At 74.1% G+C, this 87556-nt stretch carries 68 protein-coding genes (1 of these 68 running past the window's edge); 51 read left to right on the forward strand and 17 right to left on the reverse strand.

The window, feature by feature from the left end:
• A protein-coding gene (locus tag ACIQVD_RS29430) for a trypsin-like serine peptidase (RefSeq protein ID WP_402292235.1) crosses the window boundary here: on the reverse strand, positions 1–959 show its 5' portion. The gene continues 172 nt to the left of window position 1, outside the view; only the first 959 of its 1131 coding nucleotides appear in the window; it begins with the start codon at positions 957–959; the stop codon falls past the left edge of the window.
• Positions 960–1232: 273 nt separating this feature from the next.
• Here ACIQVD_RS29430 and ACIQVD_RS29435 point away from each other — a divergent pair, with 273 nt between their 5' ends.
• The 5 genes from ACIQVD_RS29435 (at position 1233) to ACIQVD_RS29455 (ending at position 8804) form a co-directional block, all read left to right on the forward strand.
• Positions 1233–2993, forward strand: coding sequence for an IucA/IucC family protein (locus ACIQVD_RS29435; RefSeq protein ID WP_402292236.1), 1761 nt, complete (start codon positions 1233–1235; stop codon positions 2991–2993).
• Entirely contained in the window at positions 2993–3547 is a 555-nt protein-coding gene (locus ACIQVD_RS29440; protein WP_400690364.1) for a GNAT family N-acetyltransferase, read from the forward strand. Before ACIQVD_RS29435 ends, ACIQVD_RS29440 begins: the two co-directional genes overlap by 1 nt.
• Positions 3548–3553: 6 nt before the next feature.
• A complete protein-coding gene (locus ACIQVD_RS29445) occupies positions 3554–4942 on the forward strand; it encodes a lysine N(6)-hydroxylase/L-ornithine N(5)-oxygenase family protein (protein WP_402292237.1) in 1389 nt (462 codons plus the stop codon).
• Between the two features lie 61 nt (positions 4943–5003).
• Positions 5004–6701 carry an IucA/IucC family protein gene (locus ACIQVD_RS29450; RefSeq protein ID WP_402292269.1) on the forward strand — a complete coding sequence of 566 codons (1698 nt, stop codon included), beginning with the start codon at positions 5004–5006 and terminating at the stop codon, positions 6699–6701.
• 12 nt (positions 6702–6713) lie between these two features.
• The gene (locus tag ACIQVD_RS29455; RefSeq protein WP_402292238.1) at positions 6714–8804 is read left to right on the forward strand and encodes an ATP-dependent DNA helicase; all 2091 of its coding nucleotides are present in this window, start codon (positions 6714–6716) and stop codon (positions 8802–8804) included.
• A 153-nt stretch (positions 8805–8957) separates the two neighbouring features.
• On the opposite strand, the gene lexA is transcribed toward ACIQVD_RS29455, so the two are convergent.
• Positions 8958–9683, reverse strand: coding sequence for a transcriptional repressor LexA (lexA, locus tag ACIQVD_RS29460; protein WP_400690510.1), 726 nt, complete (start codon positions 9681–9683; stop codon positions 8958–8960).
• A gap of 441 nt (positions 9684–10124) precedes the next feature.
• Here lexA and nrdR point away from each other — a divergent pair, with 441 nt between their 5' ends.
• The 12 genes from nrdR (at position 10125) to ACIQVD_RS29520 (ending at position 24800) form a co-directional block, all read left to right on the forward strand.
• Positions 10125–10601 (forward strand): transcriptional regulator NrdR, encoded by a 477-nt coding sequence (nrdR, locus tag ACIQVD_RS29465; protein WP_282202721.1) that lies wholly within the window; start codon positions 10125–10127, stop codon positions 10599–10601.
• A 181-nt stretch (positions 10602–10782) separates the two neighbouring features.
• Positions 10783–13668 carry a vitamin B12-dependent ribonucleotide reductase gene (locus ACIQVD_RS29470; protein WP_402292239.1) on the forward strand — a complete coding sequence of 962 codons (2886 nt, stop codon included), beginning with the start codon at positions 10783–10785 and terminating at the stop codon, positions 13666–13668.
• A gap of 192 nt (positions 13669–13860) precedes the next feature.
• A complete protein-coding gene (locus tag ACIQVD_RS29475) occupies positions 13861–14682 on the forward strand; it encodes an SDR family oxidoreductase (RefSeq protein ID WP_402292240.1) in 822 nt (273 codons plus the stop codon).
• Between the two features lie 63 nt (positions 14683–14745).
• The gene (locus tag ACIQVD_RS29480; RefSeq protein ID WP_100840393.1) at positions 14746–14976 is read left to right on the forward strand and encodes an RNA polymerase subunit sigma-70; all 231 of its coding nucleotides are present in this window, start codon (positions 14746–14748) and stop codon (positions 14974–14976) included.
• A 1-nt stretch (position 14977) separates the two neighbouring features.
• Positions 14978–15544, forward strand: coding sequence for a Clp protease N-terminal domain-containing protein (locus ACIQVD_RS29485; protein ID WP_400690378.1), 567 nt, complete (start codon positions 14978–14980; stop codon positions 15542–15544).
• A 183-nt stretch (positions 15545–15727) separates the two neighbouring features.
• A complete protein-coding gene (locus tag ACIQVD_RS29490; RefSeq protein WP_400690381.1) occupies positions 15728–17110 on the forward strand; it encodes an ABC transporter substrate-binding protein in 1383 nt (460 codons plus the stop codon).
• A 69-nt stretch (positions 17111–17179) separates the two neighbouring features.
• Positions 17180–18205 (forward strand): carbohydrate ABC transporter permease, encoded by a 1026-nt coding sequence (locus ACIQVD_RS29495; RefSeq protein WP_100840390.1) that lies wholly within the window; start codon positions 17180–17182, stop codon positions 18203–18205.
• The gene (locus tag ACIQVD_RS29500; RefSeq protein WP_400690383.1) at positions 18202–19260 is read left to right on the forward strand and encodes a carbohydrate ABC transporter permease; all 1059 of its coding nucleotides are present in this window, start codon (positions 18202–18204) and stop codon (positions 19258–19260) included. Before ACIQVD_RS29495 ends, ACIQVD_RS29500 begins: the two co-directional genes overlap by 4 nt.
• Before the next feature lie 339 nt (positions 19261–19599).
• The gene (locus ACIQVD_RS29505; RefSeq protein WP_402292243.1) at positions 19600–22713 is read left to right on the forward strand and encodes an Ig-like domain-containing protein; all 3114 of its coding nucleotides are present in this window, start codon (positions 19600–19602) and stop codon (positions 22711–22713) included.
• A gap of 57 nt (positions 22714–22770) precedes the next feature.
• A complete protein-coding gene (locus ACIQVD_RS29510) occupies positions 22771–23226 on the forward strand; it encodes a TetR-like C-terminal domain-containing protein (protein WP_402292244.1) in 456 nt (151 codons plus the stop codon).
• A 72-nt stretch (positions 23227–23298) separates the two neighbouring features.
• Positions 23299–23982, forward strand: coding sequence for a ribonuclease HII (locus ACIQVD_RS29515; RefSeq protein ID WP_400690393.1), 684 nt, complete (start codon positions 23299–23301; stop codon positions 23980–23982).
• A gap of 296 nt (positions 23983–24278) precedes the next feature.
• The gene (locus tag ACIQVD_RS29520; protein ID WP_402292245.1) at positions 24279–24800 is read left to right on the forward strand and encodes a hypothetical protein; all 522 of its coding nucleotides are present in this window, start codon (positions 24279–24281) and stop codon (positions 24798–24800) included.
• 227 nt (positions 24801–25027) lie between these two features.
• On the opposite strand, the gene ACIQVD_RS29525 is transcribed toward ACIQVD_RS29520, so the two are convergent.
• Together ACIQVD_RS29525 and ACIQVD_RS29530 are read right to left on the reverse strand one after the other, a co-directional pair.
• Positions 25028–25714: a hypothetical protein gene (locus ACIQVD_RS29525; protein ID WP_400690513.1), complete on the reverse strand. Its 687-nt coding sequence runs from the start codon at positions 25712–25714 to the stop codon at positions 25028–25030.
• A gap of 340 nt (positions 25715–26054) precedes the next feature.
• Positions 26055–28250, reverse strand: coding sequence for a RecQ family ATP-dependent DNA helicase (locus ACIQVD_RS29530; RefSeq protein ID WP_402292246.1), 2196 nt, complete (start codon positions 28248–28250; stop codon positions 26055–26057).
• 206 nt (positions 28251–28456) lie between these two features.
• Here ACIQVD_RS29530 and ACIQVD_RS29535 point away from each other — a divergent pair, with 206 nt between their 5' ends.
• Positions 28457–30022: a DUF4192 family protein gene (locus ACIQVD_RS29535; protein WP_402292247.1), complete on the forward strand. Its 1566-nt coding sequence runs from the start codon at positions 28457–28459 to the stop codon at positions 30020–30022.
• A gap of 37 nt (positions 30023–30059) precedes the next feature.
• Here ACIQVD_RS29535 and ACIQVD_RS29540 read toward each other — a convergent pair whose 3' ends face one another.
• Entirely contained in the window at positions 30060–31373 is a 1314-nt protein-coding gene (locus tag ACIQVD_RS29540) for an alpha/beta fold hydrolase (RefSeq protein WP_402292248.1), read from the reverse strand.
• Positions 31374–32432: 1059 nt separating this feature from the next.
• Here ACIQVD_RS29540 and ACIQVD_RS29545 point away from each other — a divergent pair.
• The 7 genes from ACIQVD_RS29545 (at position 32433) to ACIQVD_RS29575 (ending at position 42641) form a co-directional block, all read left to right on the forward strand.
• A complete protein-coding gene (locus ACIQVD_RS29545; RefSeq protein WP_402292249.1) occupies positions 32433–34691 on the forward strand; it encodes a glycogen debranching N-terminal domain-containing protein in 2259 nt (752 codons plus the stop codon).
• Between the two features lie 88 nt (positions 34692–34779).
• Positions 34780–35538 (forward strand): NUDIX domain-containing protein, encoded by a 759-nt coding sequence (locus ACIQVD_RS29550; RefSeq protein ID WP_100840382.1) that lies wholly within the window; start codon positions 34780–34782, stop codon positions 35536–35538.
• Positions 35539–35807: 269 nt separating this feature from the next.
• Complete coding sequence (locus ACIQVD_RS29555; RefSeq protein WP_402292250.1) at positions 35808–37574, forward strand: ATP-binding cassette domain-containing protein; 1767 nt, start codon at positions 35808–35810, stop codon at positions 37572–37574.
• An 11-nt stretch (positions 37575–37585) separates the two neighbouring features.
• On the forward strand, positions 37586–38386 hold the full coding sequence (locus ACIQVD_RS29560) for a hypothetical protein (RefSeq protein ID WP_402292251.1): 801 nt from the start codon (positions 37586–37588) through the stop codon (positions 38384–38386).
• 245 nt (positions 38387–38631) lie between these two features.
• Entirely contained in the window at positions 38632–39504 is an 873-nt protein-coding gene (locus ACIQVD_RS29565; RefSeq protein ID WP_400690416.1) for a FadR/GntR family transcriptional regulator, read from the forward strand.
• 451 nt (positions 39505–39955) lie between these two features.
• Positions 39956–41572: an RNA polymerase sigma factor gene (locus ACIQVD_RS29570; RefSeq protein ID WP_255410764.1), complete on the forward strand. Its 1617-nt coding sequence runs from the start codon at positions 39956–39958 to the stop codon at positions 41570–41572.
• 217 nt (positions 41573–41789) lie between these two features.
• Complete coding sequence (locus tag ACIQVD_RS29575) at positions 41790–42641, forward strand: S1 family peptidase (RefSeq protein ID WP_400690420.1); 852 nt, start codon at positions 41790–41792, stop codon at positions 42639–42641.
• Positions 42642–42743: 102 nt separating this feature from the next.
• On the opposite strand, the gene ACIQVD_RS29580 is transcribed toward ACIQVD_RS29575, so the two are convergent.
• On the reverse strand, positions 42744–42974 hold the full coding sequence (locus ACIQVD_RS29580) for a hypothetical protein (protein ID WP_100840376.1): 231 nt from the start codon (positions 42972–42974) through the stop codon (positions 42744–42746).
• Positions 42975–43443: 469 nt separating this feature from the next.
• Between ACIQVD_RS29580 and ACIQVD_RS29585 the strand changes: the two genes are divergently transcribed.
• The 6 genes from ACIQVD_RS29585 (at position 43444) to ACIQVD_RS29610 (ending at position 50332) form a co-directional block, all read left to right on the forward strand.
• A complete protein-coding gene (locus ACIQVD_RS29585; RefSeq protein ID WP_402292252.1) occupies positions 43444–45555 on the forward strand; it encodes a type IIA DNA topoisomerase subunit B in 2112 nt (703 codons plus the stop codon).
• A 175-nt stretch (positions 45556–45730) separates the two neighbouring features.
• On the forward strand, positions 45731–46222 hold the full coding sequence (locus ACIQVD_RS29590) for a DUF1453 domain-containing protein (protein WP_402292253.1): 492 nt from the start codon (positions 45731–45733) through the stop codon (positions 46220–46222).
• A gap of 105 nt (positions 46223–46327) precedes the next feature.
• On the forward strand, positions 46328–47488 hold the full coding sequence (locus tag ACIQVD_RS29595) for a sensor histidine kinase (protein ID WP_402292254.1): 1161 nt from the start codon (positions 46328–46330) through the stop codon (positions 47486–47488).
• Positions 47489–47550: 62 nt separating this feature from the next.
• Positions 47551–48201 (forward strand): response regulator, encoded by a 651-nt coding sequence (locus tag ACIQVD_RS29600; RefSeq protein WP_402292270.1) that lies wholly within the window; start codon positions 47551–47553, stop codon positions 48199–48201.
• A gap of 113 nt (positions 48202–48314) precedes the next feature.
• Positions 48315–48731 carry a DUF485 domain-containing protein gene (locus ACIQVD_RS29605; RefSeq protein ID WP_100840372.1) on the forward strand — a complete coding sequence of 139 codons (417 nt, stop codon included), beginning with the start codon at positions 48315–48317 and terminating at the stop codon, positions 48729–48731.
• Positions 48728–50332, forward strand: a complete 1605-nt coding sequence (locus tag ACIQVD_RS29610; protein WP_400690433.1) for a cation acetate symporter — start codon at positions 48728–48730, stop codon at positions 50330–50332. The genes ACIQVD_RS29605 and ACIQVD_RS29610 overlap by 4 nt, the downstream gene beginning before the upstream one ends.
• Before the next feature lie 76 nt (positions 50333–50408).
• Here ACIQVD_RS29610 and ACIQVD_RS29615 read toward each other — a convergent pair whose 3' ends face one another.
• Together ACIQVD_RS29615 and ACIQVD_RS29620 are read right to left on the reverse strand one after the other, a co-directional pair.
• Positions 50409–50819, reverse strand: coding sequence for a response regulator (locus tag ACIQVD_RS29615; RefSeq protein ID WP_400690519.1), 411 nt, complete (start codon positions 50817–50819; stop codon positions 50409–50411).
• A gap of 5 nt (positions 50820–50824) precedes the next feature.
• Positions 50825–52555 (reverse strand): PP2C family protein-serine/threonine phosphatase, encoded by a 1731-nt coding sequence (locus ACIQVD_RS29620; protein ID WP_402292255.1) that lies wholly within the window; start codon positions 52553–52555, stop codon positions 50825–50827.
• 390 nt (positions 52556–52945) lie between these two features.
• Here ACIQVD_RS29620 and ACIQVD_RS29625 point away from each other — a divergent pair, with 390 nt between their 5' ends.
• Positions 52946–55246, forward strand: coding sequence for an ATP-binding protein (locus ACIQVD_RS29625; RefSeq protein WP_402292256.1), 2301 nt, complete (start codon positions 52946–52948; stop codon positions 55244–55246).
• A 70-nt stretch (positions 55247–55316) separates the two neighbouring features.
• On the opposite strand, the gene ACIQVD_RS29630 is transcribed toward ACIQVD_RS29625, so the two are convergent.
• Positions 55317–56222, reverse strand: coding sequence for a sucrase ferredoxin (locus ACIQVD_RS29630; protein ID WP_400690442.1), 906 nt, complete (start codon positions 56220–56222; stop codon positions 55317–55319).
• A 161-nt stretch (positions 56223–56383) separates the two neighbouring features.
• Positions 56384–58834 (reverse strand): DNA topoisomerase (ATP-hydrolyzing) subunit A, encoded by a 2451-nt coding sequence (locus ACIQVD_RS29635; protein WP_402292257.1) that lies wholly within the window; start codon positions 58832–58834, stop codon positions 56384–56386.
• 238 nt (positions 58835–59072) lie between these two features.
• Between ACIQVD_RS29635 and ACIQVD_RS29640 the strand changes: the two genes are divergently transcribed.
• From ACIQVD_RS29640 to ACIQVD_RS29650, 3 genes are all read left to right on the forward strand, one after another.
• Entirely contained in the window at positions 59073–60410 is a 1338-nt protein-coding gene (locus ACIQVD_RS29640) for a M16 family metallopeptidase (protein WP_400690448.1), read from the forward strand.
• Positions 60411–60427: 17 nt separating this feature from the next.
• On the forward strand, positions 60428–61792 hold the full coding sequence (locus tag ACIQVD_RS29645) for a M16 family metallopeptidase (protein WP_402292271.1): 1365 nt from the start codon (positions 60428–60430) through the stop codon (positions 61790–61792).
• Positions 61793–62166: 374 nt separating this feature from the next.
• A complete protein-coding gene (locus tag ACIQVD_RS29650) occupies positions 62167–63360 on the forward strand; it encodes an RtcB family protein (protein WP_402292258.1) in 1194 nt (397 codons plus the stop codon).
• 6 nt (positions 63361–63366) lie between these two features.
• Here the strand turns inward: ACIQVD_RS29650 and ACIQVD_RS29655 are convergent, their stop codons facing one another.
• Positions 63367–63999: a TetR/AcrR family transcriptional regulator gene (locus tag ACIQVD_RS29655; RefSeq protein WP_400690453.1), complete on the reverse strand. Its 633-nt coding sequence runs from the start codon at positions 63997–63999 to the stop codon at positions 63367–63369.
• An 80-nt stretch (positions 64000–64079) separates the two neighbouring features.
• Here ACIQVD_RS29655 and ACIQVD_RS29660 point away from each other — a divergent pair, with 80 nt between their 5' ends.
• Complete coding sequence (locus tag ACIQVD_RS29660; RefSeq protein WP_400690456.1) at positions 64080–65291, forward strand: MFS transporter; 1212 nt, start codon at positions 64080–64082, stop codon at positions 65289–65291.
• Positions 65292–65561: 270 nt separating this feature from the next.
• Here ACIQVD_RS29660 and ACIQVD_RS29665 read toward each other — a convergent pair whose 3' ends face one another.
• Positions 65562–65840, reverse strand: a complete 279-nt coding sequence (locus tag ACIQVD_RS29665) for an HPr family phosphocarrier protein (protein ID WP_400690459.1) — start codon at positions 65838–65840, stop codon at positions 65562–65564.
• Positions 65841–66000: 160 nt separating this feature from the next.
• On the opposite strand from ACIQVD_RS29665, the gene ACIQVD_RS29670 reads away from it, so the two are divergent.
• From ACIQVD_RS29670 to ACIQVD_RS29690, 5 genes are all read left to right on the forward strand, one after another.
• Positions 66001–68775 carry a GNAT family N-acetyltransferase gene (locus ACIQVD_RS29670; RefSeq protein ID WP_402292259.1) on the forward strand — a complete coding sequence of 925 codons (2775 nt, stop codon included), beginning with the start codon at positions 66001–66003 and terminating at the stop codon, positions 68773–68775.
• 111 nt (positions 68776–68886) lie between these two features.
• Complete coding sequence (locus ACIQVD_RS29675) at positions 68887–69471, forward strand: DUF5998 family protein (protein WP_100840360.1); 585 nt, start codon at positions 68887–68889, stop codon at positions 69469–69471.
• 7 nt (positions 69472–69478) lie between these two features.
• Entirely contained in the window at positions 69479–70636 is a 1158-nt protein-coding gene (locus ACIQVD_RS29680) for an alkaline phosphatase family protein (protein WP_402292260.1), read from the forward strand.
• A gap of 40 nt (positions 70637–70676) precedes the next feature.
• On the forward strand, positions 70677–71324 hold the full coding sequence (locus tag ACIQVD_RS29685; RefSeq protein ID WP_400690468.1) for a thymidine kinase: 648 nt from the start codon (positions 70677–70679) through the stop codon (positions 71322–71324).
• Positions 71325–71453: 129 nt separating this feature from the next.
• Positions 71454–72281 (forward strand): sulfurtransferase, encoded by an 828-nt coding sequence (locus ACIQVD_RS29690; protein WP_402292261.1) that lies wholly within the window; start codon positions 71454–71456, stop codon positions 72279–72281.
• 82 nt (positions 72282–72363) lie between these two features.
• Here ACIQVD_RS29690 and sepH read toward each other — a convergent pair whose 3' ends face one another.
• A complete protein-coding gene (gene sepH / locus ACIQVD_RS29695) occupies positions 72364–73449 on the reverse strand; it encodes a septation protein SepH (protein ID WP_100840356.1) in 1086 nt (361 codons plus the stop codon).
• A 437-nt stretch (positions 73450–73886) separates the two neighbouring features.
• Between sepH and ACIQVD_RS29700 the strand changes: the two genes are divergently transcribed.
• A complete protein-coding gene (locus ACIQVD_RS29700; RefSeq protein ID WP_402292262.1) occupies positions 73887–74693 on the forward strand; it encodes a hypothetical protein in 807 nt (268 codons plus the stop codon).
• 38 nt (positions 74694–74731) lie between these two features.
• On the opposite strand, the gene ACIQVD_RS29705 is transcribed toward ACIQVD_RS29700, so the two are convergent.
• Together ACIQVD_RS29705 and ACIQVD_RS29710 are read right to left on the reverse strand one after the other, a co-directional pair.
• Positions 74732–76033 carry a D-arabinono-1,4-lactone oxidase gene (locus ACIQVD_RS29705; protein WP_400690477.1) on the reverse strand — a complete coding sequence of 434 codons (1302 nt, stop codon included), beginning with the start codon at positions 76031–76033 and terminating at the stop codon, positions 74732–74734.
• Positions 76034–76167: 134 nt separating this feature from the next.
• Positions 76168–77412 (reverse strand): MFS transporter, encoded by a 1245-nt coding sequence (locus tag ACIQVD_RS29710; RefSeq protein WP_402292263.1) that lies wholly within the window; start codon positions 77410–77412, stop codon positions 76168–76170.
• A gap of 230 nt (positions 77413–77642) precedes the next feature.
• On the opposite strand from ACIQVD_RS29710, the gene ACIQVD_RS29715 reads away from it, so the two are divergent.
• Both ACIQVD_RS29715 and ACIQVD_RS29720 read left to right on the forward strand, forming a co-directional pair.
• The gene (locus ACIQVD_RS29715; protein WP_402292264.1) at positions 77643–78785 is read left to right on the forward strand and encodes a ferrochelatase; all 1143 of its coding nucleotides are present in this window, start codon (positions 77643–77645) and stop codon (positions 78783–78785) included.
• Positions 78786–78883: 98 nt separating this feature from the next.
• Positions 78884–79684, forward strand: coding sequence for an inositol monophosphatase family protein (locus ACIQVD_RS29720; protein ID WP_400690486.1), 801 nt, complete (start codon positions 78884–78886; stop codon positions 79682–79684).
• A 101-nt stretch (positions 79685–79785) separates the two neighbouring features.
• On the opposite strand, the gene ACIQVD_RS29725 is transcribed toward ACIQVD_RS29720, so the two are convergent.
• Entirely contained in the window at positions 79786–79971 is a 186-nt protein-coding gene (locus tag ACIQVD_RS29725; protein WP_030458050.1) for a hypothetical protein, read from the reverse strand.
• Between the two features lie 470 nt (positions 79972–80441).
• Between ACIQVD_RS29725 and ACIQVD_RS29730 the strand changes: the two genes are divergently transcribed.
• From ACIQVD_RS29730 to ACIQVD_RS29745, 4 genes are all read left to right on the forward strand, one after another.
• The gene (locus ACIQVD_RS29730; protein ID WP_100840350.1) at positions 80442–81095 is read left to right on the forward strand and encodes a response regulator transcription factor; all 654 of its coding nucleotides are present in this window, start codon (positions 80442–80444) and stop codon (positions 81093–81095) included.
• 43 nt (positions 81096–81138) lie between these two features.
• Positions 81139–82440 carry a HAMP domain-containing sensor histidine kinase gene (locus ACIQVD_RS29735; protein WP_282202749.1) on the forward strand — a complete coding sequence of 434 codons (1302 nt, stop codon included), beginning with the start codon at positions 81139–81141 and terminating at the stop codon, positions 82438–82440.
• Positions 82441–82652: 212 nt separating this feature from the next.
• The gene (locus tag ACIQVD_RS29740; protein ID WP_402292265.1) at positions 82653–83630 is read left to right on the forward strand and encodes an acyl-ACP desaturase; all 978 of its coding nucleotides are present in this window, start codon (positions 82653–82655) and stop codon (positions 83628–83630) included.
• Between the two features lie 505 nt (positions 83631–84135).
• The gene (locus ACIQVD_RS29745) at positions 84136–84435 is read left to right on the forward strand and encodes a DUF4193 domain-containing protein (RefSeq protein WP_014138508.1); all 300 of its coding nucleotides are present in this window, start codon (positions 84136–84138) and stop codon (positions 84433–84435) included.
• 245 nt (positions 84436–84680) lie between these two features.
• Here the strand turns inward: ACIQVD_RS29745 and ACIQVD_RS29750 are convergent, their stop codons facing one another.
• Positions 84681–85163, reverse strand: coding sequence for a DUF3093 domain-containing protein (locus ACIQVD_RS29750; protein WP_402292266.1), 483 nt, complete (start codon positions 85161–85163; stop codon positions 84681–84683).
• 96 nt (positions 85164–85259) lie between these two features.
• Here ACIQVD_RS29750 and ACIQVD_RS29755 point away from each other — a divergent pair, with 96 nt between their 5' ends.
• The 3 genes from ACIQVD_RS29755 (at position 85260) to ACIQVD_RS29765 (ending at position 87262) form a co-directional block, all read left to right on the forward strand.
• Positions 85260–85844, forward strand: a complete 585-nt coding sequence (locus ACIQVD_RS29755; RefSeq protein WP_282202752.1) for a PaaI family thioesterase — start codon at positions 85260–85262, stop codon at positions 85842–85844.
• On the forward strand, positions 85841–86308 hold the full coding sequence (gene dut, locus ACIQVD_RS29760) for a dUTP diphosphatase (RefSeq protein ID WP_402292267.1): 468 nt from the start codon (positions 85841–85843) through the stop codon (positions 86306–86308). Before ACIQVD_RS29755 ends, dut begins: the two co-directional genes overlap by 4 nt.
• Positions 86309–86467: 159 nt before the next feature.
• A complete protein-coding gene (locus ACIQVD_RS29765; protein WP_400690501.1) occupies positions 86468–87262 on the forward strand; it encodes a DUF3710 domain-containing protein in 795 nt (264 codons plus the stop codon).
• Positions 87263–87556 lie beyond the last annotated feature (294 nt).

Consider the following 87556-nt stretch of genomic DNA (forward strand, 5'->3'; position numbering starts at 1 on the left):
CCGATCACCAGCATCGGGGGCCGGGCCGGGTCGAAGCCGCGCGAACCCGGGCGGCCGGAGTCGCAGAGCTCCAACTCCTGCCCGTCGAACGGGGCCAGCGCCGGGTACCCCCAGGCCTGGATCGCGAGCTGCTCGCGCGGGGCGTCGAACCAGACCGGCACGGCGGTGCCGATGACCTCCTCCAGCGAGCGGGTCTCGCCCTCCGGGCCGCGCACCTTGATCACCGCGAAGTCGTACTGGTTGGCGGCGCCCCCGCCCTTGGTGCCCTCGGTGGTCCACAGCGGCGAGGTGATCACCTTGTCGGCCCACCACTGCCCGAGCGGGGCGACCTCGGCCAGCGCCGCCCGGCGGTGGTCGCTGGCCGCGCCGGAGCTGTTGTACGCCGGGACGAACACCAGGTTCCGGTACCAGTCGCCGCCCTTGCCCTCGTGCACGCAGTGCGCGGCCGTCCACACCAGGTTGCTCCTCCCCGGGTGGTTCGGGTCGGCGACCACGGTGGCCGAGCACTGGCCGGTGCCGCCGTTCGGAGCGGTCGTGAAGACCTTCCCGGACGCCGGGTAGCTGGTGTACGGGCGCGGCACCGGCCGGGCGGCCACCGGCGGCGGCGCGGACGGCGCGCCGGTGGTGGCGGACGCGGTGGTGCCGGCGGACGCGGCGGCCGGGGCGTCCACAGAGGGCGACGGCGACGGCGACGGCGTGGCGGGCGGCGGGGCGGCCGGCCCGTCCGCGGCGGGGGCGGGCTGCCGGGGCGGGGCCTGGTCCATCCGGTCGGCGCTCCACAGGCCCGGCACCGCCGGGTTGCGGAAGCCGTGGCGCTGCGCCCAGCCGTCCCACTCGGCGTACCCCCAGCGCTTCAACTCGGCGAAGCTGCGCGGCTCCCCGTCGCCCCCGCGACCGCCGGTCGAGGTGCAGGCGCTCGTCCCGCCCGCCACCACGGCGACCGCGGACAGCAGGGCCACCACTCCCCGTGCCCTCACCATCAACCCCCCAGAACGGACCGACTCCCGGGACAGTCTTCCACCCGGGCCCGGAGCGGCGGGCGCGCGGTGCCCCTCCGTTGACGTCCGGTCATCGAACCGTGATGGTGACGGTCCGTCAGGGTGCCGTCCGCTCACACCTGCGGGTGAGGGATCGCCCGAAACTCACCGGAACGAGTGATCCGTCCTTGTGCCCGGTGGTGGTGGACAGGCAACCCTTACCCGTAGGCAGTCACGCGGCTACAAGGAGCGGATTTGGCCAGCACCCTCACCGGCGTCCCCCCGGCCGCCCGGCCCGCGGCCGGGCACCCCACCCCGGACCCGCTGCTCGACCCCGACCCGGCCGTGGCCGCCGAACACGCCGCCACCGAGAGCCTGTTGCGCTGCTGGGCCCGGGAGACCGCGGCCGAGCGCCCCGACGGCGACCTGCTGCGGATCCCGGTGCTCGGCGGCGCCGCCCAGCTGTCCGCGCCGGTGCGGCACTGGTCGGCCTGCGGCTGGCACCGGTTCGGCCCGGCCACCGTCTCCACCGGCGCCGCCGAGCACCCGGTCGACGCGGTCACCGTCGCCGCCCTGGTGGCCGGTGCCACCGGCCGCCCCGAACCCGGTCAACTCGCCGACCTGACCGCCCGGGTGGCCGACTCCTCGGCCCGCACCGCGGAGATCCTCACCCACCGCCGGGCCGCCCCCGCCGCGCCCGCCGACGCGTTCCTGCGCGCCGAGCAGTCGCTGCTGCTCGGCCACCCGCTGCACCCCACCCCGAAGAGCCGCGACGGCCTCGGCCCCGCCCAGTCCGCCGCCTACTCCCCGGAGCTGCACGGCTCGTTCCGGCTGTACTGGTGGGCCGTGCACCGCTCGCTGCTGGCCGGCGACAGCGCCACCGGCACCCCCGCCGAGCAGCTCACCGCCGACCTGTACGGCCGCCCGCTGCCCGCGGGGACGGCCGCCCTGCCGCTGCACCCCTGGCAGGCCCGCGAGCTGGCGCTGCGCCCGGCCGTCGCCGACCTGCTGGAGCAGGGCCTGCTGACCGACCTCGGGCAGCACGGCGAGCCCTGGCACCCCACCAGCTCGGTGCGCACCGTCTGCCGCCCCGGCACCCCGTGGATGCTCAAGCTGTCGCTGGGCCTGCGGATCACCAACTCCCGCCGGGAGAACCTCCGCAAGGAGCTGCACCGGGGCACCGAGGTGCACCGCCTGCTGGAGTCCGGCCTGGCCGCCCAGTGGCGGGCCGCCCACCCCGGCTTCGACATCGTCCGCGACCCGGCCTGGATCGGCGTCGACCACCCCGCGCTCGGCGACCCCAACGGCCTGGACACCGTGCTGCGCCGGCTGCCGTTCGGGCCCGCCGACCGGGCGCTGTGCGTGGCCGGGCTGGTCGCCGAGCAGCCCCTGGACCGGCTCGGCTCGCACCTGGCCGACGTGCTGGCCGAGTTGGCCGTCCGCACCGGCCGCCCGGTGCCGACCGTCGCCACCGAGTGGTTCCTGCGCTACCTGGACACCGTCGTGCTGCCGATCCTCTGGCTGGACGGGCGGGCCGGTATCGCCCTGGAGGCCCACCAGCAGAACAGCCTGGTCCTGCTGGACGCCCAGGGCTGGCCCGCCGGCGGCCGCTACCGCGACAACCAGGGCTACTACTTCCGCGCCTCGCACGCCGACCGGCTGCGCGCCCGGCTGCCCGGACTCGGCGCGCACAGCGACACCTTCGTGCCCGACGCGGTCGCCGACGAGCGCTTCGCCTACTACCTCGGCATCAACCACGTGCTCGGCCTGATCGGCGCCTTCGGCTCCCAGGGCCTCGCCGACGAGCAACTGCTGCTGGCCGCGCTGCGCCGCTTCCTGTCCGGCCCCGCCGCCACCGCCACCGGCTCCGCGCTCCCCGCCCACCTGCTGGACGCCCCCACCCTGCGCTGCAAGGCCAACCTGCTCACCCGGCTGCACGGCCTGGACGAACTGGTCGGCCCGGTCGAGACCCAGTCGGTGTACGTCGAGATCGACAACCCGGTGGCCCGGGCGTGATGCCCGAGACCGGCACGATACCCACCGCGGTCGGCGAACTCGTCCTGCGCACCGTGCGGCCGGCCACCGACCTGGACCTGCTCACCGGCTGGATGAACGACCCGGACACCGACCGCTGGTGGGCCCTGGCCGGCCCGCCGCGGACCACCGCGGAGCACCTCGCCGCCCAGCTCGACGGCGACGGCCGCAGCCGCCCCGCGCTGGCCCTGCTCGACACCGTGCCCACCGGCTACTTCGAGCTGTACCGGGCCGACCTCGACCCGCTGGCCGCGCACTACCCCGCCCGCCCGCACGACCTGGGCGTGCACCTGCTGCTGGCCCCCGCCGCCCGCGGCCGGGGCCTGGCCGCCCCGCTCCTCGACGCGATCGCCACCCGGCTGCTGGAGCGCGAACCGCGCTGCACCCGGGTGCTCGCCGAACCCGACGTCCGCAACACGCCCTCCGTCCGGGCGTTCGCGCGCGCCGGGTTCGACCGCGTCGCCGACCTCGACCTGCCCGACAAGCGCGCCGCCCTGATGGTCCGCCGGCGCGCCGACACCACCGCCGATACCTAGGACGACATGACTCCCCATGACGACACGGCGGGCCAGCAGCCCGAGCCGTACGACCTGATCGGCGTCGGCATCGGCCCGTTCAACCTCTCGCTGGCCGCGCTCGCCGACCGGGCCGAGACCGTCGGCGCGCTGTTCCTCGACGCCCGGCCCGAGTTCCGCTGGCACCCCGGCATGCTCGTCGACGGCGCCCGGATGCAGGTGCCGTTCCTGGCCGACCTGGTCACCCTGGTCGACCCCACCAACCCCTGGTCGTTCCTCAACTACCTGCGCGACCAGCAGCGGCTGTTCCCGTTCTACTTCAGCGAGCGCTTCCAGCTGCCCCGCCGCGAGTACGACCACTACTGCCGCTGGGCCGCCGAACGGCTCCCCAACTGCCGCTTCGGGCAGCCCGTCACCGCCGTGCACTGGGACGCCGCCGACCAGCTCTACCTGGTGCACGCCGCGGGCGCCGTGCACCGGGCCCGCAACCTGGTCCTCGGCATCGGCACCGAACCCGCCCGCCCCGAGGCCTTCGCCCCGCTGCGCCGGCACCCCGCCGTCCTGCACTCCGCCGACTACCTGGAACGCCGCCGCTCCCTCGACGCGGCGCGGGACGTCACGGTGGTCGGATCGGGCCAGTCCGGCGCCGAGGTCTTCCTCGACCTGCTCCGGCACCGGGCCGGCGACGGCACCCGGCTGCGCTGGCTCACCCGCACCCGGGCACTGGCCCCGATGGAGTACTCCAAGCTCGGCCTGGAGCAGTTCACCCCCGACTACACCCGCTACTTCCACGGCCTGCCCGCCGACGTCCGGGACGCCCTCGTCCCCGCCCAGTGGCAGCTGCACAAGGCCGCCAGCGCCGAGACGCTCGCCGAGATCCACGACCACCTGTACGAGCGCACCGTCGGCCGCCCGATCGACGCCGAACCGGTCGAGATCCTGCCCGGCACCGCCGTCACCGAAGCCGCCCAGGGCCCCTGCGGCGGGCTCGAACTGCACTGCCGGCACGGCGACTCCGGCCGCCGCCACCTGGTCCGCACCGACGCCGTGGTGCTGGCCACCGGCTACCGGGCGGTGCGCCCCGCCGCCCTCGACCCGATCGCCGAGCTGATCGACTGGGACGGGCAGGGCCGCTACCGGGTCGACCTCGACCACCGGGTCGCCACCCGGCCGGAACTCACCGGCGGTCTGTACGTCCAGAACGCGGAGCTGCACACTCACGGAGTCGGCACCCCGGACCTCGGGCTCGGCGCCCACCGCGCCGCCGTGATCCTCAACGCCGTCGCGGGCAAGACGCTCCACCCGCTGCCCCACCGCACCGCCTGGACCACGTTCCTCCCGGCATCCGCCCCGCCGCCGTCGGCGACACTCCCACGACCCCAGGAAGGGACCGAGCGTGCAGCAGCCAGCCGCTGACTCCGTACTCCACCTGCCACCCCAGCTCACCACCGGGCACTGGCAGGCCGCCGGACGGGACATGCTCGCCAAACTGCTCGGCGAATTCGCCTACGAGGAACTGCTCCACCCGCGGCCCGACGGCGACGGCCGCCACCTGGTGCGGCTCCCGGACGCCGACTACCGGTTCGCCGCCCGCCGGGGCGCGTACGGGAGCTGGCGGGTCGATCCGGCGTCGATCGAGGGCGGCGACGACCCGCTGCGCTTCCTCCAGCAGGCCCGGCACGTCCTCGGGATGAGCGGCGACACCACCGGCCACCTGGTCCGCGAACTCACCGCCACCCTGATCGCCGACGCCCACCTGCGGGCCACCGCGCTGAGCGCCGCCGAACTCGCCGACCTCGACCACGTCGCCCTGGAGGGCCGGCAGACCGGCCACCCGTGGATCGTCGCCAACAAGGGCCGGATCGGCTTCTCCGCCACCGACGCGGCCGGCTGGACCCCGGAGGCCCGGCTGCCCCGCACCCTGCCCTGGCTCGCCGTGCACAAGAGCCTGGCCGAGTTCCGCGGCGACCCGGCCATCTACCGCACCGAACTCGACCCCGCCTTCCGCACCCAACTGGGCGAGCGCGCCGACGAGTTCTGGCTGCTCCCGGTGCACCCCTGGCAGTGGGACGAGACCGTGGTCGGCCTGTTCGCGCCGTGGATCGCCGACGGCCGGATCGTCCCGCTGCCCAGCGACGGCGACCTGCGGCTGCCCCAGCAGTCCATCCGCTCCTTCTTCAACCTCAGCCGCCCCGACCGCTGCACCGTCAAACTGCCGCTCGCCATCCTCAACACCCTGGTCTGGCGCGGCCTGCCCACCGAACGCGCCCTCGCCGCGCCCGCCGTCACCGCCTGGATCCACCGCCTGCGCGACCAGGACCCGTACCTGCGCGACGAGTGCCGGGTGGTGCTGCTCGGCGAGATCGCCTCGGTCACCGTCGAGCACCCGCTGTACCGGGACCTGCCCGACGCGCCCTACCAGTACAAGGAACTGCTCGGCGCGATCTGGCGCGAACCGCTCGGCCGCCACCTGGAGCCGGGCGAGCGGGCCCGCACGCTGGCCGCGCTGCTGCAGACCGGCTCGGACGGGCGGGCGCTGACCGCCGAACTCATCGCCCGCTCCGGCCTGGCGCCCCGGGAGTGGGTGAGCCGGCTGTTCGCCGCGATGCTGCCGCCGCTGCTGCACTTCCTGTACCGCTACGGGCTGGTCTTCTCCCCGCACGGCGAGAACGCCATCGTGGTCTTCGACCGGGACGACGTCCCGGTCCGGCTCGCGGTCAAGGACTTCGTCGACGACGTCAACCTCAGCGACCGGCCGCTGCCCGAACTCGCCGACCTGCCCGTCGACATCGCCGGGGTGCTCAACCGGGAGGACCCGGACTACCTCTGCCAGTTCCTGCACTCCGGCCTGTTCATCGGCGTCTACCGCTACCTCGCCCCGCTGCTGGAGGAGCAACTCGACCTGCCGGAGCCGGAGTTCTGGGAGCTGCTGCGCGCGGAGATCCTGGGCTGCCAGCGGCGCTTCCCCGAACTCGCGGACCGCCACCGGCTGTTCGACCTGTTCAAGCCCCGGATCGACCGGCTCTGCCTGAACCGCAACCGCCTCCTGCTCGACGGCTACCGGGACCGCCCCGACCGCCCGCACGCCGCCGTCCACGGCCAGGTCGACAACCCGCTGCACAGCACCGCGCAGCTCCCCGTCCAGCGGGTCAGGATTGTCAGTCCCGCCCCGTAGGCTGGGGGCGACATGACGAACGACACCATCGAACCCCTGCCCGGCGGCCCGGAGACGGCCGAACCCGCCGCGCCGGTCCCCGCCTCCCGCCTGCCCGAGCTGCTGCACGCCGCCGTCGCCGCCGTCGGCGGCGTGGAGCGGCCCGGGCAGGTCCGGATGGCCGAAGCCGTCTCCGCCGCCGTCGACGAGGGCGAGCACCTGCTCGTCCAGGCCGGCACCGGCACCGGCAAGTCCCTCGCCTACCTGGTGCCCGCCCTCGCCCACGGCGACCGGGTGGTGGTCGCCACCGCGACGCTGGCCCTCCAGCGCCAGCTCGTCGAACGCGACCTGCCGCGCACCGTCGAGGCACTGCACCCGGTGCTGCGCCGCCGCCCGCTGTTCGCCATGCTCAAGGGCCGCTCCAACTACCTGTGCCTGCACCGCGCCAACGAGGGCACCCCGAGCGACGAGGGCGAGGGCCTGTTTGACCCGGTCGACGCGCTCGGCGGCCCCACCGGCAAGCTCGGCCAGGACGTGCTCCGGCTGCGCGAGTGGGCCGAGGAGACCGAGACCGGCGACCGCGACGACCTCACCCCCGGCGTCTCCGACCGGGCCTGGGCCCAGCTCGCCGTGACCTCCAAGGAGTGCCTGGGCGCCTCCCGCTGCGCCTACGGCGAGGAGTGCTTCGCCGAGCTGGCCCGCGAGCGCGCCAAACTGGCCGACGTGGTGGTCACCAACCACGCCATGCTCGCGATCGACGCGATCGAGGGCGCCCCCGTGCTGCCCGAGCACGGCCTGCTGATCATCGACGAGGCCCACGAGCTGGTGAACCGGGTCACCGGCGCGGCCACCGCCGAACTCACCGTCGGCGCGGTCAACCGGGCCGTCAAGCGCGCCGCGAAGCTCGCCAACGAGAAGGCGGTGGACGCGCTCCAGGCCGCCGCCGAGAACTTCCACGGCCTGATGGAGACCGCCCAGCCCGGCCAGGTCGACGAACTCCCCGAGTACCTCGGCTACGCGGTGGCCGGCATCCGGGACGCCTGCCGCCAGGTCATCACCTCGCTCGGCGAGACCCGCGACAAGGGCCTCACCGACGAGGACGCCGTCCGCAAGCAGGCGATGGCCTCCGCCGAGACGCTGCACGAGACCGCGGACCGACTGCTCACCGGCTCCGAGTACGACGTCGTCTGGATCGAGCGCTCCGACCGCTACGGCCTAGGCACCGCCTCGCTGCGGGTCGCCCCGCTCTCCGTCTCCGGCCTGCTGCGGGAGAACCTGTACCGGGACCGCTCGGTCGTCCTCACCTCCGCCACCCTCAAGCTCGGCGGCGACTTCAACGGCGTCGCCGCCTCGCTCGGCCTGCCCGGCGAGACCAGGCTCCCCGACCACCGCACCCCCGACGGCCCCGCCGCCGAGACCGGGGAGGACGCCCCGCCGTACTGGCGCGGCCTGGACGTGGGCTCCCCGTTCACCTACCCCAAGCAGGGCATCCTCTACGTCGCCAAGCACCTCCCGCCGCCCGGCCGGGAGCCCGACCGGCCGGAGATGCTGGACGAGCTCGCCGAGCTGATCGGCGCGGCCGGCGGCCGCACCCTGGGCCTGTTCTCCTCGATGCGGGCCGCCCAGACCGCCGCCGAGAAGCTCCGCGAACGGCTGGACGTGCCGATCCTGCTCCAGGGCGAGGACACCCTGGGCGAGCTGATCCGGGCCTTCGCCTCCGACGCCGGGACCTGCCTGTTCGGCACCCTCTCGCTCTGGCAGGGCGTCGACGTGCCCGGCTCCGCCTGCCAGCTCGTCGTGATGGACCGCATCCCCTTCCCGCGGCCCGACGACCCGCTGATGAGCGCCCGGCAGAAGGACGTCGAGGCGCGCGGCGGCAACGGCTTCATGGCCGTCGCCGCCACCCACGCCGCGCTGCTGATGGCCCAGGGCGCCGGCCGGCTGGTCCGGGCCGCCGACGACAAGGGCATCGTCGCCGTCCTCGACCCGCGGCTGGCCACCGCCCGCTACGGCGGCTTCTTCCGCTCCTCCATGCCGGACTTCTGGTACACCACCGACCGCAACCAGGTCCGCCGCTCGCTCGCCGCGATCGACGCCTCGGCCCCGCCGGTCAGGCCGCGCTAGCCGCTGACCGGCCGGTCGCCGGTCCGCCGTGCGCCGTGCGCCGTGCGCACCGAAACGACCGCCACGTGCGAGGGCCGGCCCGAACAGTTCGGGCCGGCCCTCGCACGTGGCGGTCGTTCGCCGGTGGTGCCGCGCGCTCGTCGTGCCGTGCGCTCAGAGGCGGCGCAGCACCGCCACCACCTTGCCGAGGATGGTCGCGTTGTCGCCCGGGATCGGCTCGTACGCCGCGTTGTGCGGCATCAGCCAGATCTTCCCGTCCTCGCGCTTGAGCCGCTTGACCGTCGCCTCGCCGTCGATCATCGCGGCCACGATGTCCCCGTTCTCGGCGACCGGCTGCTTGCGGACCGTCACCCAGTCGCCGTCGCAGATCGCGGCGTCGATCATCGAGTCGCCCTTGACCGTCAGCGCGAACAGCTCGCCCTCGCCGACCAGTTGGCGGGGCAGCGGGAAGACGTCCTCGACGGTCTGCTCGGCCAGGATCGGGCCGCCGGCCGCGATCCGGCCGACCAGCGGCACGTAGGAGGTGGACGGCCGGCCGGAGGTCTCGGCCGCGGCCGGGCGGGCCACCTCGACGCCGCGGACCTCGTAGGCGCGCGGGCGGTGCGGGTCGCGCCGCAGGAAGCCCTTGCGCTCCAGCGCCATCAGCTGGTGCGCGACGGAGGAGGTGGAGGACAGGCCGACGGCCTGGCCGATCTCGCGCATGGACGGCGGGTAGCCGCGCCGCTGAACGGAGTCCCGGATCACCTCGATGACCCGGCGCTGGCGCTCGGTCAGCCCGGCCTCGTCGGTGCGGATGCCGGGCGGGCGGCCGGGGAGGGAGCGGGCGACGGGGACGGACGCACCGAGCGGGGGTTCCTCGATCGACTGACTGCGGCTCATGGTCTGGTCCATGCTCTCCTGGTCAGCGGTGCGCGCGGGACGCTCCTGCACCGGGATGGCGGTCTTGGCTTCGGCGGTGTGCATGACGCTGGTGGCGCTGGGGGTGGACATCGCGGCGACCCTCTCGTCGGGCTGGTGCTCCATCTGCCCAGCTCAACTGGCCCCTCTATCGAAAGGTTGCGCCAAACACACGTTCGAGTGAACTTATTCGAGGTTGGCTGACTTGATCAAGCCTCCGGGTGTAAGTCGATTGCTTGTTCGACTCGAACAGTCTATGGCGCGGCCCCGGAGGCTGTCTCCGGAACCGCCCGTTCACTCGGCGTGGTGAAGTGTCCCGCACTACATCTAGTGGTCTAGTCTCTGGTTGGGCACAGGTGTTGTGTCTAGCGGGTAGAGTAATGACTGTTGTATGCCGTTGGACGGGTAGGGAGGGAGTTCCAGGTGCACTGCCCCTTCTGCCGGCATCAGGACAGCCGAGTCGTGGACAGCCGGGCCAGCGACGACGGGAGTTCCATCCGTCGCCGCCGCCAGTGCCCCGACTGCGGTCGGCGGTTCACCACCGTCGAGACCGCCACCCTGATGGTGATCAAGCGCAGCGGCGTCACCGAGCCCTTCTCCCGCGAGAAGGTGATCTCCGGCGTCCGCAAGGCATGCCAGGGCCGCCCGGTCACCGAGGACGCGCTGGCTCAGCTCGGCCAGCGGGTCGAGGAGTGCGTGCGGGCCAGCGGCAGCGCCGAGCTCTCCACCCACGACGTGGGCCTGGCCATACTCGGTCCGCTGAAGGACCTGGACGTGGTGGCGTACCTCCGGTTCGCCTCGGTCTACCGCGCGTTCGACAACCTCGAGGACTTCGAGGCGGCGATCGCGGAGCTGCGGGCCGAGCGGCCGGCCGCCCCCGAACCGGTGCCCGTCCCCTAGGACGGCCGCCGGCGCCTTCGCGCGCCCTTTTCCGCGCATGCAGCGCAGTACCCGTAGTACCCCGCAGTACCCGTGTGCCGTGGTGGGGTTCCGCCCTGCCCGCGTGCGGACGGAACGAACCAGTCGTGCCCGGACTTTTCCGGGCACTTCGGGCGTTTGCCCAGGAGGAGGAGCAGGAGCAGTGACAGACACCACGAGCGGGTCCGCACGAGGGTCGAAGTCGGACAAGGCCGCCAAGGGAGCCAAGGCCCCCAAGGCCGGGCTGCGGCTGGAGCGCATCTACACCACCCCTGGGGTCCACCCGTACGACGCGGTCACCTGGGAGCGCCGCGACGTGGTGATGACCAACTGGCGCGACGGGTCGATCAACTTCGAGCAGCGCGGCGTCGAGTTCCCCGACTTCTGGTCGGTCAACGCGGTCAACATCGTCACCAGCAAGTACTTCCGCGGCGCGGTCGGCACCCCGCAGCGCGAGTGGAGCCTCAAGCAGATCATCGACCGGGTGGTGCTGACCTACCGCGCCGCTGGCGAGAAGCACGGCTACTTCGCCTCCCCGGACGACGCCGAGGTCTTCGAGCACGAGCTGACCCACGCCCTCCTCCACCAGGTGTTCAGCTTCAACTCGCCGGTCTGGTTCAACGTCGGCACCCAGCAGCCGCAGCAGGTCTCGGCCTGCTTCATCCTGTCCGTCGACGACTCCATGGAGTCGATCCTCGACTGGTACAAGGAAGAGGGCATGATCTTCAAGGGCGGCTCCGGCGCCGGCCTGAACCTGTCCCGGATCCGCTCCTCCAAGGAACTGCTCTCCTCCGGCGGCAACGCCTCCGGCCCGGTCTCCTTCATGCGCGGCGCCGACGCCTCGGCCGGCACCATCAAGTCCGGCGGCGCGACCCGCCGGGCCGCCAAGATGGTCGTGCTGGACGTCGACCACCCGGACGTCGAGGCCTTCATCGAGACCAAGGTGAAGGAGGAGGAGAAGATCCGCGCGCTGCGCGACGCCGGGTTCGACATGGACCTGGGCGGCGACGACATCACCTCCGTCCAGTACCAGAACGCCAACAACTCGGTCCGGGTGAACGACGAGTTCATGACCGCGGTGGAGAACGGCACCACCTTCAGCCTGCGCGGCCGCAAGACCGGCGAGGTCATCGAGACCGTCGACGCCAAGGGCCTGTTCCGCAAGATGGCCGAGGCCGCGTGGGCCTGCGCCGACCCGGGCATCCAGTACGACTCGGTGATCAACCACTGGCACACCTGCCCCGAGTCCGGCCGGATCAACGCCTCCAACCCGTGCTCCGAGTACATGCACCTGGACAACTCCAGCTGCAACCTGGCCTCGCTGAACCTGATGAAGTTCCTCCGCGACGACGACTCGTTCGACGCGGTCAACTTCGCCAAGGTGGTCGAGCTGGTCATCACCGCGATGGACATCTCCATCTGCTTCGCCGACTTCCCGACCGAGAAGATCGGCGAGACCACCCGCGCCTACCGCCAGCTCGGCATCGGCTACGCCAACCTCGGCGCCCTGCTGATGGCCACCGGCCACGCCTACGACTCGGCCGGCGGCCGCGCCCTGGCCGGCGCGGTCACCTCGCTGATGACCGGCACCGCCTACCGCCGCTCCGCCGAACTGGCCGCCGTGGTCGGCCCGTACGACGGCTACGCCCGCAACGCCGCCCCGCACCGCCGGGTCATGAAGCAGCACGCGGACGCCTCGGCCGCCGTTGCCCCGCTGGACGACCTGGACACCCCGGTCTGGTCGGTCGCCAACGAGACCTGGGCCGACGTGCTCCGGCTCGGCGAGCGCAACGGGTTCCGCAACGCGCAGGCCTCGGTGCTCGCCCCGACCGGCACCATCGGCCTGATGATGGACTGCGACACCACCGGCGTCGAACCCGACCTGGCCCTGGTCAAGTTCAAGAAGCTGGTCGGCGGCGGCTCGATGCAGATCGTCAACGGCACCGTCCCGCGCGCCCTCAAGCGCCTGGGCTACCAGGACGAGCAGGTCGAGGCGGTCGTCGCGCACATCGCCGAGCACGGCAACGTCATCGACGCGCCCGGCCTGAAGCCCGCCCACTACGAGGTGTTCGACTGCGCGATGGGCGAGCGGTCGATCTCCCCGATGGGCCACGTCCGGATGATGGCCGCGATCCAGCCGTGGATCTCCGGCGCCATCTCCAAGACGGTCAACATGCCGGAGAACGCCACCGTCGAGGACGTCGAGGAGATCTACTTCGAGGCGTGGAAGCTCGGCGTCAAGGCGCTGGCGATCTACCGCGACAACTGCAAGGTCGGCCAGCCGCTCTCGGCCAAGACCAAGGCCCCGGCCGCGGTTCCGGCCCCCGCCCAGGCCGCCGCCCCGGCCCCCGCCGTCCAGAAGGTCGTCGAGTACCGGCCGACCCGCAAGCGCCTGCCCAAGGGCCGCCCCGGCATCACCACCTCCTTCACGGTCGGCGGCGCCGAGGGCTACATGACCGCCAACTCCTACCCGGACGACGGCCTCGGCGAGGTCTTCCTCAAGATGTCCAAGCAGGGCTCGACCCTCGCGGGCATGATGGACGCCTTCTCCATCGCCGTCTCGGTCGGCCTCCAGTACGGCGTCCCGCTGGAGACGTACGTCGCCAAGTTCACCAACATGCGCTTCGAGCCGGCCGGCCTGACCGACGACCCGGACGTGCGGATGGCGCAGTCCATCGTGGACTACATCTTCCGCCGGCTGGCCCTCGACTTCCTGCCCTTCGAGACCCGCTCCGCGCTGGGCATCCACTCCGTCGAGGAGCGCACCCGGCACCTGGAGACCGGCTCCTACGAGCCGGCCGAGGACGACGTCGACATCGAGTCGCTGGCCCAGTCCGCCCCGCTCGCCCCCGAGAAGCCGCACGTCGCGCTCCCGCTGGTCGAGCAGCCCAAGGCCGCCCCGGCCGCGCACAACTCGACCGAGCTCGCCGAGATCCGGCTCGGCCTGAACGCCGACGCCCCGCTCTGCTTCTCCTGCGGCACCAAGATGCGCCGCGCGGGCAGCTGCTACCTCTGCGAGGGCTGCGGCTCCACCAGCGGCTGCAGCTGACCGTCCGGGGCCCCGCCCCGACCCGTTTCGGCCGCCGTCCCCCCGAAGCCTCCGGGCTCCGGGGGGACTCGGCGTTTCCGGACGGCGCCGGCCCCGGCGGGTGCCGCGTTCCCCCGGGTGCGTGGGCCGGGCTGCCGGAGGCGGTGGTCGCGGGCAGGCTGGGGGCAGTGGCTGAGCTGAGGGGTGAGCGCGATGCGGCCGATACTCGTGACGGGCGGGACGGGGACCCTGGGGCGCGCGGTGGTGCGCCGGCTGCTGTCGCGGGGCTGCCCGGTGCGGGTGCTCAGCCGGCAGGCGCACACGCCGGGGGAGCACGGCTGGGCGGTGGGCGACCTGGTGACCGGCCGGGGGCTGGAGCCGGCACTGGCCGGCGTCGGGACGGTGGTGCACTGCGCGACCACCAACGGCGGGCGGGACGTCGCGGCCACCCGCCGCCTGGTGGAGGCGGCCCGCGCCGCCGGGGTGTCGCACCTGCTGTACGTGTCGATCGTCGGGGTGGACCGGGTGCCGCTCGGCCACTACCGGACGAAGGCGGAGTGCGAGCGGCTGGTCGCGGAGTCCGGCCTGGGCTGGACGGTGCTGCGGGCCACCCGGTTCCACGACCTGCTGCTGCGGCTGCTGGAGGGACTGTCGAAGGCCCCGGTGCTGCTGCTGCCGCGCGGGGTGGCGTTCCAGCCGGTGGACGTGCGGGACGTCGCGGAGCGGCTGGCGCAGCTCGCGGAGGCCGGTCCGGCCGGGCGGGCGGACGACTTCGGCGGGCCCGAGGCGCGTCCGGTGGAGGCGTGGGCGGCGGAGTTCCTGCGGGCCCGGGGGCGGCGGCGGCCGGTGCTGCGGGTGCCGGTGCCGGGCGGGACGGTGCGGGCGCTGCGGGCGGGCGGGAACCTGGTGCCGGGGCGTCCGGCGGGCCGGCCGGCGGATGGTGCGGTGGGTCAGGCTGCGGGCCGTGCAGCGGTGGGTGGGGAGGCTGGCCGGATCACCTTCGCGGAGTTCCTGGCGGAGCGGTACCCGGCCTGATCCGGCCGCGCCGCGTGTCAATCGGGGTTGACGCACCCCCCGGTGTCAACCTATGTTGACGTCATGAGCGAGACGACACGGCTCGCGGCCGACGCGAGCAGCAGTGACCCGGCGGCCGGCCTGCGCGCCGTCCGGGCCCTGCGGGACCTGGCCGACCGGCTGGAGGACCTCCAGGTCGGCAACGCCCGCAGCCGGGGCTGGTCCTGGCACGAGATCGCGGTCTGCCTGGGCGTCACCCGGCAGGCCGTCCACAAGAAGCACGCCCGACGGGCGGCCGGACAGGGAGGGGACTGACATGTTCGAACGGTTCGCGGCGGAGGCCCGCCGGGCGGTGGAACTGGCCGCCCAGGAGGCCCGCCGGATGCACCACGACCACCTGGGCACCGAGCACCTGCTGCTCGGCCTGCTCGCCCAGCCGCAGGACCCGGCCGCCCGGGTGCTCGGCGGCTTCGGCCTCGACCTGGAGGGCGGGCGGCGCGCGGTGCTCCGCGCCCTGGGCGGCTCCGGCCCGGAGCGGGACGCCGCCGCGCTGGCCGCGATCGGCATCGACCTGGCGGCGGTCCGCGAGGCCGTCGAGTCTGACTTCGGGGCGGGCGCGCTGGACGCCCCGCCGCCGGCCCGCCGCCCCCGCCGGGGCGGCCCCCGGTTCACCGACCGGGGGCGGCAGGTGATGGCGCTGGCGCTGCGCGCCGCCACCGGGCAGCGCGCCCGCCGGATCGAGACCGGCCACCTGCTGCTCGGCCTGCTGCGGGAGGGCGGCGGGGTGGCCGTCCGGGTGCTCCGCGAGCAGGGCGTCGACCTGGCCGATCTGGAGCGCGGGACGGAAGCCGCGCTGGTGAGCGGCGCGCGGGCGGCCTCTTAACACGGTGCGGTTACAACTGGGGCGCTGCCCGATGAAGGTCGAACGCACTCCTTGGCGTGGAAGTACCGGTGGGTTAACGTCTTTGAGCCAGCGACCGCTGGGTACAGATCCACATCTCCGGTACAGCGCAGTGTTGTTCTGTCTGACGGCTGGCATGTCCATGCCCTGGCAAGGAGGACCGCATTGACCACCCCCGTGACCACTGGACGCCGTCGGCTGCTCGCCGTACCGGCCGTCCTGGCACTGGCCCTGACCGCCGCCTGCTCGAACAGCTCCTCCGACGGCGGTGGCGGCGGAGGAGGGGGTGGCTCCGCCTCCGCGCTGGCGGGTGACTGCGCCAAGTACCAGGCGTACGCGGGCCACTCCGGCACCAAGGTGTCGATGTACGCCTCGATCCTCTCGCCGGAGTCGGACTCGCTGGAGAAGTCCTGGGCCGAGTTCAGCACCTGTACCGGCATCAAGATCGTCTACGAGGGCTCCAACGACTTCGAGTCGCAGCTCCCGGTCCGGGTGGCCGGCGGCAACGCCCCCGACCTGGCGATCATCCCGCAGCCCGGCCTGCTCGCCCAGATGGTCAAGAGCGGCAAGGTGGTCAAGCCGCCGCAGCAGACCGTCGAGAACGAGAACAAGTGGTCGCCGGTCTGGAAGCAGTACGGCTCGGTCAACGGCACCTTCTACGCGGCGCCGATGAGCGCCAACATGAAGTCGCTGGTCTGGTACTCGCCCAAGGCGTTCAAGGCCGCCGGGTACGAGGTCCCGAAGACCTGGGCCGACCTGATCGCGCTCAGCGACAAGATCGCCCGGGCCGGCGGCGAGACCAAGCCCTGGTGCGGCGGCATCGGCTCCGGCACCGCCACCGGCTGGCCGGCCACCGACTGGCTGGAGGAGATCGTCCTCGGCTCGTACGGCGGCGACGTCTACGACCAGTGGATCAGCCACCAGGTGAAGTTCTCCGACGAGAAGATCACCACCGCGATGCAGACCGTCGCCGGCTGGATGCAGAACCCGGCCTGGATCAACGGCGGCTTCGGTGACGTCAAGACGATCGCCACCACCACCTTCCAGGACGCCGGCACCCCGATCCTCAGCAACAAGTGCGCGATGCTCCAGCAGGCGTCCTTCTACAGCGCGCAGTGGCCCAAGGGCACCAAGGTCGGGCCGGACGGCGACGTCTTCGCCTTCCCGCTGCCCGCGGTGAACCCGCAGGTCACCAGCCCGGTCGAGGGCGGCGGCGAGTTCCTGGCCGCGTTCTCCGACCGGCCCGAGGTGCAGGCCGTGCAGAACTACCTGTCCACCTCCGAGTGGGCCAGCAGCCGGGTCAAGGTCTCCCCGGGCTGGGTCTCCGCCAACCAGGGCGTGGACAAGAGCCTGTACACCGACCCGATCGACCAGCTCTCCGCCGCGTCGCTCACCGACCCCGCGGCCACCTTCCGGTTCGACGCCTCCGACCTGATGCCCGCCGCCGTCGGCGCGGGCGCCGAGTGGAAGGCGCTGACCGCCTGGTTCGCCGAGGGCCAGTCCATCCAGAAGACGGCGGGCGACATCGACGCGGCCTGGCCGCAGTAACCGGACGCCAACGGGCAGCGCGGGCCGGCCCGCGCTGCCCTTCCCGTGCCCCGAGGAAGGACCCTCCGCATGCCCACCGACCCCCGGCTCGCCGGGCCGGCGCTCCACCTCGCCGACTCGCTGTGGCAGGACGCGGCGATCAAGTTCGGCAACACCGGGGGCGCCGTGCTGGGCTTCCTCGGCGTGCTGCTCGCCGTGTTCTTCGCGGCCGGCCGCGCCACCGGACGCTTCTCCCGGCCGCTGGCGGTCGCCCTGATGCTCGGCCCGGCGGCCGTCCTGCTGCTCGTCGGACTGGTGGTGCCGCTGCTGCGCACCGTCTACCTGAGCTTCTACGACGCCGACTCCGCGAAGTTCGTCGGCGGGAAGAACTACGGCTGGGCGGCGACCAGTTCGCAGATCCACGACGTGCTGCTGAACACCCTGCTCTGGCTGGTGGTCGCCCCGATCGCGGCCACCGGGCTCGGCCTGCTGCTGGCCCTGCTGGTCGACCGGATGCGCGGCCAGGCGGTCTACAAGTCGCTGATCTTCATGCCGATGGCGGTCTCGCTGGTGGCCGCCTCGCTGATCTTCAAGCTGCTGTACGAGTCGCGCGGCAACGGGCAGAACCAGGTCGGCCTGCTCAGCCAACTCGCCGTCGCGGTCGGCTGGGACGACCCGCCGAACTGGATCCTGTCCCAGCCGCTGAACAACTTCCTGCTGATGTCCGCCATGGTCTGGGTGCAGACCGGTTTCGCCATGGTGGTGCTGTCCGCCGCGATCAAGGCCATCCCGGACGAGATCACCGAGGCCGCCCGGCTCGACGGCGCCACCGGCCTGCGGCTGTTCCTGCACGTCACCGTGCCGATGATCCGCACCACCCTGGTGGTGGTGCTCACCACCATCATGATCATCACGCTGAAGGCCTTCGACATCGTCCGCACCATGACAGGCGGCAACTTCGGCACCCAGGTGCTGGCCAACGAGATGTACTCGCAGAGCTTCGAGCAGTACAACTACGGCCGTGGCAGCGCCCTCGCGGTGATCCTCTTCCTCGCGGTGGCCCCCCTGGTGGTCTACAACATCGCCCTGCTGCGCAAGGAGCGTGCGACCCGATGAGCGCCAAGCCCGCCCTCGACACGGCCTCCGGGCCCGAGCCCGAGCCCGGCGCCGCCACCGGTGCCGGTGCCGGTACTGCTGCCGGTGTCGGCACCGACTCCGGGACCGCCGCGCGGGCCGCCGCGGCCAAGGCGGCCCGGCCCGACCTGCCGCCGGCCAAGGCCGTCCGCCGGGCGTTCAGCTCCCCGCTGGCCAGCGCCCTGGTGATCGCCGTCACGGTGCTGTGGACCGTCCCGACCATCGGCCTGCTGGTCACCTCGCTGCGGCCCAAGGGTGACGTCGCCTCCAGCGGCTGGTGGGAGGCGTTCGTCCACCCCGACTTCGGGCTGGAGAACTACCGCTCGGTGCTGTTCGACAACTCCTTCGGCACCTCCGGCGGCCTGATGCCGTACCTGGTCAACTCGGTGGCGATCGCCGTCCCGGCCACGGTCTTCCCGCTGGTGCTGGCCGCGATGGCCGCGTACGTGCTGGCCTGGGTGCGGTTCAAGGGCAGCGACACGCTCTTCTTCGTGGTCTTCGCGCTCCAGGTGGTGCCGCTGCAGATGTCGCTGATCCCGCTGCTGCGGCTGTTCTCCGGCGGCGCGCACCTCGGGTCGGTGACGATCATCCCGGCGCTCAACCTGAAGGACAGCTACCTGCCGGTCTGGCTGACGCACACCATGTTCGCGCTGCCGCTGGCGATCTTCCTGCTGCACAACTTCATCGCCCAGCTGCCGCGCGACCTGATGGAGGCGGCGGTGGTGGACGGGGCCTCGCACTTCAAGATCTTCCGGTCGATCGTGCTGCCGCTGAGCGCCCCGGCGCTGGCCTCGTTCACCATCTTCCAGTTCCTGTGGGTGTGGAACGACCTGCTGGTGGCGCTCACCTTCGCCGGCGGCAACCCGACCGTCGCGCCGATCACCTCCCGGCTGGCCCAGCTCTCCGGCTCCAACGGCAGCCGCTGGGAGCTGCTCAGCGCGGGCGCCTTCCTGTCGATGCTCGTCCCGCTGGCGGTGTTCTTCGCCCTCCAGCGGTACTTCGTCCGCGGTCTGCTGGCGGGGTCGGTCAAGGGCTGAGCCGCCCGGGTGCGGACAAGTGTTGAACGGACGGAGCGGGCTCCCGGGTACGCCGGGGGCCCGCCGCCGTCTCCCCGGGTGTCCCCTCGGGCCGCCGCCGGTGCCGCTTCCCGGGCCGCCGCCTGTCCCGTCGCCTGTCCCGCCGTCCGTGTCGCCGTCCGTGCCGTCGCGGCGGAAGGTGCGCGGACGGACCGGTCGGATGCGGAGGGTCGGGCCGTCGGATGGCCGGAACTCGTGGCTGTGATGTGAGGGTTCTGCGGACGCGCCGGGTGCGGAGCCGGTAGGACGGAGGACGGCACTTCTGCCGTTCATCCGGTCATCCGACCTTGGGGGGTTGGCGTGAGGATCAGAAAACGAATCGCCGGGCTGCTCGTGGGCCTGCTCGCAGCCAGCGGACTGATGGTGGCGCCCGCGGCACGCGCGGACACCACCGCCGTTCTCGGCAACAACACCGTCGGCACCGCCACCGACTCCGGCGACTCCAACTACATCAACACCTCCCGCTTCGTGACGGGCGCCGGCGGCGGCACCGTCAGCAGCGTCAGCGTGTACGTCGGCGCCGTCGGCGCCACGCCCAACGACCAGTACCAGGTGGCGGTGTACGGCGACGTCGCCGGCAAGCCCGGACCGCTGCTCGGGTCCTCCGCCTCCGGCACGCTCACCGCGCACGCCTGGAACACCCTGCCGGTCGCCGCGACGCTCGCGCCGAACACGCCGTACTGGCTGGCGTACAACTCCAACGGCGTCTCCGCGGCGGTCAACAACCTGAACTACTCCACCGGCGGCCAGAGCGGCTACTCCACCGGCGGCACCGCCTTCGGCACCTGGCCCAGCAGCTTCGGCGCCGTCTCCACCGGCACGCTGAACTACTCCATCTACGCCACCTACACGCCCTCCGGCGGCGGCACCGGCACCCCCGGCAGCGGACCCGGCAACGAGGGCCCGATCCTGCTGGTCACCGATTCCGCCAACCCGTACACCACGTACTACGGCGAGATCCTCAAGTCCGAGGGCCTGAACTACTACAAGACCGCCGACCTGAGCACCGTCACCTCCACCCTGCTCAACTCGTACGACGTGGTGCTGCTGGCGGAGCACCAGCTGACGGCCGCCCAGACCACCATGTTCACCAGCTGGGTGAACACCGGCGGACGGCTGGTGGCGATGCGGCCCGACAAGCAGCTCGCCGGGCTGCTCGGCCTCACCGCGACCACCGACACGCTGGCCGACAGCTACCTGAAGATCAACACCACCGCGGCGCCCGGCGCCGGGCTGACCTCCGACACCATCGGCTTCCACGGCACCGCCGACAAGTACGCGCTCAACGGCGCCACCGCCGTCGCCACCCTGTACAGCGACACCGCGGTGGCCACCACCAACCCGGCCGTCACGCTGCGCACCGTCGGCACCGGCCAGGCCGCCGCGTTCACCTACGACCTCGCCAAGTCCGTCGTGCAGACCCGGCAGGGCAACGCCGCCTGGGGCGGCCAGCAGCGCGACAACGTGGACGGCATCCAGGCCAGCGAGATGTTCTTCGGCACCGGCGGACAGCTCAACTGGAACAACCTCGACAAGGCGCAGATCCCGGTCGCCGACGAGCAGCAGCGGCTGCTCGCCAACCTGATCACCACCATGGACGCGGCCAAGAAGCCGCTGCCGAAGTTCTGGTACTTCCCGCGGGACGCCAAGGCCGTCGTGGTGATGACCGGCGACGACCACGGCATCGGCGGCACCGCCGGCCGCTTCGACGGCTACGTCGCGCAGAGCCCGGTCGGCTGCAACGTGGCCAACTGGGAGTGCGTGCGCGCCTCGTCGTACATCTACACCGACGACCCGATCACCGACGCCCAGGCCAAGGCCTACTCCGACCAGGGCTTCGAGATCGGGGTGCACGTCACCACCAACTGCACCCCGTGGGGCACCCCGGCCGACCTGCAGAACATCTACACCACCCAGATCGGCGCCTGGCGGGCCAAGTACCCCTCGCTGCCCAACCCGGACAGCACCCGGACCCACTGCGTCGAGTGGGACGACTGGGCGACCCAGGCCAAGACCAAGCTCGCCAACGGCATCCGGCTGGACACCGATTACTACTACTACCCGGCCAGCTTCGTGCAGGACCGGCCCGGCTACTTCAACGGCACCGGCCTGCCGATGAAGTACGCGGACAGCGACGGCAGCACCATCAACGAGTACCAGGCCACCACCGAACTCACCGACGAGTCCGGGCAGTCCATGCCGGGCACCGTCAACACGCTGCTGGACAACGCCTACAACTCCAAGGGCTACTACACCGTCCTGACCGCCAACATCCACACCGACTACGCCGCCTCCACCGCCTCCGACCAGGTCATCGCCTCGGCCAAGGCGCACGGCACCCCGGTGGTCTCCGGCCGCCAGCTGCTGACCTGGCTGGACGCCCGCAACGGCTCCGCCTTCTCCGGGATGGCCTGGACCAGCAACACGCTGAGCTTCAGCATCACCGGCGGCGCCAACGGCCTGCGCGCCATGGTCCCGGTCAACTCGTCGGTCGGCACGCTCACCGGCGTCAAGCAGGGCACCACCAACGTCAGCTACCGCATCGAGACCATCCACGGCATCTCCTACGCCTTCTTCGACGGCAACGTCGGCTCCTACACGGCGACCTACGGCATGGACACCACCGCGCCGACCGTCACCGGCTCGGTGCCGGCCAACGGCGCCACCGGCGTCTCGGCCACCGCCCCGGTCAGGGCCTCCTTCAGCGAGCCCGTCCAGGCGAGCACCGTCAACGGCACCAACGTCACGCTGAAGACCACCGCGGGCTCCGTCGCGGTGCCCGGCGCCGTCGCCCTGGACGCGGCCACCAACACCGTCACCTTCACCCCGAGCGCCGCGCTCTCGCTCAGCACCGGCTACACGCTGAGCGTCGCCAACGTGAAGGACCTGGCGGGCAACACCCAGACCGCGGCCTACACCGCGGCCTTCACCACCGCCGGCGCGCCGCCGCAGACCATCGGCAACAGCGCGGTCGGCACCCTGCTCGACGACACCGACTCCAACCACCTCAACGGCTCCAAGATCACGACGGGGGCCTCCGCCATCGCGCTGACCTCGCTCAACGTGCACACCGGGCAGATCAGCGCGGCGCCCAACAACCAGTTCCAGATCGCCGTCTACAGCGACAACGCCGGCTCGCCCGACGCCCTGCTGGCCACCAGCTCGGTCGGCACGCTGAGCGCCAACGCCTGGAACAGCGCGCCGATCACCTACACCCTGGCGGCCAACACCACCTACTGGGTGGTCTACAACTCCAACGGAACCAGCTCCACCGTCAACAACATGCACTACAGCTCGGGCCCGGCCGGCTCGGGCGCCTACAGCAGCACGTCCGTCCCGTTCGGGACCTTCCCGGCCGCCTTCGGCACCGCCGTGAAGGACAACCTCGTGTACTCGCTCTACGGCACCTACTGACCTCCTGGTCCGTCGAGAACGCCGAGGGACCGCCGGGGCGACTCGGGCCACGACTCCGTGTCCGTGGCCGGGGCCGCCCCGGCGGCCGTGCGGGCGCTGCCACCCGTCACCGAGGTTCCCGACCTCGGCTCCGTCCGGGCCGAGTCGTGGCACGCCACCGAGACCCGCGCCGGAGCGACGGGCTCGCCGATCGGCGCCGCCATCCGCACCCTGACGGGCGAACTCGACCAGGAGCGCGCCGACTCCTCCAAGGACTTCCCGCAGGACCGGGTGATCGCGCCGACCACCGGGGTGACCCTCGGCATCCTCCGCCGGGGCGCGGCCCGCGGCGACGTCCGCCGGGGCGCGGTGGTGCCCGCGGTCGCCGACGTGCTCCCGGCGGTGTTGCTCCACCGGGCCGAGCTCTGCGGCGGCGCGGTCGGCGGGGCGTTCGGCGTCGAGCTGCTGGAGCAGGTCCTGCTGCCGACGGTCCGGCCGGAGCGGCGGGGGCGTCGGCGCGGCGGCGTACGCTGATGGGGCGGGGAGCACCGGCGCGCCCCGCCCCGGTCCCGTCCGGTCCGCCCCGCTCCAGTGAACGGAACCCCGATGCCGTACGACCCCCCGACCCACGCGGTCGAGCGCTCCCTGCGCCAGGCCGGCGCCCGTGTGGTGGTCGGGCTGGACGAGGTCGGCCGGGGCGCCTGGGCCGGTCCGGTCATGGTCGGCGCGGCCGTCACCGGGCTGCGCCGCCCGCCCGAGGGGCTGACCGACTCCAAGCTGCTGACCGAGCGGCGCCGGGTCGCGCTCGCCCCGCTCCTGGAGGAGTGGGTGACGGCGTACGCGATCGGGTCCGCCTCGGCCCGGGAGTGCGACGACCTCGGGATGACGGCCGCGCTCCGACTGGCCGCCGTCCGCGCCCTGGAGGAGCTCCCGGTGCGGCCCGACGCGGTGATCCTGGACGGCAAGCACGACTACCTGGGCGGCCCCTGGAAGGTCCGCACGGTGATCAAGGGCGACCAGTCCTGCGTCTGCGTGTCCGCCGCCTCGGTGCTGGCGAAGGTCCGGCGGGACGCGCTGATGGCCGAAATCGGCACGGACCACCCGCGGTTCGCCTTCGGGGAGAACGCCGGCTACCCGTCGCCCACCCACCGGGCCGCACTGGAGGAGCTCGGCCCCACCGAGCACCACCGCCTGTCCTGGGCCTACCTGGACGGGCTGCCGCGCTGGAGCCACCTCAAGCGGCAGCGCGTCCCGGTCGACGCCGGCGAGCAGCTCTCGCTTGGTTTCTGAGCCAGGTTCTCCGGAATTTCCCCCGACGTTCGGAGCGGGTCGACAGCCGTTCTCCGGAGCCCGGCGGTCCTGTTTCCTGACGGTTCGTCAGGGTTCATCCACCGGTCATCCGAGCGTTGCCGCCGGTGCGCGCACAGTGCGCCACACTTCCAAGTGGTGGGGTGCCCGTGCGCATCCGACCGGCATTTGATAGGAATCCGGGTATGCCTGTCTTCCCCGAGGAGCCGGAGATTCACGAGACGATCCCGGGCCCCGGCGTTCCCCTTCCCCACAAGTCGGACGCACCTGCCCCCCGTATGCCTTCCTCCACCGCCGTCGCCGCTCCGGTCCCGGGCCCCCGCCCCGGTCCGCCGCGCCCCGCCCCGCCCCGTGCCGACCGTCCGGTCCCCGGCCCGCGGCCCCCGGCCCGTCCCAGGCCCGGCTCCGCGCCGCGCCCCGGTCGGCCGGACGTCCAACTCCTGCCCGCCGCCGCAGCCGAGGCGATCGACCGTGCCGACGAGGCCGTCGACGCCCTGCTGGAGTCCGGCCGCCGCCCCGGCGACGTGCTGGTCCTGACGGTCGGCGAGGCGCACCCCTGGCAGGAGCACGAGCTCAGCTTCGGCGAGGAGCGCTACTGGGCGCAGCTCGCCGACGGCGGCGACGTGTTCTACGCCGACGCCGCCACGACGCGCCCGCTCCGCCGGGACGTGGTGGTGCTGGTGGTCAACGAGGGCCGCTCGGAGCGGGTGGCCGCTGCGGCGCGCAAGGCGCTGGAGCGGGCCGCGAAGCTCCTGGTGGTCTGCGGCGAGACGGACACCGTCGCCCCGCTGTTCGCCTGAGCACCGCTCCGTCCCTTCCGCCTCGTTCCGTCCCGTCCTGTCTGTCCCGTCTGTCCTGTCTGCCTTGCCTGTTCGTTCTGCGCTGCCCGTCCGGCGGTGTTCGTCCGTGGTGCCGTCCTCCGGCACGGCGGGCGGGCCCGGCGGGGCGGCGGTGGACGGGCAGGCGGGCCGGTTCGTCGACCCTTGGTCGGCGTTTGGGTTCCCCGCGCTCGGCGCGCGCCGTCCGCTCAGCGGGCGGCGGTGCGGCGGGCGCTCCGGCCGTCGTGGGACTCCTCCAGCGCGCGGATCGCGCTCAGCGAGGTGACCGGGGCGATCGGCGGCTGCTGGGGGAGCGGTGGCTCGGGCGGCGCGGCGGGCACCCCGAGCGGGACGCGCGGCGGCAGTTCGGTGACGGTGTGGACCGGGCCGCGCGCCCACGACCCGGAGTGCGGGTTGCGTCCGCGCCGGCCGTCGCCGAGCGACTGCCAGCCGGCCGGAGTGAGCGTCAGGTACGAGCCGCAGCGCAGCCCGTGCAGTTCGGCGGCGGCGCGCAGCGCCCACATCCAGGCGCCGTCCTGCTCGGTCCAGTCCGGGCCGCCTTCGCGGCAGCGCAGCAGGACGGCCGTCCGGCTGGGGCTGGACCGCTTCAGGTCGTGCGGGGTGACCCGGCGGAGATGGCCGAGCAGCGCGTTGCGGTGGTCCCACCCGTCGCTGAACTGCGGTCGGACGCCGAACGAGGCGGAGGCAGTCACCCGGTTCTCGGCGCTCAGCACCGCGACCACCGTGGTGCCCGGCTGCGGGAGGTGCCGCCGGTGCAGCTCGGTGACGAACTCCCGTGGGGCCCGCAGGAGCGGCACGCCGTAGCTCTTCCACTCCGGCAGGCTGATGGTCCGGTGGCTGTCGTGGTGGGAAGGACCTCGGTCGATGCCGTTGATCACGATCCTCCTTCCCGAGCCCGCGCCCCTGGAGCGCGCGAGCGTACGCCGAAGACCGGGTCCGGAGGACCGGGTACTGGATACCTTCCAATTCTCGGGCGAGAGCAGTCCGAGCGGCAATGATGAAATGACGATCGCAGCCCGAAATCCGCGCTTCTGCCGGGTATGTTCCACGCCCCCGACGGGGCCATTCGGCTGACCTTCCGGTGAGCGCAGGGTGTACGGCCCGAAACGTTCCGGTGTACGCCGCTCCCCGCGGCCGGGCGCACCGCCCCGCCCGGCCGCAGGCGCGCACGCCTTCCGGCCGCCGGCGGCCCCGGGACGGTCGCGGAGCCCGGCCTCACCCCCGGACGGCGAGGACGAGCGGGAGCACCGCGGTGGCACCGGCCTGGCGGAGCAGCCGGGCGGCCACCGTCAGCGTCCAGCCCGAGTCCACCAGGTCGTCGACCAGCAGGACCGGGCCCGGCGCGGCGGCCAGCGCGTCGGCCAGGCCCGGCGCGAGGGTGAGCGCACCGGCGACCGAGCGCAGCCGCTGGGCGCTGTTGCTGCGCGGGCCGTGCGGCGGCTCCCCGGTGGCGTACTCGACCCGCCCGAGCAGCGGCATCCGCCCGATCGAGGCCAGGCCGCCGGCCAGGTCGGACACCAGCCGGGGACGGGTGGACGAGTCGAGCGCGACCACCCCGACCGGACGGGCGAGCTGCCGGCCGTCCGGACCGGCCGGCCCGGCCCAGCCGCCGGGGCCCCTGGCCCAGTCCGCGACCACCCCGACCATCGCGTCCAGCACCTCGCGCGGCAGCGGCCCGTCCGGGGAGCGCTCGTCCAGCAGCGAGCGCAGCCGGCCGCCCCAGCCGATGTCGGACAGCCGGCCCAGGGCGCGCCCCGGCTCGGCCTGCTGGGTCGCCGGGATCCGGCCCTTCAGCGGGATGCCGAGGGACTCCATGCCGGTGGGCCACATCCGCCGGGTCTCGAAGGAGACACCGGGGCGGCCGAGGGCGGCCCGGGCCGCGTCCAGCGCCCCGGTGGAGACCTCGGCGGAGTGCCGGGCCGGGGTGCAGCGGTCGCACCGGCCGCACGGGGCCGCCTCGGGGTCGTCGAGCTGGCGGCGCAGGAACTCCATCCGGCAGCCCTCGGTGGCCACGTACTCGCGCATCGCCTGCTGTTCGGCCTCGCGGGCCCGGGCGACCTTGGCGTACCGCGCGGCGTCGTACTGCCACGCCTGCCCGGTGGCCTCCCAGCCGCCGCGCACCCGGCGGACCGCGCCGTCCACGTCGAGCACCTTGAGCATCGTCTCCAGCCTGGTGCGGCGGAGGTCGACCGAGGTCTCCAGCGCGGCGGTGGAGAGCGGGCGGCCCGCCTCGGACAGCGCGTCCAGCGTGCGGCGGACCTGCTCCTCGGGGGGGAAGCCGATCGAGGCGAAGTACCGCCAGATCGCCTCGTCCTCCCGGCCGGGGAGCAGCAGCACCTCGGCCCGGTCCACGCCGCGGCCGGCCCGGCCGACCTGCTGGTAGTAGGCGATCGGGGAGCTCGGCGACCCGAGGTGCACCACGAAGCCCAGGTCCGGCTTGTCGAAGCCCATGCCGAGCGCGGAGGTGGCGACCAGCGCCTTGACCCGGTTGTCCAGCAGCGCCGCCTCGGCCTCGCGGCGCTCCGCGTCCTCGGTCCGCCCGGAGTAGGAGGCGACCTGGTACCCGCGCCCGCGCAGGAACTCGGTGACCTCCTCGGCGGCGGCCACCGTGAGGGTGTACACGATGCCGGAGCCGGGGAGGTCGGGCAGGTGGTCGGCCAGCCAGGCCAGCCGGTGCGCCGGGTCGGGCAGCGCCAGCACCGCCAGGCTGAGGCTCTCCCGGTCCAGCGGCCCGCGCAGCACCAGCGCCTGCTCGTCACCGGCCCCGGTGCCGAGCTGCTCCGCGACGTCCGCGGTGACCCGGGCGTTCGCGGTCGCCGTGGTCGCCAGCACCGGGACGCCGGGGGAGAGCTCGGCGAGCATGGTGCGCAGCCGCCGGTAGTCGGGCCGGAAGTCGTGGCCCCAGTCGGAGATGCAGTGGGCCTCGTCCACCACCAGCAGGCCGGTGGAGGCGGCGAGCTTGGGCAGCACGTGGTCCCGGAAGTCGGGGTTGTTCAGCCGCTCCGGGCTGACCAGGAGGACGTCGACCTGGCCGTCGGCGACCTCCTGCTGGATCTCCGACCACTCCTCCGGGTTGGCCGAGTTGATCGTCCGGGCGCGGATGCCCGCCCGGGCGGCCGAGTCGACCTGGTTGCGCATCAGGGCGAGGAGCGGGGAGACGATCACCGTCGGTCCGGCGCCGCGTTCGCGGAGCAGCGCCGTGGCGATGAAGTAGACGGCGGACTTGCCCCAGCCGGTGCGCTGGACGACCAGGGCGCGCCGACTGTCCACCACCAGCGCCTCGATGGCCTTCCACTGGTCCTCGCGCAGGGCCGCGCCCGGGCCGGCGAGGTCGCGCAGCACGGCTTCCGCGGCGGCCCGGACGGCGTCGCGGTCGGCGGGGGTGGTCGGGGGGAGTTCGCGCGTCTGCATGAGGTCATGGATACCGTGCGGCACGGACGGACCGCGAATGCCGGGCTGTGGACAGAGTGGCGTTCATCGGTTGAGCTGCTGTGAAATCGCCGTAATCACCGAAAATCCGGGTGATTCAGGGGGCAGAGATGCTGAACCCCCCGACTTATCCACAGGCTGGGGCGAATTGTCCGCAGCCGACCGCGATCCGGTCCAAGCTTTCCGCCATGACCGCAGACGACCGCACCACCACCCCCGTCCCGCGCCCCGGCCACCTCCCGGTCCGGCTGCGCGGCCCCGCCGACATGGCGGAGATGCTCCCGTACCTGCTGGGCTTCTTCCCCGACGACAGCATCGTCGCGGTGGGTCTGCAGGGCACCGCGCTCGACCAGGGCGGCGTGATCCGGATCGACATCCCGGAGGACCCGGCCTGCTGGGAGCGCACCGCGGCGGAATCCGCCCGGCTGCTGGTCGAGCTGTCCGAGCAGCGAGCCCACCGCCCCGTCCAAGTCCTGCTGTACCTGTGCCGGGATCCCGCCGGGGACGACCGCGCGTCCGGCGGCGGCGGGCACGCCGTGCTGACTCGGCTCCGCCCGCTGGCCGACGCGCTCGCCCGGGCCTTCCAGGAGGAACGGGTGGTCGTCAAGGAGTCGCTGTGCGTCTCCGCCGGCCGCTGGTGGTCCTTCCTGTGCACCGGAGTCGACTGCTGTCCGCCGGACGGCACTCCGGTCCGGGCGGCCCACCAGCCCAGCCCGCTCGCCGCGGCGGCCACCTACGCGGGCCTCGCCCCGCGGGGCAGCCGCAAGGCGATCGTGGCGGGGCTGGCCCCGGTCGGCCCACCGCTCTCCGAGGTGCAGCGCCGCGCCCTGGAGGACGCCGGGCCGCCCTTCATCCGCGAACTGGCCGGCCCCGGCGGCCGGGCCGCGGCCGTCGAGCGCACCGCCGGGGTGCTCGCCGAGGCGATGGCCGAATTCTGTGCCGGAGCAAGCGAGCTGGATGCCGCCCGCACCGCCAGGCTGCTGATCGGCATGCAGGACAAACTCGGCCGGGACCGCGCCGCCGAGTACGCCGAACCGGACGAACTCGCCACCGCCCAGCGGTTGTGGCGGTTCCTGGTCCAGCGCTGCGTCGACCCGTTCGAACACCTCGCCGTCCCGCCGATGACCCTGCTGGCCTGGACGTCCTGGCTGGCCGGAGACTCGGCCACGGCACGGATCGTGCTGGCCAGAGCACTGGAACTGGAACCCGGCTACACCCTGGCCCAACTCCTCTACGAATCACTGAACTCCGGCATCGCCCCGGAAGCCCTGCTCCGGGTGGTCCGCCGCGAGCGCACCACCCGGCTGCGCGACGCACCGGCCCCGCAGTCCGCGGAACCCGCAGGGCCCGGCGGAGAAGCGGTCGACGGCGGCAGCACCCCTCCGCACGGACCGGACGACTGCTTCGACCACCGAGGCCCGGACCGGCCCCAGGCCGGTCCCGGTCCCGGACCTGTAGCCGGTGCGGCCGAGCCCGCACCGAGGTGCCCCGCACCCGCACCCGCGCCGGGGCCGGATTCGGCACCGGCCCCGGACCTGGCACCGGGCAACGAGCCGGACGGGCCCGGGCCGGGAGGAAGCGAGAGCCCGGGCGACGGCCGTCCCCCCGCCCCGCCCGCCGTGACCGACGGGCCGTCCGCCGCGGCCTGCCGACCTGACCCGGGGCGTCGTCCGCGTCCGCACCGCTTCCTTCCGGCGGGAGTCCGCGTCCGGCACGTCCGGGTGCACCGAAACCGACACGCGATCGGAGACTGACATGCGAACCCCCGACCCGCGGTTGCGGAGCAGTCGGCTAGACCTCGCCGCGCGCCATCCGGATCAGCCGGTCCAGCACCGTCCGCCCACTGGTGCGCACGCCGTCGTGCTCCCACTCGTTGGTGACCCAGACCCGGGTACCGGCCACCGCGTCCGCCGTCTCCAGCGAATGCGCCGTGTCCACGTACATGTCGTCGTGGTACACCGCCGCGTACACCGGTACCTGGTTCGACGCCAGGCGCGGCAGGTCGTACAGGTCGGGCCAGTCGGTGCGCTCCGCCAGCAGCTGCGCCGTCTCGCGCAGCGGCCGCAGCGCCGGGTCGGTCTCGAACATCCAGGGGTGGATCATCTCGCCGGTCAGCAGCACCGGCCCGTCCCCGGCCAGCGCCGCCTCCGCGTCGAACTCGGGGAACTCCTTGCGCACCCGCTCCGCCGACCAGTCGGTGGCCCCGGCGTCGACCGAGCGCTGCCCGTAGATCGACTCGTGCAGGACGGCGTACAGGGGGTTCTGGGCGAAGGACAGGTGCGACTGCGCCCCGGCCAGGAAGGTGTCGGAGAGCTCGGGTCCGTCCGCGCCCTCCACCCAGGCCTCCTCCAGCAGGTAGTGCAGGACGTAGGAGCCCGAGCCGCCGCCCAGCAGGATGCCCAGCGCCTGGAACGCCTGGACGGTCAGCGTGCCGCCGTCGGGAAGGGTCGCGGGCCGCTCGACCAGGTGCGCCGCGATTCGCCGTACCGCCGCCACGTCCTGGGGGAAGCGCGCGTAGTGACCGGCGTTCTTGCGGGCGACGCGGGGGTAGGCCGCGCGGTAGACCTCGTCCGCCGAGCGGCGCAGACCGGCCAGGCCGCCGGTGACGAAGGCCTCGCGCAGGTGCTCCGGGGCCAGCGAGAGGTACGTCAGGGTGCAGAAGCCGCCGAAGCTCTGCCCCAGCAGGCTCCACCGGGCGTCGTCGCCGAGCAGCCGGCGGCGGATCAGTTCGGCGTCCCGGACGATCGAGTCGGCGCGGAAGTGCGCCAGGTACTCGGCCTGTTGCCGGGCGTCGCCGCGCCGGGCCAGGGTCTGCCGGTTGGCGGGGGTGGAGCGGCCGGTGCCGCGCTGGTCCAGCAGCAGCACCCGGTAGTCGTCGAGCGCCCGGTCCAGCCAACCGTCCCGGCCCATCGGCCGGTTGGCCTTCCCACCCGGGCCGCCCTGCAGGTACACCAGCCACGGCAGCTCGTCGTGCTCGCGTCCGGCGGCCACCACCTCACGGGCGTAGACCTCGATCGACTCACCGCCGGGGGCACTGTGGTCCAGCGGCACCCGGAAGACGTGGTCGGTGGTGACGATTCCGGGGATGCGGCTGAGGGAGGACATGCAACTCCTAGGTGCGAGCTGGTCACAGGCTGGTCGCGGCGCCGATCGCCGGGGTCACCGGTGCGTCCGCTGTCGTCCTCGCACCGTATCCTGACGGCGGACAGGAGCCGCCGGGGGGCGTCCGCCACATGCGGAGAACCTCGAACGGCACCACGACACAGCGGGCGCCCCGGGCGCCGGTCGCGGAGCGCCGAACCACCCTCGGCCCACGGCCGCCTCCGACCGGACGTCCGCCGGGCGGGCGTGACCTGGGGCAGGTGTGGTGCGTTCAATCTGCAGAACACCACCACCCGAACCGGCACCTCCGGGTCCACCCCGGCCGGGCCGACCGCGTCGGGTACCGGCCACGCGTCGTTCGACCCGGCGCAGCCGGCTCCCGGGCGGCCCCGGCGTCCGCTCCGGGACACCACCCCGACCGGGGCGGAGCACCGGTGGTCCGGTCCGACCAGAGTCAGAGCCGCGTGTTCCGGCGGCAGAGCAGCACAGTCCGCGATCGAGCACGCTCGCGGCCGACCGGGCCCGCAGCCCTCGGCCGGTCGAGGGGAGGAGAACCCGGTGACCGACTCAAGGCCACCCCACGCAGCACCCCAGTCGCTGCCCCCTGCCACCCCACCGGTCCCCGGTGACGCCCCCGCGCCACCCGCCCGGCCGGTCGGCCCTCCGCCTCCCCGCCAGGCCACGCCCCCGTACGGCACCGGCATGCCCGGCGCTCCCGCCCCTGGGACGCCCGGAGCCGGCCCGGCGGTTCCCGGCACCCCGGCCTACGGCACCCCCCTGCACGGCACCCCGGCCTACGGGACGCCCTCGCACGGCGGCGTGCCCCCGCACGGCACGCCGCCGCCCGGGCCGCCCTCGGGTGCCCCTCGCCCGGCAGCAGCCCACCCCTACGCGGCCCCGGCGGGCACGCCCCCCTACGGCACCCCCGCCGGCGGCGCGCCGTACGGGGGCGGCACCCCGCCGTACGGCACCGTGACGCGGCAGGCGCCGGGCCATCCGATGGCCGGACGGGGCGGGCCGGTCCCGCGCGCCGACCAGCCGTCGGTTCCGGGCGGAGCGCCGGTGGGCCGGTCCGAGCAGGTGGCGGGCGCGCCCGCCGCCGGGGCGGCCCGGCAGCCCGGTCCGGCGGCGCCGCCCAGACCGCAGCCCTCCGCCGCGCACGACGTGCTGTGCGTCAACGCCCCCGGCATGGCGTCGTCCGGGCCGGACGGCCAGCTGCGGGGCCAGGGCCTGCACGGCTTCTTCCGGCACGGGGTGCGCACCCTGGCCCGGATGGAGCTGCGGCTGGGCGGCATGGAGCCGCTCCCGCTCCAGGGCACCCTGACGTCCACGGCGGCGGCCCGGTTCGTCGGCTCGGTCCGGGTACCGGGCGACCTCGACCCGGACCCGGCACTGACGGTCGAGCGGCTGCGGCACGCCGACGGCGCCGAGACGGTGACGGTTCGCAACACGGGCGCCCGCCCGGCCCGGCTCCCGCTGGAGATCGCGCTCGGCACCGACCTCGGCCTGCTCACCGACATCGCGGCGGGCCGCCGTTCGGCCGACCTGCCGGGCCAGGTCCAGTCGTCCGGCCTGCGCTGGGTCGGCCAGGGCCGGGCGGCCACCGTCAGCGCACGGCCCTCGCCGCATGCGGTGCTGGCCGGTGCGGGCGTGCTGCGCTGGGACTTGGAGATCCAGCCCGGCGCCCGCTGGTCGGTCGACCTCCGGGCCGAGCTGGAGACCCCGTCGACGGGCCGGCCGCCGACCGGGCGCGGTCCCGGGGTGCCGCTGCCCTGGTCCGAGCCCGAGGTCCGGGCCGACGACCGCCGGGCCGCCCGGCTGGTCTCCCGGGCCCTGGATTCGCTGGGCGGCCTGCTGCTCGCCGACGCGGACCGGCCCACCGACCTCTACACCGCCTCGGGCGCGCCCTGGCGCTTCGGCCTCACCGCCGCCGACGCGCTCTGGGCCGCCAGGATGACCCTGCCGCTGGGCACCCGGCTCGCCGCCGGCACCCTGCGGGCGGTCGCCCGCCGTCAGCACCAGGCGGCCCCGCAGGCCACCACCGCCCCCGCCGCTCCCGTTGCCGTTCCCGCCCCCGCAGCCCGACCGGCCGACTCCGCTCCGGGTGACGGCGGGTCGGCCCCGGAGGGCGGTGCGGCCGGGCCGGTGCCGGGGAGCGCCCCCGGCCCGGTCGGCGGGCCGAACCCGCCCGGTGGCGAGGCCGGTGCGGCGGCCCAGGCGATGGACGGGGTGATCCCCGGTCCGCTGCGGCACGGCGGCCCCGAGCTGCCGGCCAGTTGCACCGCGACGGAGGCGACCCTGCTGTTCGTCACGGTGCTGGCGGAAGCCTGGCGCTGGGGCATGCCCCGGGCCGAGGTCGCCGAACTGCTGCCGGCGGCGGAGCGGGCCCTCGGCGCGCTGCGGTCCGCGGTGGTGGAGGGTCCGGACGGCCCGGTCGGGTTCGTCGCCGACTTCGGGCGCCCGGCGGAGGAGCGCGCCGCGCGCCCCGGCCCGGCCAGGTGCGAGGTCCAGGCGCAGGCCCACCGGGCGGCCCTCCAGGGCGCGGACCTGCTCGACGCCTTCGACCGGCCGGGCGCGGCCCAATGGCGTTCCTGGGCAGCCGAGTTGCGGGAACGGTTCCGGGAGCAGTTCTGGATCGACGACCTGTCCGGCGGCCGTCCGGCAGCCGCCCTGCTGGCCCCGGACCGGCCGGTGCCGGCCGTCGCCTCCACCCTGGTCCACCTCTTCGACCTGGGCCTGGCCGCCGAGGGCGAACTGCACGAAGGTCTGCTCGACCGCGAGCAGACCAGGCTGCTGGCCCAGCGCCTGGTGACCCCGGAGTTCGACTGCGGCTGGGGCCTGCGCACCCTGAGCGCGAAGTCCCCCCGGTTCAACCCGCTCGGCCACCGCAGCGGCGCGGTGCGGGTCCAGGAGACCGCGCTCGCGGTGAGCGGGCTGGTGGACGCCGGGTTCGAGCGGGAGGCCGAAATCCTGCTGGAGGGCCTGCTGGAGGCGTCCGCGCACTTCGAGGGCCGCCTGCCGGAGATGTATGCCGGTGAGCAGAAGGTCGCCGACTGCCCGCCCGTCCCGCACCCGGCGGCCTGCCGTCCGGCCGCGGTCTCCGCGGCCGCCGCAGTGCACCTGGTCCTCTCGCTGGCGGGCGTCCGGCCCGACGTCCCGTCCGGGCGGGTGGCCACCCGCCCGGCGAGCACCGCCCCCCTGGGCGCACTGGAACTGACCGGCCTGCGGGTGGCCGGCGAGCCGTTCTCGGTCCGGGTCAGCCGGATCGGCGTCGCGGTCGTGGAGGAGGCGCCGTCGTTCCTGCAACTCGCCGCCAGCTGAGCGCCCCACCGCGACGGGGTGGGGCGAAGAGAGGGGAAAGGCACTGTGGTCTGTGATTATCGTCAGAGAGACGACTAAGATCGACGCCATGTCGCGTTATGACCCGTCGGCCTTCCCCCCGTTCGCAGTCACGGTTGACCTCGTGGTGCTGACGGTGCGCGACCATGAGCTGTGCGCCCTGCTGGTGAAGCGCGGCGAGGCGCCGTTCAAGGAGTACTGGGCACTGCCCGGCGGCTTCGTGCGGCTGGACGAGGGCCTGGCCGAGGCGGCGTCCCGCGAGTTGGCGGAGGAGACCGGGCTGCGGGCGCAGTCGCTGCCGGGCAGCCTCCCGGGCGGACAGACCCCCGCGGGCGCGCACCTGGAGCAGCTCGCCACCTACGGGCACCCGCAGCGGGACCCGCGGATGCGGGTGGTGAGCGTCGCGTACCTGGTCCTCGCCCCGGACCTGCCCTCGCCGCGTGCGGGCGGCGACGCCAGCAGCGCCCGGTGGGCGCCGGTGAGCGAACTGCTCGGCGAGGAGCGCAACGACGGCGTGCTGCTCGCGTTCGACCACGGCCAGATCCTGACGGACGGGGTGGAGCGGGCCCGCTCCAAGATCGAGTACTCCTCGCTGGCCACCGCCTTCTGCCCCCCGGAGTTCACCGTCGGCGAGCTGCGCCGGGTCTACGAGGCGGTCTGGGGCGTGGTGCTCGACCCGCGCAACTTCCACCGCAAGGTGACCGGCACCCCGGGCTTCCTGCTGCCCTCCGGCGGCACCACGACCCGTCAGGGCGGCCGCCCCGCCCAGCTGTTCACCGCCGGCGGCGCCACCGTCCTCAACCCCCCGATGCTGCGCCCCGAGTCCTGACCCGCGCTCCCCGGAGCCCGTGGCGGGGGTGCTGATCGACGCGATACGGCCGGTGCCGGTGTCGAAACCGTTGCTGCCGACGGGTGGTGACGGTCCGTGAGGAAAGCGTCAGCCCGGCGGGAGGGCTGTCCCCTGTACGGGTGAGGTCGGCGCTAACACCGCCCACGACCCATCCGGAATGCCTGGTTTCACCGCTTCCGCGTCCTACTGTGCAGGCTCGGGCCAGGTGGACATCCCCGGTCTGTCGGCGGGCGAGGGAGCGGGCGGCGATGATCCAGATCACCGGACTGACCAAGGCGTACCGGCGGGGGCGTCCTCCCGCGGTGCTGGACCTGACCTTCGACGCCCGTCCCGGGATGGTCACCGCGCTGCTCGGGGACGAGGGCGCGGGCAAGTCGACCGCGCTCCGGCTGATGGTGGGGTTGGAGCGCGGCCACGGCCTCACCCTGTTCGACGGCCAGACGTACCGGCGGATCCGGCGTCCGGAGCGGGAGATCGGCGTCCTGCTGCCCTCCGGCCGCCCGGAGGCCGGGCACCCCGGGCAGCGGGCCCGGTCCCACCTGCGGATGCTGGCCGGTGCGATCGGCGTCCCGGCGCGCCGCGCCGACGACCTGCTGGAGCAGACCCGGCTCGCCGCCGTCGCCGACCACCGGATCGGCACCTTCTCGCCCGGCATGCACCGCCGCCTCGCGCTGGCCGCGGCCCTGCTCGGAAACCCCTCGACGCTGCTGCTGGACGCCCCCACCGAGGGCCTGTCCCCGAACGGCGAGGAGTGGTTCGGGGCCTTCCTGCGCTCCTTCGCGCTCTCGGGCGGCACCGTGCTGACGACCACCCGCTCCCCGGAGCAGGCCGCCGCCCTCGCCGACCGGGTGGTCACCCTGGACGCGGGCCGACTGGCCGCCGACCAGCCGGTGGTGGAGTTCCGCCGCACCAGGCTGCACCCCGAAGTCCTGGTCCGGGGGCCGCAGATGGCCCGCCTCGCGGACCTGCTGGTCGCCCAGGGCGGCCAGGTCCGGCGGGACGGCGGCGCCGGTCTCGCGGTGAGCGGCATCGACCGCACCGAGGTCGGCGAACTCGCCTACCGCAACGGCATCCTGCTGCACGAGCTGGCCGACCGCGTGGTCCGGTGCCCGGTCTCCTACCCCTCCGCCCTGCCGAGCAGTTCGGGCCGCTCCGGCCAGGTGTCGATCCGGACGGTCCGCCAGGGCGCGTCCCCCGAGGTGAAGGCCCGTCAGGACGCGGGCGGGCAGCAGCAACCCGACCGCACCGGGCAGCCCGCCGCGGTCGGCCCCGGCGAGCACCGGCCCGCGACCGTCGGCCGCCCCGCCGGGCCGGAGTCCGAGCGCCCGCTCGACCACCGCGGCCTACAGGCCGGCCGTTGGGCCGCGGCCGCCCTCGCGCCGAACCCGCCGGCTCGGGGAAAGGGAGCGGGAGCGGGAGCGGCCGAGGGCGAGGGCAAGGGCGGGGGAGAAGGGCGCGGGCCGGGGTCGGCTCAGGTCCGGGTGCAGGACCACGCCGTGTCCGTGCCCGCGCCGACCGCCCCCGTTCCGGCGCCGCCGGCCCCCGGCGTCGACCTGACCAGGCGGACGCCCCGCGGTGCCTCCGCGCTCGGCCGGTCGGCGGGGGCGGCGCGGACGCCGGGGACGGCGCGGACGGCAGGGGCGGCGCGGGAGACGGAACGAGTGGCGGGGGAGCCGGTGGCGGGCCCCGCCGCGATCGACACCGAGCACCTGGCCGCCAACCCGACCGACGCGGAGCTGCTGACTCCCGCCCGGATCAGGGGAGTCGGCCCCCGTTCCGCCGACCCCGTCCGCCCCTTCCCGGGACGCCCCTGGTCGGCCGACGCCACCGAACTGCGCCCGGCCGAGCGAGGCGAACCGACCGAACGGACAGGACGAGCCGAACGAGCCGAACGGGTCGAACCTGCCGGGCGGCCGCAGGGGTCGGGGGAGGTCCGGCCGGGCGGAACGGGTGCGGTGGACCCGCAAGGGACGGTGCGGCGGAGTGCCGTCGGCGACGAGAACGGGAGTGAGTGACCGTGCGAGTGGTGGCGAGTGAGGTGCGTCGGCTGCGCGGGGTGCGCTCCACGTGGGTGGTGGTCGTGGGGGCACTGCTGGTGAACGCGGCGGTGGCGGCGTTCTCGGCGCACCGGCTGCCCGCCGGGGAGTTGGCGGTGCCGGACGCGGTGCGGTCGGTCGCGGCGGTGGTGCCGGTCCTGCCGCTGCCGCTGACCGCGCTCGCGGCGGCGGTGCTCGGCGCGCTGGCCTACGGCAACGAGGCGCGCTGGCCCGGCCTGTCCGCCTCGCGGGTCACCCTGGGGCGCCGACTGGGCGCCCTCCTCGCGAAGTCGCTGGTGGTGGGCGCGGCGGCGGTCCTGCTGGCGGTGGTGGCCCTCGGGGTGAACACCCTCGCGGTGCGGCTCGCGCTGCCCGGCGGAGTGGACGCGTCGGCGGTGCTCGACCTGTCGGGCCTGCCCGCCGGTCCGTTCGCGGCGGGCGGGGTCGGCCGCCCGCTGGCGGCGTTCGTGGTGCTGGCGGTGGCGGGCGGCTGGGCCGGTCTGCTGATCACCTCGCTGGTGCGCAGCGCCGTCGTCGGCGTCCTGCTGACCGGCGCGCTGCCCGCCCTGCTGGAGCCCACCACCGGTCTGCTGCTGCACCGCACGGGCCGCAACTGGCCGGTCTGGGTGCGGGAGTTGATGCCCTTCCAGTACGGCCTGGACTGGGTCCGCGACGCCGCCGACCGGACCGCCGGCGCGCTGGACGGCGTGGTGGTCGCCGCGCTGCTGGTCCCGGCCGCCCTGCTGGTGCTGGTGGCAGTGCTGGCACAACTGCGCCGCCGGAGCCTCTGACCGGGCACCTGTCGGCCCCGCGCTACGGGGAGAGCGCGGGAGAGCCCGGGGGAGTGCTGGCGGAAGGAGCCCTGACGGTGTGACAGCCGGGGCGGGCGTGATGCATGGGAAATCCGTGCCTGATGACCGGTATGCGCATTTCCGGCTGATAAGAAGTCAATTATCCAGACACGGCCGATCACCCTTTCGTGTGCTTTTCACGAGAATGCTCAAGGCGACTCCGCCGATCGCCGACAAAGGATGGCGTGAGTACCCTTGCGCACCCCACCGTGACCGCCGCTCGCCAGGCCGAGTCGATCTCCGCCTCCGAGTTGGACCGTTTCCCGTACGCCGACCGCCCGACTCCGCCCGCCCCCCGCTGGGAGGGTGCGGAGAGCGACCTCTCCCGGGTCGGTCGGAAGACCACCAGCAGCCGCGGCCGCGGTCTGCACGGCCAGCTGGTCCAGCAGCTCGGCCAGATGATCGTCTCCGGAGACCTGGGCGCCGACCGTCCGCTGGTGCCGGAGGAGATCGGCCAGCGCTTCGAGGTCTCCCGCACCGTGGTGCGCGAGTCGCTCCGGGTGCTGGAGGCCAAGGGCCTGGTCTCGGCCCGGCCGAACGTCGGCACCCGGGTCCGCCCGGTGAGCGACTGGAACCTGCTGGACCCCGACATCATCGAGTGGCGCGCCTTCGGCCCGCAGCGCGACGAGCAGCGCCGCGAGCTGTTCGAGCTGCGCTGGGCGATCGAGCCGCTGGCCGCGCGCCTGGCGGCCGGGCACGGCCGGGAGGACGTCCAGCACCGGCTGGTCGAGCTGACCGAGATCATGGGCCAGGCCGGGAGCCAGGGCGACCTGGTCAGCTACTCCCGGGCCGACGCCGAACTGCACGGCCTGGTGCTGCAGATGGCCGGGAACCGGATGCTGGAGCACCTGTCCGGGATCGTGGCCAACGCGCTCCAGGTCTCCGGCGGCTCCGGCACCACCTGCGAGCGCCCGTCCGATTCGGCGGTCAGCCTGCACGCCCGGCTGGTCGACGCGCTCGGCACCGGCGACGGCACCGCGGCCGAGGCCGCCGTCCGCGCGCTGCTCACCGTCCACCCGGACATCGAGCACGCCGTCCCCGCGCCGCGCGAGCACTGAGCGGCCGCCCCCGACCGCCGCTCCGATCTCCGACCGGATGGCCCTTCTGCTGCCCCACCCGCGCAGCCGAGGGGCCATCGGCACATCGGCACATCGGCGCGGCGGCGCATCGGCACGTCGGAGCCCGGCCGTCCGACCGACCGTCCCCGGGCCGGTGCGACGCCGCCCGCCAGGCCGCTCCGACCCTGCGGATAGGCCGCTCGGGGGCTGCCCGCACCGGCCCTCGGGTGGTGTGACGGGCGCCACGACGGGCATGCGTAACACTTGAGGGGCGGCAGCGATGTGTACGGAGCGGAAGCAGCTCCGGAATATCACCACAAGCCAGCTGGCTGTGATGGTCCGCGGCGCTGCTGCCGTCCTGCAGACCCCGGTCACCGTCCACCCGTCCGAGCCCGAGCAGTCGGGCCGGTCGGCGCGGGTTCGTGTCCACTCATCGTCCGAGAGGTTGTTCGTGTCGGCCAGCACATCCCGTTCCCTTCCCCCCGAGATCGCCGAGTCCGCGGCACTGCTGGCGCTCATCGAGCGGGGCAAGGCCCAGGGGCAGATCGCCGGTGACGACGTGCGCCACGCGTTCGAGGCGGACCAGATCCCGGTCACCAAGTGGAAGAACGTCATGCGCAGCCTCAACCAGGTGCTGATTGAGGAGGGGGTGGAGCTGATGGTCAGCGCGGCCGAGCCGGCCGGCGCCAAGCGCAAGAGCGTCGCGGCCAAGAGCACCACCAAGCGCACCGCGACCAAGGCGGTCACCACCCGCACGCCGGTCGCCCAGACCAAGCCCCCGGTCCGGATCGCCCCCGCGGCGACCGTGGCCCCGTCGGTCTCGGTGGCCGCGGTGGCCGGCACCGAGGTCGGCGTCGAGACCATCGAGGTCGCCGAGGCGAAGGCCGCCGTCAAGAAGGCCGCCGCCCCGGCGAAGAAGGCGGTGGCCAAGAAGGCCGCCCCCGCGAAGAAGACCGCTGCCAAGAAGACCGCCGCGGCCGCCAAGCCCGGTGCCAAGGCCGGCGAAGAGGACGTCATCGGCGAGGAGGAGCTCCTCGAGGACGTGGCCCTGCCCGGCGACGGCAAGGAGGGCGAGGCCGAGGAGGAGACCGACCAGGGCTTCGTGCTCTCGGACGACGACGAGGACGACGCCCCGGCCCAGCAGGTCGCGGTGGCCGGCGCCACCGCCGACCCGGTCAAGGACTACCTCAAGCAGATCGGCAAGGTCCCGCTGCTCAACGCCGAGCAGGAGGTCGAGCTCGCCAAGCGGATCGAGGCCGGCCTGTTCGCCGAGGACAAGCTGAGCCAGGCCGACAAGCTCGCCCCGAAGCTCAAGCGCGAGCTGGAGATCATCGCCGAGGACGGCCGCCGCGCCAAGAACCACCTGCTGGAGGCCAACCTCCGCCTGGTGGTCTCGCTGGCCAAGCGCTACACCGGCCGCGGCATGCTCTTCCTGGACCTGATCCAGGAGGGCAACCTCGGTCTGATCCGCGCGGTCGAGAAGTTCGACTACACCAAGGGCTACAAGTTCTCCACCTACGCGACCTGGTGGATCCGGCAGGCGATCACCCGCGCCATGGCCGACCAGGCCCGCACCATCCGCATCCCGGTGCACATGGTCGAGGTCATCAACAAGCTCGCCCGCGTGCAGCGCCAGATGCTCCAGGACCTGGGCCGCGAGCCCACCCCGGAGGAGCTGGCCAAGGAACTCGACATGACCCCCGAGAAGGTCATCGAGGTCCAGAAGTACGGCCGCGAGCCGATCTCGCTGCACACCCCGCTCGGCGAGGACGGCGACAGCGAGTTCGGTGACCTGATCGAGGACTCCGAGGCGGTCGTCCCGGCCGACGCGGTCTCCTTCACCCTGCTCCAGGAGCAGCTGCACTCGGTGCTGGACACGCTGTCCGAGCGCGAGGCGGGCGTGGTCTCGATGCGCTTCGGCCTGACCGACGGCCAGCCGAAGACGCTGGACGAGATCGGCAAGGTCTACGGCGTGACGCGCGAGCGCATCCGGCAGATCGAGTCGAAGACCATGTCGAAGCTGCGCCACCCGTCGCGCTCCCAGGTGCTGCGCGACTACCTGGACTGACCCCGGTCGGCCCGAGTCACCTGGACGGGCCCCTCCGCCACCGGCGGAGGGGCCCGTTCGCGTGTCCGGGGGTCGCCTGATGGAGTGGTGGGCGGGTCCGGTGCGCGCACGGCGGGTGAGGGGGTGACTACGCTGGGCAGGTTGTCGCAGCTCCGTCCGGACCGGCTCGGACCCGTTCGGAGCGCCTCCCCAGCTCGCCGAACCCCCTGGAGAACCGGTGCCCATCCTGGACACGTTCGCACCTCGGCTCCGCCGCCGGGCGGTCGCGCTCGTCGCCCTGGCCGCCCTGCCCGCCCCGCTGGTCGCGCTGGGCGCGGCCGGGCCGGCCGTCGCGCAGCGGCGGATCATCGGCGGTACCGGCGCCAGCACCGGGGACCACCCGTGGATGGTGGCGCTGGCCAGCCGGCAGCAGTTCGGCTCGGCCCGCTCCGGGCAGTTCTGCGGCGGGGCGCTGATCAGCCCGACCAAGGTGGTCACGGCGGCGCACTGCTTCTACGACGAGACCACGGCCCGGCCGACCGACCGGCCCGGGCTGCGGGTGATCGTCGGGCGGGACGACCTGCGGGGCAGCGCGGGGCGGGAGGTGGCGGTGCGCGGGGTGTGGATCGACCCGGGCTACAGCTTCACCGCGAACACCCGGGACGTGGCGGTGCTCACCCTGGCCGAGCCGCAGGACGGCCGACCGGTGCTGGAGATGGTGGGCCCGGGCGAGACCGAGCCGTACGCGGCGGGCACCCCGGCCACGGTGTTCGGCTGGGGCGACACCCGGGGCAACGGCAGCTACTCGAACACGCTGCGCCAGGTCACCGTGCCGGTCATCTCGGACGAGGTCTGCGGCCGCGCCTACCCGGGCGGCTCGGACAGCGCGTACGACGCCCGCAGCATGGTGTGCGCGGGCGAGGAGCGGGGCGGCAAGGACGCCTGCCAGGGCGACAGCGGCGGGCCGCTGCTGGTGGCCGGGCGGCTGGCCGGGCTGGTCTCCTGGGGCGCGGGCTGCGCGGAGGCCGAGCACCCCGGGGTGTACACCCGGATCGCGGCCGTCTCGGAGGCCGTGCACGAGGTGCTGTGAGCGCGGACCGGGCCGGGGCCCGGGAACGCCACGGCCGGGTGGCCCGCCCCTGGGAGGGGTGGGCCACCCGGCCGTTTCAGGCAGCTCGGTGGAGCGGGAGCGTCAGCGCTCCCCCTCCTCGGCCGCCGCCGGCGTACCGGAGAGGCGGTCGCTCTCGTCGTGTATCTCCACGGCGATCTTCTTGAGCTCGGGCTCGAACTTGCGCCCGTGGTGGGCGCAGAACAGCAGCTCTCCGCCGCTGGAGAGGACGACGCGCAGGTAAGCCTGAGCGCCGCAACGGTCGCAGCGGTCTGCCGCGGTCAGCGGGCTCGCAGGGGTCAGAACAGTAGTCACGTCGCCTCTTCTCTAGCTCGACGAGCTGTGTACCAGGATCAACATCCAACCAGGTCGAATTCGTTCCCGCTCGTGGCTTTTCTCTTGGAGGATTCTGCCGTCGTCTTGATGAGGACGTGCCCCGGGCAACGATGGTTCATGCGTACCGATTCCCGTGGCCGGCCGATCACCTCGAACTCCCGACCGGGCCGGGGGGCGAGGTCCGCGTAGCATAATCCTCCGCTGGGTTGGAGCATAAGCCCCGTCCTGGAACCCGTTGCACCGCATCGCAGCAGCTCCGCAGCCCTCCCCGGCCGCCCCGATCCGCCAGGACCCGTGGTGTCGGCAGGAGATGGCAGGCTGGTAACCGCCTCCGAGGCGGGAATCGTGTTCGCGCAGCGCGTACAGAGCGCGCGGGCCCCAGCGGCCCGGATCTCAGTTGCTGAGAGCATGCGGGGGTGTCCGTCAACGTCATGGAGGAGTGCAGAGCGTGAGTGGAGAAAAGACCGGCCCGTCCTCTCTGGTGACCGGTGAGGGCGGGTCCGACTACACCGCGCGGCATCTGCTCGTCCTCGAGGGGCTCGAGGCGGTCCGCAAGCGGCCGGGCATGTACATCGGGTCGACCGACAGCCGCGGCCTGATGCACTGCCTGTGGGAGATCATCGACAACTCGGTGGACGAGGCCCTGGGCGGCTTCTGCGACCGGATCGAGGTGCTGCTGCACCAGGACGGCTCGGTCGAGGTCCGCGACAACGGGCGCGGCATCCCGGTGGACGTGGAGCCCAAGACCGGGCTGTCCGGCGTCGAGGTGGTGATGACCAAGCTGCACGCGGGCGGCAAGTTCGGCGGCGGCTCGTACGCGGCCTCCGGCGGTCTGCACGGCGTCGGCGCCTCGGTGGTCAACGCGCTCTCCGCCCGGCTGGACGTCGAGGTGGACCGCTCCGGTGCCACCCACGCGATCAGCTTCCGGCGCGGCACCCCCGGCCGGTACGCCGGGGACGGGCCGGACGCGGCGTTCGAGGCCGGCAGCGGGATGACCAGGAGGGGCAAGTTCGCCCGCACCCGCACCGGCACCCGGATCCGCTACTGGGCGGACCGGCAGATCTTCCTCAAGGACGCCAGGCTCTCGCTGGAGTCGCTGCACAGCCGGGCCCGGCAGACCGCCTTCCTGGTGCCCGGCCTGACCATCGTGGTGCGCGACGAGCGGCTCACCGAGAGCGAGCAGGTCGCCGAGGAGACCTTCCGCTACGACGGCGGGATCAGCGAGTTCTGCGAGTTCCTGGCCCCCGACCGACCGATCTCCGACGTGCTGCGGCTGCGCGGCGAGGGCACCTTCAAGGAGACCGTCCCGGTGCTCGACGAGCTCGGGCACATGACCCCCACCGAGGTCACCCGCGAGCTCGGGGTGGACATCGCGCTGCGCTGGGGCGCCGGCTACGACACCACCCAGCGCTCCTTCGTCAACATCATCTCCACCCCCAAGGGCGGCACCCACGTCACCGGCTTCGAGCGGCAGCTCGCCAAGACCGTCAACGAGGCGCTGCGGGCCGCCAAGCTGCTGCGGGTCGCCGAGGACGACATCACCAAGGACGACGCGCAGGAGGGCCTGACCGCGGTCATCACCGTCCGGCTGGCCGAGCCGCAGTTCGAGGGGCAGACCAAGGAGGTGCTCGGCACCTCGGCGGCCAACCGGATCGTCGCGGCCGTGGTCGCCAAGGAGCTGAAGGCGTTCCTGACCTCCGCCAAGAAGGACGAGAAGCTCCAGGCCCGGGCCGTGCTGGAGAAGGTCGTCGCGGCCGCCCGCACCCGGGTCGCGGCCCGGCAGCACAAGGAGGCGCAGCGCCGCAAGACCGCGCTGGAGACCTCCTCGCTGCCCGCCAAGCTGGCCGACTGCCGCAGCGACGACGTGGACCGCAGCGAGCTGTTCATCGTCGAGGGCGACTCCGCGCTCGGCACCGCCAAGCTGGCCCGCAACTCGGAGTTCCAGGCGCTGCTGCCGATCCGCGGCAAGATCCTGAACGTCCAGAAGGCGTCCGTGAGCGACATGCTCAAGAACGCCGAGTGCGCCTCGATCATCCAGGTGATAGGAGCGGGCTCGGGCCGGACGTTCGACATCGACCAGGCCCGCTACGGCAAGGTCATCTTCATGGCCGACGCCGACGTCGACGGCTCGCACATCCGCACCCTGCTGCTGACGCTGTTCCACCGCTACATGCGGCCGATGGTCGAGCAGGGCCGGGTGTTCGCCGCGGTGCCGCCGCTGCACCGGATCGAGCTGACCAACCCCAAGCGCGGCCAGGAGAAGTACCACTACACCTACTCCGACGCCGAACTGCGGCGCACCCTGCTCCAGTTCCAGGGCAAGGGGCTGCGCTGGAAGGACCCGATCCAGCGCTACAAGGGCCTCGGCGAGATGGACGCCGACCAGCTGGCCGAGACCACCATGGACCCGCGGCACCGGATCCTGCGCCGGATCAACCTGGGCGACCTGGAGTCCGCCGAGAAGACCTTCGACCTGCTGATGGGCAACGACGTCGCCCCGCGGCGGGAGTTCATCGTCGACTCGGCGGCCACCCTGGACCGGTCCCGGATCGACGCCTGAGCGACCCCGCGGCGGACCGGCCGCGGCGCCGCCGGGCGGTCCCGCGCACGAGGGCTCTCCACCCCAGGGTGGAGAGCCCTCCGCGCTGCGGATCAACCCCCGCTCCGAGGACCGGCGGGCGCCGGCTCCGTAGCGTTCGGGGTGTCGAAACCACCCCGCCCGGGAGGCACCCGAAATGACCGCCCTGTCCGACGTCCTGATCGCCGCCGCCGTGATCGTCCTGGTGGTGGGCCGGCAGCTGCGGGCCCGCCGGCTGGACACCGAACGCCGCTTCTGGCTGCTGCCGCTGGTGCTCGCCGCCGTCGCGCTGCGCGACCCGGTGCTGATCGACCCGCAGCACCGGACCGCCGCCACCGCCCTGCTGATCGGCTCGATGCTCACCACCGCCGGCATGGGCTGCGCCTGGGGCTGGACGGTGCGGATCTGGCGCGAGACGGACGGCGCGCTGTGGAGCCGGGGCACCACCGTCACGGTGTTCGCCTGGGTCGGCGCGATCCTGGTCCGGATCGCCTGGTACGGGGTGGGCGGCGCGCTGCACGTCCACCAGTCCGGCAGCGTGCTGCTGCTGTCGCTGGCCCTGCTGCTGCTGGTCCGCTCGGCGGCCCTGCAGTGGCGGGCCCGGCAGCTGGACGGCGGCGGCAAGCAGCACCACGGCCTGGCCGCCTGACGCGCCGCCCGCCGTACCGCCCGGCGCACCGACGCCGGGCCGGACATCCGCCGCCGGCCCCCGCAACGGGGGTCGGCGGCACCACCGTCGAGGGAGGATCAGCAGGTGAGCACGCTGGAGCGCTGGACCGGGTGGCCCGCCGGGGACGTGCCGCTCCGGGAGCACGCCAGCCGGGCCCGGCTGGTGCTGTCGTTCTGCAGCCGGGCCGTCATGCTGGGCGCCGTGGTCCTCGGCACCTTCGCCGAAGAGCGGTACTCCGGCTGGCGGCTGCTGCCCCCGGTCGGCTGGATCGCGGCCGCGGTCGCCCTGTCCACCGGCTGGTTCCTGGCCTGCCGGGCCCGGCGGCTGTGGCCCGCGCTGGGCTGTGCCGCCGGGCTGCTGGCCACCGCCGGGCTGGCCCACGAGGGCGGGGCCGACACCCTCGCCTCGGTGATCTGGTGCGGGCTCGCGGTGCTCTCCGTGATCCGGCTGCCGCTGGCCGCCGGGCTGCTCACCGCCGGGGCGGCGCTGGCCAGTTACGGCCTCGGCTCGGGCGACTCGCTGCTGGTGATGCTGGCCGTCTCGGGCGGCATCGGCCTGCTCGGCTACCTGCTGCGGCTGGACGGCCAGGCCCGCTCCGCGCAGCGCGCCCTGCTCGCCCAGGAGCGGGCCGCGCAGGCCGCGCAGGCGGAGTCCGCGGCGCTGGCCGAACGGGCCAGGATCGCCCGGGAGATCCACGACGTGCTGGCGCACAGCCTGTCCGCGCAGCTGGTGCACCTGGAGGCGGCCCGGCTGATGCTGGACGCCGGGGCCGATCGGGCCGAGATCCGCGAACGGGTGGTCGCCGCCCGGCGGATGGCGCAGGACGGGCTGACCGAGACCCGGCAGGCGCTGTCCGCGCTGCGCGGCGAGTTCGCCCCCGTCGCCGAGTTCGTGGCCGAGCTGGCCGCCCAGTCCGGGGCCGGGCTGACCGTCGAAGGGGTGCCCCGGCCGCTGCCCGCCGAGGCCGGGCTGGCCGTGCGCCGGGTCGCCCAGGAGGCGCTGACCAACGCCCGCAAGCACGCGCCCGGCGGCCGGGTGGACGTCCGACTCGGCTACCTGGACGGCGCGGTGGAGCTGCGGGTGCGCAACTCCGGTGCGCCGCGCGGGGCGCACCCGGTGCTGGGCGACAGCGGGAGCGGGTACGGTCTGCTCGGGATGCGCGAACGCGCGGAACTGCTCGGCGGCGAACTGCTGGCGGGCCCCGAGGAGGGAGGGTGGCGCGTGCTGCTGCGGGTGCCGACGTGACGGACGGACCGATCCGGGTGGTGGTCGCCGACGACCAGACCGTGGTGCGGGAGGGGATCGTGATGCTGCTCGGCCTGCTGCCGGGCATCACGGTGGTCGGTTCGGCGCCGGACGGCGAGGAGGCGCTGCGGCTGGTCGCCGAACACGCCCCCGACGTGGTGCTGATGGACCTGCGGATGCCGCGCTGCGACGGGGTGGAGGCGACCCGCCGGATCCGCGCCGACCACCCCGCCACCGAGGTGGTGGTGCTCACCACCTACGCCGACGACGACTCGCTGTTCTCGGCGCTGCAGGCCGGTGCCCGCGGCTTCCTGACCAAGGACGCCGGGGCGGAGGAGATCGCCCGCGCGGTCGCGGACGTCCGCTCGGGCGCGGCCGGGCTCTCCCCGCAGGTCCAACTGCGGCTGCTGGAACGGCTGTCGGCCCCGGCCGGGCCCGCCGCGCAGTCGCGGCCGGAACCGCAGACGGGATCGCAGCCGAGGACCGAGCCGGCCGGGCGCCCCGCGCTGCCGGACGGGTTGACCCAGCGCGAGGCCGAGGTGCTGGCGCTGATCGCCGCCGGCCTGTCCAACGCGGAGATCGCCGGAAGGTTGTTCGTCAGCCCCGCGACGGTGAAAACACATATCAACAACCTTTTCGCCAAGACAGCGGTACGGGACCGCGCCCAGGCCGTGGCGTACGCCTTCAAGCATGGAATTTCCGACGGTTCGTGAACCGACGTCCGGTTAGCTGGTTCGGGTGAACGTATCTGCACGGGTTTCGTGGTCTGGTTTGTGACGCTCCATCATGGTTCGGTCCTGGTGACCGAAATGATGAGGTGTCGGCTGTGGCGCAGCAGGAGAGAGTCGACTGGTGGGCCGCGGCCCCCTCCCGACCCCGGGTGGTGGCGCAGCGGCGGGCCGCGGAACCGGCACCGCCGGAGGAGCGGGTCGGCCGGGAGGTCTACCGGAGCGTCCAGGACAGCGAGGCGTTCCAGGAGATCAGGCGCGGCTACCGCTCCTTCGTGTTCCCGGCCAGCGCCGGGTTCCTGGCCTGGTACCTGCTGTTCGTCGCGGCCCAGGCGTTCGCGCCGGACCTGATGCGCCAGCGGGTCGCCGGGCCGCTCAACCTGGCCTGGCTGCTCGGCCTCGGCCAGTTCGCCTCGACCTTCCTGCTCACCTGGCTCTACGCCCGCAACGCCCGCACCAAGCGCGACCGAGCCGCCCTCGAACTGCGCTGGGACACCCAGGACCAACTGCGATGACCCCACACCCCAGCCACGGCCTCGCGGTGGCGCTGTTCGCCGTCGTCGTCGCCGTCACGCTCACCATCACCGTCTGGGTCGGCCGCCGCGGCCACGCCGCCGAGGACTTCTACGCCGGCGGCCGCGACTTCTCGCCGTTGCAGAACGGCTTCGCCCTCTCCGGCGACTACCTCTCCGCCGCGTCCTTCCTCGGCGTCACCGGCCTGATCGCGCTGTACGGCTACGACGGCGTGCTCTACAGCATCGGCTTCCTGGTCGCCTGGCTCGTCGTGCTGATGCTGGTCTCCGAACTCGTCCGCAACGCCGGCCGCTACACCCTGGCCGACGTGCTGGCGCTGCGGATGCGCCAGCGGCCGGTGCGCGCCGCGGCCGGCCTGGCGTCCATGGTCGTCACCCTGATGTACCTGATCGCGCAGATGGTCGGCGCGGGCAGCCTGGTCGCCCTGCTGCTCGGCACCGACAGCGGCGCCGCCAAGGGCTGGACCATCGTCGGCGTCGGCGGCCTGATGATCGTCTACGTGACGGTCGGCGGGATGCGCGCCACCACCTGGATCCAGATCGTCAAGGCCTTCCTGCTGGTGGCCGGTTCGGTGCTGCTCACGGTGCTGGTGGTGGCCCGCTTCCACGGCGACCTCGGCGCGCTGATGGACACCGCGGCCCGGCACAGCGGCGTCGGCGACAGGTACCTGGAACCGGGCCTGCGGTACGGCTCCAGCCTGGTCAGCCGGCTCGACTTCGTCAGCCTCGGCCTGGCGCTGGTGCTCGGCACCGCGGGCCTGCCGCACATCCTCAGCCGCTTCTACACCGTGCCCACGGCGCGGGCCGCGCGGCGTTCCACGATGTGGGCCATCGGCCTGATCGGCTGCTTCTACCTGATGGCGATCGTGCTCGGCCTCGGGGCCGGCGCGGTGGTCGGCGCGAAGGCCGTCCGGGCCGCCAACCCGGCCGGCAACACGGCCGTCCCGCTGCTGGCCCTCGACCTCGGCGGCGGGCCGGAGTCCACCTGGGGCCTGCTGCTGTTCGCGGTGATCTCGGCGATCGCCTTCGCCACCATCCTCGCCGTGGTGGCCGGGCTGACGCTGGCCTCCTCCGCGGCCTTCGCCCACGACCTCTACGCGCGGGCCTGGCGGCGCCCCGAGCGGCGGCAGGTCTCCGAGCGCGAGGAGGTCATCGCGGCGCGGATCTCGGCCGTGGTGATCGGCGGACTCGCCATCGTGCTCAGCCTGTTCGCGCAGAAGCTGAACGTGGCCTTCCTGGTCGGCCTGGCCTTCGCGGTGGCCGCCTCGGCCAACCTGCCGACCCTGCTGTACTCGCTGTTCTGGAAGCGGTTCACCACCCGCGGCGCGGTCTGGTCGGTGTACGGCGGCCTCGTCCCGGCGGTGGTGCTGGTGCTGTTCTCGCCGGTGGTCTCCGGCGCGAAGACCGCCGTCCTGCCGGGCCTGGACTTCCACTGGTTCCCGCTGGAGAACCCGGGGCTGGTCTCCATCCCGCTCGGCTTCCTGGCCGGCTGGCTGGGCACCGTCCTGGACCGGGAGCCGCCGGACGAGGACGGCTTCGCCGAGCTGGAGGTGCGGGCCCTGACGGGCGCGGGCGCCGCCTAGGAACGCACCCCGGGCCGGGGCGCGGGGGCCGGACGTCCGGTCCCCGCGCCCCGGCCCGGGTCAGTTCCGGCCCGGGTCAGCCGGACCGGACCTCGCCGAGCCAGAAGTCGACGGTGCTGCCGAGCACGGTCCGGAACAGCTCGAAGTTCAGCGGCTTGAAGATGTAGCTGTCCGCCCCGGCGGCGTAGCAGGCGTCCACCTCCGCGGGGGCGGTGGAGGAGGTGAAGACCACCACCGGCAGCCCGGCCAGCTCCGGGTGGGCCCGGAGGTCGCCGAGCAGGTCGTGGCCGCTGTAGCCGGGCAGGTTGAGGTCGAGCAGGACCAGGCGCGGCCGTTCGGCCGCCGGGTCGAGCAGCCGCCCGAGGACGGCGTCCGCCCGCCCGGCGAACTCCAGGCGGACCAGCGGGTGCGAGCGGCCCAGGGCCCGCGCCACCGCCTCCATGTCGTCCTCGGAGTCCTCGACCACGAGCACCAGTCCCTCGGCCATCGCCGTCACGACGCTTCCCCCTCCTCGTTCCGGTCCGGTTCCGTCCCGGACGCCACCCGCATCGCCAGGACGGCCATGTCGTCCGCCGAGCCCCGGCCGAAGCCGATCGCCGCCCGGGCCAGCCCGGTGACCACCCCCGTCGGCGGGAGTCCGGCCAGCGCGCCGAGGGCGGCGGAGAGCCGGTCCTCGAAGAACGCCCCGTCGGGTGAGCGGGACTCGGTGATCCCGTCGGTCAGCAGCACCGCGGTGTCCCCGGGGCGCAGCACGTCGGTGGTCTCCGCCAGCTCGTAGTCGTCGACCACGCCGAGCAGCAGCCCGCCGGTGCCGCCCAGCGGCGCGACCGTCCCGTCCGCGCGCAGCACCAGCGCCTGCGGGTGGCCGGCGTTGGCGATCCGGGCCGCGAAGGCGCCGTCCGGGGCCGGGACCAGCGACAGCACCACGCCGGTGACGAACTTCTGGGAGGCGGCCGTCCGCAGCGCGCGGTTGAGGCGGGTGAGCGCCGCGGCGGGCGGCAGGTCGTCCTCCAGCAGCGTGCGCAGGGTGTGCCGGGCCAGGCCGGTGAGCGCGGCGGCCTCGGCCCCGCGGCCGCACACGTCGCCCACCAGGAGGGAGAACGAGTGCCGGCCGGGGACGGCGTCGTAGAAGTCGCCGCCCACCTCCAGGGCCGCGTCGCCGACCTCGTAGGCGGCGGCCAGCTCCACGCCCGGCACGGTGGGCAGGACGGCCGGCAGCAGGTGCTGCTGCAGCGAGACCACGTGCTGCCGGCGCTCCTCGTACAGCGTCGCGTTGTCGATCGCCAGCGCGGCCCGCAGCGCCAGGTCGGCCAGGAACAGCGGCGGCGGCAGGCGGGACGGGTCGCGCTCGTAGACGAAGGTGACGGTGCCCAGCAGCCGGCCCCGGGCCCGCAGCGGGTTCACCGTGACCGCCCGGGCGGCCACCTCGGAGGCCGGGCCGAAGGGCGTGCCCGCCAGCTCCCCGCCGCTCAGGACGGTGCCCTCGCGCAGCGCGGACAGCTTCGGCAGGACGTCGTCCACCCAGTTCCCGTCCTCGCCCGCCGCGGTGAACCGCCGCTGCGCGCCCGCCGCCAGGTGCGCGGAGGCGACCAGCGCGAGCCCGCCGGGCCGGCACAGGTGCACCAGGCAGCCCTCGGCCACCGCGGGCACCGTCATCCGGGCCACCCGCTGGAGGGTCTCCTCGACCTCCAGCGAGGCGTCCATCTGGAGCGACGCCTCCGCGAGCAGCGCGTCCCGGGCCTGCACCCGGGCATTCTCCCGCTCCTGCACGATCCGGTCGTTGCAGGCGGCGACCACGTCGCACACCTGGGCGACCCGGAGGCCGAGCCGGGCCGGGGCGGACCGGCCCGCGGCCAGGCCGACGGACACCACCGCCCAGTCGTCCTCCTCCAGCGCCAGCGCGCACTCCACCACCCGCACCGCCCCGGCCGCCCGCCACACCCCGTACTCGGGCCGGGCCCGCGCGTGCTCGGAGCGCAGCGTGAACTTCCGGACCAGGCCGGGCACCGGGGCCGGCCCGCCCTTCCAGGCGTCGCCGGGAGGAGCCAGCACCCGTTCGGGGCGGGTGTCGAGACGGCTGCTGGACCGCATGTACAGGGCGGCGCCGGACGGGGCGAACCGGGTGCCCGAGACCACGACCACCCCCGGCTGGCCCAGCAGCAGGTCGTACAGCTGCTCGGAGAGCGCCGTCACGTCGGTCGAGGTCTGGGCGAGCCGCCACATCCGGTGCAGCCCCGCGCTCCAGTCACCGTCCGCTGGGCGCCCGGACCGCGCCGCGCGGGGCGGCGGCGGGGCGTCGTCGCTGCGGGGAGCGGTTCCCGCCGGTTCGTCGGGGGGCTGTTGGCGTGTCACGGCTTCTCTCTTTCCGCCCGGCCCCGTTGTACGCCGGCGGCGGGACCGGTCCGTGGCTTCCGCGTTCCGCCCGGTACCCGCCTCCGGCGGGAGGACCTCGCCCGCAACGATAGCCCCGCCCGGCCCGCCGGGCTGCACGCGCCGGGAGGCACCCCCCCGGCCGGTGGCGGCCCGCCGGGCGACGACGCGGGGCCGGGGACAGGCCCTAGGGTGGATCCGACCGCGCGGCCGACCCGGCCGGGCCGAGGACGGGAACCGGGCATGGCCGAGGACGGGTGGCTGTCGGAGCGGGCGCAGCAGGCCGAGGCCGCCGCGCCCGGCGGCTTCGACCTGGCCGACTGCGTCCGGGAGCCGATCCACCTGCTCGGCGGCGTGCAGTCGTTCGGCGTGCTGATCGCGGTCGACCCGCTCGACGGGACCGTCCGCACCGTCTCCGACAACGCCGCCGACCACCTGGGACGCCCCGCCGCGGACCTGGTCGGCCGTCCGGCCCGGGACCTGGTCGGCGCCGAGGTGCTCGCCGAGGCCGGGGCCGCCGGGGAGTCCGCCGTGCTGCTCACCGGCCGGGCCCGTCCCACCGGCGCCGCCCACCCGTTCGACGTCAGCGCGCACCGCCGGGACGGGCTGCTGGTGCTGGAGCTCGAACCCTGCGCCGAGCGGTCCGAGGCCGGCCCGGGCTTCGCCCGCCGCGTCCAGCAGGCGCTGCTGCGCATCCAGCGGTGCGCCACCGTGGCGGAGTGCTGCGAGGCCGCCGTGCGCGAGGTGCGGCTGCTCACCGGCTACTCGCGGGTGGTCGCCTACCGCTTCGAGGACGCCGAGGGGCCCGGCGAGGTCGTCGCCGAGGACCGGGCCGCGCACCTGGAGCCCTGGCTCGGGCTGTGGTTCCCGGCCAGCGACATCCCGCCGCAGGCCCGGCGGCTCTACCGGCACAACTGGATCCGGGTGATCGGCGACGTCGACGACCGCACCGCCGCGCTGCACTCCGCCCGCGCCGAGGCCGGCGCCCCGCCCCTCGACCTGTCCGCCGCGGCGCTGCGCACCGTCTCCGCGTACCACCTGGAGTACCTGCGCAACATCGGCGTGCGCTCCTCGATGTCGGTCTCGGTGCTCTCCGACGACGCCCTGTGGGGGCTGGTCGCCTGCCACGGCGAGGAGCCGCGCTGGCTGTCGCCGGACGTGCGGGCGGCCTGCGAACTGTTCGGCAGCGCCCTGTCCGTGCAGCTCGCCGCGGTCGCGGACCGGGAGCGGTCCGCGGCGCTCGACCTGGTCCGCGGCGCCCTCGACGGCCTGCTCGGCGGGGCGCCCGACGAACGGGCCCCGTCCCTGCACGCCTTCGCCGGGCTGTTCGCCGGGCTGGTCGAGGCGGACGGCCTGGTCGTCGACCAGACCGGGCAGACCACCGTCGAGGGCCCGGACCCGGGCGCCCGGACGCTCTCCCGGCTGCGGACCGTCGCCGCGGGCCTGCGGGCCACCGAGACGTGGCACACCGACCGGCTGGCGGAAGCACTCGCCGACGCGTGCGGCGAGCCGGTCGGCGCGGACGCGGCGGCGGGCGGTGACGGTCACGTCCCGGGGGGCGTCCTGCTGCTGCCGCTGGGGGACGGGTTCCTCGCCTGGTGGCGGGAGGAGCGGAGCGGCGCCCGCAGCTGGGCCACCGACCCCGCGGTACCCGTCCGGCTGGGACCGCGCGGCGAGCGGTTGACGCCGCGCGGCTCCACGGAGGTGTTCCGGGCGGCCGTGCGGGGGCGCAGCCTGCCGTGGAGCGGCACCGACCTGGCGGCCGCCCACGAGGTGGCCCGGGCGGTCGCCGGGCTGCTGGCCCGGCACGCCGCCTGGACCGCGGTCTTCACCCAGCGGCTGGAACGCAGCAACGCGGACCTCGACGCCTTCGCCCACGCCGCCGCCCACGACCTCAAGGAGCCGCTGCGCGGGATCTCCAACGCGGCCAGCTTCGTCATCGAGGACGTCGGCGACGCCCTGGACGGGGCCGGCCGCCGCCACCTGGACACCGTGCGCCGGCTGACCGTCCGGATGGACGGCCTGCTCGACTCGCTGCTGCGCTACTCCCAGGTCAGCGAGGTCGGGCTGCACCGCGTCCCGGTACCGCTCGCCGAGGCCCTGGAGCACGCCCTGGAGATCGCCGGGCCCCGGCTCGCCGAGCAGCGCGTCCGGCTCCTGCGCGGGCACCTCCCGGTCGTCCACGCCGATCCGGACCGGCTCCAGGAGGTCCTGGTCAACCTGCTGGTGAACGCCGCCAAGTACGCCCGCGCGGACGGGCCGCGCACCGTCGAGGTCACGGTGGAGCGCAGGCCGGGCCCGGACGGCGGCCCGGAGCGGGAGACGGTGGTGGTCCGCGACAACGGGATCGGCGTGCCGGCCGCCCAGCGCGAGCTGGTGTTCGGGCTGTTCCGCCGGCTGCACCGGACGGCCGAGCACGGCGGCGGCTCCGGCGCCGGACTGGCCATCGTGCGCCGCATCGTCGAACGGCACGGCGGCGCGGTCTGGTTGGACGACGCCCCCGGAGGCGGCACCGCGGTCTGCTTCACCCTGCCCGAGGAGTGACCGCCCGCCGCCCGGCCCCCCCGCCGTCCCGGACCGGCCACCCGCCGTCCCGGACCGGCCACCCGCCCGATCAGCGGGCCACGGCCTCCAGCGCGACCACGTCCATCCGGGACGGGGTGCCCGGGCCCTTGCCGCAGCTCTCGGGGCGCGGCGGCTCGCTGAACGACTCGGCGACGGTGGCCCGCCAGTGCCGGCCGTCGGCGTGCTGGACGTCGACCGTCCAGGGCGAGCCGCCGGGGGACACCCGCAGGGTCAGCGCGTCGGCGGCGGTCTCGGCCGCCAGCTCGCGGACGGCCTGCTCGGCGGCCTGGGCGGGACGCGGCCAGTACGAACGGCCGCGGGAGTGCGCCGGGACCGTGTGGCCCGCGGCGGTCGCGGCCAGCACCTCCTTCGCGGACTCGGCGGTCAGCCGCCCGTACGCGTAGCCGTGCGGCAGCACCAGCATGGTCGGTGAGAAGCGGTGCCCGCCGAGGTGGGTGACCTCCCACGCCTCGCTGTGGCCGGCCGCCGCGATGTCCGCCGCCAGCGGGCGGCCGAGCAGCGCGCAGCAGCGGTCGCGGCGGCCGTTGGTGCACACCAGGGCGATCGGGCCGCCGACGTGCGGGGCGCCGAAGGAGCCGTGGTCGCCCGCGCCGAGGGCGGCGAAGTCGAGGGCGAGCAGTTCGCCGGGGTCGGCGACGTGCCCGCGGCGGACCCACGGGTCGGCCGGGGAGGTGTGCGCGACCAGCACCTCGTGCCGGGCCGCGAGGTCGCCGTCCGCGTGCCGGCCCGGGCGGCGGATCAGCGCCACCCGGACGCCGGTCCCCTCCGCGGCCGCCTCCAGCGCGGCGCCGACCCCGGCGTCGAGGTGACTGCCGGTCAGCGCCCGCGCCCCCCACGGGCCGGACTGCTCGACCAGCAGCCAGGTGGTGGCGGTGGCCGCGGTGGCGGTCAACGGCTCGGCCAGTTCGTGCGACAGCGTCGTGCAGGTGCTCACCCGCCCCACCCTAGGCCCTGCGACTCCTCCGGCCGACGGCGCGCGTGTCCGGGGCCCGGGGGCCGGGGGTCCAGGGCCGGGGCCGGGGCCGGGGGGCGGCGGGCCCGGCCGCGGTGCGTCTCGACTCGCAGCTCCCCCGGCCCGGGACGGGGCCCGCGCCGTCACATCCGGCTGCCGACCGCCCCGATCGGCGAGGGCACCGGGGTGCCGGAGCCGTCGCGGCGCGGGTCGAGCTCCGGGAGGGCGACGGGCCGGCCGGCGGTGCTGGTGCCGAGGGCGGGCAGCGGGCCGGCCCAGGCGAAGGCGAGGCCGTCCTCGCCGCGCAGGAAGCGCTGGCAGCGGACGCCGCCGGTGGCCCGGCCCTTGCGCGGGTACTGGTCGAACGGGGTGAGCTTCCAGCTGGTCTGCTCCTCGCCGGCCAGCGTGCCGGAGGCGGTGGCCACCGAGAGGACCACCGCGTCCTGCGCCGGGTCGACCGCGGTGAAGGAGAGCACCCGCGCGCCGTCGGCCAGCTTGATGCCGGTCATGCCGCCGGCCGGGCGGCCCTGCGGGCGGACCTGGGCCGCCGGGTAGCGCAGCAGCTGGGCGTCGGAGGTGATGAAGACCAGGTCCTCCTCGCCGGTGCGCAGCTCGACCGCGCCGACCACGGCGTCGCCGTCCTTGAGCGCGATCACCTCGAACTCGTCCTTGTTGGCGGGCCATTCGGGCACCACCCGCTTGACCGTGCCCTGCACGGTGCCGAGCGCCAGGCCGGGGGAGGACTCGTCCAGGGTGGTCAGGGCGAGCGGCCGCTCGTCGGCCTCCAGGCGGAGGAACTCGGAGACCGCCGCGCCGCCGGACAGCGCCGTGGTGCCCGGGGGCAGCGCGGGCAGGTCGATCACCGGCAGCCGCAGCACCCGGCCGGCCGTGGTGACCAGGCCGACGTCGCCGCGGGCGGTGGCGGGGACGGCGGAGGCCAGCACGTCGTGCCGGGCGCGGGCCGCCGACTCCTCGGTGACCGGCTCCAGGTCGAAGGTGCGGGCCAGCAGCCCGGTGGCGGAGAGCAGCACCCGGCACGGGTCGTCGGCGACCTCCAGCGGCACCGCCAGCGCGGCGGACGGCACCGCGCCGGCCTCCAGCAGCACGGTGCGCCGCTCGGTGCCGAACTGCTTGGAGACGGCCGCGAGTTCGGCGGAGACCACGGAGCGCAGCTTGCCGTCCGACTCCAGGATCTCGGTCAGTTCGGCGATCTCCTTGAGCAGCTTGGCCCGCTCGGTCTCCAGCTCGACCCGGTCGAACCGGGTGAGCCGGCGCAGCGGGGTGTCGAGGATGTACGCGGTCTGGGTCTCGGAGAGGCCGAAGCGCTCCATCAGCCGGTCCTTGGCCTGGCCGGCGTCGTCGCTGTTGCGGATGATCGCGATCACCTCGTCGATGTCGACGAGCGCGACCAGCAGGCCCTCCACCAGGTGCAGCCGGTCCTGGCGCTTGCGGCGGCGGAAGTCGCTGCGCCGCTTGACCACCGTGAAGCGGTGGTCGACGTAGACCTCCAGCAGCTCCTTGAGGCCCAGCGTCAGCGGCTGGCCGTCGACCAGCGCGACGTTGTTGATGCCGAAGGTCTCCTCCATCGGCGTCAGCTTGTACAGCTGCTCCAGCAGCGCCTCGGGGACGAAGCCGTTCTTCACCTCGATGACCAGGCGCAGGCCGTGCGCGCGGTCGGTGAGGTCCTTGACGTCGGCGATGCCCTGGAGCTTCTTCGCGTTGACCAGGTCCTTGATCTTCCCGATCACCTTCTCCGGGCCGACCGTGTACGGCAGTTCGGTGACCACGATGCCCTTGCGGCGGGCGGTGACGTTCTCGATCGTGGTGGTGGCGCGGATCTTGAAGGTGCCGCGGCCGGACTCGTACGCGTCCCGGATGCCGGACAGGCCGACGATCCGGCCGCCGGTGGGCAGGTCGGGGCCGGGGACGAACCGCATCAGGGTGTCCAGGTCCGCCGCGGGGTGCTTGATCAGGTGCCGGGCGGCGGCCACCACCTCGGACAGGTTGTGCGGCGGCATGTTGGTGGCCATGCCGACCGCGATCCCGGTGGCGCCGTTGACCAGCAGGTTCGGGAACGCCGAGGGGAGGACCTGGGGCTCCTGCTCGGAGCCGTCGTAGTTCGGGCCGAAGTCGACGGTGTCCTCGTGGATCGACTCCACCAGCGACATCGACGCGGCGGTCAGCCGGGACTCGGTGTAGCGCATCGCGGCCGGCGGGTCGTCGTTGCCGAGCGAGCCGAAGTTGCCGTGGCCGTCGATCAGCGGCAGCCGCATCGAGAACGGCTGGGCCAGGCGCACCACGGCGTCGTAGATCGAGGCGTCGCCGTGCGGGTGCAGCCGGCCCATCACCTCGCCGACCAGGCGCGCGCACTTGACGTGGCCGCGCTCCGGGCGCAGGCCCATCTCGTTGGCCTGGTAGAGGATCCGGCGGTGCACCGGCTTGAGGCCGTCCCGGGCGTCCGGCAGGGCCCGGGAGTAGATCACCGAGTAGGCGTACTCCAGGAACGAGCCCTGCATCTCGTCCACGACATCGACGTCGAGGATGCGCTCCTCGAAGTCACCGGGCGGCGGGGTGGGCGAACTGCGGCGGGCCATCGCTGCGGGGCTCCCTTGCGGTACGTGCGGTACATGGGTACGGGCGGACGCGGGCGTGAACGCCCCCCATTGTGGACCCTCGGTGGGACACCCCCCGTCACCCGGGCCGCTTCCGCCGCTGGCGAACGCGCCCCGTGGCCGGACACCTGACGGCGGGACCCGGCGTTGCACCACAATGGGGGACGTCACACGCCCCCGGCCCGGAACACTCCGGAACCGACGACGGGAAGGACCCCGCATGGCCAACCCCGCGCCCGCAAGCGGCCTCGCCATCACCGAACACCGCCTGGCCAACGGCCTCCGCGTGGTGCTCTCCGAGGACCACCTCACCCCGGTCACGGCGGTGTGCCTGTGGTACGACGTGGGCTCCCGGCACGAGGTCAAGGGGCGCACCGGTCTCGCCCACCTCTTCGAGCACCTGATGTTCCAGGGCTCGGCGAACGTCTCCAACAACGGCCACTTCGAACTGGTCCAGGGCGCCGGCGGCTCGCTCAACGGCACCACCAGCTTCGAGCGCACCAACTACTTCGAGACCATGCCCGCCCACCAACTGGAGCTCGCGCTCTGGCTGGAGGCCGACCGGATGGGCTCGCTGCTGGCCGCGCTGGACGAGACGTCCATGGAGAACCAGCGCGACGTGGTGAAGAACGAGCGCCGCCAGCGCTACGACAACGTGCCCTACGGCACCGCGTTCGAGAAGCTCACCGCGCTGTCCTTCCCCGACGGCCACCCCTACCACCACACCCCGATCGGCTCGATGGCCGACCTGGACGCCGCGACGCTGGAGGACGCCCGCACGTTCTTCCGCACCTACTACGCGCCCAACAACGCGGTGCTGGCGATCGTCGGCGACCTCGACCCGGAGCAGACCGTCGCCTGGGTGGAGAAGTACTTCGGCTCGATCCCGGCCCACGACGGCAAGCAGCCGCCGCGCGACGGCACCCTGCCGGAGACCATCGGCCGCGAGGTGCGCGAGCTGATCCGCGAGGACGTCCCGTCCCGCGCGCTGATGGCCGCCTACCGGCTCCCGCACGACGGCACCCGGGAGGCCGACGCGGCCGACCTGGCGCTCACCATCCTGGGCAGCGGCGAGTCGTCCCGCCTGTACAACCGGCTGGTGCGCCGCGACCGCACCGCCGTCGCGGCCGGCTTCGGCCTGCTGCGGCTGGCCGGCGCGCCCTCGCTCGGCTGGCTGGACGTCAAGGCCGGCGGCGACGCCGCCCTGGAGCAGATCGAGGCCGCCGTCGACGAGGAGCTGGCCCGGTTCGCCGCCGAGGGCCCCACCGCCGAGGAACTGGAGCGGGCCCAGGCGCAGATCGAGCGCGAGTGGCTGGACCGGCTCACCACGGTGGCCGGCCGGGCCGACGAACTCTGCCGCTACGCCGTCCTGTTCGGCGACCCGAAGCTGGTCAACGCCGCGCTGCCGAAGGTCCTCGACGTCACCGCCGAGGAGGTCCGGGCGGTCGCCGCCGCCCGGCTGCGCCCCGACAACCGGGCCGTGCTGGTGTACGAGCCGACCACCGGTGACGACGACGGCACCGCGAACGACGAGAACGACGAGGAGGCGGCGGCGTGAGCGACCACACCCCCGCGATGGAGTTCCACCCGCAGCCGCAGCCCGGCACCCCCACCCCGTGGGCGTTCCCGGCGCCCGAACGGCTCACCCTGGCCAACGGCCTGACGGTGCTGCACTGCCACCGCCCCGGCCAGCAGCTGGTCGCCGTCGACATGGTGCTGGACGCGCCGCTGGCCGCCGAGCCGGAGGGCCTGGACGGCGTCGCCTCGATCCTGGCCCGGGCGCTGTCCGAGGGCACCGACACGCTCAGCGCCGAGGAGTTCGCCGGTGAGCTGGAGCGGGCCGGCGCCACCCTGGACACCCACGCCGACCACCCGGCGATCCGGGTCTCGCTGGAGGTCCCGGCCTCCCGCCTGGAGCGCGGCCTGACCCTGCTCGGCGACGCGCTGCGCGCCCCCGCGCTGCCCGCGGACGAGATCGAGCGGCTGGTCGCCAACCGCCTCGACGAGATCGTCCACGAGCAGGCCAACCCGGGCCGGCGCGCCGCCAAGGCGCTGTACGCCGAGCTGTTCCCGGCCGCCGACCGGCTGTCGCGCCCGCGGGCGGGCTCCGCCGAGACCGTCAAGCGGATCGACCGGGCGGCGGTGCAGGCGTTCTACGACGCGCACCTGCGCCCGTCCACCGCCACCGCCGTGGTGGTCGGCGACCTCACCGGGACGGACCTGGCGGCGCTGCTGGAGTCCACCCTGGGCCGGTGGACCGCCGAGACCCGGGAGCCGGCCGTGCACGGCCCGGTGACCGCGGACGACACCGGCCGGGTGGTCATCGTCGACCGGCCCGGCTCGGTCCAGACCCAGCTGCTGATCGGCCGGATCGGCCCGGACCGGCACGACCCGGAGTGGGCCGCGCAGGTGCTCGGCACCTACTGCCTCGGCGGCACCCTCACCTCCCGGCTGGACCGCGTCCTGCGCGAGGAGAAGGGCTACACCTACGGCGTGCGGGCGTTCGCCCAGGCGCTGCGCTCGGCCGCCGACGGCTCCGGCCGCGGGATGCTGGCGATCAGCGGCTCGGTGGACACCGAGTCGACCGCGCCCGCGCTGCAGGACACCTGGACCATCCTGCGCACGCTGGCCGCCGAGGGCCTGACCGACGCCGAGCGGGAGGAGGCCGTGCAGTTCCTGGTCGGCGTCGCCCCGCTGAAGTTCGAGACGGCCGGGTCGGTCGCCGCGACCCTGGCGGACCAGGTCGAGCAGTACCTGCCCGACACCTACCAGGCCGACTTCTACCGGAAGCTGGCCGAGCTCGACACCGCGGCCGCCACCCGCGCCGTGGTCGCCGCGTTCCCGCCGGACCGGCTGGTCACCGTGCTGGTCGGCGACGCCTCGGTGATCGCCGAGCCGGTCAAGGCGCTCGGCATCGGGGACGTCACGGTCATCGCCTGACCGCTCCGGCGCGCGGTCCGCGCGGTCCGCGCGCACGAGGGTCCGACGGGGCGTCAGCTCCGCCGGACCCTCGGCGTTTTAATGCCTTGCGCGCCGTCGGCGCGGCGTGGGTAGATATCCCCGACCGGGCGACGGGCGCGGTCCACGACACGGCGGAAGGAGGCGGTCACCATGCGGGTCGAGCCACGACGACGCTCCCCGAGGCTGCCCTTCCGTTGTTCGCGCGTCACCGCCTGAGCAGTCCTCGCGCGGCGCCCGTCCGTCCTTCCCGCGGTCCCGCACGCCGGGCCCGCGCCCCCTGAGCTTCCCCGCCGCCGCACCGGGCGTCCTCGTGCGGCACCATGAACCCATCCGACCCAGGAGGTCGAACACCCATGTCGTACACCGAGGTACCCGGCGTCCGCGTCCCGATCCGGATGTGGACCGACCCGGCCACCGTCGAGGGCCAGGCCATGCAGCAGCTGCGCAACATCAGCACGCTGCCCTGGCTGCACGGCCTCGCCGTGATGCCGGACGTCCACCTGGGCAAGGGCGCGACGGTCGGCTCCGTCATCGCGATGAAGGGCGCGGTCTGCCCGGCCGCGGTCGGCGTCGACATCGGCTGCGGGATGACGGCCGTGAAGTCCTCGCTCACCGCGAAGGACCTCCCGGACGACCTGTCGCGCCTGCGCAGCCGGATCGAGCAGGCCATCCCGGTCGGTCTCGGCCTGCACGCCGACCCGGTCGACCCGGGCAAGCTGCAGGGCCGGGCCACCGCGGGCTGGGAGGACTTCTGGCAGCGCTTCGACGACATCGCCCCCGAGGTGCACTGGCGCCGCGAGCGGGCCGCCCGGCAGATGGCGACGCTCGGCGGCGGCAACCACTTCATCGAGCTCTGCCTGGACGACGACGGCGCGGTCTGGCTGATGCTGCACTCCGGTTCGCGCAACATCGGCAAGGAGCTCGCCGAGCACCACATGTCGATCGCCCGGGCGCTGCCGCACAACCAGGGCCTGATCGACCGCGACCTGGCGGTCTTCCTGGCCCGCACCCCCGAGATGGACGCCTACCGCTCCGACCTGTTCTGGGCGCAGGAGTACGCCAAGCACAACCGGGCGCTGATGATGGCCCTGTTCCAGGACGCGGTCCGCCGCGAACTGCCGCGGGCCGGGGCCTCGTTCGGCGAGCTGATCTCCTGCCACCACAACTACGTGGCCGAGGAGCGCTACGACGGCGTCGACCTGCTCGTCACCCGCAAGGGCGCGATCCGGGCCGGTTCCGGCGAGTACGGCATCATCCCGGGCTCGATGGGCACCGGCTCGTACATCGTGAAGGGCCTGGGGAACGCCGCCTCGTTCAACTCGGCCTCGCACGGCGCGGGCCGGAAGATGAGCCGCACCGCGGCCAAGAAGCGGTTCAGCACCGCGGACCTCGTCGCGCAGACGGCGGGCGTCGAGTGCCGCAAGGACTCCGGGGTGGTCGACGAGATCCCCGGCGCGTACAAGCCGATCGAGAAGGTCATCGCCCAGCAGCGGGACTTGGTCGAGGTCGTCGCGCACCTCAAGCAGGTGATCTGCGTGAAGGGCTGACGCGGGTCAGTCGGAGGCGGTGGTGGTGCGGGCCGGTGCGAAGAGGTACCGGTCCAGCATCAGCGGGGTGTCCGCCAGGATCTCCGGGTCGCCCTGCGGGTCCTCCAGGAACGCCATGCCGAGCATCCGCGTGGCCAGCACCACGGCCAGGTGCGCCCGGCGGCGGGTCTCGGCCGTGTCGGCCAGCCCGAACGAGTCCACCAGCACCTCGTGCACGCGCTCGGCGATCCGCCGGTCCACCTCGTCCCCCAAGCTCGCCAGCGAGGGGACCTTCACCACGTGGAACCACACGTGCCGGTAGCCGGGCAGCGTCCGGAACCGGCTCGCGTACGCCTCGACCACCCGGGCGATGAACTGCTCGGACGTCGCGCAGGCCGCCACCGCCGCCGGGTCGGTGGCGGCGGCCAGCAGCCGCAGGTCGCCCTCCAGCCAGTTGTGCTCCAGCGTTTCGAGCACCGCCTCCTTGTCCGGGAAGAACCGGTACAGCGCCCCGACGGACATCCCGGCCTCGGCCGCGATCTGCTTGGTGCTGAGCTGGTCGAACGGCACGGTCTCCAGCAGCCGGGCCGCGGTGGACAGGATGCGGGCGAACTTCTCGCGGCTGCGCTGCTGCTGCGGCTCGCGGACCAGGGGGGACACGCCGGGCTCACTCTCCTCGTACGGTGCCGGGCGGGCGGGCGTCTTGACGCGACCGGAAAATGTGAACGATATTTTCGTTCATGTTCTCGCGCGGCTTTCCCACCCTCTGGGCGTCCGTCACCATATCCAGCCTCGGCGACGGCATGCGCTTCGTCGCCCTCCCGCTGCTCGCCGTCCGCCTCACCGACGACGCCCGGCTGATCGCCCTGGTCGCGCTGGCCGGACAGCTGCCCTCGCTGCTGCTCGCCCTCCCCGCCGGGGTCTGGGCCGACCGGGTCGACCGCCGCCGGATGCTCCTCTGGTCGGACGTCGCCCGCACCCTCGTGGTCGGCGCGCTGGCCGTCGCGGTGGCCGCGGACGCCGTCCGGATCGGCTGGCTGGTGCTCGCCGCGCTGCTGCTGGGCGCCGGGGACGTCGTCTACGGCGCGGGCTGGTCCGGCATGGTCCCCACCCTCGTCCCGCCCGCCGGGCGCGCCCGGGCCAACTCCCGCCTGCAGGCCGGCGCCCTGATCACCGACACCCTGCTCGGCACCCCGCTCGGCGCCGTCCTGTTCGGACTGGCCGCGGTCCTCCCGCTCGCCGTCGACAGCCTCTCCTTCGCCGTCGCGGCCGCCCTGGTGCTCCTGCTGCGCGGCGAATTCCGCCCCGGCGGAGCGGCGCCGCTCCCCGCCCGGGCCCCGCTGGGACGCCAGGTCGCCGAAGCGCTGCGCTGGCTGCGCGGCCGCCCCGTCCTGTTCCGGCTCTGCCTCGCCCGCGGCCTCACCGGGGCGGTCGCCTCCGGGCTGATCGCCGTCCTGGTCCTCTACGCGCGCCGGAGCCAGCACCTCGGCCCGACCGGATTCGCCCTGCTGGTCGCCGCGTTCGCCGTCGGCGGGCTGCTCGGCAGCGCCCTCACCCCGCGGCTGCTGCACCGCTGGGGCGCCCGCACCACCATGGTCACCGGCGTCCTCGGCTCGGCCGCCTGCGCACTCCTCCTGGCGCTCGCCCCCGCCCCCGCGGTCGCCGCCCTCGCCGTCGCGGGCTACGGCGTCGCCGACTTCGCCTGGGCGATCGGCGGAGTGACCCTCCGCCAGGCCCAGATCCCCTCCCACCTGCTGGGCCGGGTCTCCATGGCCTACCAACTCGTCTTCAGCGCCGCGGGCGCGACGGGCGCCGCCCTCGCCGGGCTGCTCGCCCACCAGTGGGGCACCCGGGCCCCCTACTTCGCGGGCGCGGCCCTGCTCCTCGCCGTCCCCCTCCTACTGCCGGGGGCCCGCCGCGAGGCGGAGGGGTGGGCGCTCGTCGGCAGCTGAAGAGGGCGCGCATTCAGGGGCTCGGGGAACGGCGAGTCCGAGCTGCTGACGGCCGGAGCCCAGCGATGCGTCCGTGCTGCTTCGGGCCGCCGTAACAGAACCCGAAGCCACCGCACGCACCGGCAGTGAACCGCCAGCAGCCCCGAGCCCGCCGTTCCCCGGGCCCCTGGATTGCACGACCCGTGTGCCCGACAGTTCCCGGGCCCCTGGATTGCACGACCCGTGTGCCCGACAGTTCCCCGGGCCCCTGATGTCGGCTCTCGCCGTTACCTACGCGGCGGGCAGCTCGTCCAGGCCCTCCTGGACAAGCTTGGCGACGCGGTCGAGCGCCGCGTCGGCGCCCTCCGCGTCGGCCGCGAGGACGACGGTGTCGCCGCCGCTCGCGCCGAGGGCGAGGAGGCCGAGCATGGAGCCGGCGTTGACCGGGGTGCCGCCCTCCTTGGCGATGGTCATCGGGACGCCGGTGGAGGTGACGGCCTTGACGAAGACGGAGGCGGGACGGGCGTGCAGGCCCTCGGCCCAACCGATGGTGACGCGGCGCTCAGCCATGAGAGGTGCCTTTCACGTGGTGCAGGGTGGTGCAGGGTTGTCTAGACCAGTGTTGCACGGCCGTGCACCGCGGGCCCGGTGGCGCGGGACGGCACGGCCCAGCGTGCCGCGCCCGGCACGCCTGGCGCCACCAGGCTCGCCGACGACTACGCTGGCGGGCGTGGAGCACGAGCGCGCACCGGCGGACAACGGGTACCCGCAGCACTGGGAGGCGGACGTCCTCCTGCGCGACGGCGGGACGGCCCGGATCCGGCCGATCACCGAGGACGACGCCGACCGGCTGGTGGAGTTCTACGAGCAGGTCTCGGACCAGTCCAAGTACTTCCGCTTCTTCGCCCCGTACCCGCACCTGTCCGACAAGGACGTCCGCCGCTTCACCCAGCACGACTACGTGAACCGGGTCGGCCTGGCGCTGGTGGTGCGGGACAGGTTCGTCGCCACCGTCCGCTACGACCGCACCGACAAGGACGGGATGCCGTCCACCACCGGCACCGACGCCGAGGTCGCGTTCCTGGTGCAGGACGCGCACCAGGGCCGGGGCATCGCCTCCGCGCTGCTGGAGCACATCGCGGCGGTGGCGCAGGAGCGCGGCATCCGCCGGTTCACCGCCGAGGTGCTGCCGGAGAACCGGAAGATGGTGAAGGTCTTCACCGACGCCGGGTACACCCAGCGGCGCAGCTTCGCCGACGGCGTGGTGCACCTGGAGTTCGACCTGGAGCCGACCGCCGCCTCGCTCGCCGTGATGCGCGCCCGCGAGCACCGCGCCGAGGCCCGCTCCGTGCAGCGCCTGCTGACCCCCCGCTCGATCGCCGTGGTCGGCGTCTCGCGCAACCCGCAGTCGGTCGGCCGGGCGCTGCTGCGCGCCGCCCGCGCGGGCTTCGACGGCCCGGTGTACGCGGTGAACCGGGGCGCCGAGCCGGGCACCGAGCTGGAGGGCGTGCCGACGTACCGCTCGGTGCTGGACGTTCCCGGGCCGGTGGACCTCGCGGTGCTCGCGGTGCCCGAGCAGTCCGTCCCGGCCGCGGCCGCGGAGTGCGGGGTGCACGGCGTGCAGGGCCTGGTGGTGGTGAGCGCCGGGTACGCCGAGACCGGGCCGGACGGGCGGGACAAGCAGCGCGCGCTGGTCCGGCAGGCCCGGGCGGCCGGGATGCGGGTGATCGGCCCGAACGCGTTCGGCCTGCTCAACACCGACCCCGAGCACCGGCTGAACGCCTCGCTGGCCCCCGCGCTGCCCGAGCGCGGCCCGTTCGGCGTGTTCTGCCAGTCCGGGGCGATCGGCGTGGCCCTGCTGGAGGCCGCGCACCGGCGCGGCACCGGCATCTCCTCGTTCGCCTCGGTCGGCAACCGGGCCGACGTCTCCGGCAACGACCTGCTGCAGTACTGGGAGGAGGACGCCGCCACCGAGGTGGTGCTGCTGTACCTCGAATCCTTCGGCAACCCGCGCAAGTTCACCCGGATCGCCCGCCGACTGGCCGCCGCCAAGCCCGTGGTGGTGCTCAAGGGCGCCCGGCACACCGGCAGCCTGCCGCCCGGCCACGCCGTCCAGCCCGCCGCCACCCGGCTGCGCGACGCCACCGTGGACGCCCTGTTCCAGCAGGCCGGGGTGATCCGGGTGGACACCATCACCGAGCTCTTCGACACCGGCGAACTCCTCGCCGGGCAGCCGCTGCCGCGGGGCGGCCGGGTCGCGGTCGTCGGCAACTCCGACTCGCTCGGCCTGCTCACCTACGACACCTGCCTGAGCGCCGGACTGCGCCCCCGCACCCCCGTCGACCTGACCACCGGCGCGAGCGGCGAGAACTTCCGGGTCGCCCTGGACACCGCGCTCACCGACCCGGGCACCGACGCCGTGATCGCCGTCGCCATCCCGCCGATCGGCGTGCACGGCCCCGGGGCGGCCCCCGAACTCGTCGAGGACGACCCCGAGATCGCCCGGGCCCTGCTGGACGCCGCCGCCCGCGGCCGGGAACTCGGCAAACCGCTGCTGCTCGCCCACCTCGCGCTGCCCGCGCTGGTCGCCCGGCTGCGCGCCGGGGGAGTGCCCGCCTACCCCGCCCCCGAACGCGCCGTGCACGCGCTGGCCGACGCCGTCCGCTACGCGAAGTGGCGCCGCCGCAGCGCCGAGGCCGAGGAGACCGCCCGCGTCCCCGAACTGGACGGCGTCGACGAGCACGCCGCCCGTGCCCTGGTCGAGCGCGCCCTGACCAGCCGGGAGGCGGTCGCCGCCCGGCTGCAGGCGGGCGGCGCCCGGGTCACCCTGCCCGACGCCGAGGCCGCCGAGCTGCTCGGCCACTACGGCATCCCGGTCAGCCCGACGCTGCCCGCCCCCGACGAGGCGAGCGCCGTCAAGGCCGCCGCCACCCTCGGCTACCCCGTCGCCCTGAAGGCCACCGCCGAGCACCTGCGACACCGCCCCGACCTGGGCAGCGTCCGGCTCGACCTGACCGGCGAGGCCGAGCTGCGCCGCGCCCACCGCGAGCTGGACGCCCTGCTGGGCGGCGCCGCGCAGGCCGAACTGGTGGTGCAGCGGCTGGCCCCGCGCGGCGTGGACACCGTGATCGGCGCCTCCGTCGACCCCGCCGTCGGCACCATCCTCTCCTTCGGCCTGGCCGGCGCCCCCGCCGAGCTGCTCGGCGACGTCGCCCACCGCCTGGTCCCGGCCACCGACCGGGACGTGGCCGAGCTGATCCGCGAGGTCCGGGCCGCCCCGCTGCTGTTCGGCTGGCGCGGCGCCGAGGCCGTCGACACCGACGCGCTGGAGGAGGTGCTGCTGCGGGTCTCCCGCCTGGTCGACGACCTGCCCGAGGTCGCCTCGGTCGACCTGGAGCCCGTGGTGGTCGCCCCGCACGGCCTGACCGTGCTCGGCGCCCGGGTCCGGATCGCCCCGCTGCCGGTCCGCACCGATCTGGGACCGCGCGCCATGAGCACGCTGTAACCTTGCGTGGTTGCCCGCTCGGCAGGACCGGGCGACCCCCGGCACCGCGAAGGCCGGGCGACCCGGCGCAGTGCCACCCGCCGCAGCGGCGGGACATGCCAGGATGGAGATATGGCGAAGACCGGTACCACCACGCAGGACCTGCGGTCCGCGATCGAGCGCAGCGGCTACTACCCGGCGCTGGTCTCCGAGGCGGTGGAGTCCGCGGTGGGCCCCGAGCCGATCAGCTCGTACCTGGTGCACCAGGAGACCACCTTCGACGCCAACGAGGTCCGCCGGCACGTCACCGTGCTGGTGCTCACCCCGTCCCGCTTCGTGGTCAGCCACACCGACGAGCAGAACGGCGACGCGGCCACCCCCGTCCCGTACGCCACCACCTCCACCGAGACGGTCCGGCTGGACCGGATCACCTCCGTGGTGGTCAGCCGCATGGTCGCCAACCCCGAGACGTACACCCCCGGCACCCCGCCGCGCGAGGTCGTCCTCACCATCGGCTGGGGCGCCGTGCAGCGCCTCGACCTGGAGCCGGCCGGCTGCTCCGACCCCAACTGCGAGGCGGACCACGGCTACACCGGCTCCGCCACCGCCGACGACCTGTCGCTGCGGGTCAGCGAGGCCGGGGACGGGCCGGAGACGGTCGCCCAGGCGCTGGTGTTCGCCCGGGCGCTGTCCGAGGCGACCGTGGCCAACGGCTGAGCCTGGCATGCACCACGAGGACCACTACGACCTGCTCGACCCGGCCGCCGCCCCCGTCCCGCGCTACGGCAGCGCCGCCCTCTCCGACCTGCTGCCCACGCTCGCGGCGGGCCTCGGCGTGCCCGGCTACCGGCCCGTGCTGCCGCTGGAGCCGGCCGACCGGGTCTGCGTGTTCCTGGTCGACGGCCTCGGCTGGGAGCTGATCCGGGCCAACCCCGACTGGGCGCCGTTCCTCAACTCGCTGACCGCCGGGCGCACCCCGATCACCGCCGGGTTCCCGTCCACCACCGCCACCTCGCTGGCCTCGGTCGGCACCGGCCTGCCGCCCGGGCAGCACGGCCTGGCCGGGTACACGGTGGCGATCCCCGGCAGCGGGCGGCTGATGAACCAGCTGCGCTGGACCCCGCCGGTCGACCCGCACGCCTGGCAGCCCCACCCCACCGTCTTCGAGCGGGCGCACCAGGCCGGGGTGGCCACCGCCCAGGTCTCCTCCCCGCTGTTCGCCACCACCCCGCTCACCCAGGTCGCGCTCTCCGGCGGCACCTTCCTCGGCCGCACCACCGGCGAGGAGCGGATGGACCGGGCCGCCGCCTGGCTGGCCGAGCACGACCGCGCCCTGGTCTACACGTACCTCAGCGAACTCGACGCCGCCGGGCACCGGTACGGCGTCGCCTCCGACGAGTGGCGGCTCACCCTGTTCGCGGTCGACCGCCTCGCCCGCCGCCTCGCCGAGCAGCTCCCGCCGCGCTCCGCGCTGTACGTCACCGCCGACCACGGCATGATCGACATCGCCCCCGAGGACCGGATCGACTTCGACGAGGACTGGGAGCTCTCGGCCGGCGTCGCCCTGCTCGGCGGCGAGGGCCGGGCCCGCCACGTCTACGCCCACCCCGGCGCCGCCGCCGACGTGCACGCCGTGTGGAGCGAGGTGCTCGGCGAGCAGATGTGGGTGGCCACCCGGGAACAGGCCGTCGCCGCGGGCTGGTTCGGCCCCTCGGTGGACGAGCGGGTGCTGCCCCGGATCGGCGACGTGGTCGCCGCCGCCCGCGACGACATCGCCGTCATCGCCACCCGCAGCGAACCCGGCGAGTCCCAGATGGTCGGCCTGCACGGCTCGATGACCCCCGTCGAGCAGCTCGTCCCGCTGCTCGAAGTCCGAAGCTGAGTCCCGCTGACCTCCCTGTCCGAAAGGCTGACGCTCCGCCATGGCTGAATTGGTGTTCTTCTCGGGCACGATGGACTGCGGCAAGTCCACGCTGGCCCTCCAGATGGACCACAACCACGCCGCCCGCGGCCGTCAGGGCATCATCTTCACCCGCCACGACCGGGCCGGCGCCGCCACCATCTCCAGCCGCCTCGGCCTGCGCGCCGACGCCGTCGAGGTCGGCGACCTCTTCGACTTCCAGGCGTACGTCGTCCACCTGCTCTCGGCGGGCGGCAAGGTCGACTACCTGATCTGCGACGAGGCGCAGTTCTTCTCCGCCGGACAGATCGACCAACTCGCGCGCATCGTGGACGAGTTGGGCATCGACGTGTTCACCTTCGGGATCACCACCGACTTCCGCACCAAGCTCTTCCCCGGCTCCCAGCGCCTGATCGAACTCGCCGACCGGGTCGAGGTCCTCCAGGTCGAGGCCCTGTGCTGGTGCGGCGCCCGCGCCACCCACAACGCCCGCACCGTCGGCGGCGTCATGGTGGTCGAGGGGGCCCAGGTGGTGGTCGGGGACGTCGCCGTCAACGAGGACGAGATCGGCTACGAGGTGCTCTGCCGCCGCCACCACCGCCGCCGCCTCACCGCCGCCACCGCCCGCGCGGCCGTCCTCTCCCCGGACGTCCTCCCCTTCGAGGGCTGACCAGCCCGCCGGGCCGCCTCCCCGCGCGGCCGCCTCCCCGCCGGGCCACCTCGCCGTCGGGTCGTTTCCCCGGGTGACGCGATCGCCGGGGCCGCCCCGCGCACCGCGCCCGCGCGCCACAATGACGGCATGACCTCGCCCCTGATCACCGTCGCCGAACTCGCCGCCGCGCTCGGCTCGGACCGGCCGCCCGTCCTGCTCGACATCCGCTGGGCGCTCGGCGGCCCGCCCGGAGCCGAGGAGTACGCCGCGGGCCACCTGCCCGGCGCGCACTACGTCGACCTCGACCGCGAACTCGCCGACCCGCCCGGCCCGGCCGGCCGCCACCCGCTGCCCGACCCCGACCGCCTCGCCACCGCGCTGCGCCGGGCCGGCGTCACCGCCGACCGCCCGGTCGTCGCCTACGACGCCGGGCCCGCGCTCTCCGCCGCCCGCGCCTGGTGGCTGCTGCGCTGGGCCGGCCACCCCGACGTCCGGGTCCTCGACGGCGGCCTCGCCGCCTGGACCGCGGCCGGCCACCCGCTCACCACCGACACCCCGCCCCCCGGCGACGGCGACTTCAAGGTCGACCCCGGCCACCTGCCCACCGTCGACGCGGCCGGCGCGGCCGAACTCGCCCGCACCGGACTGCTCCTCGACGCCCGGGCCGGCGAGCGCTACCGCGGCGAGACCGAACCCGTCGACCCCCGGGCCGGCCACATCCCCGGCGCCACCTCCGCGCCCACCAGCGAGAACCTCGCCCCCGACGGCCGCTTCCTCCCGCCGGCCGCGCTGGCGGCCCGCTTCGCCGCGCTGCACCTCACCGACCCCGCCCGCACCGCCGTCTACTGCGGCTCCGGCGTCACCGCCGCCCACCAGCTGCTCGCCCTCACCCTGGCCGGGCAGGACGGCGCCGCCCTCTACCCGGGCTCGTGGAGCGAGTGGTCCGCGAACCCGGACAACCCCGTCGAGGTCTGAGCGGGAAGACGCGTCCTCGAACGGGCGGGGTACGCCAGGGGCCCGGGCGCACAGCCCGGGCCCCTGCGGACGCGCCGTTCGGTTACTCGGGCTTCTTGCGGCGCGAGCCGAAGACGATCTCGTCCCAACTCGGCACCGTCGCCCGGCGCCCGGGGCGGACGCCGTCGGCCTCGGCCTGGCGGTCGGTGGTGCCGACCAGGCGGTCCCGGTGCGGGGCGACGGAGCGCGGCATCAGGATGTCCGCGTACGCGGAGCCCGCGCCGACGCTGGCGGCGGGGGCCGCCGTCTCCTCGATCTCCTCGGGCTCCTCGGTGACCGCGGTCTCCACGCTCGGGCCGACCGGGGTGAGGTCGCCGCGGTAGGAGGGCACCACGTCCAGCAGGCTGGTCAGCGAATCCCGTTCGGGCACGGCCGCGGTGGCGGCGGAGGCCGCCGCCTCGCGGGCCTCGCGGACCTGCATGATGCGGTCGGCGGAGGGCCGCTCGATCATCGGGCGGGCCGGGCGGTCCTGGGGGAGCCGGGCGATCCGCGGGATGAACGGGAAGACCGAGTCCTCCTCGCGCTCGACGTTCTCGCCGATCAGCGCGCGGGCCTCGTCGTCGTTGGGCTGGACCAGCCGCCGGGGCGGGTCGTAGGACCAGGCGGCACGCCGGTGCTCGCCCTCGGCGCGGTACCAGAGGACGACCTCCCAGGTGCCGTCGTCGCGGCGCCAGGAGTCCCAGCGCTCGGTGTCCTTCTCGGCACCGCGCAGCGCGAGGCGCTCGGCGACGGCCTCGCCGAGCTGCGGGCCGGTGGACTCGCCGTGCCGGCGGATCGCCGTCTTGCGGGCCCGCTCGGCCATGAAGGCGCGCTCGGCGAGCACCGGGCCCTCGAAGCGGCGGACGCGCTCCACCGAGATGCCGGCGGCCTGGGCGACCTCCTCGGCGGAGGCACCGGCTCGTATCCGCGCCTGGATGTCACGGGGGCGGAGGTGGCTCTCCACCTCGATCTCGATCTGGCCGAGCCGCGGGCGGTCACCCCGGACGGCGGCGCGCAGCCGCTCGTCGATCGGCAGGGTGTACTCCGTGCTGTCGGCAGCCTTGAGCACCAGCCGTGTGCCGTCGTTGCTGACGGCCACGACGCGCAGTTCGGGCACGGTTACCTCCCGGGTGGTGCCTGCCGACGTCACCTGCGTCGCTGCTCCCGTACTGAGTGTGGCCTGCCCGCTGGCGAGTGGCCACAACCTTGCAGAGTTACCCGGCGTGTCGGGCTTTCGCCCGGGCGCGCCGCTGTGGCACGGTTGCCTGTTTGCCACGTCGACGGTCGACATCGCACCCGGGCGCCCGGTCCGTCGTCTGACGGGTCGTAGACAGCGGGTCCGAAGGCTCAGGCTCCACGAACAGTACTCCATTCGTGGCATCCGAAGGGGCGGCTCGCCGCTCAAGTCTCCCGCGAATCACCGGAATCTCAAGAGCGGCCACCCCATTGACCCACCGGCGATCAACGGACGGTGATCATCTTCACATATATCGACCGGGGAGAACCGGATTTTCGACCCTTGTGTCCTTCTTTGGGCAAGATGGAGAGACTTGTTCAAAATTCCGACACGCCGACCGAGGGACAGGGATGCCGCAGCAGAGCCAGCAGTTCGCGCACGGACCGGCCGGGGCGGAGGAGAAGGCGGAGCGCAGAAGACTCGACCTGACGACCGCTCAGGTGGCCGCGAGCGCCCTGGCCGCGGTGGTCGGCGCGGTACTCGCCTCGGAACTCGGAGTGTACGGAACGATACTCGGTGCGGCCGTCGTCTCGGTGGGGGCGACCGTCGGAAGCGCGCTCTTCCAGCACCTGTTCAAACGCACCGGGGAACAACTGCGCAACGCGGTGGAACGGGGTACCGAATCCGCCCCCGCCGCGCATCCGGCACCCGCGCCGCCGGGCGGAATCAGCCGGGACTGGAACGCCCCCCGGGTGCTGCGCGCGAAACGCCGCTGGACCTGGAAGTCGTACACGGCGGTCTCCGCGCTGGTGTTCGTGCTCGCCATGGTGCCGGTCGTCGCGGTGGAACTCGCGGCCGGGAAGCCGCTGCACGACATCACCACCGGGCAGGACGGCGCCGGCACCTCGTTCAACCCCTCGCGGCCGTCCGGCGACCGGCAGCAGCCGCCGACCCCCGCGGACACCCCGTCCACCGGGCCGTCCGACCTCCCCTCCGGCCGGTCCTCCTCCACCCCCTCGGCGACGCCGAGCGGTTCGGCCGGGCCGTCCGGGGCGGCCTCGGGCTCGCCCTCCGGGGCCGCGTCCGTCCCGCCCGCGCCGAGCGGCACGCCCTCCGGCGGGGCCTCGGACGGCGGGGGCCGGGACGGTGGGGACCCGGACGGCGGGGCGGCGCCGCCGACCGCCACCCCGGGCGGGACGGTCGCCCCGACCGGCTGACGGCGACCGGCTGACGGCTGACGGCGGGCGCGGCCGGGTCAGGCGCCCAGCACCCGGCGCAGGTAGGCGTTGGCGAACCGGCGCTCCGGGTCGACCCTGTCGCGCAGCGCCGTGAAGTCGCCGAAGTGCGGGTAGACGGTCGACAGGTACTCGGCGTCCCGGGTGTGCAGCTTGCCCCAGTGCGGGCGCCCCCGGTGGGCGGTCATCAGCTTCTCCACCTCGGTGAAGTAGGAGAGTTCGCGGGTGCCCCGGTACAGGTGGACGGCGATGTACACGCTGTCCCGCCCGTTCGCGGTGGAGAGCCACAGGTCGTCGGCCGGGGCCACCCGCACCTCCACCGGGAAGCTGATCCGCCAGTCGGAGCGCTCCACCAGCGCCCTCAGCTCGCGCAGCACCTCGGTGGCCGCCTCGCGCGGCACCGCGTACTCCATCTCGATGAAGCGGACCTTGCGCGGGCTGGTGTACACCTTGTACGCCTCGTCGGTGAACCGGCGCTCGGACCAGGCCCGGCTGGCGATCCCGGCTATCGCCGGGATCGCCCCGGGGAAGGCGCGGCCCACCCGGCAGGCGCCCTCCCAGACCGTGTTCGAGACGAAGTCGTCGTCCAGCCACGCCTTGAAGGCGGGCAGCGGCGCGGCCGGGCCCTGGCTGCGGTTGTTCCGCTTGGTCGAGCAGCGGTCGGTGTGCGGGAACCAGTAGAACTCGAAGTGCTCGTTCACCGCCGTCAGGTCGTCGAAGGAGCCCAGCACCTCGTCGAAGCCCATCGGCTGCTCGTGCGCGGAGAGCAGGAACATCGGCTCCACCGCGAAGGTCAGCGCGCTCACCACGCCCAGCGCGCCCAGGCCCAGCCGCGCGCCCTGGAACAGCTCCGCGTCCTCGGTCGCCGAGCAGGTCCGCACCGAGCCGTCGGCGAGGACGATCTCGACCTCGGTGACCTGGGCCGCGAGCGAGCCGGAGTCGCGGCCGGTGCCGTGGGTGCCGGTGCTGGTCGCGCCCGCGACCGTCTGCACCTCGATGTCGCCCATGTTCGTCAGCGAGAGGCCGGCGGCCGCCAGCAGCCGGTTCAGCCGGTGCAGCGGCAGGCCGGACTCGACGGTGACCGTCCCGGCCGCCCGGTCGAGCCCGCGGACGGCGGTCAGCCGGTCCGGCCGGACCAGGACGGCGTCCCCGGCGGCGGCGATCGCGGTGAACGAGTGCCCGGCCCCGACCGCTTTCACCGGCAGCCCGGCCCGCCCGGCCGCGACCACCGCCGCCGAGAGCTCCTCGACCGACCCCGGCGCCACCACCCGCGCGGGCCGCGCGCTCTGGTTCCCCGCCCAGTTCCGCCAGACCTCGGTCATCTCCAGAGCCTCCCGCTCGCGCGTGTCCTACCTTCCGGTTCTACCGGTGGGTACGGGGAGCGTAGTCACCAGGATCGCGCAGGTCTACGGTTCGACGGGAGCGGAACGCCCGCCCGCCGGACCCGCCCGTCCGCCTAGGAGCGCACCGCCTCCACCGCGGGCGGCTGCGCCACCGCGAGCCGGCGGCGCAGCCGGGGCAGGCCGGTGTAGGCCGCCAGCGCGGACAGCGCGGCGGCGCCGACCGGGACCCAGTAGCCGTTCGCGCTGCCGGCCGCGTCGACCACGATGCCCGCCGCCGAGGAGCCGACGGCGACGCCGAGGGCCAGGCCGGTGGTGGTCCAGGTCATGCCCTCGGTGAGCCGGGCGGCGGGGACGAGCCGTTCGACCAGGGCCATGGAGGTGATCAGGGTGGGGGAGATGGCGAGGCCGGAGAGGAAGAGCGCGCCGCCCACGCCGACCAGGGCCGCGGTGCCGTGCAGGAGCTGGGCGGCGAGGATGAGCGGGGCCATCCCGGCGGCCATCACGCCGACGCCGACCAGGAAGCGGCGGTCCAGCGGGGCGGTGAACTTCAGCGCGCCGAAGACCGCCCCGGCCAGGCAGGAGCCGAGGGCGTACACGGCGAGGACGCTGCCGGAGGCGGCGGGGTGGCCCTGGGCCTTCGCGAAGGCGACGGTGACCACCTCGACGGAGCCGAAGACGCCGCCGATCGCGGCCAGCGTCAGGATCAGGGTCTGGATGCCCTTGTCGCGGGCGACCGAGACGCCGACCCGGTGCTCGACGGGGTGGGCCGGGGGCTCGGTGCGGCGCTGGGCGGTGAACAGCAGGACGCCGACCACCAGGAAGACCCCGGCGAGCAGCAGGCCGGACTCGGGAAAGAGCGAGGTGGCCAGGGTGGCGGCCAGGATCGGGCCGATGATGAAGCAGATCTCGTCCGCGACGGCCTCGAAGGAGTACGCGGTGTGCAGCTTGGGCGGCGCGTCCCGGTAGAGGTGGGCCCAGCGGGCCCGGACCATGGAGCCGGTGCTGGGCATGGTGCCCATGCCGACGGCGAAGACGAACAGCGTCCAGTCCGGGAAGCCGTAGTGCGCGCCGAGCAGCAGCCCGGCGGCGGCGAGCACGGTGACGCCGGCGGCGGGGAGGGCGACGCGGCGCTGGCCGTACCGGTCGACCAGGCGGGAGATCCGCGGACCGAGGACCGCGGCGGAGACGGCGAGGACGGCGGAGAGCAGGCTGCCCAGCCAGTAGGAGTCCTTGATCCGGCCGAGCATCGTGACGATGCCGATCCCGGTCATGGAGATCGGCAGGCGGGCGATCAGCCCGGTGAAGGAGAAGGCCAGGGAACCGGGGGCGGCGAAGATCTGGCGGTAGCTGGACAGCACGGGGGGTGGCTCCGTCGGAGGTCGGATGGGGGTAAGACGCAACCATCGGTAATGCGCGACCGTCGCCCACACAGCTTACGAAGCGTGGTCGAACCTCTGCATCCGGGTTGTTCCCGGACATCCCGGACCCCGCCCTTCGCCGCCCGGGCCGCGCCCCCGTCAACGTCCGTACAACGGCCGGGCCGCGCCCGTGCACCGGCCGGGCCGTCACGGGTGGCAGGATCGGAGCCATGTCCGACACGCGCATCCCGAGCCCCACCGACCCCGCGCCGTACGACGCGCTGCTGCTGCTCTCCTTCGGCGGGCCGGAGGGCCCCGAGGACGTGGTGCCCTTCCTGGAGAACGTCACCCGCGGGCGGGGCATCCCCAAGGAGCGGCTGGCCGAGGTCGGCAAGCACTACTTCCTGTTCGGCGGGGTCAGCCCGATCAACGAGCAGAACCGGGACCTGCTGGCCGCGCTGCGCAAGGACTTCGCCGACCACGGCCTGGACCTGCCGGTGTACTGGGGCAACCGGAACTGGGCCCCGTACCTGGTCGACGCCCTGCGGGAGATCGCCGACGACGGGCACCGCCGGGTGCTGGTGCTGGCCACCAGCGCCTACGCCGGGTACTCGGGCTGCCGGCAGTACCGGGAGAACCTGGCCGACGCGCTGGCGCGGCTGGCCGCCGAGGGCCGGCCGGAGCTGACCGTGGACAAGCTGCGGCACTTCTACAACCACCCCGGCTTCGTCGAGCCGATGGTCGACGCCACCCTGGCCGCGCTCGCCGAACTCCCGGAAGCGGTCCGGGACGGCGCCCGGCTGGCGTTCACCACGCACTCGATCCCGACCGCGATGGCCGAGACCTCCGGCGCCCCCGACGACCCGGCCCGCGGCACCCCCGGCGGCGCGTACGTCGCCCAGCACCTGGACGTGGCCCGGCTGGTCGCCGCTGCGGTGGCCGGGCGCACCGGCGTCGCCGACCGGCCCTGGCAGCTGGTGTACCAGAGCCGCTCCGGCGCCCCGCACACCCCGTGGCTGGAGCCCGACATCTGCGACCACCTGGCGGCGGAGCACGCGGACGGCGCCGCGGCCGTGGTGATGGTGCCGATCGGCTTCGTCTCCGACCACATGGAGGTCAAGTACGACCTGGACACCGAGGCGGTGGCCCGGGCCGCCGAACTCGGCCTGCCGGTCGCCCGGGCCGCCACCGTCGGGGCCGACCCGCGGTTCGCCGCCGCCGTCCGGGACCTGGTGCTGGAGCGGGCCGCCGTCCGGCGCGGCGAGCCGGTCACCCGGTGCGCGCTGGGCGCGCTCGGCCCCAGCCACGACGTGTGCGCCACCGCCTGCTGCCCCAACCCGCGCGCCCCCCGGCCCGCCGCCGCCGAAGCCTGAGCGCCCGAGCACCCGAGCGCGAGCACCGAAGCGCGACGCCCGAGCACCGACGCCCGGGCACCGAAGCCCGAAGTTCGAGACCCGGAGGACCGAGACCAGTGACCGACGACCTGCTGCAGGAGTTGCTCGCCACCGCGCTGGAGGCGGCCACCCGGGCCGGCGAGCTGCTGCGCGACGGGCGGCCCGCCGACCTGGGGGTGGCCGCCACCAAGAGCAGCCCGGTGGACGTGGTGACCGAGATGGACCTGGCCTCCGAGAAGCTGGTGCTGGAGCTGATCTCCGCCCGCCGCCCGGACGACGGCTACCTCGGCGAGGAGGGCGCCGACCGCCCCGGCACCAGCGGGGTGCGCTGGGTGGTCGACCCGCTCGACGGCACCGTCAACTACCTGTACGGGCTGCCCTCCTGGGCGGTCAGCGTGGCCGCCGAGCTGGACGGCGAGGCGGTGGTGGGCGTGGTCTTCGTCCCGGCCCGGAACGAGCTGTTCCAGGCGGTGCGCGGCGGCGGTGCCCACCTGGACGGCCGCCGGCTGGCCGTCCGCCCGGCCCCGGCGTGGGGCGGGGCGCTGGTGGCGACCGGCTTCGGCTACCTGCGCGAGCGGCGGGTGCACCAGGCCGAGGTGCTGCACGCGCTGATGGGCGAGGTGCGCGACGTCCGCCGGGGCGGCGCCGCCGCCGTCGACCTGTGCGACCTGGCGGCCGGCCGGTTCGACGGCTACTACGAGCGCGGCCTGGCCCCCTGGGACCGGGCGGCCGGCCTGCTGATCGCCGCGGAGGCGGGCGCGCTCACCGGCTCCCGCCCCGGCCTGCCCGCGGACGGCGAGCTGACCGTCGCCGCCCCGCCCGGCGTCTTCGAACCGTTGCAGGCCCGGCTGGAGGAACTCGGCGCCTGGCACGACTGATCCGCCGCGCGGCGGGCAGACGCGAAGCGCCCCGGGCCGGTGAACCGGGCCGGGGCGCTGGTCGGACAGGGCCGTACCTGGCGGTACGGGAAGGGGAACGGTCAGGCGGCGGAGCGGTGCGTGCCGAGGACCGGGTCCACGCCGTGTTCGGTGGCGAGGCGCTGGAGGTCCTCCAGCTCGGACTGCTCGACCTCGGCCAGGAACTCGTCCCCGGACTCGATCGCGCGGTGCAGATCCTGCTCGGCGTTCTTGATCCGCTGAAGGATTCCGGCGGTGAAGGCGTCCATACGGGCCCCCTTTGCTGTGTCGGACGGGCACGGTCCGAGCAGCCCCCCGGCACGGAACCGGACAAACCCCGGTCGGGCCCCCTGGACCGGACGCGGGTTCCGGTCGGGTGCTCGGGCGGCGCAGGGGCCGCGACCCGGTGGTTTTCCGTCCCAGGCCGGTGCGGATGGGGCACTCGGCGGGTGGTGGTGGCCGCGACGCGCCACAGGACGGCATCACGGTGTGCACGTGTCCTCCCCACCCCCGGGCCATGGAAACCTCCAACTCTCGGGAAAGTTGCCCGAGTCACAGTCCAAACAGGCGGCCGCCGCTCCGCTTTCGCGGACGGCGCACCGGACTTACGACTGCTTTACCGCGCGACCAGGCAGGATGGAGGCACCGTCGGATCCGTCTGCCCGGATCCGCGCCCGGCGCATCACGGCCCGCACGGGCGAGCACGGCCAGGGCCGCTCCAGCAGAAGGGACAACCACCGTGCGGGTACTCGTCGTCGAGGACGAGCAGCTGCTCGCCGAGGCCGTCGCCACCGGCCTGCGCCGGGAGGCCATGGCGGTCGACGTCGTCTACGACGGGGAGGCCGCCCTGCAGCGGATCGCCGTGAACGACTACGACGTGGTGGTGCTCGACCGGGACCTCCCGCTGGTGCACGGCGACGACGTGTGCCGCCGGGTGGTCGAACAGGGCCTGGCCACCCGGGTGATCATGCTCACCGCCTCCGGCGACATCAGCGACCGGGTCGAGGGCCTGGAGATCGGCGCCGACGACTACCTCCCCAAGCCGTTCGCCTTCAGCGAACTCGTCGCCCGGGTAAGGGCGCTGGGCCGCCGCGCCACCGTCCCGCTGCCCCCCGTGCTGGAGCGCTCCGGGATCAGCCTCGACCCCGGCCGCCGCGAGGTGATCCGGGACGGCAAGCCGGTCCAGCTCGCCCCCAAGGAGTTCGCCGTGCTGGAGGTCCTGATGCGGGCCGGCGGCGCCGTGGTCTCCGCCGAGCAGCTGTTGGAGAAGGCCTGGGACGAGCACACCGACCCGTTCACCAACGTGGTCCGGGTCACCGTGATGACCCTGCGCCGCAAGCTCGGGGACCCGCCGGTGATCGTCACCGTGCCCGGCTCCGGCTACCGGGTGTGACCCGCACCCCCGAACCGTCCACCGTCTGAGAGGACTTCCGGCCATGACCACCCCGCCACTCCCCGGCGGGGCCCCCGGCACGCCCGCCCCGGGTCCGCACCAGGTGCCCCCACGACCGTCGCACCCCCCGCGCCGCCCCGACCGCGACCGCGCCGACGACACCTACCACCCCGGCGACGGCCTGTTCGCCTGGCTGTCGCTGCGCCCCACCATCCGGATCCGGCTCACCCTGCTGTACGGCGGGATGTTCCTGATGGCGGGGGTGGTCCTGCTGCTGCTGATGTACTACTTCGTCCGCTCGGCCTTCGACCAGGCGCAGCTGCCGCACCTGACCCTCGGCAACAACATCGCGGTCACCCTCAACGGCCAGGAGATCCGGGACCAGGCCACCCTGGACCGGGCGATGGCCGCCCTCCAGGAGGTCAACAGCAGCCAGGCGCTCTCCACCCTGCTGCGCCGGGCGCTGACCGCCCTGGTCTTCCTGGCCGCGATCGCCTTCGCGGTCGGCTACGCGATGGCCGGCCGGGTGCTCCACCCGCTCGGCCGGATCACCCGCACCGCCCGCGAGGTGGCCGGCAGCGACCTGCACCGCCGGATCGACCTGGACGGCCCGGACGACGAGCTCAAGGAGCTCGCCGACACCTTCGACGAGATGCTGGAGCGCCTCGACCGGGCCTTCGACTCGCAGCGCCGCTTCGTCGCCAACGCCTCGCACGAGCTGCGCACCCCGCTGGCGATCAACCGCACCCTGCTGGAGGTCCAGCTGGCCGACCCGGAGGCCTCGCCCGACCTCCAGCAGCTCGGCAAGACCCTGCTGGCCACCAACGAGCGCAGCGAGCAGCTGGTCGAGGGCCTGCTGCTGCTGGCCCGCAGCGAGAACGAGCTCACCGAGCGGCGTCCGGTCGACCTGGCCGAGGTCGCCCAGCGGGCGATGGAGCAGACCCGGGCCGAGGCGGCCAACCGCGAGGTGGAGCTGCGCGCCGAGCTGGCGCCCGCCCCCGCGCACGGCAACGGCGTGCTGCTGGAGCGGATCGCGCTCAACCTGCTGCAGAACGGCACCCGGTACAACACGCCCGGCGGCTGGGTGGAGATCACCACCTCGGCCGTCCGCGGCGGGGGCGGCGAGCTGGTGGTCAGCAACACCGGCCCGGTGGTGCCCGGCTACGAGCTGGAGCACATCTTCGAGCCGTTCCGCCGCCTCCGGGGCACCGACCGCACCCGCAGCGACAAGGGCGTCGGACTCGGCCTGTCCATCGTCCGCTCCGTGGTGCGCGCCCACGGAGGGGCCATCGAGGTCACTGCCCGCCCCGGAGGCGGCCTGCGGGTCCAGGTCCGCATCCCGTAGCCGCCGGCCCGCCCCGGGCCCGCCGGTGCCCCCTCCGGGCGCTCCGGCCGTCCCCCTCCCCGCCGCACCCGCCGCCAGCCGCCCCCGCCCAGCCGTGTCGGAACGACATAAGCGCTGGACAGGGGCGGCTTGTCATTTGCCGCCGCAACAACTTACGGTGTCGTAACCTACGCAGCCGTAGGTCAGCCCGTCCCCTCCGCAGGAGCAACGCCGTGACCATCGCCCCCGTGCAGCGCACCGCCACGAACGCTTGGACCGACGCCAGGCTGATCCTCGCGCTCGAGGAGGTCGTGGAGACCGAGCTCAACCGCCACCTCAAGGTGGCCAAGGAGTGGATGCCGCACGAGTACGTGCCGTGGAGCCGGGGGCGGGACTTCGACGGCGTGCTCGGCGGCGAGGCGTGGTCGCTCGACCAGTCCCAGGTCACCCCGCTGGCCCGGGTCTCCCTGGTGGTCAACCTGCTCACCGAGGACAACCTGCCGAGCTACCACCACGAGATCGCCAGCATGTTCGGCCGCGAGGGCGCCTGGGGCACCTGGGTGCACCGCTGGACCGCCGAGGAGGGCCGGCACGGGATAGCGATCCGCGACTACCTGCTGGCCACCCGCGCCGTCGACCCGGTCGAGCTGGAGCGGGCCCGGATGGCGCACATGTCCGAGGGCTTCGAGTCGGACAACGCGCACAGCATGCTGCAGTCCGTCGCCTACGTCGCCTTCCAGGAGCTGGCCACCCGGATCGCCCACCGCAACACCGGCCACCACTCCGGCGACCCGCTCTGCGACCAGCTGCTGGCCAAGATCGCCAACGACGAGAACCTGCACATGGTCTTCTACCGGAACCTGCTCAAGGCCGCCCTGGAGATCGCCCCCGACCAGACCATGCGGGCCATCGCCGACGTGGTGATCAACTTCCGGATGCCCGGCCACGGCATGCCCGGCTTCGAGCGCTCCGCCGCCCAGATCGCCATCGGCAACGTCTACAACCTGCGGATCCACCACGACGACGTGCTGCAGCCCGTGCTGCGCCACCTGAAGGTCATGGAGGTCACCGGCCTCGGCCCGGTCGGCCAGCACGCCCAGGGCGAGCTGGGGGCCTTCCTGGCGGGCCTGGACGCCCAGGCCACCCGCTTCGACGAGCGCCAGGCCGCGCTGCTCGCCCGCCGCGCCGCCGCGGCCGCCGCCCGGGCCTGACCGGGCGCCCGGGAGCTACCGTTCGGTATGCGGACAATTCGGCCGCGCGGGCTCCGGACGAAAGGCCCGCTTTGGCGGCAAACGCCCGCTGTCGCGCCCGATGTGACGAACCTCACACCTGTCCGGAAGGCGTACCCGCTTCCCCCGATGGTGTGATCACTCGTTCGGGTGGGCCGGTGGCGCTCGGTCACCGTCCCGCCCGGCCGGAGCCCGCCCGGCCGGGTGCCAAAAACCTTTCCCGATCGCCCAGTTGCCGCCCCCGACGGCCCCGGACGATCACCGACCGTGATGATCGATGAGTTCCGGTCCGAACCGATTCACCCGTACGGTGGACGGTGTTCGGACCCCGTTCGGTCACCCCGACGGGCCCCTGTCCGGATGTCGATTGAGTAACAGGGCTTGAAGTAAGGCACAATCTCGGCCTCGGGTCGGGCACAAGACCGGCCCCCCAGGCGTTACGTGCGCTGGAGATACCGCACACACCCAGAGGGGGAGAGCGAAAACTATGGCAACGGACTACGACACCCCACGCAAGACCGATGACGACCTCAACGAGGACAGCATCGAGGAACTCAAGGCCCGCCGGAACGAGAAGGCGTCCAGCTCGGTCGACGTCGACGAGTACGACGCCAACGAGGGGCTGGAGCTTCCGGGCGCCGACCTCTCGAACGAGGAGCTCTCGGTCCGAGTGCTGCCCCGACAGGCCGACGAGTTCACCTGCATGAGCTGCTTCCTGGTGCACCACCGGAGCCAGCTCTACAGCGAGAAGAACGGCCAGCCGATCTGCCGGGACTGCGGAGCCTGAAAACGGCGCGGCACTGGCCCGGGCGGGCGATACCCCTTCGCCGGCCCGGTATGCCGCCCCGTCCGGCCCTGAGCAGCAGGGCCGGAGGCAGTAGCAGCGACCGCCCCGAGCGGTCGCACCCGGCAGGACGCCCCACCGCGCTCCCGCCCCGCAGGGCTCGCAGACAGACCGAAAGGGACGGTCCCACCCACCGGGTGGGACCGTCCCTTTCGCATCTCCCGCCACCGCCCGCCGGCGGACGGCCCTCAGCGCTCCCGCGCGGCGCCCTGCCCGTCCGCCGCCGTGCCCCGCCCGTCCGCCGCGGCGGCCAGCGCGTCCGCCAGCTTCTGCGGCGACCGGGTCGACAGGTACAGGTACGGGGTCGGGTCCGCCGGATCGGTCACCTCGACCTTCAGCGCCGTCGGCACGTAGCTGCGCAGCAGCATGAACGCCCGCGGATCGGCCTTCACCGACCGCCAGGCCACCGCCTCCTTCGGGTTCAGCACCTCGGCCGCGCCCAGCGCACCCACCGGGATCCGGGCCTGCCCGGCCACCAGCGACCCCTGCACCACCCGGATCCGCGCCGACCCGTAGCCGCTCAGCGCCGCCGCCCCCGCGACCACCCCCACCACCAGCCCGACCAGCGCGCCCACCCCGCTGAAACGGAGCAGGATCAGCGCGAGCGACAGCCCGAGCGCCACGGACAGCAGCCACCAGGACCGCGGGACGGTGAGACGTTCCTCGTACATGCCCCCCATTGTGGGCGCTCCGCACACCGCGCCCGCCCCCCGGGGCCCCGCCGCCGCACCTGTCCCGGAAAACTACCGACAGGTAGGGTCGGCGCCGTGAACGGACCCACCACCCCCACCACCCCGCCCGCGGACGCCGTCCTCCCCGACCGCTCCCCGCTGGCCCCCGCACCCGGCACCCTCATCGGCTCCCACTACGACGAGTGCTTCGGCTGCGGCCCGCACCACCCCCAGGGCCTCCAACTCACCGCCGTCGCCGGCGAACACCTCGACGTCACCGCGCAGTTCACCGTCAAGCCGGCCCACCAGGGCGGCCCCGGCCTGGCCCACGGCGGCGTCCTGGTCAGCGCCATGGACGAGACCCTCGGCACGCTCAACTGGCTGCTCGGCGCCCCCGCCGTCACCGGCCGCCTGGAGACCGACTTCGTCCGCCCCGTCCCGGTCGACTCGGTGCTGCACATCCACGCCCGGGTGACCGGCGTGCACGGCCGCAAGGTCTACAGCGCCGCCGAGGGCCGCATCGGCGCCCCCGACGGACCGGTCGCCATCCGGGCACAGGCCCTCTTCGTCCAGGTGAAGCTGGAACACTTCACCACGCACGGTCGTCCAGAGGACGTGCAGAAGATCCTGGACGACCCGGACCAGATCAAGCGCGCCCGAGCCTTCGAGGTGAACCCGTGACCGACCCCGTCCGCCCGCCCGTCGACATCCTGATCCGCCGGCTCGACCCGGAGATCCCGCTCCCCGCCTACGAGCACCCGGGCGACGCCGGAGCCGACCTGCGCACCACCGTCGACGCCGAACTCGCCCCCGGCGAACGGGCGCTGCTCCCCACCGGCATCTCCATCGCGCTACCGGACGGTTACGCCGCGTTCGTGCACCCGCGGTCCGGGCTCGCGGCCCGCTGCGGAGTTGCACTGGTGAACGCCCCGGGGACGGTCGATGCCGGGTACCGTGGTGAGATCAAGGTGATCGTCGTCAACCTGGACCCACGGGAGCCCGTCAGCTTCAAGCGGGGCGACCGGATCGCCCAGCTGGTCATCCAGCAGGTCGAGAAGGCCCGCTTCCACGAGGTGGGTGAACTCCCGGGTTCGGTTCGGGCCGAAGGCGGGTTCGGCTCGACCGGCGGTCACGCCGCGGTCTAGCATGCGCCGCGGTCTCGGTTCCGCCGAGCGAGCACGACGAGCGGGTGGAAGCGGTGCGATCGGCGATCGCAGCGCTCTTCGGCCGGTCCGATGGGTAGCAGGTAGCAGATATTCGCGTTCGGTCTTGGATTCGGTCTTGGACCGGGAAGGACAGTGACCGTGTTCCGTCGTCGCAAGAGCGAGGACGCTGTCGAGCAGCTCGCCGAGGACGCCATCAGCGCCGACGAGACGGCCGATGACGTCGAGGGTTCCGTCGAGAGCGAGAACGACACCGAACCGGACCCGGCCGACCGGGTCGGTCTCCCGCCGGCCCCGCGCCCGGACGGGCCGTGGGACGTCTCCGAGCTGGAGAAGCCCGAAGAGGGCCGCGTCGACCTCGGGGGCCTGCTGATCCCCGGCGTCGAGGGCATGGAACTGCGGGTCGAGGTCGCCGGTGACGCGATCGTCGCCGCCACCCTCGTGCTGGGCAACAGCGCCGTCCAGCTCCAGGCGTTCGCCGCCCCCAAGTCGGAGGGCATCTGGGGCGAGGTCCGCGAGGAGATCGCCAACGGCATCACCGGCCAGGGCGGCGTCGTCGAGGAGGAGGAGGGCCCGCTCGGCTGGCACCTCCGCGCCCAGGTCCCCGTCCAACTCCCGGACGGCACCCAGGGCGTCCAGCTGGTCCGCTTCGTCGGCTGCGACGGCCCCCGCTGGTTCCTCCGCGGCGTGATCTCCGGCCAGGCGGCCGTCCAGCCCGAGATGGCCGGCCTGCTCGAAGAGGTCTTCCGCCAGACCGTCGTGGTCCGCGGCGAGGCCCCCATGGCCCCCCGCGACCCGATCGTCCTCAAGCTCCCCGAGGACGCCCAGATGGTCGCGGACGGCGCCGCCGCCGCCCCCACCGAGCCCGACTCGCCCTACGCGGGCGGCTCGATCGACCCCTTCTCGCGCGGCCCCGAGATCACCGAGGTCCACTGACCTTCCGGACGCCCCGCGTCCCCTTCCGCCCCCGTGCCACCCGGTCCGGGGGCGGATTTGCTTTGCGGCCGCCGCTGCCCGTACAGTTCCGGAGTCGCGCCGAGAGGGGCGAACGAAAGCGAGTTCGAGGAAACACCGGTGAAACGGTGGCGAAAACCTCTGATAAGCTGGGAACACGAAAGAACGAAGCGCCCGGAGGTGCGGTCGGAAGGCCGGTCGAAGGAAGCGTCCGTTCCTTGAGAACTCAACAGCGTGCCAAAAGTCAACGCCAGATATGTTGACATCCCCGGCCAG

The organism is Kitasatospora sp. NPDC090308, assembly GCF_044769485.1.
Lineage (GTDB): Bacteria > Actinomycetota > Actinomycetes > Streptomycetales > Streptomycetaceae > Kitasatospora > Kitasatospora fiedleri.

Excerpts from the sequence above, each read along its gene's own strand:
- ACIQVD_RS29500 (WP_400690383.1), top strand. The coding sequence starts at position 18,202 with ATGAGCGCCAAGCCCGCCCTCGACACGGCCTCCGGGCCCGAGCCCGAG.
- ACIQVD_RS29680 (WP_402292260.1), top strand. The coding sequence starts at position 69,479 with ATGCACCACGAGGACCACTACGACCTGCTCGACCCGGCCGCCGCCCCC.
- ACIQVD_RS29705 (WP_400690477.1), bottom strand. The coding sequence starts at position 76,033 with ATGACCGAGGTCTGGCGGAACTGGGCGGGGAACCAGAGCGCGCGGCCC.
- ACIQVD_RS29600 (WP_402292270.1), top strand. The coding sequence starts at position 47,551 with ATGCTGCTCGGCCTGCTGCCGGGCATCACGGTGGTCGGTTCGGCGCCG.
- ACIQVD_RS29475 (WP_402292240.1), top strand. The coding sequence starts at position 13,861 with ATGCGGCCGATACTCGTGACGGGCGGGACGGGGACCCTGGGGCGCGCG.
- ACIQVD_RS29620 (WP_402292255.1), bottom strand. The coding sequence starts at position 52,555 with ATGTGGCGGCTCGCCCAGACCTCGACCGACGTGACGGCGCTCTCCGAG.
- ACIQVD_RS29685 (WP_400690468.1), top strand. The coding sequence starts at position 70,677 with ATGGCTGAATTGGTGTTCTTCTCGGGCACGATGGACTGCGGCAAGTCC.
- ACIQVD_RS29610 (WP_400690433.1), top strand. The coding sequence starts at position 48,728 with ATGACCCCACACCCCAGCCACGGCCTCGCGGTGGCGCTGTTCGCCGTC.
- ACIQVD_RS29445 (WP_402292237.1), top strand. The coding sequence starts at position 3,554 with ATGACTCCCCATGACGACACGGCGGGCCAGCAGCCCGAGCCGTACGAC.
- ACIQVD_RS29520 (WP_402292245.1), top strand. The coding sequence starts at position 24,279 with ATGCCTTCCTCCACCGCCGTCGCCGCTCCGGTCCCGGGCCCCCGCCCC.
- ACIQVD_RS29550 (WP_100840382.1), top strand. The coding sequence starts at position 34,780 with ATGTCGCGTTATGACCCGTCGGCCTTCCCCCCGTTCGCAGTCACGGTT.
- ACIQVD_RS29590 (WP_402292253.1), top strand. The coding sequence starts at position 45,731 with ATGACCGCCCTGTCCGACGTCCTGATCGCCGCCGCCGTGATCGTCCTG.
- ACIQVD_RS29750 (WP_402292266.1), bottom strand. The coding sequence starts at position 85,163 with ATGTACGAGGAACGTCTCACCGTCCCGCGGTCCTGGTGGCTGCTGTCC.
- ACIQVD_RS29485 (WP_400690378.1), top strand. The coding sequence starts at position 14,978 with ATGTTCGAACGGTTCGCGGCGGAGGCCCGCCGGGCGGTGGAACTGGCC.
- ACIQVD_RS29450 (WP_402292269.1), top strand. The coding sequence starts at position 5,004 with ATGCTCGCCAAACTGCTCGGCGAATTCGCCTACGAGGAACTGCTCCAC.
- ACIQVD_RS29640 (WP_400690448.1), top strand. The coding sequence starts at position 59,073 with ATGGCCAACCCCGCGCCCGCAAGCGGCCTCGCCATCACCGAACACCGC.
- ACIQVD_RS29635 (WP_402292257.1), bottom strand. The coding sequence starts at position 58,834 with ATGGCCCGCCGCAGTTCGCCCACCCCGCCGCCCGGTGACTTCGAGGAG.
- ACIQVD_RS29625 (WP_402292256.1), top strand. The coding sequence starts at position 52,946 with ATGGCCGAGGACGGGTGGCTGTCGGAGCGGGCGCAGCAGGCCGAGGCC.
- ACIQVD_RS29615 (WP_400690519.1), bottom strand. The coding sequence starts at position 50,819 with ATGGCCGAGGGACTGGTGCTCGTGGTCGAGGACTCCGAGGACGACATG.
- ACIQVD_RS29735 (WP_282202749.1), top strand. The coding sequence starts at position 81,139 with ATGACCACCCCGCCACTCCCCGGCGGGGCCCCCGGCACGCCCGCCCCG.
- ACIQVD_RS29665 (WP_400690459.1), bottom strand. The coding sequence starts at position 65,840 with ATGGCTGAGCGCCGCGTCACCATCGGTTGGGCCGAGGGCCTGCACGCC.
- ACIQVD_RS29715 (WP_402292264.1), top strand. The coding sequence starts at position 77,643 with ATGTCCGACACGCGCATCCCGAGCCCCACCGACCCCGCGCCGTACGAC.
- ACIQVD_RS29530 (WP_402292246.1), bottom strand. The coding sequence starts at position 28,250 with ATGCAGACGCGCGAACTCCCCCCGACCACCCCCGCCGACCGCGACGCC.
- ACIQVD_RS29495 (WP_100840390.1), top strand. The coding sequence starts at position 17,180 with ATGCCCACCGACCCCCGGCTCGCCGGGCCGGCGCTCCACCTCGCCGAC.
- ACIQVD_RS29515 (WP_400690393.1), top strand. The coding sequence starts at position 23,299 with ATGCCGTACGACCCCCCGACCCACGCGGTCGAGCGCTCCCTGCGCCAG.
- ACIQVD_RS29535 (WP_402292247.1), top strand. The coding sequence starts at position 28,457 with ATGACCGCAGACGACCGCACCACCACCCCCGTCCCGCGCCCCGGCCAC.
- ACIQVD_RS29725 (WP_030458050.1), bottom strand. The coding sequence starts at position 79,971 with ATGGACGCCTTCACCGCCGGAATCCTTCAGCGGATCAAGAACGCCGAG.
- ACIQVD_RS29645 (WP_402292271.1), top strand. The coding sequence starts at position 60,428 with ATGGAGTTCCACCCGCAGCCGCAGCCCGGCACCCCCACCCCGTGGGCG.
- ACIQVD_RS29660 (WP_400690456.1), top strand. The coding sequence starts at position 64,080 with ATGTTCTCGCGCGGCTTTCCCACCCTCTGGGCGTCCGTCACCATATCC.
- ACIQVD_RS29675 (WP_100840360.1), top strand. The coding sequence starts at position 68,887 with ATGGCGAAGACCGGTACCACCACGCAGGACCTGCGGTCCGCGATCGAG.
- ACIQVD_RS29455 (WP_402292238.1), top strand. The coding sequence starts at position 6,714 with ATGACGAACGACACCATCGAACCCCTGCCCGGCGGCCCGGAGACGGCC.
- ACIQVD_RS29690 (WP_402292261.1), top strand. The coding sequence starts at position 71,454 with ATGACCTCGCCCCTGATCACCGTCGCCGAACTCGCCGCCGCGCTCGGC.
- ACIQVD_RS29480 (WP_100840393.1), top strand. The coding sequence starts at position 14,746 with ATGAGCGAGACGACACGGCTCGCGGCCGACGCGAGCAGCAGTGACCCG.
- ACIQVD_RS29650 (WP_402292258.1), top strand. The coding sequence starts at position 62,167 with ATGTCGTACACCGAGGTACCCGGCGTCCGCGTCCCGATCCGGATGTGG.
- ACIQVD_RS29745 (WP_014138508.1), top strand. The coding sequence starts at position 84,136 with ATGGCAACGGACTACGACACCCCACGCAAGACCGATGACGACCTCAAC.
- ACIQVD_RS29555 (WP_402292250.1), top strand. The coding sequence starts at position 35,808 with ATGATCCAGATCACCGGACTGACCAAGGCGTACCGGCGGGGGCGTCCT.
- ACIQVD_RS29440 (WP_400690364.1), top strand. The coding sequence starts at position 2,993 with ATGCCCGAGACCGGCACGATACCCACCGCGGTCGGCGAACTCGTCCTG.
- ACIQVD_RS29540 (WP_402292248.1), bottom strand. The coding sequence starts at position 31,373 with ATGTCCTCCCTCAGCCGCATCCCCGGAATCGTCACCACCGACCACGTC.
- ACIQVD_RS29700 (WP_402292262.1), top strand. The coding sequence starts at position 73,887 with ATGCCGCAGCAGAGCCAGCAGTTCGCGCACGGACCGGCCGGGGCGGAG.
- lexA (WP_400690510.1), bottom strand. The coding sequence starts at position 9,683 with ATGAGCCGCAGTCAGTCGATCGAGGAACCCCCGCTCGGTGCGTCCGTC.